77 protein-coding genes are annotated in these 88,384 nt (G+C 71.2%); 30 read left to right on the top strand and 47 right to left on the bottom strand.

The genetic code is table 11. The features are described from left to right. The 3 genes from ACFWI4_RS24410 to glgB form a co-directional block, all read left to right on the top strand. A partial coding sequence (locus ACFWI4_RS24410; RefSeq protein WP_387199828.1) for an alpha-glucosidase C-terminal domain-containing protein occupies positions 1 to 366 on the top strand: 366 nt, incomplete at its 5' end. A 351-nt stretch (positions 367 to 717) separates the two neighbouring features. Then, positions 718 to 2,124 carry a phosphotransferase gene (locus ACFWI4_RS24405; RefSeq protein WP_387199825.1) on the top strand — a complete coding sequence of 469 codons (1,407 nt, stop codon included), beginning with the start codon at positions 718 to 720 and terminating at the stop codon, positions 2,122 to 2,124. Positions 2,125 to 2,172: 48 nt separating this feature from the next. After that, on the top strand, positions 2,173 to 4,485 hold the full coding sequence (gene glgB, locus ACFWI4_RS24400; protein ID WP_387199822.1) for a 1,4-alpha-glucan branching enzyme: 2,313 nt from the start codon (positions 2,173 to 2,175) through the stop codon (positions 4,483 to 4,485). A gap of 54 nt (positions 4,486 to 4,539) precedes the next feature. On the opposite strand, the gene ACFWI4_RS24395 is transcribed toward glgB, so the two are convergent. The 5 genes from ACFWI4_RS24395 to ACFWI4_RS24375 form a co-directional block, all read right to left on the bottom strand. Then, positions 4,540 to 6,837: a HelD family protein gene (locus tag ACFWI4_RS24395; RefSeq protein ID WP_387199819.1), complete on the bottom strand. Its 2,298-nt coding sequence runs from the start codon at positions 6,835 to 6,837 to the stop codon at positions 4,540 to 4,542. Positions 6,838 to 7,011: 174 nt separating this feature from the next. Next, positions 7,012 to 7,344, bottom strand: a complete 333-nt coding sequence (locus ACFWI4_RS24390) for a thioredoxin family protein (RefSeq protein WP_385405758.1) — start codon at positions 7,342 to 7,344, stop codon at positions 7,012 to 7,014. Continuing rightward, on the bottom strand, positions 7,341 to 7,769 hold the full coding sequence (locus tag ACFWI4_RS24385) for a MerR family transcriptional regulator (RefSeq protein ID WP_385405761.1): 429 nt from the start codon (positions 7,767 to 7,769) through the stop codon (positions 7,341 to 7,343). The genes ACFWI4_RS24390 and ACFWI4_RS24385 overlap by 4 nt, the downstream gene beginning before the upstream one ends. 124 nt (positions 7,770 to 7,893) lie before the next feature. Next, the gene (locus tag ACFWI4_RS24380) at positions 7,894 to 8,658 is read right to left on the bottom strand and encodes a DUF2127 domain-containing protein (protein ID WP_387199815.1); all 765 of its coding nucleotides are present in this window, start codon (positions 8,656 to 8,658) and stop codon (positions 7,894 to 7,896) included. Positions 8,659 to 8,726: 68 nt separating this feature from the next. Further along, positions 8,727 to 10,583 carry an MFS transporter gene (locus tag ACFWI4_RS24375; RefSeq protein WP_387199812.1) on the bottom strand — a complete coding sequence of 619 codons (1,857 nt, stop codon included), beginning with the start codon at positions 10,581 to 10,583 and terminating at the stop codon, positions 8,727 to 8,729. 178 nt (positions 10,584 to 10,761) lie between these two features. Between ACFWI4_RS24375 and ACFWI4_RS24370 the strand changes: the two genes are divergently transcribed. Further along, positions 10,762 to 11,379 carry a TetR/AcrR family transcriptional regulator gene (locus ACFWI4_RS24370; RefSeq protein WP_385405864.1) on the top strand — a complete coding sequence of 206 codons (618 nt, stop codon included), beginning with the start codon at positions 10,762 to 10,764 and terminating at the stop codon, positions 11,377 to 11,379. Between the two features lie 137 nt (positions 11,380 to 11,516). Here the strand turns inward: ACFWI4_RS24370 and ACFWI4_RS24365 are convergent, their stop codons facing one another. Next, entirely contained in the window at positions 11,517 to 12,935 is a 1,419-nt protein-coding gene (locus ACFWI4_RS24365) for a cation:dicarboxylate symporter family transporter (RefSeq protein ID WP_387199839.1), read from the bottom strand. A gap of 260 nt (positions 12,936 to 13,195) precedes the next feature. Here ACFWI4_RS24365 and ACFWI4_RS24360 point away from each other — a divergent pair, with 260 nt between their 5' ends. The 3 genes from ACFWI4_RS24360 (at position 13,196) to ACFWI4_RS24350 (ending at position 16,429) form a co-directional block, all read left to right on the top strand. Further along, entirely contained in the window at positions 13,196 to 14,893 is a 1,698-nt protein-coding gene (locus ACFWI4_RS24360) for an ATP-binding protein (protein ID WP_387199810.1), read from the top strand. Beyond that, on the top strand, positions 14,890 to 15,567 hold the full coding sequence (locus ACFWI4_RS24355; RefSeq protein ID WP_387199807.1) for a response regulator: 678 nt from the start codon (positions 14,890 to 14,892) through the stop codon (positions 15,565 to 15,567). The genes ACFWI4_RS24360 and ACFWI4_RS24355 overlap by 4 nt, the downstream gene beginning before the upstream one ends. 151 nt (positions 15,568 to 15,718) lie before the next feature. Beyond that, positions 15,719 to 16,429: an XRE family transcriptional regulator gene (locus ACFWI4_RS24350; RefSeq protein WP_387199804.1), complete on the top strand. Its 711-nt coding sequence runs from the start codon at positions 15,719 to 15,721 to the stop codon at positions 16,427 to 16,429. A gap of 128 nt (positions 16,430 to 16,557) precedes the next feature. Here ACFWI4_RS24350 and ACFWI4_RS24345 read toward each other — a convergent pair whose 3' ends face one another. Then, positions 16,558 to 17,583 (bottom strand): ATP-dependent 6-phosphofructokinase, encoded by a 1,026-nt coding sequence (locus ACFWI4_RS24345; protein ID WP_385405777.1) that lies wholly within the window; start codon positions 17,581 to 17,583, stop codon positions 16,558 to 16,560. 250 nt (positions 17,584 to 17,833) lie between these two features. Between ACFWI4_RS24345 and pta the strand changes: the two genes are divergently transcribed. The 3 genes from pta (at position 17,834) to pyk (ending at position 22,710) form a co-directional block, all read left to right on the top strand. Further along, the gene (gene pta / locus ACFWI4_RS24340; RefSeq protein ID WP_387199801.1) at positions 17,834 to 19,924 is read left to right on the top strand and encodes a phosphate acetyltransferase; all 2,091 of its coding nucleotides are present in this window, start codon (positions 17,834 to 17,836) and stop codon (positions 19,922 to 19,924) included. A 56-nt stretch (positions 19,925 to 19,980) separates the two neighbouring features. Continuing rightward, complete coding sequence (locus ACFWI4_RS24335; RefSeq protein WP_387199836.1) at positions 19,981 to 21,183, top strand: acetate kinase; 1,203 nt, start codon at positions 19,981 to 19,983, stop codon at positions 21,181 to 21,183. A gap of 96 nt (positions 21,184 to 21,279) precedes the next feature. Further along, positions 21,280 to 22,710: a pyruvate kinase gene (gene pyk / locus ACFWI4_RS24330; RefSeq protein ID WP_385405781.1), complete on the top strand. Its 1,431-nt coding sequence runs from the start codon at positions 21,280 to 21,282 to the stop codon at positions 22,708 to 22,710. 90 nt (positions 22,711 to 22,800) lie between these two features. Here pyk and ACFWI4_RS24325 read toward each other — a convergent pair whose 3' ends face one another. The 4 genes from ACFWI4_RS24325 to ACFWI4_RS24310 form a co-directional block, all read right to left on the bottom strand. Beyond that, positions 22,801 to 24,105: a hypothetical protein gene (locus ACFWI4_RS24325; protein ID WP_387199798.1), complete on the bottom strand. Its 1,305-nt coding sequence runs from the start codon at positions 24,103 to 24,105 to the stop codon at positions 22,801 to 22,803. Then, a complete protein-coding gene (locus tag ACFWI4_RS24320; RefSeq protein WP_385405787.1) occupies positions 24,095 to 24,670 on the bottom strand; it encodes a DUF6114 domain-containing protein in 576 nt (191 codons plus the stop codon). The genes ACFWI4_RS24325 and ACFWI4_RS24320 overlap by 11 nt, the downstream gene beginning before the upstream one ends. A 120-nt stretch (positions 24,671 to 24,790) precedes the next feature. Beyond that, positions 24,791 to 25,426, bottom strand: a complete 636-nt coding sequence (locus ACFWI4_RS24315; RefSeq protein WP_385405869.1) for a DUF6230 family protein — start codon at positions 25,424 to 25,426, stop codon at positions 24,791 to 24,793. A gap of 620 nt (positions 25,427 to 26,046) precedes the next feature. Then, positions 26,047 to 27,021, bottom strand: coding sequence for a tetratricopeptide repeat protein (locus tag ACFWI4_RS24310; protein ID WP_387199795.1), 975 nt, complete (start codon positions 27,019 to 27,021; stop codon positions 26,047 to 26,049). Positions 27,022 to 27,267: 246 nt separating this feature from the next. On the opposite strand from ACFWI4_RS24310, the gene ACFWI4_RS24305 reads away from it, so the two are divergent. Then, positions 27,268 to 27,900, top strand: coding sequence for a TetR/AcrR family transcriptional regulator (locus tag ACFWI4_RS24305; protein WP_387199792.1), 633 nt, complete (start codon positions 27,268 to 27,270; stop codon positions 27,898 to 27,900). A gap of 388 nt (positions 27,901 to 28,288) precedes the next feature. On the opposite strand, the gene ACFWI4_RS24300 is transcribed toward ACFWI4_RS24305, so the two are convergent. The 4 genes from ACFWI4_RS24300 to ACFWI4_RS24285 all read right to left on the bottom strand — a co-directional run bounded on the left by ACFWI4_RS24300 (position 28,289) and on the right by ACFWI4_RS24285 (position 32,433). After that, a complete protein-coding gene (locus tag ACFWI4_RS24300) occupies positions 28,289 to 29,989 on the bottom strand; it encodes a methylmalonyl-CoA mutase (protein WP_387199789.1) in 1,701 nt (566 codons plus the stop codon). A 74-nt stretch (positions 29,990 to 30,063) separates the two neighbouring features. Next, entirely contained in the window at positions 30,064 to 30,405 is a 342-nt protein-coding gene (locus ACFWI4_RS24295; RefSeq protein ID WP_385405798.1) for a DUF3817 domain-containing protein, read from the bottom strand. Between the two features lie 90 nt (positions 30,406 to 30,495). Then, positions 30,496 to 31,005 (bottom strand): MarR family winged helix-turn-helix transcriptional regulator, encoded by a 510-nt coding sequence (locus tag ACFWI4_RS24290; RefSeq protein ID WP_385405800.1) that lies wholly within the window; start codon positions 31,003 to 31,005, stop codon positions 30,496 to 30,498. Positions 31,006 to 31,176: 171 nt separating this feature from the next. After that, on the bottom strand, positions 31,177 to 32,433 hold the full coding sequence (locus ACFWI4_RS24285; RefSeq protein ID WP_387199784.1) for an MFS transporter: 1,257 nt from the start codon (positions 32,431 to 32,433) through the stop codon (positions 31,177 to 31,179). Between ACFWI4_RS24285 and ACFWI4_RS24280 the strand changes: the two genes are divergently transcribed. The 3 genes from ACFWI4_RS24280 to ACFWI4_RS24270 all read left to right on the top strand — a co-directional run bounded on the left by ACFWI4_RS24280 (position 32,432) and on the right by ACFWI4_RS24270 (position 34,797). Next, positions 32,432 to 32,686 carry a hypothetical protein gene (locus tag ACFWI4_RS24280; RefSeq protein ID WP_387199781.1) on the top strand — a complete coding sequence of 85 codons (255 nt, stop codon included), beginning with the start codon at positions 32,432 to 32,434 and terminating at the stop codon, positions 32,684 to 32,686. The genes ACFWI4_RS24285 and ACFWI4_RS24280 overlap by 2 nt on opposite strands. Before the next feature lie 36 nt (positions 32,687 to 32,722). Beyond that, positions 32,723 to 33,706: a DUF5937 family protein gene (locus tag ACFWI4_RS24275; RefSeq protein WP_387199778.1), complete on the top strand. Its 984-nt coding sequence runs from the start codon at positions 32,723 to 32,725 to the stop codon at positions 33,704 to 33,706. 92 nt (positions 33,707 to 33,798) lie between these two features. After that, a complete protein-coding gene (locus ACFWI4_RS24270; protein WP_387199775.1) occupies positions 33,799 to 34,797 on the top strand; it encodes a glycoside hydrolase family 6 protein in 999 nt (332 codons plus the stop codon). 21 nt (positions 34,798 to 34,818) lie between these two features. Here ACFWI4_RS24270 and ACFWI4_RS24265 read toward each other — a convergent pair whose 3' ends face one another. The 4 genes from ACFWI4_RS24265 to ACFWI4_RS24250 all read right to left on the bottom strand — a co-directional run bounded on the left by ACFWI4_RS24265 (position 34,819) and on the right by ACFWI4_RS24250 (position 39,607). Then, positions 34,819 to 36,795, bottom strand: coding sequence for a galactose oxidase-like domain-containing protein (locus ACFWI4_RS24265; RefSeq protein WP_387199772.1), 1,977 nt, complete (start codon positions 36,793 to 36,795; stop codon positions 34,819 to 34,821). A 3-nt stretch (positions 36,796 to 36,798) separates the two neighbouring features. After that, entirely contained in the window at positions 36,799 to 38,577 is a 1,779-nt protein-coding gene (locus tag ACFWI4_RS24260; RefSeq protein WP_387199769.1) for a glycosyltransferase family 2 protein, read from the bottom strand. A 395-nt stretch (positions 38,578 to 38,972) separates the two neighbouring features. Beyond that, positions 38,973 to 39,266 carry an MTH1187 family thiamine-binding protein gene (locus ACFWI4_RS24255; RefSeq protein ID WP_385405816.1) on the bottom strand — a complete coding sequence of 98 codons (294 nt, stop codon included), beginning with the start codon at positions 39,264 to 39,266 and terminating at the stop codon, positions 38,973 to 38,975. Continuing rightward, the gene (locus tag ACFWI4_RS24250) at positions 39,263 to 39,607 is read right to left on the bottom strand and encodes a DUF3817 domain-containing protein (RefSeq protein WP_385405819.1); all 345 of its coding nucleotides are present in this window, start codon (positions 39,605 to 39,607) and stop codon (positions 39,263 to 39,265) included. The genes ACFWI4_RS24255 and ACFWI4_RS24250 overlap by 4 nt, the downstream gene beginning before the upstream one ends. A 249-nt stretch (positions 39,608 to 39,856) precedes the next feature. Between ACFWI4_RS24250 and ACFWI4_RS24245 the strand changes: the two genes are divergently transcribed. The 4 genes from ACFWI4_RS24245 to ACFWI4_RS24230 all read left to right on the top strand — a co-directional run bounded on the left by ACFWI4_RS24245 (position 39,857) and on the right by ACFWI4_RS24230 (position 42,519). Next, entirely contained in the window at positions 39,857 to 40,489 is a 633-nt protein-coding gene (locus ACFWI4_RS24245) for an AIM24 family protein (RefSeq protein ID WP_387199832.1), read from the top strand. A gap of 1 nt (position 40,490) precedes the next feature. Further along, the gene (locus tag ACFWI4_RS24240; protein WP_385405822.1) at positions 40,491 to 41,141 is read left to right on the top strand and encodes an AIM24 family protein; all 651 of its coding nucleotides are present in this window, start codon (positions 40,491 to 40,493) and stop codon (positions 41,139 to 41,141) included. Beyond that, a complete protein-coding gene (locus ACFWI4_RS24235) occupies positions 41,138 to 41,938 on the top strand; it encodes an AIM24 family protein (RefSeq protein WP_385405825.1) in 801 nt (266 codons plus the stop codon). Before ACFWI4_RS24240 ends, ACFWI4_RS24235 begins: the two co-directional genes overlap by 4 nt. A gap of 104 nt (positions 41,939 to 42,042) precedes the next feature. Next, entirely contained in the window at positions 42,043 to 42,519 is a 477-nt protein-coding gene (locus ACFWI4_RS24230; RefSeq protein ID WP_385405828.1) for a MarR family winged helix-turn-helix transcriptional regulator, read from the top strand. Positions 42,520 to 42,562: 43 nt separating this feature from the next. Here ACFWI4_RS24230 and ACFWI4_RS24225 read toward each other — a convergent pair whose 3' ends face one another. The 3 genes from ACFWI4_RS24225 to ACFWI4_RS24215 form a co-directional block, all read right to left on the bottom strand. Then, positions 42,563 to 43,840 (bottom strand): MFS transporter, encoded by a 1,278-nt coding sequence (locus ACFWI4_RS24225; RefSeq protein WP_387199762.1) that lies wholly within the window; start codon positions 43,838 to 43,840, stop codon positions 42,563 to 42,565. Positions 43,841 to 44,157: 317 nt separating this feature from the next. Then, a complete protein-coding gene (meaB, locus tag ACFWI4_RS24220; RefSeq protein WP_385405873.1) occupies positions 44,158 to 45,114 on the bottom strand; it encodes a methylmalonyl Co-A mutase-associated GTPase MeaB in 957 nt (318 codons plus the stop codon). Positions 45,115 to 45,154: 40 nt separating this feature from the next. After that, positions 45,155 to 46,357 carry an acetyl-CoA C-acetyltransferase gene (locus tag ACFWI4_RS24215; protein WP_385405832.1) on the bottom strand — a complete coding sequence of 401 codons (1,203 nt, stop codon included), beginning with the start codon at positions 46,355 to 46,357 and terminating at the stop codon, positions 45,155 to 45,157. Positions 46,358 to 46,504: 147 nt separating this feature from the next. Here ACFWI4_RS24215 and mce point away from each other — a divergent pair, with 147 nt between their 5' ends. The 5 genes from mce to ACFWI4_RS24190 all read left to right on the top strand — a co-directional run bounded on the left by mce (position 46,505) and on the right by ACFWI4_RS24190 (position 54,080). Then, positions 46,505 to 46,945: a methylmalonyl-CoA epimerase gene (mce, locus tag ACFWI4_RS24210; RefSeq protein WP_385405835.1), complete on the top strand. Its 441-nt coding sequence runs from the start codon at positions 46,505 to 46,507 to the stop codon at positions 46,943 to 46,945. A 241-nt stretch (positions 46,946 to 47,186) separates the two neighbouring features. After that, entirely contained in the window at positions 47,187 to 51,035 is a 3,849-nt protein-coding gene (gene scy / locus ACFWI4_RS24205) for a polarized growth protein Scy (protein ID WP_387199758.1), read from the top strand. A 182-nt stretch (positions 51,036 to 51,217) separates the two neighbouring features. Next, positions 51,218 to 52,153 (top strand): cellulose-binding protein, encoded by a 936-nt coding sequence (locus tag ACFWI4_RS24200; protein ID WP_361683305.1) that lies wholly within the window; start codon positions 51,218 to 51,220, stop codon positions 52,151 to 52,153. Positions 52,154 to 52,311: 158 nt separating this feature from the next. Beyond that, positions 52,312 to 53,310 (top strand): ABC transporter ATP-binding protein, encoded by a 999-nt coding sequence (locus ACFWI4_RS24195; protein WP_387199754.1) that lies wholly within the window; start codon positions 52,312 to 52,314, stop codon positions 53,308 to 53,310. A gap of 2 nt (positions 53,311 to 53,312) precedes the next feature. Beyond that, positions 53,313 to 54,080, top strand: coding sequence for an ABC transporter permease (locus ACFWI4_RS24190; protein ID WP_387199751.1), 768 nt, complete (start codon positions 53,313 to 53,315; stop codon positions 54,078 to 54,080). 66 nt (positions 54,081 to 54,146) lie between these two features. Here ACFWI4_RS24190 and ACFWI4_RS24185 read toward each other — a convergent pair whose 3' ends face one another. Then, positions 54,147 to 55,499, bottom strand: coding sequence for a hypothetical protein (locus ACFWI4_RS24185; protein WP_387199748.1), 1,353 nt, complete (start codon positions 55,497 to 55,499; stop codon positions 54,147 to 54,149). 173 nt (positions 55,500 to 55,672) lie between these two features. On the opposite strand from ACFWI4_RS24185, the gene ACFWI4_RS24180 reads away from it, so the two are divergent. The 3 genes from ACFWI4_RS24180 to ACFWI4_RS24170 all read left to right on the top strand — a co-directional run bounded on the left by ACFWI4_RS24180 (position 55,673) and on the right by ACFWI4_RS24170 (position 59,016). Then, on the top strand, positions 55,673 to 56,596 hold the full coding sequence (locus tag ACFWI4_RS24180; protein ID WP_385405848.1) for a hypothetical protein: 924 nt from the start codon (positions 55,673 to 55,675) through the stop codon (positions 56,594 to 56,596). Between the two features lie 255 nt (positions 56,597 to 56,851). Next, positions 56,852 to 58,174, top strand: a complete 1,323-nt coding sequence (locus ACFWI4_RS24175; RefSeq protein WP_387199744.1) for an ABC transporter ATP-binding protein — start codon at positions 56,852 to 56,854, stop codon at positions 58,172 to 58,174. After that, positions 58,171 to 59,016 (top strand): ABC transporter permease, encoded by an 846-nt coding sequence (locus ACFWI4_RS24170; protein WP_387199741.1) that lies wholly within the window; start codon positions 58,171 to 58,173, stop codon positions 59,014 to 59,016. Before ACFWI4_RS24175 ends, ACFWI4_RS24170 begins: the two co-directional genes overlap by 4 nt. A 27-nt stretch (positions 59,017 to 59,043) precedes the next feature. Here ACFWI4_RS24170 and ACFWI4_RS24165 read toward each other — a convergent pair whose 3' ends face one another. Continuing rightward, positions 59,044 to 59,376: an ATP/GTP-binding protein gene (locus ACFWI4_RS24165; protein WP_361683319.1), complete on the bottom strand. Its 333-nt coding sequence runs from the start codon at positions 59,374 to 59,376 to the stop codon at positions 59,044 to 59,046. Between the two features lie 243 nt (positions 59,377 to 59,619). Here ACFWI4_RS24165 and ACFWI4_RS24160 point away from each other — a divergent pair, with 243 nt between their 5' ends. Then, the gene (locus tag ACFWI4_RS24160; protein ID WP_387199737.1) at positions 59,620 to 60,648 is read left to right on the top strand and encodes an LLM class flavin-dependent oxidoreductase; all 1,029 of its coding nucleotides are present in this window, start codon (positions 59,620 to 59,622) and stop codon (positions 60,646 to 60,648) included. Positions 60,649 to 60,752: 104 nt separating this feature from the next. Here the strand turns inward: ACFWI4_RS24160 and ACFWI4_RS24155 are convergent, their stop codons facing one another. Next, positions 60,753 to 61,145, bottom strand: a complete 393-nt coding sequence (locus ACFWI4_RS24155) for an SCO5389 family protein (RefSeq protein WP_266762851.1) — start codon at positions 61,143 to 61,145, stop codon at positions 60,753 to 60,755. A gap of 374 nt (positions 61,146 to 61,519) precedes the next feature. Here ACFWI4_RS24155 and nucS point away from each other — a divergent pair, with 374 nt between their 5' ends. Then, entirely contained in the window at positions 61,520 to 62,191 is a 672-nt protein-coding gene (nucS, locus tag ACFWI4_RS24150) for an endonuclease NucS (RefSeq protein ID WP_385405859.1), read from the top strand. Between the two features lie 97 nt (positions 62,192 to 62,288). Here nucS and ACFWI4_RS24145 read toward each other — a convergent pair whose 3' ends face one another. The 3 genes from ACFWI4_RS24145 to ACFWI4_RS24135 all read right to left on the bottom strand — a co-directional run bounded on the left by ACFWI4_RS24145 (position 62,289) and on the right by ACFWI4_RS24135 (position 66,474). Then, positions 62,289 to 64,793, bottom strand: a complete 2,505-nt coding sequence (locus ACFWI4_RS24145) for an ATP-binding protein (RefSeq protein ID WP_387199733.1) — start codon at positions 64,791 to 64,793, stop codon at positions 62,289 to 62,291. Between the two features lie 293 nt (positions 64,794 to 65,086). Beyond that, positions 65,087 to 65,410 (bottom strand): STAS domain-containing protein, encoded by a 324-nt coding sequence (locus tag ACFWI4_RS24140; RefSeq protein ID WP_261707178.1) that lies wholly within the window; start codon positions 65,408 to 65,410, stop codon positions 65,087 to 65,089. 215 nt (positions 65,411 to 65,625) lie between these two features. Then, a complete protein-coding gene (locus ACFWI4_RS24135; protein ID WP_387199730.1) occupies positions 65,626 to 66,474 on the bottom strand; it encodes a 3-hydroxyacyl-CoA dehydrogenase family protein in 849 nt (282 codons plus the stop codon). 229 nt (positions 66,475 to 66,703) lie between these two features. Between ACFWI4_RS24135 and ACFWI4_RS24130 the strand changes: the two genes are divergently transcribed. Both ACFWI4_RS24130 and ACFWI4_RS24125 read left to right on the top strand, forming a co-directional pair. Continuing rightward, on the top strand, positions 66,704 to 67,276 hold the full coding sequence (locus tag ACFWI4_RS24130) for a cob(I)yrinic acid a,c-diamide adenosyltransferase (RefSeq protein ID WP_385400081.1): 573 nt from the start codon (positions 66,704 to 66,706) through the stop codon (positions 67,274 to 67,276). Between the two features lie 402 nt (positions 67,277 to 67,678). Next, complete coding sequence (locus ACFWI4_RS24125) at positions 67,679 to 69,505, top strand: glycosyl hydrolase family 18 protein (RefSeq protein WP_387199727.1); 1,827 nt, start codon at positions 67,679 to 67,681, stop codon at positions 69,503 to 69,505. 109 nt (positions 69,506 to 69,614) lie between these two features. Here the strand turns inward: ACFWI4_RS24125 and ACFWI4_RS24120 are convergent, their stop codons facing one another. From ACFWI4_RS24120 to ACFWI4_RS24030, 19 genes are all read right to left on the bottom strand, one after another. Further along, positions 69,615 to 70,061 (bottom strand): DUF2550 domain-containing protein, encoded by a 447-nt coding sequence (locus tag ACFWI4_RS24120; RefSeq protein WP_037624930.1) that lies wholly within the window; start codon positions 70,059 to 70,061, stop codon positions 69,615 to 69,617. Positions 70,062 to 70,221: 160 nt separating this feature from the next. Continuing rightward, positions 70,222 to 70,596 (bottom strand): F0F1 ATP synthase subunit epsilon, encoded by a 375-nt coding sequence (locus ACFWI4_RS24115; RefSeq protein ID WP_339131571.1) that lies wholly within the window; start codon positions 70,594 to 70,596, stop codon positions 70,222 to 70,224. A 127-nt stretch (positions 70,597 to 70,723) separates the two neighbouring features. After that, positions 70,724 to 72,160 carry a F0F1 ATP synthase subunit beta gene (gene atpD / locus ACFWI4_RS24110; protein ID WP_387199723.1) on the bottom strand — a complete coding sequence of 479 codons (1,437 nt, stop codon included), beginning with the start codon at positions 72,158 to 72,160 and terminating at the stop codon, positions 70,724 to 70,726. Continuing rightward, positions 72,160 to 73,074 (bottom strand): F0F1 ATP synthase subunit gamma, encoded by a 915-nt coding sequence (locus ACFWI4_RS24105; protein ID WP_387199720.1) that lies wholly within the window; start codon positions 73,072 to 73,074, stop codon positions 72,160 to 72,162. The genes atpD and ACFWI4_RS24105 overlap by 1 nt, the downstream gene beginning before the upstream one ends. 21 nt (positions 73,075 to 73,095) lie before the next feature. Further along, on the bottom strand, positions 73,096 to 74,685 hold the full coding sequence (gene atpA / locus ACFWI4_RS24100; RefSeq protein WP_387199717.1) for a F0F1 ATP synthase subunit alpha: 1,590 nt from the start codon (positions 74,683 to 74,685) through the stop codon (positions 73,096 to 73,098). A gap of 127 nt (positions 74,686 to 74,812) precedes the next feature. Beyond that, positions 74,813 to 75,634: a F0F1 ATP synthase subunit delta gene (locus ACFWI4_RS24095; protein WP_385400091.1), complete on the bottom strand. Its 822-nt coding sequence runs from the start codon at positions 75,632 to 75,634 to the stop codon at positions 74,813 to 74,815. Next, positions 75,631 to 76,173, bottom strand: a complete 543-nt coding sequence (locus ACFWI4_RS24090; protein ID WP_387199714.1) for a F0F1 ATP synthase subunit B — start codon at positions 76,171 to 76,173, stop codon at positions 75,631 to 75,633. Before ACFWI4_RS24090 ends, ACFWI4_RS24095 begins: the two co-directional genes overlap by 4 nt. Before the next feature lie 42 nt (positions 76,174 to 76,215). Continuing rightward, entirely contained in the window at positions 76,216 to 76,446 is a 231-nt protein-coding gene (gene atpE, locus ACFWI4_RS24085) for an ATP synthase F0 subunit C (RefSeq protein WP_028804225.1), read from the bottom strand. 77 nt (positions 76,447 to 76,523) lie between these two features. Then, positions 76,524 to 77,351, bottom strand: coding sequence for a F0F1 ATP synthase subunit A (gene atpB, locus ACFWI4_RS24080; protein WP_385400095.1), 828 nt, complete (start codon positions 77,349 to 77,351; stop codon positions 76,524 to 76,526). 225 nt (positions 77,352 to 77,576) lie between these two features. Continuing rightward, positions 77,577 to 78,014 (bottom strand): hypothetical protein, encoded by a 438-nt coding sequence (locus tag ACFWI4_RS24075; RefSeq protein WP_385400098.1) that lies wholly within the window; start codon positions 78,012 to 78,014, stop codon positions 77,577 to 77,579. A gap of 294 nt (positions 78,015 to 78,308) precedes the next feature. Then, positions 78,309 to 79,664, bottom strand: coding sequence for an MraY family glycosyltransferase (locus ACFWI4_RS24070; protein ID WP_387199710.1), 1,356 nt, complete (start codon positions 79,662 to 79,664; stop codon positions 78,309 to 78,311). Positions 79,665 to 79,793: 129 nt separating this feature from the next. Next, positions 79,794 to 81,032 (bottom strand): serine hydroxymethyltransferase, encoded by a 1,239-nt coding sequence (gene glyA / locus ACFWI4_RS24065; RefSeq protein WP_387199707.1) that lies wholly within the window; start codon positions 81,030 to 81,032, stop codon positions 79,794 to 79,796. Between the two features lie 71 nt (positions 81,033 to 81,103). Then, a complete protein-coding gene (locus ACFWI4_RS24060; protein ID WP_385400107.1) occupies positions 81,104 to 81,751 on the bottom strand; it encodes a protein-tyrosine-phosphatase in 648 nt (215 codons plus the stop codon). Between the two features lie 52 nt (positions 81,752 to 81,803). Next, the gene (locus ACFWI4_RS24055; RefSeq protein ID WP_387199704.1) at positions 81,804 to 82,451 is read right to left on the bottom strand and encodes an L-threonylcarbamoyladenylate synthase; all 648 of its coding nucleotides are present in this window, start codon (positions 82,449 to 82,451) and stop codon (positions 81,804 to 81,806) included. Between the two features lie 110 nt (positions 82,452 to 82,561). Next, complete coding sequence (prmC, locus tag ACFWI4_RS24050; protein WP_387199701.1) at positions 82,562 to 83,407, bottom strand: peptide chain release factor N(5)-glutamine methyltransferase; 846 nt, start codon at positions 83,405 to 83,407, stop codon at positions 82,562 to 82,564. 43 nt (positions 83,408 to 83,450) lie between these two features. Beyond that, positions 83,451 to 84,527, bottom strand: a complete 1,077-nt coding sequence (prfA, locus tag ACFWI4_RS24045) for a peptide chain release factor 1 (RefSeq protein ID WP_385400116.1) — start codon at positions 84,525 to 84,527, stop codon at positions 83,451 to 83,453. Positions 84,528 to 84,698: 171 nt separating this feature from the next. Then, positions 84,699 to 84,920: a 50S ribosomal protein L31 gene (rpmE, locus tag ACFWI4_RS24040; protein ID WP_328553393.1), complete on the bottom strand. Its 222-nt coding sequence runs from the start codon at positions 84,918 to 84,920 to the stop codon at positions 84,699 to 84,701. 180 nt (positions 84,921 to 85,100) lie between these two features. Continuing rightward, on the bottom strand, positions 85,101 to 86,237 hold the full coding sequence (locus ACFWI4_RS24035; protein WP_387199696.1) for an LCP family protein: 1,137 nt from the start codon (positions 86,235 to 86,237) through the stop codon (positions 85,101 to 85,103). Between the two features lie 211 nt (positions 86,238 to 86,448). Continuing rightward, on the bottom strand, positions 86,449 to 88,269 hold the full coding sequence (locus ACFWI4_RS24030; RefSeq protein WP_387199693.1) for a trypsin-like serine protease: 1,821 nt from the start codon (positions 88,267 to 88,269) through the stop codon (positions 86,449 to 86,451). Positions 88,270 to 88,384 lie beyond the last annotated feature (115 nt).

Below are 88,384 nucleotides of genomic sequence, written 5' to 3'. Positions count from 1 at the left end.
GCGTCCATGTCGTCGCCCTCCTCGCTGCTCCACTGGACCCGCCGCATGATCGAGATCCGCAAACAGAACAAGGCCTTCGGACTCGGCACCTACACCGAACTCCAGTCGACCAACCCCGCCGTCCTCGCCTTCCTGCGCGAGGCACCCTCGACCGATGACGAGGGGGACGACGACCTGGTGCTGTGCGTGCACAACTTCTCCCGCTTCGCCCAGCCCACCGAACTCGACCTCCGCGAGTTCAACGGCCGCCACCCGGTCGAACTCATCGGCGGCGTCCGCTTCCCGGCCATCGGCGAACTGCCGTACCTGCTGACACTCGCCGGTCACGGCTTCTACTGGTTCCGCCTCCGGAAGGAAGCCGGCTGACGGGCCGTCCGTCCGCACCAAGGGCCGTGTCCGAACCCGACCAGGCTTCCGGACACGGCCCTCGGCATCCGCCCACCCATGGCATGCCCACTGAAACCTGGCGTTGCGCCCGGCTGCGGCCGGACTCAAAGGCAAGACCACGGCGGGGGCTTCGGCCGGTACCGGTGCGAGTGAACGTCACGAGGGTGTCCAGGTCTGGTGCCACACACCGGAATTGGACACCCTTGTGGCGTGTCCGCTGGAAATCTCCCGGACCCACTCGGCCGAAAAGGCCTCCGGACGGGGCGGTTTCCACGGCTTCGTCCGGGGCACGCATGAGGAACACCCCGCCCCGGGGAAAGGACGCGACCCATGTCGGAAGCCGTCACACGCACCGCACCCCCAGGTCCCGGCCTTCTGGCGTCCCTGGAACCACTCCTGCGCACCTGGCTGCCGCGGCAGCGCTGGTTCGCCGGCAAGGGACGACCGGTCACCGGGCTCTCGCTGGTATCCGCCACCGAGCTGCTGCCGCCGAACGGCCCACTGGGCCTCTACCACCTGCTGGCACGCGCCCACCAGCCACCCGTTCCGGGCGCCCCGGCCGTCCCGGGTGACTGCTATCAACTGCTCATCGGTGTACGCGAGGCGCTGCCGCCCCGGCTGGCCCCGGCCCTGATCGGGCACATGACCGAGGGGCCGCTCGCCGGACGCACGGTGTACGAGGCCCTCTTCGACCCCCAGCCCGCCGATGTGCTCCTGGAGGCCCTGCGCTCCCGGGCCCGCATCGGCGGGCTGCGTTTCGAGCGGGATCCGGACCAGGAGATACGCCCCGGCCTCGTGCCGCGGATGATGACCGCCGAGCAGTCCAACTCGTCGGTGGTCTACGGCGACACGTTCATCCTCAAGTTACTGCGGCGGATCGTCCCCGGGATCAACCCCGACCTCGAACTGCCGCTGGCCCTGGCCCGCGAGGGCTGCGTCCGGGTTCCGGCACCCACCGCCTGGCTCCGGGCGGAGCTGTCCGGGCAGTCGTACGTCCTCGGCGTGCTCCAGCCCTTCGTGCAGGGGGCGTCCGACGGGTGGGAGCTGGCGCTGCGCGGGCTCGCCAAGGGCGAGGACTTCGCCGTGGAGGCGCGGGCGCTGGGCCGGGCGACCGCCGAGGTGCACACCGCGCTCGCCCGGTCGCTTCCCACGGTCACCCTGGGCCACCGGCAGCTGCGGCCGCTCGCCGACGCCATGACCGAGCGGCTGGACGCGGCCGCCCAGGCGGTGCCCCTGCTCCGGCCCCACGCGCCCGGGCTGCGGACCGCGTTCGAGGCGCTGGCCGACCTGTCCCGCGAGGGGCACACGTGGACGGCCCAGCGCGTGCACGGCGATCTGCATCTGGGTCAGTGCCTGCGCTCCCCGGACGGGCGGTGGTCGCTCATCGACTTCGAGGGCGAACCGTCCAAGCCGCTCGCCGAGCGCCGTATGCCGCAGCCCCCGGCCCGTGACATCGCCGGCATGCTCCGCTCCTTCGACTACGCGGCCCACGCCGTGACCCGGGTGCCGGGCGCCGCCGGGACGGTGCCGGCCTCCGGATGGGCCGACAACTGCCGGGCCGCGTACTGCACCGGGTACGCCGAGGCCGGCGGCTTCGATCCGCGTACGGATCCGGTGCTGCTGCGGGCCTTCGAGACGGACAAGGCGGTGTACGAGGTCGTGTACGAGGCCCGGCACCGTCCGGACTGGCTGCCGGTTCCGCTGGCGGCGGTACGACGGCTGGCCGCGTCACCCTGATCCCCCCTTTGCTCCGCCCCTGTTGACCCGCCCGAGGAGGCCCCGCCCGTGACGCCCCGCCCCCGGTCCGACGACACCCCCAAGAAGCGCAGCGCGAAGAAACCGTCCGCCAAAGACAGGACACCGGCCGGCCGCCCGGCCGCCGGGAACGAGCCCGTGCCGCGGCAGCCGGGCGAGGCCCGTGTCGGCCCGGCCGACCGGCAGCGGCTCCTCGACGGGACCCACCACGATCCGCACGGAGTGCTGGGCGCCCATCCGGTGCCCGACGGTGTCGCCTTCCGGGTCTTCCGCCCGTACGCGCTCGGCGTCACCGTCGTCACCGAGGGGCTGCGCGCCGAGCTGCGCGACGACGGGGACGGCCTCTTCTCGGGGCTGCTGCCGCTGCGCGCGGTCCCGGACGCGTACCGGCTCCTCGTGGCCTACGAGGGGACGGTGCTGGAGACGGAGGACGCGTACCGGTTCCTGCCCGCGCTCGGCGAGCTGGACCTGCATCTGATCGGCGAGGGCCGGCACGAGGAACTGTGGCGGGCGCTCGGCGCCGAGCCGATGGAGCACCAGGGCGTCGCCGGAACCCGGTTCACCGTGTGGGCGCCGAACGCGCGCGGCGTCCGGGTGGCCGGCGGCTTCAACTTCTGGGACGGCACGGGGCATCCGATGCGGTCCCTGGGGTCCTCGGGAGTGTGGGAGCTGTTCGTTCCGGCGGTCGGCGAGGGCGAGCTGTACAAGTTCGACATAGCCCGCCCCGACGGTTCCCGTACCGTGCGCGCCGACCCGATGGCCCGGCGCACCGAGGCACCACCCGCCACCTCGTCGGTCGTCCACGCGTCCCACCACGAGTGGCGGGACGCGGAGTGGATGGCGAGGAGGGCCGACCGCCCGCCGCACGAGGCGCCGTTCTCGGTGTACGAGGTCCACCTGGCCTCCTGGCGGCCCGGTCTGACGTATCGTCAGCTCGCCGACCAGCTGCCCGCGTACGTGTCGGACCTCGGGTTCACGCATGTCGAGCTGATGCCCGTCGCCGAGCATCCGTTCGGCGGTTCCTGGGGCTACCAGGTCACCGGGTTCTACGCCCCCACCGCGCGGCTGGGCACGCCCGACGACTTCAAGTACCTCGTCGACGCCCTGCACCGGGCCGGTGTCGGTGTCCTCATGGACTGGGTCCCCGCGCACTTCCCGCGGGACGAGTGGGCCCTCGCCGAGTTCGACGGCCGCCCCCTGTACGAGCACGCCGACCCGCAGCGGGCCGCGCATCCGGACTGGGGCACCCTGGAGTTCGACTACGGGCGCCGTGAGGTCCGCAACTTCCTCGTCGCCAACGCCACCTACTGGTGCGAGGAGTTCCACATCGACGGCCTGCGCGTCGACGCGGTCGCCTCCATGCTCTACCTCGACTACTCCCGCGAACCGGGCCAGTGGACCCCCAACGAGCACGGCGGCCGCGAGAACCTGGACGCGGTCGCCTTCCTCCAGGAGATGAACGCGACCGTCTACCGCCGCAACCCCGGTGTCGTCACCGTCGCCGAGGAGTCCACGGCCTGGGACGGCGTCACCCGGGCCACCCATCACACCGGCCCCGGCGGCTTCGGCGGTCTGGGGTTCGGGCTGAAGTGGAACATGGGCTGGATGCACGACTCGCTGGACTACGTCTCCCACGACCCGGTGCACCGCAAGTACCACCACGACGAGATGACGTTCTCGATGGTGTACGCCTACAGCGAGAACTACGTGCTGCCGATCTCCCACGACGAGGTCGTGCACGGCAAACGCTCGCTCGTCTCCAAGATGCCCGGGGACTGGTGGCAGCAGCGCGCAAACCTGCGCGCCTACCTCGCCTTCATGTGGGCCCACCCCGGCAAGCAACTCCTGTTCATGGGGCAGGAGTTCGCCCAGGGCGCCGAATGGTCCGAGGCGCACGGCCCCGACTGGTGGCTGCTCGACCCGGCCTACGGCGCCGAGGCCGACCACCGCGGGGTCCGGGACCTGGTGCGCGACCTCAACACCGTCTACCAGCACGAACCCGCGCTGTGGGAGCGCGACACCGATCCGTCCGGCTTCGCCTGGATCACCGGGGACTCCGCCGACGACAACGTCTTCGCGTTCCTGCGCCACGCCGCCGACGGCACCCCGCTGCTCGCCGTCTCCCACTTCTCCCCCGCCGTCCGCCACGGCTACCGCCTCGGCGTCCCCGAGGACGTTCCCGCCTGGCGCGAGGTCCTCAACACCGACGACCTGCGCTACGGCGGCGGCGACGTCACCGGCCCCGACCCGGTCAAGACGGAACCCACCGCCTGGCACGGCCGCCCGGCCAGCGTCCAGCTGACCCTGCCGCCGCTCGCGACGGTGTGGCTGCGGCCCGCCTAGAGATCGTCCTTCGCCCGGTCCCCCGCGGCGACGCCGGGGACCGGGCGGGGGACGTCACACCAGGCCGGTGCCCCGCAGCGACGCGGGCGGTTCACCGGTGTAGAGCACGCCCAGCGCCTGGGTGGCCCGGGTCAGCGCCACGTACAGGTCGCTCGTCCCGTACGCGGCGGGCTCGACCACCAGGACGGAGTCGAACTCCAGGCCCTTGGCCTGCCGGGGGTCGAGGAGCACCACCGCTCGGGTGAGGTCCGGCTCCGTGCCCGCCGTCACGCCGTCCAGCCGGGCGGCGAGCGCGGTGTGCAGGGACCGCGGCGCGATCACCGCGAGTCTTCCCTCGGCCGGGGCCAGTTCGGCGACGGCCTTGGCGACCGCGCCGGGCAGATCGTCACCGGCCTCCCGCGCCCAGGGCCGTACCCCGGTGGACCGGACGGAGCGGGGCGGCTCGAACCCGGGGCGCTCGGCCCGCACCACACCGGCGGCGACGTCCATGATCTCGGACGGGGTGCGGTAGTTGACGCCGAGCCGGGTGTGCTCCCAGCGGTCCTCCACGTAGGGGGCGAGGATCTCCTCCCACGAACCGACCCCCGCCGCCTCGGCGGTCTGGGCGGGGTCGCCGACGAGCGTCATCGACCGGGTGGGGCTGCGGCGCATCAGCAGCCGCCAGGCCATCGGCGACAGCTCCTGCGCCTCGTCGACGATGATGTGGCCGAAGGCCCAGGTCCGGTCGGCGGCGGCGCGCTCGGCGGCGCTGCGGTGGTCGTCCTCCTCGTGCCGTTCGGCCATCCGCTCGGCGTCGATGACGTCGTGGGCGGACAGGACCTCGGAGTCCTCCTCGTCCTTGTCCTCGAACTCGTAGGTCCGCGAGGCGTAGGAGACGTCGAGCACGCCCTGCGCGTAGGCGACCTGGGTACGGCGCTCACGGTCGGCCAGCGCGCGGGCGAGCCGGTCGTCCTCGCCGAGGAGTTCGGCGGCCTCGTCCAGCAGCGGCACGTCCGCGGGGGTCCAGTCACCGGCCCGGGTCTCCGGGCGCAGGATCGCCGCCGCGTCCTCGTCGGGGACGTAGCCGTAGGGGTCGGCCAGGAAGTCGGCGACCAGGCGCCGTGGGGTCAGCCTCGGCCACAGCCGGTCGACGGCCGACCAGACCTCGGGGTTCTCGGCGAGTTCGTCGCGGATCTGGGTGATGTCACTGGGGTCGAGGAGGTTGGAACCGTCGTAGGGGTCCGTGCCGATGCGTTCGGCGAGCATGTCGGTGAGGGTGTTGAGGATGTGGCCCTCGAAGTGCTCGCGGGCCGCGTTGTGGGGCAGCCCGACCGCGCGGGTGCGGTCCCGGGCGACCTGGACGAGACCCGCGTCGAGCATCAGGACGTCCCGGTCGTGCTCGATGGCGATCACCGGGTCGGGCAGCGCCTGCCGGTCCCGGACGACCTCGGCCAGCACGTCCGCCATCGCGGCGCGGCCCTTCACGGCGGCGGCCTCGGGGGTGTCGGCGGCCGTCGCGTGCACTCCGGGGAAGAGCTCGCCGACGGTCGAGAGCAGCACCCCGGTCTCGCCGAGCGAGGGCAGCACCTCGCCGATGTAGCCGAGGAAGGCGGGGTTGGGCCCGACGATCAGGACGGCCCGCTTGGCGAGGAGTTCCCGGTGCTCGTAGAGCAGGTACGCGGCGCGGTGCAGGGCGACGGCCGTCTTGCCGGTGCCGGGGCCGCCCTCGACGACCATGACACCGCGGTGCGGGGCGCGGATGATCCGGTCCTGCTCGGCCTGGATGGTCTGCACGATGTCGCTCATCCGGCCGGTGCGGGCCGAGTTGAGTGCGGCGAGCAGCACGGCGTCCCCGCTCGGGTCCTCGTGTCCGGTGCGCTCCCGGTCGCCGAGGTCGAGGATCTCGTCGTGCAGTTCGGTGACGTGCCGGTCCGCGGTGGCGATGTGCCGGCGGCGGCGCAGGCCCATCGGGGTGTGCCCGGTGGCCAGGTAGAAGGGGCGGGCGACGGGGGCCCGCCAGTCGATCAGGACCGGGGTGCGCTCGGTGTCGTCCGCGCGGATGCCGATCCGGCCGATGTGGTGGCTGACACCGGCGGACGGCCCGCCCTCCGCGGGGGACAGGTCGATGCGGCCGAAGCAGAGCGAGCCGTCCACCGCGTTCAGCGCGGACAGCAGCCCCGAGCGTTCGGCGACCAGGATGTCCCGTTCGAGCCGGGCCTGCATGGGCGTGTTGCCCTGGGCGAGCGCATCCCCGACGGAGGTCTCGGTGGCTCCGCGCAGCGCGTCCACGCGCGCGTACAACCCGTCGATGAATTCCTGCTCGCTTCGCAGTTCATCGTCGGGGAATTCTTTGTGCGATCCCTTGTTTGACAATTCCGCTCCCACCCAGATATACTGCGGCTATCGAACTTCTTCATGACGTCATTTTCCGAAGTCATGAATCATTGAATATACGCAGAGAAATCCCCCGGGCGCAATTGCCCAGGGGATTTTTTCGTGGGGTGGCCCGTCCGCGGGTTCATGGGGTGGCCCGTCCGCGGGACGGGATCAGAGCACGTCGTCCACTTCCTGGAGCAGCCGTCGCTTGGCGCGGGCGCCCACCATCGACTTCACGGGCTCGCCGTCACGGAAGACCATGAACGTCGGCATCGAGAGCACCCCGTAGGCCAGCGTCGTCTCCGGATTGGTGTCGACGTCCAGCTGGACCACCTTGAAACGGTCGGCCTCCTCGAAGGCCAGCTGGCTGAGCACCGGACCCATCTGCCGGCACGGCGGGCACCAGTCGGCGGTGAACTCCACCAGCACGGGAAGATCCGAGCCGATCACCTCCGCCCCGAAGTCCGCGTCCGTCACCTCGGCCACACCTGCCGCCCTGATCATCGCGTCCGCCCTCCCAGTTCGCATACGGGTTCCGGACCGCCCGGGACCTCCGCGTCGGCCGCCAGCGCGTCCCGCGCCCGCTCCGCCCGCACCAGCTGCTCGCCCACCTGCGCGCGCACCGACCGCAGCTCGTCGATCAGCGCGTCGAGCTCGCCGAGCTTGCGCCGGTACACGTCGAGGGACGCCGGGCACGAGTCGCCCTCGGGGTGACCGGCCCGCAGACACTCCACGAACGGCCGCGTCTCCTCCAGGTCGAACCCGAAGTCCTGGAGGGTCCGGATCTGCCGGAGCAGCCGCAGATCGTGCTCGTCGTACGTGCGGTACCCGTTCTCGCCCCGCCGCGCGGGCAGCAGGCCCCGTGACTCGTAGTAGCGCAGGGTCCGCGTGGTCGTCCCGGCCCGTGCGGCCAGCTCGCCGATTCGCATGACCCCGACGGTAGTCCTTGACGCCGACGTCAAGGCAAGCGCGCGCACCGCGGGCGGAGGGCGCACGGGTGCCCGGGGGCACGGGTGCGGGGAGGTACGGCCCGCCCGGGCGCGGCCGGACGGGTCAGACCATCACCCCGGCCGACTCCTCGACCTCCAGGAGGGAAGCGCTCCGCCGTTCCGCCTCGAACGCCCTGTGCCCGCCGCGCAGGCCGAACAGCCGCTTGGCCAGGAGGATGTAGAGGACGGCGAGGATGTTGAGGACCAGCGTCGCGATCTTCAGCCAGCTGATGTGCTCGGTGAGCTCGTAGATCTCCAGCGGGAGGAACGCGGCCGTGGCGACGACCGTGAGGTACTCCGCCCAGCGCTTGGCGTACCAGAGCCCGACCGCCTCGACGAGCTCGATCAGCGCGTACGCCAGCAGCAGGCCGGCGACCAGCAGCAGAGTGGAGTGCTTGTAGCCGAAGGTCTTCTGGATGGTGCCGACGACCGGCGAGTGGTCGAGGTCGTAGTGGAAGTGCCGGAAGACCGGTCTGAGGACGTCGAGGTACTCGTCGAAGAGCCGGCGCACCGCGTCCTGGCTGTTGCTGAACTTCCACACGGCGGCCGCGACCAGCACGATGAACACTCCGCGCACGGCCCGCTCGATCGCCAGGAAGCGCAGGATGAACAGATCGCGCAGCACCTTGCCGCGCGGCACGAGCGGTGCCTCGGCCGCGGGGCCCGAGCCGTGCGGGGCGCCGAGCGCGAAGTCGCCGCAGCGCAGACAGCGCCAGATCTCGCCGAGGGCGGTCTCGGCGCGCAGCCGCACCCGCAGGCGCGGGTCGTCCGGGGCGTAGGTGACGTGCCCCTTGCGCGCACAGGTTCGCCGGTCCCAGTCGATCTTCATGCTCGGTGTCCTCCGCAGAACGTGCCGTGCCGTGCCGGACGGTCCGGCACGGCACGGTAGTGCATGTTCTAGGAGACGGCGGCCCGGGGGGTCACGGTTCCTGCCTCGGCCTCACCCCGCCCCTCACCTTCGGTTTCGGCCTCGCCCTCGGCCGCCTCCTCGGCGCCGACCCGTGCTTCGGCCTCCGCGTCGGCCCCGGCCCCGGTCGCGGCTTCGACCCCGGCCTCGGCCCCGGCTTCGTTCCCGGCCTCGACGTCGACCGTGGCCCCGGTCCCGGCCTCGATCCCGGTCCCGGCTTCCGCCTCGGCGCGTGCCTTGCGCGGCAGCAGTACCGCCACCAGCACCGTGCCCACGCCCAGGATCACCGCTCCGACGAGGCTGGTGTGGGCCACCGCGTCCGAGAAGGACGAGCCGACCGCGTCCGCCATCTGCCGGGCCCCGTCGGCGAGTTGGCCGGCCTGCGCCTTCAGCTGGGCGGCCTGCTCCGCGTTCGCCGAGTGCGCGGCCTGCTCGCCGAGCTGCCGGGCCTTGTCGCCGATGCCCTGGGCGACGGCGTACCCGGCGCCCACCGAGTCCTGCGCCGTGGCCAGCGCGCCCGCCGGGAGCTTGCTGCCCGCGGTCGCGTCGGCGAGGTGCGAGGAGTACGAACTCGCCAGCACCGAGCCGAGGATGGCGATGCCGAGCGAGCCGCCGAGTTCGAGCGAGGTGTCGTTGACGGCGCCGCCGACGCCCAGTTCGGCCTCGGGGAACGCGCCCATGATGGCGTCCGTGCAGGGCGAGAGCGCCAGTCCGATGGCGAGACCGAGCATCACCAGGGGCAGCACGAGGTCGCCGTACGCCGACGCGGCGTCGACCCGGGTCAGCAGCGCGAGCGCCACCGTGCCGCCGACCATGCCCGCGGTGACCGTGATCCTCATGCCGACGCGCGGAGTGAGGTAGCCGGTGAGCGCCGAGCCGACGAAGACGGCTCCGGCGAGCGGCAGCATCCGTACACCGGTGTCCAGCGCGTCGTAGCCGAGGACGAACTGGAGGTGCTGGGTGAGGTAGTAGAAAGCGCCGAAGACGGCGAGGAAGAAGAGGGCGACGGCGAGGTTCGAGCCGGCGAAGCGACGGTGGGCGAAGCGCCGTACGTCGATGACGGGGCGCGGGTGGCGCAGCTCCCACAGGACGAAGAGGACGAGTCCGGCGCCGGCGACCACGGCGGCGGTCACGGCCTTGACGCCCCACCCGAAGTGCGGGCCTTCGATGATCATGTAGACGAGCGAGCCGATCCAGACGACCGAGAGCAGCCCGCCGACGTAGTCGATGCGGTTGTGGTGCGCGGCCCGGGACGGCGGGACCAGGACCAGCGCGCCGACGATGGCGAGGGCGGCGATCGGCACGTTGATCAGGAACGTGGACGACCAGCCGTGGTGCTCCAGGAGCGCGCCCGCGACCAGCGGTCCGGCGGCGATGGCGAGTCCGGCGGTGGCCGTCCACAGGACGATCGCCTTGGCCCGCTCGGCCCGCGGGAAGGTCGCGGCAAGCAGGGACAGGGTGGCCGGCATGATCAGCGCGGCGCCGACGCCCATGACGGCGCGGGCCGCGATGACCCCGGTGGAGCTGTCGACGAGTGAACCGGCGATCGCGCCGCCGCCGAACACGACGAGCCCGAGGACGAGCGCGCCGCGGCGGCTGTACTTGTCGCCGATCGCGCCGAGCAGCAGCATCAGGGCCGCGTACGGGACGGTGTAGCCGTCGATGACCCATTGCAGGTCGGCGCTGGACAGGCCGAGGTCACGGGTCATGTCGGGCGCCGCGACCGTGAGGGCGGTGTTCGCCATCACGATGATCAGCAGGCTCAGGCAGAGGACCAGCAGCGCCCACCACCGCCTGGCGTAGGGCCGGTCCATCCTCTCGACCGGTTCGTTCATGACGAGACGCATGGCTACGGTCGCCCTTCCTTCGTCGACGGGCGCGGAGATCGTCCGCGCCAGAACTTGCACAGTGGAGTGCAACTGCACAACCCTGTGCAAGATACGAGATTGCACAGCGCTGTGCAAATGAAGGAGGTCGAACCCGGTGATCGCAGGACAGGCGGCCGCCCGGCGGCGGGCGGGCAGAATGGCAGCCATGACCACGGGTAACCCGAGCCGCGCCGATGTGAACCGCCGCCGCATCCTGGATGTCGCGCTCGCCGAACTGCTGCGTGACCCCGACGCGTCCATGGACCAGATCGCGCGGGCCGCGGGGGTCGTACGGCGTACGGTCTACGGGCACTTCCCCAGCCGCGAGGCACTGGTCGGCACCCTGACCGACGAGGCCGTGGCGGCGGTCGCGGCGGCGCACGCGGCGGGCCGTGAGGGGGTCGCGGACCCGGCCGAGTCACTGGCCCGCTCGACCCTGGCCGTCTGGGAGATCGCCGACCGCTACCGGCTGCTGGTCGCCCTCGCCCAGCGCAGCGTGACCATGCAGGGCATCAGGGAACGGCTGACGCCGGTGCGCGAGGCCTGCGCGGAGATCCTCCGGCGCGGCCTGGAACAAGGCGTGTTCGCCTCGCCGCTGCCTCCGTACGCGCTGGCGTACGTGCACGAGCAGACCCTGTTCGCGCTGATGGAGGCGGTGAACGACGGGCTGCTGGCGGCGGAGGAGGCGGGCGGCTCCGCCACGGTCACCATGCTCACCGCGGCGGGCGTGCCCGTCGGACGCGCCACCGAACTCGTGGCGAAGCTGGGCGGCTGAGCCCGGGAGGAGTCAGGGACCTCCGGGGCCCGGCCGCACCAGCCGTGCGCCGGGCGGCCGGACCCGTGGGGGGATGCCCGGCCGCCCGGCATCCCGGGGGCCGTCGGCGGGGAGTGCCGGACGGGCCCCGGGAGTTCCTACGCGCCGGCCGGCTCCTTCTCGCCGCCCTGCCCCGGCACGTCCGCACGGGCATCGGCGGAGGCGTCGGCGTCGTCCAGCAGGGTCCTCTCGTCGAAGGGAAGCTCTCCGGCGAGGACCCGGGACACCCGCTCCCTGTCGATCTCCTTCGTCCAGGTCCCGATCAGGACCGTGGCCACGGCGTTGCCGGCGAAGTTCGTCAGCGCTCGTGCCTCGCTCATGAAACGGTCGATGCCGACGATGAGGCCGACGCCGTCCACCAGGGCGGGCTTGTGCGACTGGAGGCCGCCGGCCAGCGTGGCCAGACCCGCCCCGCTCACGCCCGCCGCGCCCTTGGACGCCACCAGGAGGAAGAGCAGCAGCGGGATCTGCTCCCCGACGGCCATCGGCGTGCCCATCGCGTCGGCGATGTAGAGCGAGGCCATGGTCATGTAGATCATCGTGCCGTCGAGGTTGAAGGAGTAGCCGGTCGGGACGGTGATGCCGACCACCGACTTGCCGACGCCCAGGTGCTCCATCTTCGCGATGAGCCGCGGCAGGGCGGATTCGGAGGACGAGGTGGACAGGATCAGCAGGAACTCCCGGCCCAGATACCTCAGGAACGCGAGGATGTTCAGGCCCGTCACCACGCGCAGCAGCGTGCCGAGCACGATGAAGACGAAGAGGAAGCAGGTGACGTAGAAACCGAGCATGAGCACGGCGAGGCTCTTGAGCGCGTCCAGGCCGGCGGAGCCGGTGACGGCGGCGATGGCGCCGAACGCGCCGAGCGGGGCCGCCCACATGACCATGGCGAGGATCCGGAAGACGAGCCGCTGGATGTGCTCCACCCCGCGCAGGACGGGCTGTCCCGCCGGTCCCATCGCCTGGAGGGCGAACCCGGTCAGGAGCGCCACGAGCAGGGTCTGGAGCACCTGGCCCTCGGTGAACGCGGAGACCATCGTGGTCGGGATGATCGAGAGCACGAAGTCGACCGGCGGCAGCGCCTCCGCCGACACCTGGCCCTGGCCGGCCTGCTTGACCGCGTCGGTCATCGCCAGGCTGCTGCCCGGCTCCAGGATGTTGCCGACGACCAGACCGATGGCGAGCGCGACCAGCGACATCACCAGGAAGTAGCCGAGCGCGATCCCGCCGACGGCGCCGACCCTGGCGGCCTTGCGGACCGAGCCGATGCCCAGCACGATCGTGCAGAAGATGATCGGGGAGATCATCATCTTGATCAGGTTCACGAAGCCCGTACCGATGGGCTTGAGCTCGACGGCGAAGCCGGGAGCGGTCAGGCCCACCGCGATCCCGAGGATCACGGCGGCGATCACGGCGATGTACAGATAGTGCGTGCGGTCCCGTCTGGCGGCGGGTGCGGCAGGTGCGGTCTGCGGGGTGCCGGCCACGGCTGCCCTCCTTGACGACGTCGTCGGCATCATCCGGCGTGCGGCTCACGACCGGCTGAACCCGGAGTGCGGCTCACGTCCGGGGAACCCGGCGTGCGGCTCACGACCGGGGGATCCGGGAGACGCGGCTCCCGGGGGGGATGAGGGGACTATCTCCCGGCGTGTGAGGGCGGTCACCCTTCCGTTCATTGAGTTCACGCGCCCCCCGGGCCGTCCGCTCCGTCGGGCGCACCTGCGGCATCGTCACGCACCCCTGGGGAGCCCACGCCGGAGGAAGGCACACTGAACGGATGCGTCTCCCCCGTGTCCCGCGGCCCCGCAGCCTGGCCGGCCAGTTGTTCGGCATGCAGGCCGTGCTCATCGCGGTCCTCGTGGCCGGGTACGCGCTGTTCACCTACGTCGGTGACCGCGGCCAGGCCGAGGAGGCCGCGGGCCGCCAGGCGACGGCGGTCGCGCGCTCGGTCGCGGACGCCCCCTCGGTCCACGCGGCCATCGGCACGGCGGACCCCACCCGGGACCTCCAGCCGTACTCCCTGCGCGTCCAGCGGCACACCGGCGTCGACTTCGTGACGATCATGGACCCGCGGGGCATCCGCTGGACCCACCCCGACGAGCGGCTGATAGGCGGGCACTTCCTCGGGCACATCGGCCCGGCGCTGGCGGGCAGGTCCTTCACGGAGACGTACACCGGCAGCCTCGGCGCCTCCGTCCGCGCCGTCACCCCGATCGAGGAGGACGGACGGATCATCGGCCTGGTCAGCGCGGGCATCCGGGTCCAGGCGATCAGCGAACGCGTCCAGGACCAGGTGACGGCGCTGATCGGGGCAGCGGCGGGCGCGCTGCTGCTGGGCGCCGTCGGCACGTACGTCATCAACGCCCGGCTGCGGCGCTCCACCCACGGCATGAACGCGGCCGAGCTGAGCCGGATGCACGACTACCACCAGGCCGCGCTGCACGCCGTGCGCGAGGGGCTGCTGATGCTGGACGGGCAGTTCCGGGTGGCGCTCATGAACGACGGCGGGCGCGAACTGCTCGGGGTCACCGAGGACGTGGTCGGCCGTTCGGTGGCCGGGCTCGGGCTGCCCGCGCCGCTGACGGGCGCGCTGCTGTCGGCGGAGCCCCGCGTGGACGAGGTCCATCTGACGGACACCCGGGTGCTGGTCGTGAACACCTCCCCCGTGTCCGGCGGCGAACGCCGCGGCACGGTGGTCACGCTGCGCGACGTGACCGAACTCCAGGCGCTGACCGGCGAGCTGGACTCGGAGCGCGGTTTCTCCCAGGCGCTGCGCTCACAGGCGCACGAGGCGGCCAACCGGCTGCACACGGTGGTCTCCCTCATCGAGCTGGACCGGGCCGAGGAGGCGGTCGGGTTCGCCACCGCCGAACTGGAGCTGGCGCAGTCCCTCACCGACGAGGTGGTCTCCGCGGTCAGCGAGCCGGTCCTGGCGGCGCTGCTGCTGGGCAAGGCCGCGCAGGCGAACGAGCGCGGGGTGGAGCTCGTGGTGTCGCGGGACAGCGGCATCGACGACGGACTGCTCCCGGCCTCGCTCAGCCCGCGCGACCTGGTCACCGTGCTCGGCAATCTGATCGACAACGCGATGGACGCGGCGCAGGGCACGGCGGGCGCGCGGGTCACGGTGACGGCGTTCACCGGGGAGTCGGACCTGGTGCTGCGGGTCGCCGACACCGGTCCCGGGGTGGATCCCGCCCACGCCGAGCGGGTCTTCCGGCACGGCTGGTCCACGAAACCGGCGGGTCCCGGCGGCCGCGGTCTCGGCCTGGCCCTGGCCCGGCAGACGGTGATCCGGCACGCGGGCACCCTGGAGGTACGCGAAGGGGCCGCCGGCGGAGCCGAGTTCGAGGTCCGCCTCCCCCTCCCGGAACCACCCGCCGACCCCGCGGGGAACGACCGGGACCCGGCTCGCGGGACGCACCCCGCCCCGTCCGTCCAGCCGTCCGCGCCCCTTCCCTCCGGAGGCCTCGCATGACCGATCCGATCCGCGTGCTCGTCGTCGAGGACGACCCCGTGGCCGCGGACGCGCACGTCCTGTACGTCGGCCGGGTGCCCGGCTTCACGGCGGTGGGCAAGGTCCACACCGGTGCGCAGGCGCGCCGCGCGCTGGACCGCACGCCGGTGGACCTGCTGCTCCTCGACCTGCATCTGCCGGACACGCACGGGCTCCGGCTCGCGCGCTCGCTGCGGGCCGCCGGCCATCACGCCGACGTGATCGCGGTGACCTCCGCGCGGGACCTGGCCGTCGTCCGGGAGGGGGTGTCCCTCGGGGTCGTGCAGTACGTCCTCAAGCCGTTCACCTTCGCCACCCTGCGCGACCGGCTGATCCGGTACGCGGAGTTCCGCGCGGCGGCCGGTGAGGCGAGCGGACAGGCGGAGGTGGACCGGGCGCTGGCCGCGCTGCGCGCCCCCGGCCCGGCCGCCCTGCCCAAGGGCCTGAGCGCGCCGACCCTGGAACGCGTGACCGTCACCCTCAGGGACCACCCCGGCGGGCTGACGGCGGCCGGGGCCGCCGAGGCCGTCGGGATCTCCCGGATCACGGCCCGGCGCTATCTGGAACACCTGGTGGAGGCGGGCCGCGCGGAACGTGCCCCGCAGTACGGGACGGTCGGACGGCCGGAGCTCCAGTACCGCTGGGTCACGGGCTGAAGGACCCGGAGACCGCCGCCCGAACGGTGCCGGCGGACCGGGCGGGCGCGCGGCGGGCGAATTCAGGACGGCGACCGAAACCGTATATTCCTACGATCTGTGATTGTGGCCGAACAGAACGTAGTCATCGCCGACCCCCGCCCCATAGCTTGTGCGCGTGCACCGACCGCAAGACCACCAGCCCACCCCGCCCTTCAACGCCCCCGCCGCCCGAAGACTGCGGGCAGCACTCGGAATGGGGCCCGAGCACGTCGCGTACGGACTGAGAGCCTCGTACGGGCTGCCGTACGCCACCCCCGATCTGGTCATCGCCTGGGAGCGCGGCACAGCGGCTCCGAGCAGCCCCGAACTCACCGCCCTGGCGGGCGTGTTGTGGTGTTCCGCCGATGAACTCATAGGCGCGCCGCGGACGTTGCGCGAACATCGCCTCGCCCGCGATCTGGCCGCGGAGGACGTGGCGCTCGCGGTCGGGATCGGTCTCCTCGCCTACGAGCGGATGGAGGAGTCCAACAACTGGCGTGGCAACGAACGGCAGTCGACCGCTCTCGCCAAGGTCCTCGACCTCTCGCTGCCGGACTTCGTCACCGTGACGGGCCGCGACGGCCGGCTCGGCGACCTGCTGCGCAGCGCGGTGACGACGCGCTGGCAGACGTACGTGCGCCCGGTCGCGAAGCTGGTGCCGCTGGAGCGGGCCCTGCTGGAGGTCGCGCTGGAGGAACTGCACACCGACTACCAGGCGCGGACCGCCGCGATGCCGAACCGGGGCGGGGGTCGGGCCGCCGCCTCCGGCGAGTCCGGCCGCACCTTCCTCGACCGGGTCGTGGATCATTTCTGGACAGCCGTCCGCGGCAGCGCGTACTGAGGTCCCTGGCCCCGTACGGCACGACGGCCCCGGGCGCACGCGGCGCCCGGGGCCGTCGCCGGACCGGACTCCCGGAAGAACGAACGGCTCCGGGAGGGCTGTCTTTGTGAGCGCTGTCTCCGTGAGGGCTAGAAGACCGACTCCGCCTCGTCCATGCGGTCCTTCGGCACGGTCTTCAGTTCGGTGGTCGCGTCCGCGAGCGGCACCATCTCGATGTCCGTGCCGCGCAGCGCGGTCATCTTGCCGAACTCGCCGCGGTGGGCGGCCTCGACGGCGTGCCAGCCGAAGCGGGTGGCGAGGACACGGTCGTACGCGGTCGGCGAGCCGCCGCGCTGGACGTGGCCGAGGATGACCGGCTTGGCCTCCTTGCCCAGGCGCCGCTCCAGCTCGTAGGCCAGGGCCGTACCGATGCCCTGGAAGCGCTCGTGCCCGAACTGGTCGATCTCGCCGTGGCCGTAGTCCATGGTCCCCTCGGCGGGGTGGGCGCCCTCGGCGACGCAGATGACGGCGAACCGCTTGCCGCGCGCGAAGCGCTCCTCGACCATCGCGACCAGGTCGGACGGGTCGAAGGGACGCTCGGGCAGGCAGATGCCGTGGGCACCGGCGGCCATGCCGGACTCCAGGGCGATCCAGCCCGCGTGCCGGCCCATGACCTCGACGACCATGACCCGCTGGTGGGACTCGGCCGTCGTCTTCAGACGGTCCATGGCCTCCGTGGCGACACCGACGGCGGTGTCGAAGCCGAAGGTGCGGTCCGTCGCGGAGATGTCGTTGTCGATGGTCTTCGGCACGCCGACCACGGGCAGGCCCGCGTCCGACAGCATCCGGGCCGCCGTGAGCGTGCCCTCGCCGCCGATCGGGATGAGCGCGTCGATCCCGAACTCGCGGGCCATGTCCTGGGCGTTGTCACAGGCCTCGCGGAGCCGGTCGCGCTGGAGCCGGGAGGAGCCGAGGATGGTGCCGCCGCGGGCGAGGATGCCGCTGACGGCGTTGAGGTCGAGGGTGCGGTAGTGGCCGTCGAGGAGCCCGGCGTAGCCGTCCTCGAAACCGATGACCTCGTCGCCGAAGTTGGTGACCGCTCGGTGCACGACCGACCGGATCACTGCGTTCAGGCCAGGGCAGTCGCCGCCTGCCGTGAGAACTCCGATGCGCATCGTGCTGTGTCTCCTGCTCCCTGCCGGTTCGTGTGAGCCGATTCGATTGTTTCACGGCCCGGGGTGCGGCGCCGATTGCGTCCACCGCCCGCCGCGCCACCGCACGCCCCTCGCCGCCGACCGGCACACTTGCCCTGGCGGGCGCCTTAGCCAGCGCCGGAGGTATTGTCAAGAGGGTTCTGCTCACGTTGGTGGGCCCTTTTTCCGAGCCCAGAAATCAGCCTGGCGACGAAACGGATGGAGAGCACGCGTGACGCGCAGCGTGTACGTGACCGGGATCGACCGAGGCGACGGCCGGCAGGTCGTCGAACTGGGGGTCATGGAGCTCCTGACCCGCCAGGTCGACCGGGTGGGGGTGTTCCGTCCGCTCGTGCACGACGGCCCCGACCGGCTCTTCGAGCTGCTGCGGGCCCGCTACCGGCTGGCGCAGGACCCCGCGACGGTGTACGGCATGGACTACCGGGAGGCGTCCGCGCTCCAGGCCGAGCAGGGCACCGACGAGCTGGTGTCCACGCTCGTCGACCGGTTCCACCTGGTCGCCCGCGACTACGACGTCGTCCTCGTCCTCGGCACCGACTTCGCCGCCACCCAGCTCCCCGACGAGCTGGCACTCAACGCCCGGCTGGCGAACGAGTTCGCCGCGTCGGTGCTGCCGGTCGTCGGCGGCCGGGGCGAGAGCGCCGAGTCGGTGCGCGCCGAGACCCGCAACGCCTACCGCGCCTACGACGGCCTGGGCTGCGACGTCCTCGCCATGGTGGTGAACCGGGTCGCCCCCGAGGACCGGGCGGAGATCGCCGAACGGCTCGACTCCCGTCTGCCGGTGCCCTGTTACGTCCTCCCGGACGAGCCCGCGCTCTCCGCGCCGACGGTCGCGCAGATCACCCACGCGCTCGGCGGAAAGGTCCTCCTCGGCGACGACGCGGGGCTCGCCCGGGACGCGCTGGGCTTCGTCTTCGGCGGCGCGATGCTGCCGACCTTCCTGACCGCGCTGACCCCGGGATGTCTCGTGGTCACTCCGGGGGACCGGGCCGACCTGGTGATCGGCTCGCTCGCCGCGCACAGCGCCGGCACCCCGCCGATAGCCGGCATCCTGCTCACCCTGGACGAGCGGCCCACCGACGAGATCCTCACGCTCGCGGCCCGCCTCGCGCCCGGCACCCCGGTCGTCTCGGTGGCCGGGAACTCCTTCCCCACCGCCGAGGCCCTGTTCGCCCTTGAGGGCAAGCTGAACGCGGCCACGCCCCGCAAGGCGGAGACCGCGCTCGGCCTGTTCGAGCGTCATGTGGACACCGCCGACCTGCTCAAGCGGGTCTCCGCGCCCAGCAGCGACCGGCTCACCCCGATGATGTTCGAGCACCAGCTCCTCGAACAGGCCCGCTCCGACCGGCGCCGGGTCGTGCTGCCCGAGGGCACCGAGGAACGCGTCCTGCACGCCGCCGAGGTGCTGCTGCGCCGGGGTGTCTGCGATCTGACGCTGCTCGGCCCCGTCGACCAGATCCGCAAGAAGGCCGCGGACCTCGGCATCGACATCAGCGCCACCCAGCTGATCGACCCTCAGACCTCGCCGCTGCGGGACTCCTTCGCCGAGAAGTACGCCGAACTGCGCGCCCACAAGGGCGTCACGGTGGAACTGGCCTACGACGTGGTCGCGGACGTGAACTACTTCGGCACGCTCATGGTGCAGGAGGGCCTCGCCGACGGGATGGTGTCGGGGGCCGTGCACTCGACGGCCGCGACCATCAGGCCCGCGTTCGAGATCATCAAGACCCGGCCGGAGTCGAGGATCGTCTCCTCCGTCTTCTTCATGTGCCTGGCCGACAAGGTCCTGGTCTACGGCGACTGCGCGGTGAACCCCGACCCGGACGCCGAGCAGCTGTGCGACATCGCCATCTCCTCGGCCGCCACCGCGGAGCAGTTCGGGGTCCGGCCGCGGATCGCGATGCTGTCGTACTCCACGGGCACCTCGGGTTCGGGCGCCGACGTCGACAAGGTGCGGGAGGCGACCGAGCTGGTGCGCGCGCGCCGCGCCGACCTGCGGGTCGAGGGGCCGATCCAGTACGACGCCGCCGTCGAGCCGTCGGTCGCGGCGACCAAGCTGCCGGAGTCGGAGGTCGCCGGGCAGGCGTCCGTGCTGATCTTCCCCGACCTCAACACCGGCAACAACACCTACAAGGCCGTGCAGCGTTCGGCCGGCGCGATCGCCGTCGGCCCGGTGCTCCAGGGTCTGCGCAAGCCCGTCAACGACCTGTCTCGCGGCGCGCTCGTCCAGGACATCGTCAACACGGTCGCCATCACGGCGATCCAGTCCCAGAACCCCGACCGGAAGGCTGCCGTTCAGTGAGCGACCGTCCGTCCACCCCGGCCGCCGCGCCCGGGGAGCCCGCCTCCCCGCCGGCCGTGCGGGTCCTCGTCCTCAACTCCGGCTCGTCGTCGGTGAAGTACCAGCTGCTCGACATGCGTGACGGCGCCCGGCTGGCCGTCGGCCTGGTGGAGCGGATCGGCGAGGGGACCTCGCTGCTGCGGCACACCACGCGCGCGACGGGCGAGACCCGTGAGCGGGCCGACACCTTCGCCGACCACGAGGCCGCGCTGAAGGCGATGGCCGAGGAGCTCGCGGTGGACGGACTCGGCCTGGACTCCCCCGAACTGGCGGCCATCGGCCACCGGGTGGTGCACGGCGGACGGACGTTCACCGATCCGACGGTCATCGACGCGGAGGTCCTCGCGGAGATCGAGCGGCTGATCCCGGTCGCCCCCCTGCACAACCCGGCGAACCTCACCGGGATCCGCACCGCGATGGCGCTGCGCCCCGACCTGCCCCAGGTCGCCGTCTTCGACACCGCGTTCCACACGACGATGCCGGAGGCCGCCGCGCGGTACGCGATCGACGTGGCGACGGCCGACGAGCACCGCATCCGCCGGTACGGGTTCCACGGCACCTCGCACGCCTACGTGTCCCGGACGACCGCCGAACTCCTCGGCAAGGCGCCCGAGGAGGTCAACGTCATCGTGCTGCACCTGGGCAACGGGGCCTCGGCGTCCGCGGTCAGGGGCGGGCGGTGCGTGGACACCTCCATGGGGCTGACCCCGCTGGAGGGGCTGGTGATGGGAACGCGGTCCGGCGACGTGGACCCGGCCGTCATCTTCCATTTGGAGCGCGTTGGCAACATGTCCACGGACGAGATCGACACTCTTCTCAACAAGAGGAGCGGGCTGCTCGGTCTGTGCGGCGACAACGACATGCGCGAGATCCGCCGCCGTGTCGACGAGGGGGACGAACAGGCCCGGCTCGCCTTCGACATCTACATCCACCGGCTGAAGAAGTACATCGGCGCCTACTACGCGGTCCTCGGCCGGGTGGACGCCGTCGCGTTCACCGCCGGGGTGGGCGAGAACGCCGCCCCGGTGCGCGAGGCGGCGATCAGGGGCCTGGAGGAACTGGGGCTCGCGGTCGACGGCGAACTGAACGCCGTGCGCGGGGGTGAGCCCCGGCTCATCTCACCGCCGTACGCGCGCGTCGCGGTCGCCGTGGTGCCCACGGACGAGGAACTGGAGATCGCCACACAGACGTACGCACTGGTCGGAAAAGGCGACGCCTGAGCGGGGCGGAGAGCCACGCCTGAGCGACCGCCCGCCCATTTGTATCTTCCGCCAGACGGAATATTCCGTTGCGAAACAAACCGATAGGATCGCCCCATGCGCCGTTCGAAAATCGTCTGTACTCTCGGCCCCGCGGTCGACTCCCACGAGAAGCTTGTCGCGCTGATCCAGGCCGGCATGAACGTGGCCCGATTCAACTTCAGCCACGGCTCTCACTCCGAGCACCAGGGCCGGTACGACCGTGTCCGGGCCGCCTCGGCCGAGACCGGCATCGCCATCGGCGTCCTCGCCGACCTTCAGGGCCCCAAGATCCGCCTGGAGACCTTCGCCGAAGGCCCCGTCGAGCTGGAGCGTGGCGACGAGTTCGTCATCACGGCCGAGGACGTCCCGGGCGACAAGCACATCTGCGGCACGACCTACAAGGGTCTGCCCGGTGACGTGTCCAAGGGCGACCAGATCCTCATCAACGACGGCAACGTCGAGCTGCGGGTCGTCGAGATCGACGGTCCCCGGGTCAAGACGGTCGTCATCGAGGGCGGTGTGATCTCCGACCACAAGGGCATCAACCTGCCCGGCGCGGCCGTCAACGTGCCCGCGCTGTCGGAGAAGGACGTCGAGGACCTGCGCTTCGCCCTGCGGATGGGCTGCGACATGGTCGCCCTGTCCTTCGTGCGCGACGCCAACGACGTGAACGACGTCCACAAGGTGATGGACGAGGAGGGCCGCCGCGTCCCCGTCATCGCCAAGGTGGAGAAGCCGCAGGCGGTCGACAACATGGAGGGCGTCGTCGCGGCGTTCGACGCCGTCATGGTGGCCCGTGGCGACCTGGCCGTCGAGTACCCGCTGGAGCGCGTCCCGATGGTGCAGAAGCGCCTCGTGGAGCTGTGCCGCCGCAACGCCAAGCCGGTGATCGTGGCGACCCAGATGATGGAGTCGATGATCACCAACTCCCGTCCGACGCGCGCCGAGGCCTCCGACGTGGCCAACGCGATCCTGGACGGCGCGGACGCGGTCATGCTGTCGGCCGAGTCCAGCGTGGGCGCGTACCCGGTCGAGACCGTGAAGACGATGTCGAAGATCGTCGCCGCGGCCGAGGAGGAGCTCCTGTCCAAGGGCCTCCAGCCGCTGGTCCCGGGCAAGAAGCCGCGCACGCAGGGTGGTTCGGTCGCCCGCGCCGCCTGCGAGATCGCCGACTTCCTCGGCGGCAAGGGCCTGGTGGCCTTCACCAAGTCCGGTGACACCGCCCGCCGTCTCTCGCGCTACCGCGCCGCCCAGCCGATCCTGGCCTTCACCACGGACGAGGGCACCCGCAACCAGCTGACGCTGAGCTGGGGCGTCGAGTCGCACGTCGTGCCGTTCGTGAACAGCACCGACGAGATGGTCGAACTCGTCGACCACGAGCTGCAGAAGCTCAAGCGGTTCAACGAGGGCGACGTCGTCGTGATCACCGCCGGTTCGCCTCCCGGTGTCGCCGGCACCACCAACATGGTCCGGGTGCACCACCTGGGCGAGGGCAACCACGCCTGATCACCGCCGCCGCACGGACACTGAGGGCGCCCCCGGCGAACAGGGGGCGCCCTCAGTGTCTGTGCGGCTCCCGGACGGGCTCTGGACGACTCAGCCGGTCGTGTACTGGTGGAGTCCGGGGACGTGCAGGGTCCCGCCGAACTGGCCGGCCTGAACGACCTTCACCTTGGTGAAGTAGATCAGCGGGATGTTCAGCGGCGGAGGGTTGTCCGGGTCGAACGTGACCGGGATGAGTCCCAGCAGGTTCCCGGATATGCTCTCCGTGTACATGATCGTCTTGCCGTCGCGGATGGTGGACGTCGAACCCGCCGCGGCCTGCACGTGATAGGTCTTGCCCGACTGCTTGTCCTCCACCGTCTGGTGCAGGTCACCGATGTCCGTGCCGTCGGATATGACGTACTTCAGCACCTTCTTGACGGTGCCGTCGGCCGTCCTGACCTTGACTATGCCCTGGTAGTCGGCGCCCTTGAGGAGCAGCGAACTGGCGTTGAGGTACCAGGGGTCGGTCGGCAGGGCGACCGAGTTGTCCACGCCGCCCGTGTCGTCGGTGGCGACGGGGCAGTCGGCCGGGTCCGTGGTGGAACTCGCGGACGGGCTGGGCGACTCGGTGACCGCGGCGGCCGTGTCCTTGGCCGCTTCGGTGGCGTCCGAGGCCGCCTTCGACGCGGTGTCGGTGACCTTGTCGGTGGTGTCCTCGACCGTCTTGGTGACCTTGCCGGCCGTGTCCGCCGGGGTGTCCGTGGCGCTCGTGCCGGCCGTCGTGGTGCTCGCGCTCGGCGACGCGGAAGGCTCCGGGGTGGAGCTCGCCGTCTCGTCGGGCGTGAGGATCTTCTTGATGGCGTCACCGACGCCCAGCGGGTCGAGCGGGTTCTTGCTGCTCTCGGACGCCGAGGGCGTGGGCGTGGAGGCCGCGGAGGCCGCCGCCTTGTCCGCCGTCTTGTCCGGTGCGCTCGCGGAGGCCGACGGGGACGCCGTGGACCCGGCCTTGTCGTCGGAACCTGAATCCGACGAAGAGGTCTTGTCCTTGGCGGCGGTGTCGGACGACGCGGAGGGGCTCGGCGTGGCCTCGGCGGAGGAGGAGCTCGCGCTCGCCGACGCGGAGGGCGACGCCGTGTCCGGCGCGTCCTTGCCCGTGACGGCCTCGACGCACGCCTGGTACTCCTCGGCCGTGAGGCTCTTGGAGGTGGAGTGGTCGTCGGCCTGGGCGAGCGTCGGGGTGAAGCCCATGCCCATGAGCACGGCCGTCGGCATCGCCGCTATGGCTATCACCTTGCCGGCGGGCATCTGGAACCTGGTGAACAGCGGCTTCCTCGGGGCCGCGTGGCGCGGCCCGGTTCCGGCTCTCACACGGGACTCCTCCACATCAGTCCCATGGGTCACCTCGTCAGCCGGCACTGTGCCTCCCGTTCGCCCCGTTGGTCGGGCTCGTTCCTGACAGATCGTTCGGGTCGCCCGCGCCGTCCGCCGCCCCGGGCCCGGCAGGCTCGGAGACCACGGCCTCCGGCACGTCCTGCTTGTCGAGGGACTTCGGCGCGGCGTAGCCCTCCTCGGGTTCGCCGGGAACCCAGGAGACCGCCATGGCGCCGCCGAGAAGGGCGAACAGGAAGCCGATCAGGAAGCCGCCCAGGTTGGCCACCGGGATGGACACCAGGGCGAGGAGGATCGCGGCGACACCCGCGAACGTCCGCACGTGCTTCTGGAACCAGAGGCTGATCCCGAGCACGACGAGGAGCACGCCGATGATCAGGGAACCGGCTCCGGCGGTGGTGGACATCGCCAGCGTCAGGTGACCGAGGTGCAGGTGCGCGTACGGGAAGTAGGCGATGGGAAAACCGCCGAACACGATGTACAGACCGGCCCAGAACGGGCGATCGCCCCTCCAGTCACGGAACTTCCGCCGGAACACCTGGAGGTAGTGCTCATCGTTCTGACCGGGCGCGGCAGGGGTCTCGGCGCTCATGGATACAGCTCCCTGGAACGGCATTGCTGTGAGAAGTACGCGTTGGTGCTCCGCGTACGACGGGCGGAGCGGACGGGGCGGGCGAAGCGGCCTGAGCCTCCTCGCCCACCCCTGTGGTGCTTAGAAGCACTCGTGGGTGCCCGCGGACACCGACATCTGGAGACCGCTGAGCTTGAAGGTGCCGGCCGTGGTCGCCCACGCCGTCTGCTTCACGCCGGTCAGCGTGGCCGACTCGGCCTGCTGGGCGAACCCGTAGGGGTTGGCCTGCTCGCCGCCGCCCTTCATGCCCGGACCCTTGGAGGCGTCCTTGGCGGCAACACCGATGTCGATGTTCTTGAACGTCGCGTCGGCGCCGAGGTCCTGGACATCGATGTACAGGTTGTCGGCGTGAACCGGCGTACCGCTGCCGCCGGCCTTCAGCACGAGGCTGACGGAACCGAGCAGCGGGATGTCCGGAGTCACGACGGACTGGCACATGCCGGTGATGTCGGCGCTCTTGAACGCCGACACCGCGACGGGGTGCAGCGCCGCCTTGCCGTCAAGACCGGTGCCCTGGTCGAGGGCGCCGTACTGCGAGAAGCCCTGACCGTCAAGCTTGTCCGCGGACACCTTGAAGGACTGGCCGGAGACACTGAACGATGCGGCGAGAGCACCCTGCGCAAGGGCGACACCTATCGCTGCCGTGGCTGCCACGCTGGGCACCATGACGACGGCGAACCGCTTCCATCTGGTCCCGCCACGCACCTGGGACATAATTTTTCCTCCTTCTCGGACGTACATCTCCTGGCCCTGACTGCCACGTTGCGGCGGCTCAGCCGGGCAGGGATGGGAGAAGTGCTACGTCCTCGGGAAGGAGAGCGCCTGTACCCGACGGTGCGGACTGCACCCGAATCACCGGCGATCACCCCCGAGCGACAACCACTGGTCGCGCCTGACACACATCACGCACAACCTGCTGGACAGGCTCCGCCGGACGGCGAAGACCCCCCTGCCCAAGAACCGATCGCACTGCTGTCGGTCCTACTCGGTGGGGACCCAGAAAGTCCGCCGTCCCGATTGGCTGTCGGGGTGCGGGAATGGACCGAGCGTCGCCGATCGTGGTGCATTCTCGCCGCGTGCACAAGGGGGTTCGTTACTGGCTAGTAACGGCGGGATAACCGAAGAACGACCGGGCGGCGTCGGGCGGCGACTCAGGGTGGCACCACCGGGGGTGACACAGTGGTCAAATCCCGGACGGAACCAGACAGTTCAACGGCCTCGACTTACTACGAGTAACAGCGGCCGCGTTTACCAAGTTTTGGTAAAGCGCGGCCACATCTGTCCCTGTCGGCCAATCTTTCACCCGGGCATCACAAGCCCTGGCGTTTACGGACTGGTCAGAACAGCGCCCTGGCGAGCGCCCGGCGCGCCGCGACGACGCGCGGGTCGTCGGCACCGACCACCTCGAAGAGCTCCAGCAGCCGCACGCGTACGGCGTCCCGGTCGTCGCCGGCCGTGCGCCGCACCGTGTCGATGAGCCGCCCGAAGGCGTCCTCCACGTGGCCGCCGACGAGGTCCAGGTCGGCCCCGGCGATCTGAGCCGCCACGTCGCCGGGCTTCTCCGCGGCGTCCCGGCGCACCTTCTGCGGGTCCAGGCCCTGCACGCGCTGGAGCAACTCGGCCTGCGCCAGGCCCAGTTTGGCCTCCGTGTTGCCCGGGTCGTCGCTCAGCACGTTCTTGTACGCCTGGACGGCACCGCCGAAGTCGCCCGCGTCCAGCGCCTGTACGGCGGCCTCCAGAAGCGCGTCGTACGGTCCGGCCGGCACCTCGCGCGCCACCGGGGATCCGTCCGCGCCGCCGTCGGCGTCGACGGTCAGACCGGTCAGGCCGAAGCGCTGCTCGGCCACCTGGACGAGCTGGTCGAGGGTCCCGCGGATCTGCGCCTCGGCGGCGGCCCCCTGGAAGAGCGGCAGGGCCTGGCCGGCCACCACCGCGAAGACGGCCGGGATCCCCTGGACCCCGAACTGCTGCATCAGCATCTGGTTGGCGTCGACGTCGATCTTGGCGAGCACGAAGCGCCCGTTGTACTCGACCGCCAGCCGCTCCAGGAGCGGGCTCAGCTGCTTGCAGGGCTCGCACCACTCGGCCCAGAAGTCGATGACGACGGGCACCTCGGTGGAGCGCTGGAGGACGTCCAGCTCGAATCCTGCCTCGTCGACGTCGATGACGAGACTCGCGGGTGTCACGGCCCCGCCTCCGCCCTGCCTGGCCGCTTCGGCGCGCGCCTGCTCCGCCTTCGCCTTGGCCTCTTGGGCCGCCTTCACCGCGGCGAGGTCGACGACTCCGCTCATGGACATGTTCCGTGGCTGCATGAGTACATCCTCCCCCTTCCTCGCGCACGTGTGAAAAGCGTCGTGAAAGCCAGGCTGTGTCAGGCCTGTTCGGCGCCGGGTCCCCACCTGGCGCCTGTGCGGTTGTCGCCGCGTTCGAGCTTTCGCTACGAGTCGTAGCGTAACTGTACGGAGACACGCCCGCGTACCGTCTCCCGGTGATCTCCCTCACGGCTTCACGCAACCGCCGGATATCGGCCGGTGCAGCGGCCGGATATGGTCAACGGCATGCAATGTCGCTCCCAGGCCGCCCGTACGGGCCGCCCCCGCAGCGCCGCCGCGGACGCCGCGATCCTGGAGGCGACGCGTACGGCCCTGGTCGAACTGGGCTGGTCCAAGCTGACGTTGGGGTACGTGGCGACCCTCGCGGGCGTCGCCAAGACGACCCTCTACCGCCGCTGGGCGGGCAAGAACGAACTGGTCGTCGACGCGGTGGCCGAGCTGTTCGACGAGCTGGAGCTTCCCGACCGGGGCAGTCTGGCCGCCGACATCGAGGGTGTGGTGCTCCAGTTCGCGGCGATCCTGGACCGTCCGGAGGCGAAGACGGCGCTGATGGCCGTGGTCGCGGAGTCCACCCGGGACGAGCCGCTGCGGGAGCGCATCCGTACGTCCATCGTGGACCGGCAGAAGCGCCTGGTGATGGAGGGCCGTGCCCGGGCGCAGGCGCGCGGCGAACTGCCGCCGGAGGCGGACCCGGCCGCCGCCGACCGCACCGCGGCGCTGATCTTCGACGTGGTCGCCGGGGCGGTCGTCCATCGCACCCTGGTCAGCGCGGAGCCCGCGGACGAGGCCTGGGTCCGCGCCTTCACCCAGGTCCTCCTGGTGGGCCTGACCGGCGCGACGACGCCTACGGCGGACTGAAGGATCGGTCCGGTGGGGGGGTCGGGGCCGTGCCGGTGCATCAGCCCGTCGCCGTTGGGTGAGGTGTGGGCGTCGGTGGCGACGGCCATCGATGTACCGGCACGGCCCCTCGCGCCGGATGCCGGCTGCGGCTGCGTCCCCATTTCGGCTCCGGCCGGGAGAGATTCAGCTCCGGCCTGTCACTTTTCAGCTCGGGCCGGGGAAAGTCTTAGCCCCTCCGGCGTTTGAGGAGCGGGGGTCCGGGGGCGGCGCCCCTGGGTACGGGTCGGGTAGGGGCGGAGGGGGCGAGGAAAAGGGCTTCTGGCGCGGGCGGACGGTTGCCAGTACCGGCAAGGGCCCCCGAACCCCTGGCTCGGGCGGAGCCAGGAGCACGGGGGCCCCGGGTCGGTCAGAAGCCCGCCGGCTCGACGTAGATGCCCCACTCGTCGCGCAGGACACCGCAGATCTCACCCAGCGTCGCCTCCGCGCGAACCGCCTCCAGCATGGGGCCGATCATGTTCGACCCGTCGCGCGCGGCGGCGAGCATCGCGTCCAGCGCCCCCCGCACGACCACCTCGTCCCGCCCCGACTTGCGCGAGGCGAGCACCCGCACCTGCTCCCGCTCCACCTCGTGGCTGACCCGGAGGATCTCCAGGTCGCCGGTCACGGACCCGTGGTGGACGTTGACGCCGACGACCCGCTTGTCGCCCTTCTCCACCGAGCGCTGGTACTGGAACGCCGACTCGGCGATCTCGCCGGTGAACCAGCCGTCCTCGATCCCGCGCAGGATGCCGGAGGTGATGGGACCGATGGGGTGCTTCCCGTCCGGGTGCGCCCGCAGCCCGCGCTCCTTGATCTGCTCGAAGATCTTCTCCGCGTCGGCCTCGATCCGGTCGGTGAGCTGCTCGACGTACCAGGAACCGCCCAGCGGGTCGGCGACGTTGGCGACGCCGGTCTCCTCCATGAGCACCTGCTGGGTCCGCAGGGCGATCTCCGCGGCCTGCTCGGAGGGCAGGGCCAGCGTCTCGTCCAGGGCGTTGGTGTGCAGCGAGTTCGTGCCGCCGAGGACCGCCGCGAGCGCCTCCACGGCGGTGCGGACGACGTTGTTGTACGGCTGCTGGGCCGTCAGCGAGACACCGGCGGTCTGCGTGTGGAAGCGCAGCCACTGCGCCTTCTCGGAGGTGGCGCCGTACACGTCCCGCATCCAGCGGGCCCAGATCCGGCGCGCCGCGCGGAACTTGGCGATCTCCTCGAAGAAGTCGACGTGCGCGTCGAAGAAGAAGGAGAGCCCGGGAGCGAAGACGTTCACGTCGAGGCCGCGGGAGAGGCCGAGCTCCACGTAGCCGAAGCCGTCCGCCAGCGTGTAGGCGAGCTCCTGCGCGGCCGTGGAGCCGGCCTCACGGATGTGGTACCCGGAGACGGACAGCGGCTTGTACGCGGGGATCTTCTCGGCGCAGTGCTCCATCAGGTCGCCGATGAGGCGCAGATGCGGCTCGGGCTGGAAGAGCCACTCCTTCTGCGCGATGTACTCCTTGAAGATGTCGGTCTGGAGCGTCCCGTTGAGGACCGCGGGGTCGATGCCCTGGCGCTCGGCGGCGACCAGGTACATGCAGAAGACCGGCACGGCGGGGCCGCTGATCGTCATCGACGTGGTGACGTCACCGAGCGGGATGTCCTGGAAGAGGACCTCCATGTCGGCCGCGGAGTCGATCGCGACACCGCAGTGCCCGACCTCTCCGAGGGAACGGGCGTCGTCCGAGTCGCGGCCCATCAGCGTCGGCATGTCGAAGGCCACCGAGAGGCCCCCGCCGCCGTTGGCGAGGATCTTCTTGTAGCGCTCGTTGGTCTGCTCGGCGTTGCCGAACCCGGCGAACTGCCGGATGGTCCAGGTGCGGCCCCGGTAGCCGGTCGCGTACAGCCCGCGGGTGAAGGGGTACTCCCCGGGCCAGCCGATCTGCTCGAAGCCTTCGTAGTTGTCCCCGGGCCGGGGACCGTACACCGGCTCCACGGAATCACCCGAGAGCGTGGTGAAGTCGGCCTCGCGCTTGCGCGAAGCGTCGTAACGGGCCTGCCAGCGTCGGCGGCCTTCCTCGATGGCGTGAGCGTCCATGCCTTCAAATTTACTAGGACGTCCTAGTAAATGTCGATGGCAAACCGCCGTACGGTCTCGTACGGCGGTGTGGATCAGACCTCGGCGACCGCGGGGGCGGCGGCGTCCTCGACCTTGGACTCCAGCTCGTGGCTGATGCGGCGCTCCACGAAGAAGGCGGCCGTGGGGATCGTGCCCGCCAGCAGCACCCAGAGCTGCTTGCCGACCGGCCACTTCGCCTTGGAGCCCAGGTCGAAGGCGAAGATCAGGTAGATGACGTACAGCCAGCCGTGCGCGATCGCGACGACGCGGGTGAAGTCCGCGGCCCCGTCGATGCCCATGCCGTACTTGGCGATCATGCTGAGGCACAGCAGAACCAGCAGCACGCCGGTGACGTAGGCCATGACGCGGTAGCGGGTCAACACGCTCTTCTTCATGGCACGAGGGTAACCACCCTATTTGCGCGATCTTCACGCACCCCCGGGCCGGGCCCGCTCCGGCCCCGCCTCCCGCGGGAGCGGGCCGGACTACTCGTCGTCGAAGTCGTGCGCGGCGACCCGCAGCGGGCGCAGCATCGCGAAGATCTCCGCGCACTCCTCGGCGTCGTAGACCCCGAGCCCGAAGTCCATCGCCATCAGGTCGCGGGTGGCCGCGTCGCAGACCTCGCGGCCCTTGTCCGTGATGGAGGCCAGCGTGCCCCGGCCGTCGTTCGGGTTCGGCCGCTTGTCGACGAGCCCGGACCGCACCAGCCGGTCCACCGTGTTCGTGACGGAGGTCGGGTGCACCATGAGCCGCTCGCCGATCTTCGACATCGGCAGCTCGCCCGCCTTGGAGAAGGTGAGCAGGACCAGTGCCTCGTAGCGCGCGAAGGTCAGTCCGTACGGCTTGACGACCGCGTCCACCTCGGCCAGCAGGATCTGGTGCGCGCGCATGATCGAGGTGATCGCGGACATGGACGGCACGGCGCCCCAGCGCTGCCGCCAGTGTTCGTCGGCGCGGGCGATGGGATCGAAGGCAAGGCTGAGCGGCTTCGGCACGCCGACGACCTTACCGGCCGGTCACATCGTGGTCAGCCCTGTCTCGCTTTTCGATATCGGGGCCCCGCGGGGACGGGACCGGGGAGCCGCCGGGTCCCCCTCGCCGGGCCGGGGCGGGTCCCCCTCGCCGGGCCGGGGCCCGCTCCTACCGGGCCGGGCCGGGGCCCACTCCTACCGGGCCGGGGCGTGCCCCTCCCGCGCGGCCGCGTGCTCGGCGCGCCGGGCGGCGACCGCCAGGGCCGCGCAGGCGGCGGTCCCGAGGACGCCCGCGCCCACGATCGTCGCCCTGACCCCGGCGAACTCGGCCACGACGCCCGACAGGGCCATGCCCACGCCCTGGATCGTCATCAGCCCGGCCGAGTTGAGCGTCATGGCCCGCCCGAGCAGTTCGTCCGGCACCGCCCGCACGAACCACTGGTCGAGGCCGAGGGTGTACGCCGATCCGGCGCCGGCGAGCACCAGCAGGGCCAGTGACCAGCCCAGGCCCGGCCGCAGCGCGTACGCCGCGTAGGGCAGCAGGGTGAGGCAGACCAGGGGCAGCGTGAGCCGGTTCCTGGTGGCCGGCCGCAGCCGCGCCCCGGCGAACAGCTCCCCCGCGATCGTGCCGACGGGCAGCGCGCACATCAGCAGACCGAGCCCCGCCGTACCGGCGCCGAGCCCCTCGGCGTACGGCGCCGCGAGCGCCTCCGGGGCCACGACGAACATCGGCGGCACCCAGAACAGCAGCAGGAGCGCCAGGATCCGCCGGTCGGCGAGCACCTGGCGGGCGCCGCGCAGGGAGTCGCGCACCAGCGCCTGGCCCCGGTCCGCCCGCGCGGGCCGCCGCCGGGTGCCGAGGCGCAGCAGCGCGGCGGAGGCCAGGAAGGTGCAGACCGTGACGAGGAGCGCGTGCCGCGGGGAGACGACGGTGAGCAGCAGTCCGCCCGTGCCGAAGCCCGCCAGCAGCGCGCTCTGCGACAGGATGCGCAGCAGGGAGCGGCCGAGCACGAACAGTTCGCCGTCCCCGAGGACGTCGGCGAGGGTCGCGGTCCGGGTGCCCTGGAAGACCGGGGCGACCAGCGCGAGCGCGGCCCGCATGGTGAGCAGTACGGCGACGGGCGCGCCCGGCAGCACCATCACGGCCACGCAGCCCGCGCACACCAGGTCGCACACCACCAGGACCCGGCGGGCGGGGAAGCGGTCCGCGACTCCCGCGAGCAGGGTCCCGCCGATCAGGTACGGCAGGAAGCCGAGCGCGAACGTGAGGGCGCTGAGCAGCGGGGAGCCGGTCAGGCCGTAGACGAGGACGGAGAGCGCGATCTCGCTGACGACGAGTCCGAGCAGCGAGAACGCGTGCGCGACGAACACGGCCCGGAACTCGGGCACGGCGAACACGGGCCCGTACCCGGCCCGCCCGGCCGGCCCGGCCCGCCCGCCTGTTCCCTGCATGGCCCCCTCCCCGGCGGGTGCCGCGGGGTCCGGCGCGGCGGGCGCGGCGGGCGTGGCAGGCATGGCGGGCGTGGCGGGCATGGCGGGCATGGCGGGCGTGGCGATGTTCTCCGTCGTGGGCGTCGGCTTCGGCACGGTCGTCGTGGGCGTCGGCGTCCGCACGGTCGTCGTGCGCGTCGGCACGGTCGTCGTGGGCTTCGGGGCTGGTTCCGGCATGGGGGTCAGCGTGCCGGGATCCGTCGCGGAGCCGTAGAGTTTCGGCTCCAGCCGAATCTTCCGGGGTCGTTCCATGCCGTCACTGCTGCACTTCGGGGAGGACGACCTCCTCAACTGCCGCTTCGCGGTGTCGCCGCTCTGGGAGACGCAGGAGGCGGTCCGCACGCTCAACCGGCCAGCGCGGCACGGCTATCACGCGCCCTGGCTGCGCCGTATGCGCGCGGCCGCCGACGGGCTCGACCTCTCCCCGCTGTGGCTGCTGATGCCCCGGCGCGGCTACTCCCCCGACTGGCTCGGGCCACCCCCGCTGGGCCATGCGGCGGCCTTCGAGGACGAGATCGCCGCCGTCCGCGCGGCCGACCCGGACCTGGCCCGGCAGGAGAGCGCCCGTTCGCTCGCCGAAACCCCAGGCGCCCTGGCGTCCCCGCGCGGCCGGGCCCTGCTGGCCGACCCCGTCCGCATGGTGCGGGAGCTGACGGACCTGCTGGAACAGGCCTGGCACACCCTCGTCGAACCGGACTGGCCACGGCTGCGCGCCCTGCTGGACGCCGACGTCGCCTTCCACTCCCGGCGGCTCGCCGAGGTCGGCCTCGGCGGGCTCCTCCCGGAGATCGACCGGCGCTTCGGCTGGCGTTCCCACACGCTGACCGTCGAGGTCGGCGGCCGGCACGAACGGCATCTGGCCGGCCGGGGCCTGGTCCTGATGCCGAGCGTGTTCTCGTGGCCGGACGTGATCAGCGGCTTCGAACCCCCGTGGCAGGCGACCCTCGTCTACCCCGCGCGCGGCATCGGCGGCCTGTGGACCGAACCGGCGGACCGCAGTCCCGACGCGCTCGTACGGCTCCTGGGGCGCGGGCGGGCCGCCGTGCTCACGGCGCTGGACGAACCGGCCGGCACGACCTCGCTCGCGCACCGGCTGGGCCTCGCCCCGTCGTCGGTCTCCGCGCATCTCACCGCCCTGCGCGACGCGGGCCTCCTCGTCTCGCGCCGGTACGGGCACCAGGTGCTGTACGAGCGGACCCCGCTCGGCATCGCGCTGGCGTCGGGCGGCGGCTGACCGGGGACGGCCGCGCCACGCCGCTTCCCCGCCGCAATGTCCGCCTGTGCCACGATTGGTGACCGTTGGTCACCCTCGCGCAAGGGAGCGGCATGCCCCGGCTGATCCACGCCCTCGCGGCGCTCGCGGTGCTCGGACTCACGGCGGGCTGCGGGTCCGCGCCCGAGGCGGGACGGGCCCCGGTCGCCGGTGGCGCCTCCACCCGGACGGACGCCGGTGCCCGTTCCCCCTTCTGGGTCGACCCGCGGGGCCCGGCCGCCCGGCAGATCGAGCTGTGGCGCCGGCAGGGCCGGGCCGCGGACGCCGCCTCGCTGCGGCGGATCGCGCGGGAGCCGGTCGCGCTGTGGCCGGCCGGCGAGACCGACCCGGGCCCGGCGGTCGGGTCGGCGATCGGCTCCGCGACCCGGGAGGGACGGACGGCGCTGTTCGTCGCGTACGACATCCCGCACCGGGACTGCGGCCAGCACTCGGCGGGCGGGGCGGCGGACGCGGACGCCTACCGGCGGTGGATCGGCCGGTTCGCCGACGCCCTCGGTGACGGCCGGGCCCTGGTGGTCCTGGAGCCGGACGCGGTCGCCCACATCGTGGACGGCTGCACTCCGGGCGAGTACCACGACGAACGCGAGCGGCTGCTGGCCGATGCGGTCGTCCGGCTGAAGCGGCAGCCGCGCACCAAGGTCTACCTGGACGCCGGCAACCCGTCCTGGATCCCGGACTCCGGGAGGCTGGTCGGGCCCCTGGAGCGGGCGGGCGTCGCGGACGCCGACGGCTTCTCGCTCAACGTCTCCAACTTCCAGACGGACGCGGCCAGCAAGGAGTACGGCGTCGGTCTGTCCCGCAGGCTCGGCGGCAAGCACTTCGTCGTCGACACCAGCCGCAACGGCAACGGTCCGCTGGAGGGGGTCTGGTGCAACCCGCCGGGCCGGGCGCTCGGCACCCCGCCGACCACGGCCACCGGCGAACCGGCCCTCGACGCCTATCTGTGGATCAAGCGGCCCGGCGAGTCGGACGGGGAATGCGGGGGCGGACCGGCGGCCGGCCGGTGGTGGCCCGAGTACGCCCTGGAGCTGACCCGGGGCCCGGCCGGCTGACCGCCGCCGCGCCCCGGGGCGTCACCGCACGTGGATCCACTTCGCCTCGGACGGCGTGCCCCGCGCGTCCGTCACGAAGAGCATGTACCAGCCGGGCGGCACCAGCGCCGGGTCCCTCGGCACGTCGACGGTGACCGAGTCCGCCGTCTTCGTCAGCCCCAGCTCGATCGACCGCTGCTCGACGTCCGTGGTGTGGGTGACCGCGCTCGGCCGCATCAGCCGGGCCTTGGCGATCCGTTCCGGACGGGCGGTGGCGAACGTGGCCCGGTGGTTCACGTCGAGTTCCTCGGGACCTGGGCCCAGCACCGGGCGACTCGCCCCGTCGCGGTGCAGCGCGGGCGGGGTGAAGATCTCCATCCGCTGCTCGAAGTGACCCAGCTTGGTGTTCTTCCGGTCGTCGAAGAGCGGGTCGGAGCCGAAGGTGGCGACGCGTCCGTCGGGCAGGAGCAGCGCCTCGGAGTGGTAGTTGCGGCCCACGCGGGGGGCCGCGGCCTCGCGGAAGGTGTTGGTGCGGGGATCGTAGAACTGCGCCTTGAGGATGTTGCTGGCGCCGCGGCCCCGGTAGTCGCGGGATCCGTTGGTGGTGAAGACGGTGTCGTCCGGCATGATCACGCTGTTCAGATAGCGCGTTCCCTGGGGCAGGTCGGGGCCGTCCTCGAACACCGGGTTGTTCTTCTTGAGGTCGACGACGGCGGTGCGGGCGGTGGACTTCCTGGACTCGCCCACGCCTCCGCCGCCGAGGATCATCACCTTCTGGTCCTGTGCGGGCGGGAGCAGGAGCGAGGCGGAGGTCTCCGTGCGGTCGGCGTCCCGCAGGCCGGGCACCTTCTGGAACGTGTTGGTCCGCGGGTCCCACAGGCCCGGTTCGCGGCCCTGGCCGGCGGGTCCGTACCCGGCGTTGGAGGCCGGGTAGAAGAGCTTGCCCCCCTCGGTGAGGAAGAGGGCCGGGTAGGTGGGGAAGTAGCGGTGGGGCCCGGGGCTCCACCGCTTGGTCGCCGGGTCGTAGATCTCGGTGTCGCCGGGGTCGATCACCCCGACGTCGTCGAGGCCGGACACGGCGAGGACCCGTCCGTCGTCCAGCCCCACCAGGGTCGGGTACCAGCGGGCCTTGGCCATCGGGTCGACGGGGATGTACCGCTCGGCCCTGGGGTCGAACTCGTAGGCGGCCCTGATGCCCTGGAAGTCCTGCTTCGCCAGGGTGATCTTCTCCGAGAGGCCGTACGTGTTGCGGGCGTCCTCGCCGCTCAGGCCGACGATCTCGTACTGGGCCTGCCGGTCGGTGACCGAACCGGGCCCCTTCTCCTCGGCCTCCACGAAGACCCGGGCCTCCCCGGCGGTGACCTCGGTCCGCCAGGGCTGCATCACACCCTTGCGGTCGTAGGTGACGACCTGGTTCCGCCTGGCCCTGGGGACCGTCACGTCGACCCTGCTGACGTAGTCGACGCCGGCCGGTGAGCGGAAGACGGTGCCCTTCCCCAGGACGACGTCCTTGTCGGGGTTCTCGTTCTTCACCCGCATGCCGCCGCCGGCCCGTACGACCTCGCCGTCCAGCTTCTCGTAGCGGGCGGTGCCGCCGGCCACGAGCAGCCTGCCGTCGGGGAGCTGGGCGTGTCCCGAGCAGAAGAAGTCGTCCGGTGTGGGGATCCTCTTGAAGGTGTTCGCCTTCGGGTCCCACAGGATCGTGTCGAAGGACCCCTGGTCGAACTTCTTCTGCTCGTTGCCCGACCCGGCGACGATGAGCACCTTCCCGGTGTGCAGCAGGGCCGCGTGGATCGCGTTGGTGCGGTACCGCGCGGGGATGTCGACCCCGCTCCAGGAGCCGTACCGCGCCTGGTAGGCGGGCCGGGAGATCTCGTACGCGTGGTAGGTCTCACCGGCGAGGCCGAGCGCGGCCGGGGCGTTGAGCCCCGCGACGACGGCGAGGCCCGCGATGCCGAGCAGCGTCCTCCTCGTCCGCTTCGAGGGCCGGTACGTCTTCGTGGAGGGCCGGGACGCCATGGACTAGGTGCCTCCTGTCGTGGGGCCGGCGGCGGGGACGGGGGTGGCGGCCGTCACCGCCTCCCGGCTGTCGGGGAGCCGTACGGGAGCGGGCGCGAGCGACCGGGTCCGGCGCTCCGCGGCGCGGGTGCGGAGCCAGACCGCGACCGGGGCGAGCGAGATGCCCATGGCCAGGAGCGCCCAGGCCCGCATCGCCGCGTGGGTGTGGCCGAGGACGGCCGAGGCACCGAGCGAGACGGCGAGGAGCGCCGCCCAGCCGAGGTGGACGCGGAAGGTGCCGAGCCGGTCGGCACTGGCGTCCTGGCCCTTCGGGGTGACGACGAAACGGCTGGGACGGCGGAGGACCGCCTCGCTCAGCGCCTTCAGATAGACGGGGGCCGACAGGGCCGACATCGCCATGCCGGCCAGGCCGCCCGATCCCTCCGGCTCGTGCGGGGAGACGTTGTGCCGCCGGTTCCACAGGTACAGGCAGATCTGGAGGGCGGCGGCGTCGCCGTAGAGCATGAGCCACACGGACGCGGTGATCTGCGTCCCGGACGCCCCGAACCACAGGAAGAGGAAGCAGCTGACCATGCCCAGCAGCCAGTTGACGGCCGTCATCGGGTAGTAGAGGAGCATCAGCGTGTACGAGAGGAGCCGGCCGCGCGGCATCGAGAACAGCGCCGTGCCGTACTGCTTGATCAGGGTCTCGTAGGCGCCGCGCGACCAGCGGGTCTGCTGGGTGAAGAAGTCGGTCCAGGTGGAGGGGCCCTCACCGACGGCGAGGACGTCCGGTGTGTAGACCGACCGCCAGTGCCGTCCCGTGCGCGGGTTGTGGTGCCGGTGCAGTTCGAACCCGGTGGCCATGTCCTCCGTGATGGAGTCGTACAGCCCTCCGACCTGCCGGAGGGCGGCGATCCGCACGACGTTGTTCGTGCCGACGAACATGGGCGAGCCGTAGCGGTTCCCGGCGCGCTGGATCAGGGCGTGGAAGAGGAACTGCTGGGACTCGGCGGCCTTGGTGACGGGGTTGTCGTAGTTGCCGTACACCTGGGGGCCGACGACGAACGCGACGTCGGGGTCCCGGAAGTAGCCCATCATGCGTTCGAGGAATCCGGGCAGCGGGACGTGGTCGGTGTCGACCGAGGCGAAGAAATCGTAGGCGTGCCCGTAGAGGTCGAGCCACGCGTTGTAGTTGCCGTGCTTGGTGCGGGCCCGGTGGCCTCCCTCGGGGCGGTTCCACTCGGGGACCCCGCGCCGGGTGAAGTGCCGGACGCCGAGCTCCGCGCACAGGGCCCTGGCCTGCTCGTCGTCGCCCTCGTCGAGGAGCCAGACGTCGAGGGGGCCGGTGTGGGTGAGGGCGACCGCGCCTTCGAGGGTGGCGCGGACCGTGGCGAGGGGTTCCTTCCCCGGGACGTACGTGGTGAGGAAGGCGACCCGGGTCCCGTGCGCGGGGAGGACCGGAACGGGGTCGCGCGCGGCCAGTGCCGCGTGCGCGATGCTCACGACGTTGACGGCCATGAAGAGTTCGATCAGGCCGACGGTGACGAGCATCGCGGTGTCGAGGGCGTTCCGCCACGGCTCGCCGCCCTCGCGTTCCACCCAGTGGGTGGGCCACACGAGGTAGGCGAGGAGCGCGCCGGTGACGACCGGGGCGAGGGCCGTCAGCACGACGGCGGCCGTCCGGTGCGGCGCTCGCGACAGGAGCTTGGTGTACTGCACCCGGTAGCCGGTGCCGGACGGCTCGGTCAGGGGTCCGGCGAGTCGGCTGTAGGTGTCGTAGTCGTAGCCCGCGGGCCGCACATCGCCCTCCCGTCGTGGAACGATCCGGTGATCGTCCCGGCCGTCTCCCCCACACAAGTGGAGGGCTGACGATGTGTCGAACGGGGCGCGTCCGGTCGGGTACGGGGAGCGTGCGGTCGGGTGGTCTTTCGCCCCGGCCGCCCCGGGGCACGGAGGAACCCGGCCGGGGGGCACGGAAACCCGGCCCCGGGCACGGACGAACCCGTCCGCCGGCACGCGAGGACCCGTCCCCGGGCACGCAAGGACCCCGGCCGCCGGAACGGCGGAACCCCGGCCCTGGGGACCGGGGTTCTCGGACGTGGGGCTCGCGCCCCGGGGCGTGCCGGCCGCCGACACACCGTCATGCGGCCGCGGGGCCGAGGGCAGAGCGGCCGGACGGTCGGGCGGTCGGGGCGTCAGGCGGACAGGTGCCGCTCCACCGTCTCCACCTTGGAGGTGAGGCCGTCCGTCACTCCGGGACGGATGTCCGCCTTGAGGACGACCGAGACGCGGGGCGCGCGCGCCTCGACGGCGGCGACGGCGCGCTTGACGACGTCCATCACCTCGTCCCAGTCACCTTCGATCGAGGTGAACATCGCGTCGGTGCGGTTGGGCAGGCCCGACTCGCGGACCACGCGGACGGCGTCGGCGACGTACTCCCCCACGTCCTCGCCGACACCGAGCGGTGTCACGGAGAAGGCGACGATCATGCCTTCACCGCTCCGTCGGCGAGGGTGCGCGAGGCGACGACCGCGTCCTCGGCCTCGCGCCTGAGCTTGCGCTCGGCGAAGAAGCCGCCGGTGGGCAGGACCGAGAGGACGAAGTAGAGGACACCTGTGCCGGCGCTCCAGCGGGCGCGGTTCCACGCGTCCAGCCAGAAGATCACGTACAGGATGAAGAGGACGCCGTGGACCGCGCCCATCACGGGCACGGCGTTGAAGTCCGTGGTCCGCTTCAGCACCGAGCAGACGAGCAGCAGCAGGAAGGAAACGGCTTCGGGGGCCGAGACCAGGCGGAGCCGGCGGAGTGCGGTGGCGGTCTTTATGTCCACGGGTCACCTTCGGTGGGATTCGCTGTCGGGGGAACGCTTCCTTGTGAACGCACGCACAAGCGTCCCGGCCATTGTGGCATCCGGCGGGGGCGATCCCGGGTCCGGGGCCCGGACCACACCGGGCGGACCCTCCGGCGGGGGAACCGCGGCGGACCGTCCGGCGGGAACCCCTAGGGGACGGATCGGGGACGGATCCACCCGTGAGCCCTGTCCGCCGCCCGGCGGTGCGGTTACCTTCGCTCCGTGGCGATGTTTCGACTTCAGGGCAGCAAGGTGCTGGCCGTCGACATGACCGGGGACGCCGTGAAGGCGAAGAACGGCTCCATGGTCGCGTACGACGGGCAGATGGCCTTCAAGAAGCTGAGCGGGGGCGGTGAGGGGCTGCGGGGGATGGTGACCCGGCGTCTCACCGGCGAGCAGATGACGGTGATGGAGGTGAAGGGGCACGGCACGTGCTGGTTCGCGGACCGGGCCTCGGAGATCAACCTGGTGTCCCTCCAGGGGGACAAGCTGTACGTGGAGGCGAGCAACCTGCTGGCCACGGACCCGGGCCTGCGCACGGGCACGACGTTCACGGGACTGCGCGGCGCCTCGCAGGGCAACGGTCTGTTCACGACCACCGTCGAGGGCCACGGCCAGGCGGCGATCACGTCGGACGGGCCCGCGGTGGTGCTGCGGGTCAGCGCCCAGTACCCGCTGACGGTCGACCCGGGCGCGTACATCGCCCATCAGGGCAATGTGCGGCAGACGCTCCAGTCCGGTGTGACGTTCCGCACGTTCCTCGGCGAGGGCGGCGGCGAGGCGTTCCAGATGCGCTTCGAGGGCGACGGACTGGTCTACGTCCAGCCCAGTGAGCGCAACACGATCGCGGGGGATGTGTGAGATGGCGTTCCGCGAGGTGAACTCGAAGATGGTCGAGGCCACGGTGGTGCCGGGGCAGCGGCTGTTCAGTCAGCGCGGCGCGATGCTCGCGTACAAGGGCGAGGTGTCGTTCACGCCCAACATCCAGGGCGGTCAGGGCGGGGTGATGTCGATGATCGGCCGCCGTCTGGCCAACGAGGCGACGCCGCTGATGACCGTGGAGGGCTCGGGCACGGTGTTCTTCGGGCACGGCGGCCACCACGTCCATGTGATCACCCTCACCGGGGACACGCTGTACGTCGAGGCGGACCGGCTGCTGGCCTTCGACGGGACGCTCCAGCAGGGCACGATGTTCCTGGGGTCGCAGGGCGGCGTCATGGGCATGGTGCGGGGCCAGGTGACGGGCCAGGGGCTCTTCACCACCACGCTCAAGGGCCACGGGGCCGTGGCCGTCATGGCGCACGGCGGTGTCTTCGAGGTCCCGATCACCCCGCAGCGGACGGTGCACGTCGACCCGCAGGCCTATGTGGCGCACCACGGCGACGTCCGCAACAAGCTGTCCACGGCGCTGGGCTGGCGCGACATGGTGGGACGCGGCTCGGGCGAGGCGTTCCAGCTGGAGCTGAGCGGCAGCGGTTCGGTGTACGTCCAGGCCTCGGAGGACAAGCTGTGAGCGGGTACGGAGTTCCGGGCGGCCCGGTGATCCACGATCCGATGTCGCTGCCCGTCGACGACAACGTCAACAAGTACACCTTCTGCGTGGAGCTCAAGGGGAGCGAGTGGTTCCTCCAGAAGGGCAAGATGATCGCCTACTACGGCTCCATGGAGTTCAACGGCATCGGGCACGGTCGACTTGACCGTCTTGTCCGTACGTCGTTCCATTCGCCACTGCACGCGAGCGACTGGGTCGTGGCGCAGGGCTCGGGCAAGATGCTGCTCGCCGACCGGGCATTCGACGTGAATTCGTACGACCTCGACGACGGCAACCTGACCATTCGCTCGGGCAACTTGCTCGCTTTTCAGCCAAGTCTCGCGCTCAAACAGTCGATCGTGCCGGGCTTTCTGACACTGATCGGAACCGGCAAGTTCGTGGCCGCGTCCAACGGTCCGGTGGTGTTCATGGAACCCCCGATCCGGGTGGACCCGCAGGCCCTCGTCGGATGGGCCGACTGCCCCTCCCCGTGCCACCACTACGACCATGGGTACATGACCGGCGTGATGGGCGGTCTACGTGCGATGACGGGCCTCGGCGGGGCCTCGGGCGAGGAGCACCAGTTCGAGTTCGTGGGGGCGGGCACGGTGCTGCTCCAGTCCACCGAGATCCTCATGGCCGAGCAGGCCACGGGGGCGGTCCCGCAGCAGGCGGGCGTGCCGGGCGCGGGAGGGGTGCCCGGTCAGCACGGGCAGCAGGCCGGGGCACCGCGCCTTCCCGGACAGCTGGGGGACCTCCAGCGTCGCTTCGGGCTGTGAGCGGTAGTCTGCGGAGTGTGACGTCGAACGCGCATCGAACGCGTGCGCACCGTCACACAACCCCTCACTAGTTCGCATTTCAACATTTTAGGTAGACTTCATTTATGGAGACCGAGACGGCCACGCGCTGGCTGACCGATGCGGAGCAGTGCGCCTGGCGCACCCACCTGGAGGTCAACAGGCTGTTGACGTACCAGCTTGAGAGGGACCTTCAGCCGTTCGGGCTGACCATGAACGACTACGAGATCCTGGTGAACCTCTCCGAGTCGGAGGGCGTGCGCATGCGGATGAGCGACCTGGCCTCCGCCACCCTCCAGTCCAAGAGCCGGCTCTCGCACCAGATCACGCGCATGGAGAACGCGGACCTGGTGCGCCGCGAGAACTGCGAGTCCGACCGGCGGGGCCTGTACGCGGTCCTCACCGAGCACGGCATGGAGACCATGAAGAAGGTCTCGCCGCACCATGTCTCCTCCGTACGGCGGCACTTCATCGACCTGGTGTCGCCCGAGGCCCTGGAGGACCTGCACAAGTCCCTGCGGCCGATCGCCGAACACCTGCTGGGGCAGCGCGGCAAGCCCTAGGTCCCGGCTCGCCGCGCCCGCGGCACGATCCCGACAGCCTTGCTCAGCCGGTCAGTTGCGCGCCCTCCGTCACCTCGGACCGCGCGCCGCCGGCCGCGCCGCACCCCGCGTCCGTGTCCGGGCGCGGGGTTCGTGCGCCGGGTACGCAGACCAGGGCCGCGGCGATCGCCAGTGCCCCCGAGACCGCGAAGCACAGCCCCAGCGGCAGCCGGCCCGCCAGCAGGCCCGCACCGGCGGTGCCCACGGAACTCCCGGCGTTCACCGCGGTGTTGACCCAGGCCCCGGCCTGGGTGCGGAAGCCCGGCGGGGCCGCGGCGTCGGCCGTCAGATAGGACGTGGTCAGGGCCGGGGCGACGAAGAAACCGGCGCAGGCGACGGCCACGGTCAGGGTGCCGAGCCCGTCGGCGAGTCCCGCCGCGAGCAGGGTGAGGCCCAGGGCTCCGGCCGGCAGCGGCAGCCGGGTCCCCGGGGCCGTACGCCAGTCGACCGCGCCGTTCAGCAGACCGCCCAGCGCGCTGCCCAGCGACACCGCGGCCAGCACCCAGGCCACCACGCCCGGGCCGTGGTGGTGCCGTTCGGCGAACGCGACGACCAGCAGGTCGACCGCGCCGAGCGAGAGGCCGACGCCCGCCGCGACGACCACGGGCCGGGCGAGGGCCCGGCCGCCCCACCGGCGGCGCCCGGCGCCCGCCGCCCGCGCGGCGGCCGGGCGGACGCCCGCCACGACCGGGGACAGGACGAAGGCCAGGGTCCCCGACCACACCAGCACGGCGCTGAGCACCACGGCCGCGGCGGGCGGCGCCAGTTGCACGACCGCGCCGACGAGCAGCGGCCCGGAGACGAAGAGGACCTCCTCCACGACACCGTCGAGGCTGTAGGCGCGCTGCAACAGCCTTTCGTCCCGCACCACTTCGCCCCACACGGCGCGCATCGTGGGACCGAGCGGGGGTGTGCACGCGCCCGCGGCGACCGCCACCGCGCCGACGGCGGCCACGGGCGCGCCGGGCCGCCAGGCGGTGACGGCGAAGGCCGTGAGGAGGCCCGCGTAGAGCGAGGCCATCGGGATCAGGGCGCGGCGGGCGCCGTACCGGTCGATCAGGGCCGCCCGCGCGGGCGACAGGAACACGCTCGTCGCGCCGAACAGCGCCATGACCGTGCCGGCCACGGCGTACGAGCCGGTGGCGCGGGTGGTGGTGAGCATCATGGCCAGGGAGACGAGCCCGTACGAGAGGCGGCCGGTCATGGCCGCCAGGAAGGTGCGGCGGGCGTGGGGAATGCGGAAGAGCGCGGCGTAGGACGGCCGCGAGGACGACGCAGACATGGGTGATGTTCCTCAACAGCGAGGCGGGACAGGGGTCGCCTGAGTGCCGCGACGGCGCGGCGACGGTGCCGCGTGCGCGTCGCGGGCCTGGGCGGGCCCTATGCCATGAGGAGGAACATGCCGTCAACGTAACAGCGGTGCCCGGCGGTCGGCCAGACCTTTTCGAGCGCCGGGGCGGACCTCGCCGGGGACGCGCCCCGGCACGGCGAGCCGCTCTCCCGAGGGGGCGTGCCGTCCCGCGGCGCGCACCCGCGCGGTGCGGGCACGACGCACCGCGCCCCGGCGCGCCGGGGGCGGGCCGGGACGCGCACGGCGGGTCAGGATTCCTTCAGGCCCTCGATCAGGGTGTCCGCGGCCTCGTACGGGTCCAGTTCGCCCGCGACGATGCGTTCCGCCAGGGCGCTCAGACGGCGGTCGCCGTGGAGGTCGCCGATGCGGCGGCGCAGCGCGGTGACGGCGATCGTCTCGACCTCCTGGGACGCCCGGGCGAGCCGGCGCTCGGCCAGGACGCCGCGCTCCTCCATCCACGCCCGGTGCTTCTCCAGCGCCTCGACGACCTCGTCGATGCCCTCGCCGCGCGCGGCGACCGTCTTGACGATCGGCGGCCGCCAGTCCCCCGGGCCGCGGGACTCGCCGAGGCTGAGCATGTGGTTCAGCTCGCGGGCGGTGGCGTCGGCGCCGTCGCGGTCGGCCTTGTTGACGACGTACACGTCACCGATCTCCAGGATTCCCGCCTTGGCGGCCTGGATGCCGTCGCCCATGCCGGGGGCGAGGAGGACGACGGAGGTGTCCGCCTGGGAGGCGATCTCCACCTCCGACTGGCCGACGCCCACCGTCTCGACCAGGATCACGTCGCAGCCCGCCGCGTCCAGGACGCGGATGGCCTGGGGCGCGGACCAGGCGAGGCCGCCGAGGTGCCCGCGGGTGGCCATCGAGCGGATGTAGACGCCGGGGTCCGAGGCGTGGTCGGACATCCGGACGCGGTCGCCGAGCAGGGCGCCGCCGGAGAACGGCGAGGACGGGTCGACGGCGAGGACGCCGACCCGCCTGCCCTGCCGCCGGTAGGCCGTCACCAGCGCCGACGTCGACGTCGACTTGCCGACGCCGGGCGAGCCGGTGAGCCCCACCACGTACGCGTTGCCGGCCAATGGGGCCAGCGCCGCCATGACCTCACGGAGCTGCGGTGCCGCTCCCTCCACCAGGGAGATCAGCCGGGCCACGGCCCGCGGCCGTCCTTCCCTGGCCTGGGTCACCAGCGAGGAGACGTCCTGCATCACAGCTCCGTTCACGAGAGGTCGGTCGTGCGAAAGCGGGTCAGGCCTTGGCCACCCGCACGATCAGGGCGTCGCCCTGGCCGCCGCCGCCGCACAGGGCGGCCGCGCCGACACCGCCGCCGCGCCGCTTCAGTTCGAGGGCCAGGTGCAGCACCAGGCGGGCGCCGGACATGCCGATCGGGTGGCCGAGGGCGATGGCGCCGCCGTTGACGTTCACCTTTTCCGTGGACACCCCGAGGTCCTTCATTGACTGGACCGCGACCGCCGCGAAGGCCTCGTTGATCTCGATCAGGTCGAGGTCCCCGACCTCCAGGCCCTCCTTCTTGAGGGCGTGCAGGATCGCGTTCGAGGGCTGCGACTGGAGCGAGTTGTCCGGGCCGGCCACGTTGCCGTGGGCGCCGATCTCCGCGATCCACTCCAGACCGAGCTCCAGCGCCTTGGCCTTGCTCATCACGACCACGGCGGCGGCGCCGTCCGAGATCTGCGAGGCGCTGCCCGCGGTGATGGTGCCGTCCTTGGTGAAGGCGGGGCGCAGCTTGCCGAGGGACTCGGCGGTCGTCTCGGCGCGGATGCCCTCGTCCTTGCTGAAGACGACCGGCTCGCCCTTGCGCTGCGGGATCTCGACGGGTGTGATCTCCGCCTCGAAGAGGCCGTTCTTCTGGGCGGCGGCCGCGCGCTGGTGGGAGAGCGCGGCGATCTCGTCCTGCACGGGACGCTGGATGCCGAGGCGGGTGTTGTGCTTCTCCGTCGACTCGCCCATGGCGATGTTCTCGAAGGCGTCCGTCAGACCGTCGTACGCCATGGCGTCGAGCATCTCGATGGCGCCGTACTTGAAGCCCTCGCGGGACTTCGGCAGCAGGTGGGGCGCGTTGGTCATGGACTCCTGGCCGCCGGCGACCACGATGTCGAACTCGCCGGCGCGGATCAGCTGGTCGGCCAGGGCGATGGCGTCGAGGCCGGAGAGACACACCTTGTTGATGGTCAGGGCCGGGACGTTCATGGGGATGCCCGCCTTGACGGCGGCCTGGCGTGCCGGGATCTGCCCCGCCCCGGCCTGGAGCACCTGGCCCATGATCACGTACTGCACCTGGTCGCCGCCGATGCCCGCACGGTCGAGGGCGGCCTTGATCGCGAAGCCGCCGAGGTCGGCCCCGGAGAAGGACTTCAGCGAGCCCAGCAGTCGTCCCATGGGCGTTCGGGCGCCCGCGACGATCACCGAGGTGTTGCTGTTCGTTCCAGACATGAGGTGCGATCCCCTTACCGGCTGCACAGCCGAGGAGTGAACGAGGGTTTACTGAGAATGTACTGAGCGGTAGGCCACCCGTCATCCGGCCCGCAGTGTGATCGCGCGCACGTTGCGTAACCACGCCGGGAGCGCTGCACTGACTCCATGCTGACGCGAATCGACCACATCGGGATCGCCTGTTTCGACCTCGACACCACTGTCGAGTTCTACCGTGCGACATACGGCTTCGAAGTCTTCCACTCCGAGGTCAACGAGGAGCAGGGCGTGCGGGAGGCCATGCTCAAGATCAACGAGACGTCCGACGGCGGCGCCTCCTACCTCCAGCTGCTGGAACCCACCCGCGAGGACTCCGCCGTGGGCAAGTGGCTGGCCAAGAACGGCGAGGGCGTGCACCACATCGCCTTCGGCACCGCGGACGTCGACGGGGACGCCGCGGACATCCGGAACAAGGGCGTCCGGGTGCTCTACGACGAGCCCAGGACCGGGTCCATGGGCTCCCGGATCACCTTCCTCCACCCCAAGGATTGCCACGGAGTACTGACAGAACTGGTCACTTCGGCGGCGGTTGAGTCACCTGAGCACTGACCTCCGTATATCTGGGCCGGTAGGGTTGGGGTCGGCCGTCGCCTTTCGCGGGGGACGGCCGTGGTCCCGGCGCCTTCCGGCGGGCGGGACCAAGGGCCGGGGTCCAGGTTTCGGGGGGCGAGCGTCGGGGCAGCAGCCCGTGCTCCGCCGTTGATCTGACACCATTCCCCGGGGGCCCCGTTCGGCCGAAGAACGGTGCTCGTTCGGAATTACATGACCAGGGGACGGATGGGACCGCGCAGTGCGGGGCTACGAACGCCAGGAGCGAGAGCCGGCGGCTGACGTCGACCACCTCTCTCGGTTCGAGGCCGAGATGGAACGGCTGAAGACCGAGCGGGAGAAGGCCGTCCAGCACGCCGAGGACCGCGGCTATCAGGTCGAGGTGCTGCGCGCCAAGCTGCACGAGGCGCGCCGCAGTCTGGCGACCCGTCCTGCCTACGACGGGTCCGACATCGGCTATCAGGCCGAGCAGATGCTCCGCAATGCCCAGATGCAGGCCGACCAGCTGCGCGTGGACGCCGAGCGCGAGATCAGCCAGGCGCGTGCGCAGACCCAGCGACTCCTCCAGGAACACGCCGAGCACTCGGCCCGGCTCCAGGCTGAGCTGCACCAGGAGGCCGTCACCCGGCGCCAGCAGCTCGACCAGGAGCTGGCGGAGCGCCGCCAGACCGTCGAGTCCCACGTCAACGAGAACGTGGCGTGGGCCGAGCAGCTCCGTGCCCGCTCCGAGTCCCAGGCCCGCCGGCTGGTGGACGAGTCCCGCGCCGAGGCCGAGCAGGCGCTCGCCGCGGCCCGCGCCGAGGCCGAGCGGCTCGCCGCCGAGGCGCGCCAGCGGCTCACCACCGACGCCGAGGCCGCCCGCGCCGAGGCCGAGGCGCTGCTGCGCCGTGCCCGCACCGACGCCGAACGCCTGCTGAACGCCGCCTCGACGCAGGCGCAGGAGGCCACCGACCACGCCGAGCAGCTGCGCAGCTCCACGGCGAGCGAGTCGGACAACGCCCGCCGCCAGGCCGGTGAGCTGAGCCGGGCGGCCGAGCAGCGGATGAGCGCCGCGGAGACGGCGCTGCGCGAGGCGCAGGCCGAGGCGGACAAGGTCCTCAACGAGGCCAAGGAAGCGGCCGCGAAGACGATCGCGAGCGCCGAGTCCGTCAACGAGCAGCGCACCCGCACGGCGAAGGAGCAGGTCGCCCGGCTGGTCAGCGAGGCCAACCAGGAGGCCGAGACCACCAAGTCCGAGGCCGAGCAGCTCGTCGCGGACGCCCGCAGCAAGGCCGAGACGATCGTCGCGGAGGCCGAGGAGAGCGCGCGCAGCCTCACCGCCGAGGAGACCGCCTCCCAGCTCGCCAAGGCCGCCCGTACCGCCGAGGACGTGCTCGACAAGGCGTCCGAGGAGGCCAAGCGGACCACCAAGGCGGCGTCCGAGGAGGCCGAGCGGATCCGCACCGAGGCGGAGACCGAGGCCGACCGGCTGCGCGCCGAGGCGCACGACATCGCCGAGCAGCTCAAGGGCACGGCGAAGGACGACACCAAGGAGTACCGCGCCAAGACGGTCGAGCTCCAGGAGGAGGCCCGCCGGCTGCGCGGTGACGCGGAGCAGCTGCGTTCGGACGCGGTCGCCGAGGGCGAGCGCATCCGCGCCGAGGCCCGGCGCGAGGCCGTCCAGCAGATCGAGGAGGGCGCGCGGACCGCCGAGGAACTGCTCGGCAAGGCGAAGGCCGACGCGGACGAGCTGCGCCAGGCGGCCACCGCGGACAGCGAGAAGGTCCGTACCGAGGCCATCGAGCGCGCCACGACGCTGCGCCGGCAGGCCGAGGAGGCCGTGGAGCGGATCCGCACCGAGGCCGACCGGCACCGCGCGGACGCCGAGGAGCGGGCCGAGACGATCGCGGCCGACGCGGAGCGCGCCGCCGAACGGCAGCGCGAGGAGACCGAGCGGGCCATAGAGGCCCGTCAGGCCGAGGCCGCCGAGGGGCTGGCCCGGCTGCACACCGAGGCCGAGGAGCGGGTGGCCTCCGCCGAGCAGGCGCTGTCCGACGCCCGCGCGGAGGCCGAGCGCATCCGCCGCGAGGCCGCCGAGGAGATCGACCGGCTGCGTTCGGAGTCCGCCGAGCGGATCCGCACGCTCCAGGCGCAGGCCGAGACCGAGGCCGACCGCAGGCGCGACGAGGCCGCCGCGGACGCGTCGGCGTCCCGTGCCGAGGGCGAGGCCCTCGCCGTACGGCTGCGTTCGGACGCCGCGGCGGAGGCCGAGCGGCTCAAGTCGGAGGCCCAGGACAGCGCCGACCGGGTGCGGAGCGAGGCGCAGGCCGCGGCAGAGCGCCTGGCCGCCGAGGGCGCCGAGACGCTGGCCGCCGCCCAGGAGGAGGCCGCCCGGCGCCGCCGCGAGGCCGAGGAGACCCTCGGTTCGGCGCGCCAGGAGGCCGACCAGGAGCGCGAGCGGGCCCGCGAGCAGAGCGAGGAGCTCCTCGCGTCCGCGCGCAAGCGGGTCGAGGAGGCCCAGACCGAGGCCGTACGGCTGGTCGAGGAGGCCGACCGGCGCGCCACGGAGATGGTCTCCAGCGCCGAGCAGACCGCGCAGCAGGTGCGGGACTCGGTGGCGGGGCTCCAGGACCAGGCCCAGGAGGAGATCACCGGGCTGCGCTCGGCCGCCGAGCACGCCGCGGACCGTACGCGGACCGAGGCGCAGGAGGAGGCGGACCGGGTCCGTGCCGACGCGTACGCCGAGCGCGAGCGGGCCGGGGAGGACGCGGCCCGGCTGCGGCGCGAGGCGAACGAGGAGCGGGAGGCCGCGACCGCGCTCGCGGAGCGCACGGTCGCGGAGGCGATCGCGGAGGCCGAGCGGATCCGCTCGGACGCCTCGGACCACGCCCAGAGGGTGCGCACCGAGGTGTCGGACGCCATCGCGAACGCCGACCAGGACGCCGCGCGCACCCGCGCCGACGCCCGGGAGGACGCGAACCGGATGCGTTCGGACGCGGCCGCGCAGGTGGACACGCTCATCACCGAGGCGACGGCCGAGGCCGACCGGCTCGCGATGGAGACCTCGGCCGAGGCCGAGCGGGTACGCGCCGAGTCCGTGGCCAAGGCCGAGAAGCTCATCTCGGACGCGACCGGGGACGCGGAGCGGCTGCGGGCCGAGGCCGCCGAGGCGGTCGGTTCCGCCCAGCAGCACTCCGAGCGGATCCGCACCGAGGCCGAGCGCTTCAAGGTACGGGCCACGGAGGAGGGCGAGCGGCGTACGGCGGCGGCGCGCGAGGAGGCCGAGCGGCTGCTGGACGAGGCGCGCCAGGAGGCCAACAAGAAGCGCTCCGAGGCGGCCGAACAGGTCGACACGCTCATCACCGAGACGGCGTCCGAGGCGGACAAGCTGCTCGCGGAGGCGCAGCAGAGCGCGCAGAAGACGACGGCGGACGCCGAGTCGCAGGCCGACACGATGGTCGGCGTGGCGCGCGGCGAGGCCGAGCGGCTGGTCTCCGAGGCGACCGTCGAGGGCAACACGCTCGTGGAGCGGGCCCGTACGGACGCGGACGAGCTGCTGGTCGGCGCGCGCCGGGACGCGACGGCGATCCGGGAGCGGGCCGAGGAGCTCCGCGACCGTGTCACGTCCGAGATCGAGGACCTGCACGAGCGGGCGCGCCGTGAGTCGTCCGAGGCGATGAAGAACGCGGGCGACCGGTGCGACGCGCTCATCAAGGCGGCCGAGGAGCAGCTCGCCGAGGCCGAGGCGAAGGCCAAGGACCTGGTGGCGGAGGCGAACTCCGAGGCGAGCAAGGTCCGTATCGCCGCCGTCCGCAAGGCCGAGGGGCTCCTGAAGGAGGCCGAGCAGAAGAAGTCCTCGCTCGTCTCCGAGGCGGAGAAGATCCGGTCCGAGGCGATCCAGGAGGCGAAGGCCGCCGTCGAGGAGGGCAAGCGCGACCTGGAGGTCCTGGTCCGCCGGCGCGAGGACATCAACACGGAGATCTCCCGTGTCCAGGACGTCCTGGAGGCGTTGGAGTCTTTCGAGGCCCCGGCGGGCGCCAAGGACGGCGGAGTGAAGGCGGGTGCGGCCGCGGGGGCGGCCCGTACGGGCGGCAAGGCGTCGGACGGCTAGCAGGAAGCACGCATTACGTGCTCAGTGGGAGGTTTGTCACAGATTCTGGCAAGCCTTCCCACAGTCGGCCACCCAAAAGGAGTGTCATTCTCCAGATCAAACACGTATCCGCTCGATGACACACCGCATTGCCCCCTAGGATTCCACCTATCACCTCACCGGTCTCATTCGACAGGATCCCCATGAGCGACACTTCCCCCTACGGCTTCGAGCTTGTGCGGCGTGGATACGACCGCGCGCAGGTGGACGAACGCATCTCGAAGCTCGTCTCCGACCGTGACAGCGCTCTGGCCCGTATCACCGCCCTCGAAAAGCGCATCGAGGAACTCCATCTCGAAACGCAGAACGCCCAGGCCCAGGTCAGCGACGCGGAGCCGTCGTACGCCGGTCTCGGTGCGCGCGTCGAGAAGATCCTCCGCCTCGCCGAGGAGGAGGCCAAGGACCTGCGCGAGGAGGCCCGTCGCGCGTCCGAGCAGCACCGCGAGCTCGCCGAGTCGGCGGCCCAGCAGGTGCGCAACGACGCCGAGTCGTTCGCCGCGGACCGCAAGGCCAAGGCGGAGGACGAGGGCGTCCGGATCGTCGAGAAGGCCAAGAGCGACGCCTCCCAGCTGCGCTCCGAGGCGCAGAAGGACGCGGCGTCCAAGCGCGAGGAGGCGGACGCCCTCTTCGAGGAGACCCGCGCCAAGGCCGCCCAGGCCGCCGCCGACTTCGAGACGAACCTGGCCAAGCGCCGCGAGCAGTCGGAGCGTGACCTCGCTTCGCGCCAGGCCAAGGCCGAGAAGCGTCTCGCGGAGATCGAGCACCGCGCGGAGCAGCTCCGCCTGGAGGCCGAGAAGCTGCGCACGGACGCCGAGCGCCGCGCCCGCCAGACGGTGGAGACGGCCCAGCGCCAGGCCGAGGACATCGTGGCCGACGCGAACGCCAAGGCCGACCGCATCCGCTCGGAATCCGAGCGCGAGCTGGCCGCCCTCACCAACCGCCGCGACTCCATCAACGCGCAGCTCACGAACGTCCGCGAGATGCTCGCGACGCTCACGGGCGCCGCGGTGGCCGCCGCCACCGGTCCGGCCGAGGACGAGCCGATCTCCCGTGGGGTTCCGGCGCAGCAGTCCCGGTAACCGCACCGCACGACACCAGGGCCCGTTCCCTCCCCCGAGGGTGCGGGCCTTGTCGTTGCCGCTGCCGTCGTCACCGCTGTCGACACGGGCTCGTCGGCGGCGGCACCGGGCCCGTCGTCAAGTGGCAGGCCCCCGGGGGCCGTCTTAGCGTGGGCCGCATGATCGAGCTCGAGGGGCTGACGAAGCGGTACGGCGAGAAGGTGGCGGTCAACAACCTCACCTTCAGCGTCAGACCGGGCATCGTCACCGGCTTCCTCGGGCCCAACGGCGCCGGGAAGTCCACGACGATGCGGATGATGCTCGGTCTCGACCGGCCCACCGCCGGCGACGTGCGGATCGACGGGCAGCACTACGACCGGCTGAAGGACCCGCTGAAGTACATCGGTGCCCTGCTGGACGCCCAGGCCATGCACGGCGGCCGCAGCGCCTTCAACCATCTGCTGTGCCTCGCCCAGAGCAACGGCATCCCGAGGGCGCGGGTGCACGAGGTGCTGGACACCGTCGGTCTCACCGCGGTCGCGCGGAAGAAGGCGAAGGGGTTCTCGCTGGGCATGGGCCAGCGGCTCGGCATCGCGGGGGCGCTGCTGGGCGACCCGCGGATCCTGATGTTCGACGAACCGGTCAACGGCCTGGACCCCGAGGGCATCCACTGGATCCGCAACCTGATGAAATCCCTCGCCTCCCAGGGCCGTACGGTCTTCGTCTCCTCGCATCTGATGAGCGAGATGGCGCTGACCGCCGACCACCTGGTGGTGATCGGCCAGGGCAGGCTGCTCGCCGACACCTCGATGGCCGACTTCATCCGGCAGAACTCGCGTTCGTACGTCCGGGTCCGCTCCCCGCAGCGCGAGCGGCTGCTCGATGTGCTGAGGGGCGCGGGGATCACCGTCGTGGAGACGGGCGGCGGGGCGCTGGAAGTGGACGACGGGCGGCCGGACCACATCGGGGAGCTGGCCGCGCAGCACCAGCTCGTGCTGCACGAGCTGAGTCCCCAGCAGGCCTCGCTGGAGGAGGCGTTCATGCAGCTGACCGCGGAGTCGGTGGAGTACCACGCGCACACCGACGCGCCGCCGCAGCAGATCGCGTCGAGCCCGGCCGGCACGGCGCCGGCCCCGCCCCCGTCCCCGCGCTGGGGCGGCGACTGGAAGAAGGGCTGACCATGGCGGCCACCCAGGTCCTGAAGTCGGAGTGGACCAAGATCCGGTCCGTGTCGTCCACGGTGTGGACGCTGAGTCTCGCGGCGGTCGTCACGATCGCCCTCGGCCTGCTCATCTCGATCCTGTCCAACAACGAGTTCGACAACATGAGCCGGCAGGACAGGCTGACGTTCGACCCGACGTTCATCAGCTTCGCGGGCATGACCCTCGGTCAGCTCGCGATGATCGTGTTCGGGGTGCTCGTCGTCGGCAACGAGTACAGCACCGGCATGATCCGCACCTCGCTGTCGGCGGTCCCCCAGCGCGGCACGTTCCTCTTCAGCAAGGTCGCCGTGGCGGCCGGCCTGGCCCTGGTCGTCGGCATGATCACCAGCTTCGTCACGTTCTTCGTGGGCCAGGCGGCGCTCGGCACGCACCGGGTGTCGATCAGTGATCCGGGGGTGCTGCGCGCGGTGATCGGCGGCGGGCTGTACATGACGCTCATCGCCGTCTTCTCGATGGGGGTCGCGGCGATGCTGCGCTCTCCGATGCTCTCGCTCGGCATCCTGATGCCGTTCTTCTTCCTGATCTCCAACATCCTGGGGGCCGTGTCCGCGACCAAGAAGGTCGGCCGCTATCTCCCCGACCAGGCGGGCAGCAGGATCCTGCGGGTGGTGACCCCCATCGACGACACTCCCTACGGTCCCTGGGGCGGCCTCGGGATCATGGTCCTGTGGGTCGCCGCGGCCCTGGCGGGCGGCTACGCCCTGCTCAAGAAGCGGGACGCGTAGCCCCTGGGGGGCAGGTCACCCGAACGCGACCCCGACGGACCAAGGCCAGACCCCGCCGAGCCGCGGTCAGGTCACCCGCGGGCCGGGAATCCGGTCGCCCGCCTGACCGGGAGGCTCGTCCCCATCGGGGCTCTCCGGGCCAGGACGGACGTCCGCATCAGGGCCGGAGACCTCGTCAGGGCCGGAGGGCTCGCCGACGACCGGGCCGGGAGGCTCGTCCCCCGCCGGAAGGGGAGGCTCGCCGCCCTCAGGCCCGGAGGGCTCGTCCCCGGCCGGGGCGGCGGGTTCGCCGCTGGTCGCGCCGGCAGGCTCACCGTCGGGCAGACCCGCCGGGGCGCCTCCGGTCAGGTCCGCAGGGGCACCGCCCGTCAGGCTCGCGGGGGCCGTCCCCGCCGGGGCGGCGGGTTCGGCGGGTGGCGGGACCGGTGGGGGGTGTTCGTCCGGGGTGGGGGCGAGGAGGGCGTCGAAGTCGGACCAGCCGGTCCACTTCCAGACGTCCTTGCCGAGGTCGGGCTGCAGCGGCACGAAGCGGCCGAGTTCGAAGTCCCCGGCCTCCAGGTCGAACCAGCGCTCGTCGGCGACTTCGGTGCCGAGCCCGACGGTCCGTGCCGTCAGCCGCACCAGCAGCTTCACCCCGGACGAGGAGGACAGGTCCTTGCCCTGGATCCGGCGGAACGGCAGCTCGGGCACCGGCGCCTCGACCGGGATCCAGACCGTGAAGGGCGCCCCCCTCTCGACCGCGAGCCAGCTCCGCTCGTCCGCCGGTTCGCCCTGCGCGTCCAGCACCTTCAGCCACTGCTTGTAGATGACGAGACTGCCGTCGTGCGGGGAGGTCTCCAGATAGCGCAGATGCGCGCGGGCCCGCAGATCGACGACCGACAGATTGTCGAAGCGGTTGTAGAAGCGCACGGCGATGATGGCGTCCTCGCTGTTCGCGTGCCGCCGCGAGTAGCCGGGGAAGTCGGCGGTCCAGGCCTGCGAGATGCTGGCCCGCCGCCGCCACTCGAAGGGCCGCAGCGCGAACAGCTTGATCAGGACGATGCCGAGCAGGACCGCGGGCACCAGCGCCCCCGTCACGGACGCGAGCGTGGCGAGCAGCTGGTGGGCGGTGCTCTCCGGTTCGGGATCGAGACTGTCGGTGCCGACGAAGGCCCGCAGCACACCGAGGCTGAGGCCGAGGAGCCGCTCCCCGTCCGAGAACCGGTCCGCCATCGAACGCGCCGAGTCCTCGGTCAGCGTCCAGGCCGCCGCCACGACGACCGAGAGCCCGGCCAGCGCGCCGAGCGTCATCAGCAGCAGGGCGTGGACCGTGCGGCCCGCGATCCACCAGCGAACGGACATGCGATAGCGCGGATGCGCCGTGCCCCGCACCGACACGCCCCCCAGCCGTTCCCGCCATCGCCTCAGGTTGTGCCCCATCGGCCTCAACTCGCTTCCCCCGTAACCGATTTCGCCCCCACGCATACAATAAGGGCGACATCATTCCCGGTGTCGGTTCAGGCCAACCGCGCCCAGCCGGGGAGACTCGGGCCCACGCCGGGTACATCTGGGGTGAGGGCCCCGGCCCATCTCGCGTGAAAGGCTGTGCCCGCATGCGCGCGACACCACCCCCGGAGGGCGTCACCGTGACGACGAAGGACCGAAGCCTCGAAGCGCTGGGGCTGAGCGACGTGCCCGCGAAGAAGCCCCTCACCTATCCCGGCCGGCCCACCACCGAACCGTCCCTGCTGACCGGCGGCGAGCTGCTCCAGCTCGACGTGCGTCCGCTGCGGCTCGGCGAGTGGTACGTGGAGGAGCGCCAGGCGCAGCAGCGGCTGGACGAGGCACTGGCCGACCTCGGGCAGGTGGGCACGGGGCTGCGGCACCCGGTCATCGCCGTCGGCTCGAACGCCTCCCCCGGGCAGGTCGCCCACAAGCTGACCCGGCTGGGCATCCCGGCGACGGTGCCGATGGTCCCGGTGCGGGTCGCCGGGATAGGCGTCGGCTGCTCCGGGCACATCAGCCCGGCCGGTTACGTGGCCGGGACGCCGTACGTCGACCGGACCGCGGAGACGACCCTCGTGGTCACCTGGCTGGACTCGACGCAGCTCAAGGCCGTCGACGACACCGAGTTCCCGGACTACCGGCGGGCGATACTCCCCGGTGACGCGTTCGCGATGACGATGCCGTCCGGGGAGCGGCTCGGCGGCGCGTACATCTACTTCAGCGCGCACGGCGTGCTCGCCGAACCGCGGACCGGGCGGCCGAGGCCCGGCGGCGGCGACCAGTCCGAGCTGCTGGCCGCCCTGCTGGCCGGATCCGAGCGCCTGCGGGACCTGCTCGGACCCGACCCGGCGACCTGGGTGCGCCGCGCGGGCGCCGACCGGGCGCTGCGCGAGGCGGGCACGCTGGTCTTCGGCGAGGAGGGCTGGGTGCTGCCGCAGACCGACTTCCTGCCCTACCTCGACGAAGCGGCCGAGCTGCGGCTCTACGACGATCTTCCGCCGCTGGACGACTCCCTGCCGCAGCGTCCCTGAAAAGCCGCCCGGTTCCCGGGAGTTCACTCTGCGCGGGCCGGGCGCGTATTTCCTTTCGCCGAATTCCCGCCCGATCAAGGAAGACGGGTACCTGACAGGACACCCGTACGAGACGTCGCCCTCTACTGGATCTTTCACCGGCCGATGGGCGCGACTTTACTTTCCCTTGAGTGGAACCGTCGGCGCCCGGATATCCTCCTAAGCCTTACGGGGGCGTGCGCCCCGACGTCCTGAACCTTTCGATGGGTGCGGAGAATGATCGAGGCAGTCGGCCTGACGAAGCGCTACGGCGCCAAGACGGCCGTGTACAACCTTTCCTTCCAGGTCCGGCCGGGTGCCGTCACCGGGTTCCTCGGGCCCAACGGCTCGGGCAAGTCGACGACGATGCGCATGATCCTCGGCCTCGACAACCCCACCTCCGGTCAGGTGACGATCGGCGGCTTCCCCTACCGCAGGCTGCCGAACGCGCCCCGTCAGGTCGGCGCGCTCCTCGACGCCAAGGCCGTCCACGGCGGCCGCAGCGCCCGCAACCATCTGCTGAGCCTGGCCCAGCTGTCGGGCATTCCGGCCCGCCGCGTGGACGAGGTGCTCGGTGTCGTCGGCCTCCAGGACGTGGCGCGAAAGCGCTCCAAGGGCTTCTCCCTCGGCATGGGCCAGCGCCTCGGCATCGCCGCCGCGCTGCTCGGCGACCCCCAGGTGCTGCTCTTCGACGAGCCGGTCAACGGCCTCGACCCCGAGGGCATCCTGTGGGTCCGCAACCTGATGAAGGCGCTGGCCGCCGAGGGCCGTACGGTCTTCGTCTCCTCGCACCTGATGAGCGAGATGGCGCTGACCGCCGACCACCTCATCGTGATCGGCCGCGGCCAGCTGCTGGCCGACCAGAGCATCAAGGACTTCATCTCGCACAACTCGGCCGACTTCGCCCGGGTGCGCACCCCGGACACCGAGCCGCAGCAGCGCGAGAAGCTGACCGCCGCGCTGACCGAGGCCGGCGGCCAGGTGCTGCCCGAGCAGGACGGCGCGCTCCGGGTCACCGGCCTGCCGCTCCCCCGGATCAGCGACCTCGCGCACTCCGCCGACGTCCGCCTGTGGGAGCTGTCGCCGCACCAGGCCTCGCTGGAGGAGGCGTACATGCGGATGACGCAGGGCGCCGTCGACTACCGCTCGACCGTCGACCAGAAGGCCGGGCTCCAGCAGCAGCTGCCGCCGGGCGCCGTGCCGCCGCCGCAGCTGCCGGTGGCGGGCCAGGGCCAGCCCGGCTGGTACGCGCCGCTGCCGCCGCAGCAGGGCGGGCAGCCGTTCGCCATGCCGCAGTCCGGGCCGTACGGCGCGCCCCCGGCCCCCGGTGCGGGCGCTCCGGGCCCCTACGGCGGTCCGGCCGCCCCCGGCGCCACGAACGCCAACCCGTACGCCCAGGCCCCCGCGGGCACGCCGGCACCGGCCGCCGTGCCCGCCCCGGCACCGGCCGCCGCCCCGGCACCGGCTCCCGCCCCGGCTCCGGCGCCCGAAGCCGCTCCCGAGTCCGCACCCACGGCCGCGCCCGCCGCCGACCTGACCAAGCCCGAGGACGCCCGATGAGCACGCCCCAGCCCCCGATGCCGCAGCAGGCGGCCGCCGCTCCCGCCTGGCAGGCGGCGCCCGGCACCTCGTACACCTCGCCGATCCCCGTCACCCGCACCCACCTCGGGCACGCGCTCAACTCCGAGTGGACGAAGATCAAGTCGGTGCGCTCCACGATGTGGACGCTCGGCACCTTCCTGCTCCTGGTGATCGGCATCGGCTTCCTGGTCGCCGTGCAGACCACGAACGAGGACTTCACCGACGTCCCGTTCACGGTGCCCGCGTTCATCGGCCTGCTGCTCGGCCAGATCTGCCTGCTCACGCTGGGCGTGCTGGTGGTCTCCTCCGAGTACGGCACGGGCATGATCCGTACGACGTTCACGGCCTCGCCGCAGCGGCACCGGGTGCTCGCCGCCAAGCTGATCATCTTCTTCACCGTCGCGTACGTCGTCTCGGCCCTGTCGATCGGGCTCATCGGCCTGTTCACCGCGAGCCTGCACAGCGGCGACACCCACGCCCCGTGGGGCGCCACCGTGTTCATGGGCGCGCTGTACGTCTCGCTGCTCGGCGTGCTCTCGCTCGCCGTGGGCTCGATGATGCGTCACTCGGCGGGCGCGATCACCACGATGCTCGGCGTCGTGCTGCTGCCCTCGATCCTGCCCGCGTTCCTGATGATGTCCGACACCCTGCGGACGATCGGCGAGAAGATGCAGGAGTACGCCGCCATCAGCTCGCTCGCCAAGGTCTTCCGGCTCAACAGCGAGCAGGGCAACGGCGGCGCCCAGCTCGGTCTGCTCGCCGGGGTCACCGCGGTGGCCGTCGTCGCCGCCTTCGTGCTCCTGGAGCGCCGGGACGTGTGACGGCCGCGCCGAACTCGGCCGACGCCCTCAGAACCTGGGCGCGTTACGGGACCGCTGCACCCGAGAGGTGCGGCGGTCCTTCGCGTTCCAGCAGGCCTTGTGCCAGTGCCGCCGCTCGTCGACGCCCGAGTGCTCCGGCCAGGCCACCACGTGCGGAACGCCCGAGGGGATCAACTGGTCGCAGCCGGGGCAGCGGTAGGTCTTCCCCTGCGCGCTCGCGCCCGCCACGTGGCGCACGCTCCACTCCTCGCCCTGCCAGCTCTCCGTGGACTGCCAGCCGCCGTAACGGTCCGACGAGTCCTCCTCCGGGCTCCTGCCGGACGAGCCGGCGTCCTTCGGACGGTTGCGACGCGGGGACAAGGGACACCTCACGGAGCTATACAGGGGGCAGGGGCCGACTCAAGCCTACGCGGGACACACAGGGGTACGCGTACTCCGCCAACCCGCACAGATCCCCCTTCGGACACTCCTCGGGCGGTCTCCGGACAGCCCAATTCCCAGACAATCCGCAAATCTCTCCGCAAGGCCGTGTCTTCGGCACGTGTCAGGCGGTTATGCCGGGCGGGGGAGCTCCGTGTCGGAGCCGAGGAAGCAGGAAGTTCGATGCACGTTGGAAGTTTTGTACTGGGTGCCCAGTTCCCCGGCCAGGGCCAGGGAGAGGCCCTGCACCGCGCCGTCCGGTCGGCGGAGGTGGCCGAGGAGGCCGGGCTCGACGCGGTCTGGCTGGCGGAACACCACTTCGTGCCGTACGGGACATGCCCGTCGGCCGTCACACTCGCCGCGTATCTGCTCGGGCGCACCGACCGGATCCGGATCGGCACGGCGGTCAGCGTGCTGCCCACCGCGCACCCCGTGGCGCTCGGCGAGCAGGCCGCGCTGCTGCACCTGACGTCCGGCGGGCGGTTCTCGCTGGGCGTGGGCCGCGGCGGCCCCTGGGTCGATCTGGAGGTCTTCGGCGCGGGTCTCGCGGCGTACGAACACGGGTTCCCGGAGTCACTCGATCTGCTGATTCGCTGGCTCCGCGAGCCGTCCGTCGCCGGCACCTCAGAGCGGTTCGCGTTCCGTGAAGTCCCCGTCGTACCACGCCCGTCGGAGGCGCTGAGCGGAGCCGCGGGTCCCGAGGTGGTCGTGGCGTGCACCTCGCCCGCGAGTGTCAGGCTCGCCGCCGAGCGCGGGCTGCCGATGCTTCTGGGCATGCACGTGGGTGACGAGGAGAAGGCCGAAATGGTCGCGCTGTGGCGGCGGCACGCGCGCACGGCGGGGCGCCCGACGGACGAGATCCTGGCGGCCGCGCACGTCTCCGCGGGCGTCTGCCAGCTCGCGGACCGCCGCACCGACGCCGTCGAGACGCTCGTCAAGGCGATGCCGGGATGGCTGAAGCAGGGCCTGGACGCCCATGTGACGGTCGACGGCCGCGCCCGCTCGATGCGGGACCCGGTGGCGTACACCGAACTGCTCTGCGGGCTGCACCCGGTGGGCACCCCGCGGCTGTGCGCGGACCGGCTCGCGGCGACCTCGGAGCGGACCGGCATCACGCGGTTCGCGCTGCTCGTCGAGGGTTCGGGCGACCTGGCGGCGACCGAGGAGAACGTGCGGCGACTGGGGGCCGAGGTGCTGCCCCAGCTCGGGTGACCGCACGGGGTCCGGCCCGGCGGGCCGGACACGCGGGGAGCTTGCCGCCCCAGTACCAATGCACCTCCCGCGTACGGAGCGGCAAGCAATGCGGCATCAGTGCGTCAGCAGTCCCTGAACTCCGGGGACTGGTTGAGCAGCTGACTGCGGACCGAGGTGAAGCGTGCCAGTGTGTCGTCCACCGAGTCGTCCAGTGGGAACACCGCCACCCGGTGGCAGTTCTGGAAGGCCAGCCGCACTCCGAAGTGCCGCTGTAGCGCGCCGCGTATCGCGTCACTCGCGAGCGCACGCAGCAACTGGCCACGTGCCTGCTCGTCCGGCGGAGGCGTCTGGTTGTCGGCGAAGTTGCCGCCGTCCACCTTCAGCTGGGCCACCAGGGAGCTGATCATCTCCCATGCGTAGGGCAGGGAGGTCCGGACGCAGTCGACGAATTCAGCTTCATCGACCTCGCCTCGCTCGGCCTGTTGGAGTAGGGCCGGTGAGACGTCGAGCGACATGGGTACTCCTCTCGCACCCCCATACCTCGGGGGTTGCCGGACAGGGACGGGGATCGCGATATCGAACACGCTGAGTACATGTATCGCGACCTCCCGTTCATACGGTAAGCATCGGCAGGTAACGACACCAGGAGAATGGGCACATAGTGAACTCCGGGTAGGCCGACAATCGGCCACGGAGGAACACGGAACCTTCAGGATCAATGGGGTGACCCGCGGAAACGTCCACCGGGCGCACCGACGGAAGCCCCGCGGACAAAAGGGACGAACCGCGGGTTCCTCCTCCGCTCCGTCCCCGGCGGCGGCTCCCGGACGTCCGCGGGACCGCTACGGGAATCGCGTGCACCGCCGCCGGTCGAGTAGCGTTGCCGACCATGCGTCTCGTCATTGCCCGCTGTTCCGTGGACTACGCGGGCCGGCTCACCGCCCATCTCCCGTCGGCTCCCCGCCTGATCCTCGTGAAGGCGGACGGCAGCGTCTCGATCCACGCGGACGACCGGGCCTACAAGCCCCTCAACTGGATGTCGCCGCCCTGCACACTGAAGGAGGGGTCAGGCGACGACGAAGGCGTCTGGACCGTCATCAACAAGGCGGGCGAGAAGCTCATCATCACGATGGAGGAGATCCTCCACGACTCCTCGCACGAACTCGGCGTCGACCCCGGCCTGATCAAGGACGGCGTGGAAGCGCACCTCCAGGAGCTGCTCGCCGACCGCATCGAGACCCTCGGCGAGGGCTACTCGCTCATCCGCCGCGAGTACATGACGGCCATCGGACCGGTCGACATCCTGTGCCGGGACGCCGACGGGCGGACGGTCGCCGTGGAGATCAAGCGGCGCGGCGAGATCGACGGCGTGGAGCAACTCACGCGCTATCTGGAGCTGTTGAACCGCGACCCGCATCTCGCGCCGGTCCGCGGCATCTTCGCGGCCCAGGAGATCAAGCCGCAGGCCCGGGTCCTCGCCACCGACCGGGGCATCGGCTGCGCGGTCCTGGACTACGACGCCCTGCGCGGTATCGAGGACGACAAACTGCGGCTGTTCTGAGCCCCCCGGGTTCGTATACGGCCGAGGGCCGGGTCCGCCGCGGACCCGGCCCTCGCCTTCTTTCCGTCCGGTCGGGCCGTACGTCAGGACCGGACGGTCAGATCACCGTGCCGCCGCCGTCGGTCACCGCGGCCGAGGTGTGCGGAGTGCCGGTCGACGACACGGGACCGCTCGCGGAGTCGGAGGTGCCCGGGGTCGACGTCGCGGTGGCCGTCGGCGTCGAGGTGTCCGGAGGGCTCGCCGGCTTCGTGGAGGACTCGGAGGCCGACGGGCTCGCCGACTTCGAGGGGGGCGGGGACGACCGGTGCGTGGGCCGGTGCGTCGGCGTCGAGGACGGCGTCTCCGACGGCCGGCTCGTGGCCGTGTGCGTCCCGCTCGGTCCGGCGGACGGCTGCCGGCTCCCGGTCGCCGAGGGCGTCGGGTCGTCCGAGGTGCCGTACGTGCCGTCGGGGCCCGGGTCGCTGGGCTTGGGCACGGAACTCGGGGAGGAGTCGTCGCCCTTCTTCGGGGTGTCCGCGCCCAGGCTGTCGTCCTGGGCGTCCTGCGTGGCGGACGGGTTGACGCCGACCTTCTCGGACGGGGTGTCGTTGTTGTGGTCCGAGGTGGCGCCGAGGGTCACCACGGTCCCGAGGACGGCGACCAGGAGCGCGCCCGCGCCCGCGGCCACCAGGTTGCGCCGGGTGCCGTCGACCAGCCGTCCCGCGACCCCGCGCGGCTTGCCCCCGGGAACACCGGGGCCGCCCGCGCGGGAGAGCATCACGGTGTCGCCGGACGGGTCGGCGAGGGCGTACGAGTACGGGACGCCGGCGCGCGGCGACGCCGACTCCTCGTGCCGCGCGTCGGGCACCTCCTCGCCGGCCGGGGTGCGCCCGCCGGTCAGCTGAAGGGGTCCGGAGCGGTCGGCGACCAGCGCCAGGGCGCGGCGGCCGGCGGTGATGCCCCGCTTGTCGGCGAGCTCGCCGCGCAGCGCGACGGAGGCCTCCAGCTCGGCGCGGGACCGCTCCAGCTGGTGGCCGCAGAGCGCGAGGACGCCCAACTCGTGGTGGAAGTAGGCCTGTTCCGCGATGTCGCCGGCCAGTTCGGAGGCCTCGACGCCCTGCCGCAGGACCCGCTCCCAGGCGCTCCAGTTCAGGCCCGAGGCGAAGGCGGGCGCGGCGGTGCGGGCGAGCTGGACGGAGACGGACTCCTCGCCCTCCTCCAGCGGCGCGGTGGTGGCCGGGACGAGCACGTCCAGCGCGGCGAGCACGGCGTCCGCCTCGGCGCAGACCCGCTCCGGGGTGACCGAGGGGTGTCCCGCCCACCAGGTGTAGTGCCGGGCGGCGGCCAGCGCGCTGTCCTGGACCGTCTCGGCGTATCCGGAGGCCTCCAGCTGGGCCCGGACCCCGGCGGCGAGCCGGTAGCGGGGGCCGACCGGGGAGACGAGCGCGGAGGCCGCGAGTTCGGCGAGCGCGGCGTCGGCGTGGGTGTCTCCCACGAGCGCGGGCAGATGGGCCTGGTGGGGCACCTCGCCGCCGAGCGCGACGGCGAAGCGCAGGGTGGCGCGCGCCGACTCGCTGAGCCGGGAGGCGAGCAGCGCGGCGGGCGCGGCGCCCTCGGCGAGGGAGGGCAGCGGTACGTCGGAGCCGTCGCCGGTCCGCGGCGGGGCGTCGGCCGGGGCCTCCTGGAAGACCCCGTAGTCGTCGAAGGCCTCCTCGCGGGCCTGGAGCCGGTCGCGCTGCCGCAGCAGGGCTCCGGCCTGAATGAAGCGCAGGGGCAGGCCCTCGGACTCGAACCAGAGGTCACCCGCCCAGTTCGACTCGTCCTCGCTCAGGACGCGTCCGACGGCCCGCTCCAGCAGTTCGAGACCACCGCTGCGGTCGAGACCGCCGAGCAGGACCTCCTCGACCTCGGCCTGCGCCGAGGGGGCGGGTATGTCCGGGGTGGCCGCGATGACGAAGGCGCACTCGGGGGTGGCGTCGAGCAGCAGGTCGAGGGCGCTGCCGCCGATCTCGGCGTCGTCCAGGACGACGACCGCGCCGATCTCGCGGACGAGCACGAGCAGTTCGTCGTGGTCCGGGCGGTGCAGCGGGGCGTCGTAGACGGCGGCGAAGAGGTCGTGGAGCACGTCGCTCGCGGTGCGGCCGTAGCCGGAGAGACGGACGACGCCGTCGGGGGCGAGGTCCGCGCAGTCCTCGGCGACGGCGTCCAGCAGGACGGTGCGGCCCGATCCCGAGGGGCCGGTGAGCCGTACGGAGCGTCCGCGCGCGAGGAGTCGTACGACCTGCTCGCGTTCCTCTTGGCGTTCGAGGAGGGGCAGCCGGGGCTGCGCCGGGCCCGGCGGAACGGGCGGCTGGGCCGCGCGGGCCAGTTCGGCGCGTTCCGCGGCGCCGTACTTGACCGGCGTCCCCGGCCGCTCGTGCGGCGGGCAGTTCTCGATCTCGCTGCCGTCGACGGGGTTGACCGTGAGGGCGAATTCGCCCGCGACGAGCCTGACCGTGCGGACGGGTGCGGGTTTGTGCTGTCCGAGGTCGGCTGCGAGCGGGTCGCGCGGCGGGCGCGGGCGAGTCACCTGGCCCTCGTCGTCATGGCCGTAGTCCTCGGAGCCCCGGTCGATCGGGTCCATGTTCCAAGCCCCCCAAAAGCGTCGTGTGCCGATGCCCTCCCGGCCTGGCTGCACAGCGCTTCGTCGCTTCTGGTCCGGTGCCCGCTCGTAGGGTTTCGGTCGGCGGGCAGCCGAACCCTAAACCTTCGCACAGTATCTACGAACAGGCGGGGTACCGCGCCGTCCGAACCGTCACAGCTTCGTGAGGATTGTGCACGTGGCAGGCCCGGCGCACGGGTCGGGGCGCGCGCGCGTCACGTCGTTCCGGGCGTACGCGGTCGCGTACGCGGAGCGACGGAGGGCGCCCTCCGGGGTCAGACCCGGGGCAGAGACTCGACCCCGATACCGCCCTCGATCGCGAGGATCCGGTGCAGCCGGGTGGCAACCAGGAGGCGCTGCATCTGCGGCGGCACTCCGCGCAGGACGAGCCGTCGGCCGCACCGCCCGGCCCGTCGGTGGGCCCCCATGATGACGCCGAGTCCGGTGGCGTCCCAGGAGTCCAGCTCGGACAGATCCAGCACGAGATCGCCGGCTCCGTCGTCGACGGCCGAGTGCAGGACCGTACGGGCGTCCGCCGCGCTGCGGACGTCGAGGCGGCCCCCGACGACCAGCTCGGCGTGGTCGCCCCTGATGTACATATGCGCTCCCCGAGAATGCGTCTCGTAACTCCGCGTGTGTCTGTATCCGCGTCTTCGCGTCTGCATGTTGTGCATGGTCTGACTGCCTGAGGGCCACGGAGGTTGCCGTCTGTAAGCGAACCGATACCGAATTCACCTCATGGAGTGACATCCAGGAGGTGCGCGCGGTGTCCGTGGGACATGCGGCGGCCGGATCCCGGCCGCCGCATGATCGTTCAGTGCTTGTAGAAGCCCTGCCCGCTCTTGCGCCCGATGTCACCGGCGTCAACCATCCGGCGCATCAGCTCCGGCGGGGCGAACTTCTCGTCCTGGGTCTCGGTGTAGATGTTGCCGGTGGCGTGCAGCAGGATGTCGACGCCCGTGAGGTCGGCGGTGGCGAGGGGGCCCATGGCGTGGCCGAAGCCCAGCCGGCAGGCGAGGTCGATGTCCTCGGCCGTGGCCACGCCCGACTCGTACAGCTTCGTCGCCTCGACGACGAGGGCCGAGATGAGGCGGGTGGTGACGAAGCCGGCGACGTCGCGGTTGACGACGATGCAGGTCTTGCCGACGGACTCGCTGAACTCGCGCGCGGTGGCGAGCGTTTCGTCGCTGGTCTTGTAGCCGCGGACCAGCTCGACGAGCTGCATCATCGGGACCGGCGAGAAGAAGTGCACGCCGACGACCCGCTCGGGGCGCTCCGTGGCCGCCGCGATCTTGGTGATCGGGATGGCGGAGGTGTTGGAGGCGAGCACGGTGTCGGGGCGGACGATCTTGTCCAGGGCCTGGAAGATCTCGTGCTTGACCTCGAGCTTCTCGAAGACCGCCTCGACGACGATGTCCGCGTCGGCGACCGCGTCCAGGTCGGTGGTCGTCGTGATGCGCCCGAGCGCGGCCTCCGCGTCCGCGGCGTCCAGCTTGCCCTTGCTCACGAACTTGTCGTACGAGGCCCTGATGCCGTCGAGACCGCGGTTCAGCGCCTCGTCCGTGACATCGCGCAGAACGACGTCCCAGCCCGCCTGCGCGGAGACCTGGGCGATGCCGGACCCCATGAGTCCGGCTCCGATGACGGCGAGCTTCCCAGCCACTCAGACTCCCTTAACACGCTGCTTGTGTATGCCTCTTCGGCGGAGAGTAGCGGTCGGAAGGGGGCGTGAAACCGGTAAGTAACGCGTGTCACGGTCTCAGGGCGTGAGACACCCGTCACGTCCCGTCCGGCGGGACGGGCGAACCCCCGGCGGCCGGCTCCGCGCCCTGTGATCCGCACCTCGCGGGCACGGCGCCTCCCGGGCCCGCGAGGCCGTCTAGATTGACTCCATGGTCAATCTGACGCGCATCTACACCCGGACCGGCGACCAGGGCACGACCGCCCTCGGGGACATGAGCAGGGTCGCCAAGACCGATCTGCGGATCTCGGCGTACGCCGACGCCAACGAGGCGAACGCCGTGATCGGGACGGCGATCGCGCTGGGCGGTCTGGAGGACGAGGTCGTCCAGGTCCTGACCCGTGTCCAGAACGACCTGTTCGACGTCGGTGCGGACCTGTCGACGCCGGTGGTCGAGGAGCCGAAGTTCCCGCCGCTGCGGGTCGAGCAGTTCTACGTCGACCGGCTGGAGGCGGACTGCGACCTCTTCAACGAGCGGCTGGAGAAGCTGCGCTCCTTCATCCTGCCCGGCGGCACCGCGGGCGCCGCGCTGCTGCACCAGGCGTGCACGGTCGTGCGCCGGGCCGAGCGCTCGACCTGGGCCGCGCTGGAGGTCCACGGCGAGGTGATGAACCCGCTCACCGCCACCTACCTCAACCGGCTCTCGGACCTTCTGTTCATCCTGGCCCGTACGGCGAACAAGGACACCGGCGACGTGCTCTGGGTCCCGGGCGGGGAGCGCTGAGCGGCACCCCCGCCGCACCCCCGCCGCATCCACTCCCGCCGGTACCCACCGGCACCCACCGCATCCTCCGCATCCGACGAAGGGCGTCCGCACCGGGCTCGAACGTCATTTCGGGCCCGCCACCGCGGGCGCCCTTCGCCGTGTCCGCCGACGGCTCCGACGGCTCCGACGGACCGCGGAGCGGGGCACGAAGGCCCACGTCAGCCGCCTTCCGGAGGGCCCGCATCATGCGACGGAGCATCAATGTGCCGTGCGCTCAACGGAGTTGAGGCTCCATCACGAGAGCGAAACAGTGGTCCAGACCTATTGACCCATGGTCCAGACCTTCCTATTCTCACGGCACCGTGGGTGTGAAGGCTCAGTCACGCCCCTCCCCCTCCAACTCCCCCGAGGAGGCGCGGAATGCGCTTCAGACAACGCGCGACGGCAGGGCTCGCGACCCTGCTGCTCCCGCTGGCCGGCCTGGTCGGCCTCGCGAGTCCGGCCCAGGCCGCGACCACCGCCACGGCCACCTACGCCAAGACCCAGGACTGGGGCACCGGCTTCGAAGGCAAGTGGACGGTCACCAACACCGGCAGCGCCGCGATCAGTTCGTGGACCATCGAGTGGGACTTCCCCTCCGGCACCTCGGTCACCTCGGCCTGGGACGCGGACGTCACCAGCTCCGGCAACCACTGGACCGCCAAGAACAAGTCCTACAACGGCAGCCTCGCCGCGGGCGCCTCCGTCTCCTTCGGCTTCAACGGAGCGGGCTCCGGCTCTCCCTCCAACTGCTCCCTGAACGGCGGCAGTTGCGACGGAGGCACCACCGTCCCCGGTGACAACCCGCCCTCCGCGCCCGGCACCCCCACCACCTCCTCCGTCACCGACACCTCGGTGAAGCTCTCCTGGAGCGCGGCCACCGACGACAAGGGCGTCAAGAACTACGACGTCCTGCGCGGCGGCACCAAGGTCGCGACCGTGACGACGACCTCGTACACGGACACCGGCCTGACCGCCGGCAACGACTACTCGTACACCGTCCAGGCCCGTGACACCGCCGACCAGACCGGTCCGGTCAGCGGCGCGGTCGCGGTCCACACCACCGGCGGCACCACCGACCCGCCGCCCAGCGGCAAGACCGTCAAGCTCGGCTACTTCACCGAGTGGGGCATCTACGGCCGCAACTACAACGTCAAGAACCTGGTGACGTCCGGCTCGGCCGCCAAGATCACGCACATCAACTACGCCTTCGGCAACGTCACCAACGGGCAGTGCGCGATCGGCGACTCCTACGCCGACTACGACAAGGCCTTCACCGCCGACCAGTCGGTCAGCGGCGTCGCCGACACCTGGGACCAGCCGCTGCGCGGCAACTTCAACCAGCTGCGCGAGCTGAAGGCCAAGTACCCGAACCTGAAGGTCCTCTGGTCCTTCGGCGGCTGGACCTGGTCCGGCGGCTTCGCCCAGGCGGCCGCCAACCCGGCCGCGTTCGCGGACTCCTGCTACAACCTGGTGAAGGACCCCCGCTGGGCCGATGTCTTCGACGGCATCGACATCGACTGGGAGTACCCGAACGCCTGTGGTCTCTCCTGCGACAGCAGCGGTGCCGCGGCCTACAAGAACCTGATGCAGGCCCTGCGCGCCAAGTTCGGCACCGGCAACCTGGTCACCGCGGCCACCACGGCCGACGGCACCTCCGGCGGCAAGATCGACGCGGCCGACTACGCGGGCGCCTCGCAGTACGTCGACTGGTACAACGTGATGTCGTACGACTTCTTCGGAGCGTTCAACGCGCAGGGCCCGACCGCCCCGCACTCCCCGCTCACCTCGTACAGCGGCATCCCGACGCCCGGCTTCACCACCGCCGACGCGATCGCCAAGTTCAAGGCGAAGGGCGTGCCCGCGAGCAAGCTGCTCATCGGCATCGGCTTCTACGGCCGCGGCTGGACCGGGGTCACCCAGGCCGCGCCCGGCGGCACGGCGACCGGCCCGGCGGCCGGCACCTACGAGCAGGGCATCGAGGACTACAAGGTCCTCAAGACGTCCTGCCCGTCCACCGGTCTCGTCGCCGGCACGGCGTACGCCTACTGCGGCAACAACTGGTGGTCGTACGACACCCCGGCCACCATCGGGACGAAGATGTCGTGGGCCAAGAGCCAGGGTCTGGGCGGCGCCTTCTTCTGGGAGTTCAGCGGAGACACCAGCAACGGTGAACTGGTCAGCGCCATCAACAGCGGCCTGAGCTGATCACCGGACCGGTGACCGGTCCACGACCGGTCACCGGTCCACATCGCAAGCAAAGAACCGCGGGCAGACCTCAGGGTCTGTCCGCGGTTCGCTGTTCGGGGGGGGAGCCTCAGGCCACGTTCACCCGCTGGCCGGGGGGAGCCGCCTCCAGCCAGGCGAGGAAACCGGTCAGCGCGTCCTCGCTCATCGCCAGCTCCAGACGCGTCCCGCGGTGCAGGCAGGCCAGGATGATCGCGTCGGAGAGCAGCGCGAGCTCCTCCTCGCCCTCGGCCGCGCGGCGGCCGGCCACCTCGATCGCCGAACGTTCCAGGAGGCGGCGCGGGCGGGGGGCGTAGGAGAAGACGCGGTACCACTCGACCCGGTCGCCGTTGTAGCGGGCCACACCGTAGCTCCAGCCCTTGCCGCTGGGGTCACCCTTCTCGGGGACGTCCCAGCGCAGGCTGCAGTCGAACGTTCCGCCCGAGCGCTGGATGAGCCGGCGGCGGAGGCCGAAGACGAACAGCCCCACCACCACGAGCGCCACTACCACTCCGCACACAGTCAGAGCGAGGACCATCGACACCGACCTCCTCGTCTCCTAGGTAACGGAAAAGAAAAAACGTCCGGATTTGCCTCAGCCGCGGCCAGGGCCGGAGTGATCCGGTCCCAGCCGCGGCTGAGTCAAAGCCTTGCACAGTGCTCCCCCGGCGCCTGACGGCCCGGGGTCGCACCGATCGTCAGTGGTTCGCCACCGCACGCAGACGGACGTCCGCGCGACGCTCGGCGGACGCGTCGGCGTCCGACTTCGCGCGCTCGAGCGCCCGCTCCGCACGCTGGACGTCGATCTCGTCCGAAAGCTCGGCGATCTCGGCCAGCAGCGACAGCTTGTTGTCGGCGAAGGAGATGAAACCGCCGTGCACCGCGGCGACGACCGTTCCACCATCACTCGTACGAATGGTCACCGGGCCCGACTCCAGCACACCGAGAAGCGGCTGGTGACCGGGCATGACGCCGATGTCGCCGGACGTGGTACGCGCGACGACCAGGGTGGCCTCGCCGGACCAGACACTGCGGTCCGCGGCGACGAGCTCGACGTGCAGCTCAGCAGCCAAGGTGGGCTCCTCGGGTCACCACCCGGCGTTGCTGCCGGGTGTTGGGTCAAAGTCTAGTAGGCGTACGGAGGGGGAAGGACCGCACCCCGCGAGGTGTGGTCCCGCCCCCTCCTCAAGAACACGAGGTTCAGGAGACGCCGAGCTCCTTGGCGTTGGCCTTGAGGTCCTCAATGCCACCGCAGAGGAAGAACGCCTGCTCCGGGAAGTGGTCGTACTCGCCGTCGATGATCGCGTTGAAGGCCACGATCGACTCGTCCAGCGGGACGTCCGACCCGTCGACGCCGGTGAACTGCTTGGCGACGTGGGTGTTCTGGGACAGGAAGCGCTCCACACGACGGGCACGGTGGACGGTGAGCTTGTCCTCCTCGCCCAGCTCGTCGATACCGAGGATCGCGATGATGTCCTGAAGGTCCTTGTACTTCTGCAGAACCGACTTGACGCGCATCGCGGTCGCGTAGTGGTCCGCCGCGATGTAGCGGGGGTCCAGGATGCGGGACGTGGAGTCCAGCGGGTCCACGGCCGGGTAGATGCCCTTCTCGGAGATCGGACGGGAGAGAACCGTCGTCGCGTCGAGGTGGGCGAACGTGGTGGCCGGGGCCGGGTCGGTCAGGTCGTCCGCGGGGACGTAGATCGCCTGCATCGAGGTGATCGAGTGACCGCGGGTCGAGGTGATGCGCTCCTGGAGGAGACCCATCTCGTCGGCCAGGTTCGGCTGGTAACCCACCGCGGAGGGCATACGGCCGAGCAGGGTCGAGACCTCGGAACCGGCCTGCGTGAAGCGGAAGATGTTGTCGATGAAGAACAGCACGTCCTGCTTCTGCACATCGCGGAAGTACTCCGCCATGGTCAGACCCGCGAGGGCCACGCGCAGACGGGTGCCCGGGGGCTCGTCCATCTGGCCGAAGACAAGGGCGGTCTTGTCGATGACGCCCGAGTCCGCCATCTCCTCGATGAGGTCGTTGCCCTCACGCGTGCGCTCGCCGACACCGGCGAACACGGAGACACCGTCGTGGTTGTTGGCGACGCGGTAGATCATCTCCTGGATGAGCACCGTCTTGCCGACGCCGGCACCACCGAACAGACCGATCTTTCCACCCTTGACGTACGGGGTGAGAAGGTCGATGACCTTGACGCCGGTCTCGAACATCTCGGTCTTCGACTCGAGCTCGTCGAAGCGCGGGGCCTTGCGGTGGATGGACCAGCGCTCGCCCGTGTACTTCTCGTCCGAGTTCAGCACCTCACCGAGGGTGTTGAACACCTTGCCCTTGGTGAAGTCGCCGACGGGGACGCTGATGCCCGCGCCCGTGTCGGTGACGGCGGCCTGGCGGACCAGACCGTCGGTGGGCTGCATGGAGATCGTGCGGACCAGTCCGTCACCCAGGTGCTGGGCGACTTCCAGGGTCAGCGTCTTCTTCTCGCCGGCGTTGGCCGGGTCGGCCACCTCGACGTGAAGGGCGTTGTAGATGTCCGGCATCGCGTCGACGGGGAACTCCACGTCGACGACCGGGCCGATGACCCGGGCGACGCGGCCCGTGGCAACGGCCGTCTCAGAAGTCGTCGTCATTACTTGTCACTCCCCGCGGTCGCGTCGGCAAGGGCTGCGGAGCCGCCGACGATCTCGCTGATTTCCTGGGTGATTTCGGCCTGGCGGGCCGCGTTGGCAAGTCGGGAGAGCGTGTTGATCAGGTCTCCCGCGTTGTCGGTCGCCGACTTCATCGCGCGGCGCGTGGCGGCGTGCTTGGAAGCAGCCGACTGGAGCAGCGCGTTGTAGATACGGCTCTCGACGTAGCGCGGCAGAAGGGCGTCAAGGACGTCCTCCGCCGACGGCTCGAACTCGTACAGCGGAAGGATCTCGCCCTCGGGCGCCTCCTCCGCCACCTCTTCGAGGCGAAGCGGCAGCAGCCGGCCGTCGATGGCCGTCTGCGTCATCATCGAGACGAACTCGGTGTAGACGATGTGGAGTTCATCCACGCCGCCGTCGGCCGTGTCCTTCTCGATGGCCTCGATCAGCGGACCCGCGACCTTCTTCGCGTCCGCGTACGTGGGCTCGTCGGTGAAGCCCGACCACGATTCCACGACCTTGCGCTCGCGGAAGTTGTAGTGGGCCAGACCGCGGCGGCCGACGATGTACGTGTCGACCTCCTTGCCCTCGGCCTCGAGACGGGCGGTCAGCTGCTCCGCCGCCTTGATGGCGTTGGAGTTGAAGGCGCCGGCCAGTCCGCGGTCGCTCGTGAGGAGCAGAACCGCGGAACGGGTCGCCGTCTCCGCCTCCGTGGTCAGCGGGTGCTTGGTGTTCGAGCCGGTGCCGACCGCCGTGACCGCGCGGGTGAGCTCGGTCGCGTACGGCGTGGAGGCCGCCACCTTGCGCTGCGCCTTGACGACGCGCGAGGCGGCGATCATCTCCATCGCCTTGGTGATCTTCTTGGTCGCGGTGACGGATCGGATGCGACGCTTGTAGACCCGGAGCTGGGCTCCCATGAGTCAGGTCCCTTCCTTACGTCACTTGGCGGCGGCCGGAGCGTCCTCGCCGAGAAGCTTCCCGTCCGAGGTCTCGAACTGCTTCTTGAACTCCGTGATGCCGTCGGCGATGGCGGTGAGCGTGTCGTCCGACATCTTGCCGCCCTCCTTGATGGAGGTCATGAGGCCCTGCTCCTTGCGGTGCAGGTACTCCAGGAGCTCCTTCTCGAAGCGGCGGATGTCGGCGACCGGGACGTCGTCCATCTTGCCGGTGGTCGCGGACCACACGGAGACGACCTGGTCCTCGGTCGGCATCGGCTGGTACTGAGCCTGCTTGAGCAGCTCGACCAGACGCTGACCGCGCTCCAGCTGCGACTTCGACGCGGCGTCCAGGTCGGAACCGAAGGCGGCGAACGCCTCCAGCTCGCGGTACTGGGCCAGGTCGAGGCGAAGACGGCCGGAGACCTGCTTCATCGCCTTGTGCTGGGCGGAGCCACCGACGCGGGAGACCGAGATACCGACGTTCAGGGCCGGACGCTGGCCGGCGTTGAACAGGTCGGACTCCAGGAAGCACTGGCCGTCGGTGATGGAGATGACGTTGGTCGGGATGAACGCCGACACGTCGTTCGCCTTGGTCTCGACGATCGGCAGACCCGTCATCGAACCGGCGCCCAGGTCGTCGGAGAGCTTCGCGCAGCGCTCCAGCAGACGGGAGTGCAGGTAGAAGACGTCGCCGGGGTAGGCCTCGCGGCCCGGCGGGCGGCGGAGCAGCAGGGACACGGCGCGGTAGGCGTCGGCCTGCTTCGAGAGGTCGTCGAAGATGATGAGGACGTGCTTGCCCTCGTACATCCACTGCTGGCCGATGGCCGAACCGGTGTACGGCGCAAGGTACTTGAAGCCGGCCGGGTCGGACGCCGGGGCGGCGACGATGGTCGTGTACTCCAGCGCGCCGGCCTCTTCCAGGGCGCCACGCACGGAGGCGATGGTCGAACCCTTCTGGCCGATGGCGACGTAGATGCAGCGGACCTGCTTCTTCGTGTCGCCCGAGCGCCAGTTGTCGCGCTGGTTGATGATCGTGTCGACGGCCAGCGCGGTCTTGCCGGTCTGACGGTCGCCGATGATCAGCTGACGCTGGCCACGGCCGATCGGGGTCATCGCGTCGACGGCCTTGTAGCCCGTCTCCATCGGCTCGTGGACCGACTTGCGGACCATGACGCCGGGGGCCTGCAGCTCGAGGGCGCGGCGGCCGGACGTCTCGATCTCGCCGAGGCCGTCGATCGGGTTGCCGAGCGGGTCGACGACGCGGCCGAGGTAGCCCTCGCCCACGGCGACGGACAGCACCTCACCGGTGCGCTGCACCGGCTGGCCCTCTTCGATACCGCTGAACTCGCCGAGGATGACCGCACCGATCTCGCGCTCTTCCAGGTTCAGCGCGAGGCCGAGGGTTCCGTCCTCGAACTTCAGCAGCTCGTTCGCCATGGCCGAGGGAAGACCCTCGATCTTGGCGATACCGTCGCCGGCGACGGTGACCGTACCGACCTCCTCGCGCGAGGCCGCGTCCGGCTGGTACGACTGGACAAAGTTCTCCAGTGCGTCCCGGATCTCCTCCGGCCGGATCGTGAGCTCCGCCATCTGGGTTCCCTGCTCTCCTTGTTGGGCCCGAAGTTTCACTTTGGGGGGATGGGGACTCCCCCCGATGAGAGGTGAATCCTCTGCACGGCCCAACCAGGGCCGTAATTGCGTACTGCTTGTGTGTTTGCTAGCTCGCCATGCGGCGGGCGGCGTCCTCGAGACGGTCCGCGATGGAGCCGTTGATGACCTCGTCGCCGACCTGCACCCGGATCCCGCCGAGGACATCGGGGTCCACGTCGAGGTTGAGGTGCATCGGACGGCCGTAGAGCTTGGCCAGGGCGGCGCCGAGGCGCTGCTTCTGTCCGTCGCTCAGCGGCACCGCGGAGGTGACCACGGCGACCATGCGGTCGCGACGCTCGGCGGCGAGCTTGGACAGGGACTCGAGTCCCGCTTCCAGGCTACGTCCGCGGGGTGCGGTCACGAGGCGCGTCACCAGACGCTCGGTCGTCACGTCGGCCCGGCCGCCGAGCAGGCTGCGCAGCAGCTCGCTCTTGGCCGCCGTGGTGGCGGCCCGGTCGGTCAGCGCGGCGCGCAGCTCGGTGTTCGAGGCGACGATCCGGCCGAAGCGGAACAGCTCGTCCTCGACGTCGTCGAGCGCGCCCGTCCGCTGCGCCGCCGTGAGGTCGGCGGTGGCGGTGAGTTCCTCCAGCGCGTCCACCAGGTCGCGGGGCTGCGACCAGCGGGAACGCACCATGCCGGACACCAGGTCCGCGGCGCTGCCGCCGACCTGGCCGCCGATCAGGCGCTGGACCAGCTCGGCCTTGGCCTCGCCGGGCTGCGCCGGGTCGGTGAGGACCCGACGCAGCGACACCTCGCGGTGGAGCAGCGTGGTGACCGCGGCCAGCTCGTCGGCGAGACGGGCCGCGTCCACGGACGTCGAGTCCGTCAGCGCGTCGAGACGCTCACGTGCGGCTGCGGTTGCCTCGCGGCTCGCTCCGTGTGCAGTCATCGAGCCGCCTCGGCCTTCTCCTCAAGCTCGGAGAGGAAACGGTCGATGACGCGGCTCTGGCGGGCGTGGTCCTCGAGGGACTCGCCGACGAGCTTGCCGGCCAGGTCGGTGGCAAGCGTGCCGACGTCCTGACGCAGCGACTGCGCGGCGGCCTTGCGGTCGGCCTCGATCTGCGTGTGACCGGCGGCGACGATCTCGTCGCGCTGCCGCTGGCCTTCCGCGCGCATCTCGGCGATGAGCGTGGCGCCCTGCTCCTGTGCGTCCTGGCGCAGGCGCGCGGCCTCGTGACGGGCCTCGGCGAGCTGAGCCTTGTACTGCTCGAGCACGCTCTGGGCCTCGGTCTGCGCGGCCTCGGCCTTTTCGATACCGCCCTCGATGGCCTCGCGACGCTGCTCCAGAACCGTGTTGATGTTCGGGAGAAGCTTCCAGGCCAGGAAGCCGAAGACGATGACGAAGGCGAGCAGGCCGATGACAAGCTCGGGAATCGGCGGGATGAGAGGGTTTTCCTTCTCGGCCGCCAGAATGAGCATGTGGCTCATGTCAGTGCCTTTCGTCTAGTGGGCTGTCGCTGATCGGGTGGATCAGGTGCCGTAGACGAACGGCATGACCAGACCGATGAGGGCGAGCGCCTCACAGAAGGCGAAGCCGAGGATCTGGTTGGCGCGGATCAGACCGGCGGCCTCGGGCTGACGGGCGAGAGCCTGGGTGCCGTTACCGAAGATGATGCCGACGCCGACGCCGGGGCCGATGGCCGCGAGGCCGTAACCGATCGAGCCGAGCGAGCCGGAGACAGCGGCAAGGGTCTGGGACATGCCAGTTCTTCCTTTTCTTTACGGACCGGTGGGGGTTGGCCACCGGACGACTGAGGGGTCGGGGGAGCGGGAGCCGCTCAGTGGTGCTCGGCCAGCGCGCCCTGGATGAAGGTGCAGGTCAGCAGCACGAACACGTACGCCTGCAGGGCCTGGATGAACAGCTCGAAGGCCGTCATGACGATGACCATGATGAACGAGACGCCGGAGTAGACGATCCCGAGACCGTTGAGCAGGTACCAGGTGGCGATCGTGAACAGCAGCAGCAGCGTGTGACCCGCGAACATGTTCGCGAAGAGTCGCACCGCGTGCGTGAACGGCCGGACGATCAGGTTCGAGAGCAGCTCGATGAACATGGCCAGTGGGAGAACCGGGCCGAGCGACTTGTCGTAGCCGCTGAAGTTCTTGAACGCTCCGACGAATCCGTGGCGCTTGAACGTCAGGGACACCCAGACGATGTAGACGATGCCGGCCAGTACCGCGGGGTACGAGATGATCGCCGTGACCGGGAACTGGGCGACCGGAATGATCGACCAGAGGTTCATCATCCAGATGAAGAAGAACAGCGAGACGACCAGCGGGACGTACTTCTCGCCTTCCTTCTTGCCGATCGTCTCGTAGACGACGCCGCGCCGGATGAAGTCGTAGCCGGTCTCGGCCACCATCTGGAGCTTGCCCGGGACGACCTTCGGCTTGCGGAAGGCGGCCCAGAAGAAGGCGACGACGACGAGCGAGCCGAGCAGCGCCAGGAGCATCGTCTTGTTGAAGTACAAGTTGCTGTCCCCGTCGCCCCAGAGAGGCTTGAACAGGAACGAGTGCAGGCCGGGTGCCGGGAAGCCACAACCGTTGTTCTCGAAGATGTGGCAGTCGGTCTCGAAAGCGAGCACCTGCGTCGGGTCAGCACTCACCGCGGGCTCCTTCAGCGTGGCGCATAGGTACGGCAACCTCGTTGTGTCGGCGCGGCGCGCAGCCGCGGTTCGGCACTGGACTGGTGTTACGGATGTGGGGGCGGCAGAGGGGCATCAAGCCTCGCGATCGAACAGGCGTCAGCTCAGATGCCCGCGCCCGCGATGCCGCAGTTGGCACCGGACGATAGCAGGATCTCCTACGTGCACTTATCCCGGCCCTACCCCTCACGACGAGTGCCCCTTGTTCTCGGGCTTTTCGGCCTTCGAGGAGTCGGGTTCGACGTAGAGGATCTTGGCCTTCATATGGGCACGCGCCTGGGCGCCGATCCACACGAGGGTGGTGACGACCAGGGTGAGCGCGAAGGACTTGGGATTGAACAGCGAGGTGTTCTTGAACACGGCGACAAAGATGAAGAGCAGAAGAATCTGTGCCGTGTAGAGCAAGAGGCCCATCGCCTGGAACAAGTGCGGAAGCGATTTGGCAGTGCGCTGCAGGACGTAGAGGCCCAGCCCCATGAACAGAATCACGACCAGCGTCGCGACGATCGCCCCGAGCGCTCCCTTGCCGCCGGCGACCACACCGCTGACGACGGCGGCAATCGCGCCGACGGCAGCTGTGGGTACAGCGGCCTGAAGGAGGATCCGGGCGTCATTGGACGGCATGGCGGCAACTCCGCTTGCTAAGGGGGGCGTGTCGTCATGGACGAGCGTAGTCCCGGGCCGAGAGAGAACCTCACGCCAAAGGACCGTCGTTCAGGGGTCCTTCGGCTCTGCCCTGGGTTCTCGTGAACCGTATCACAAACTATTTGATGAGGTCTTTACCTGGTTGGTGTGCTGACTGTCACACATGAGAGTGATGCTGCGCGTCTGTGCATTTCAAGCGTCCCTTTGTCTGGTATTGGGACGCTTTACTCCCCCACGATTTGGTCACGCGTTAGTCAGATTCTTACCTTCGGCTCAGCGCGAGGACTCGGCCTCGCGCCGGTCGAGCAGGCGCGGACGGGCGCCGATCGCCGTCGCTCCGTTGACTCCCGAGACTCCCGCCGCGGCCGGAGCACGGTGCTCACGCGCCCCGTCCGGCTCGCTCGCCGAGGCCGCCTCGTGGGTCACGGGGGCGACGTCCTGGGCGGCCGCCGCGGCGGCCCTGCGGCGCCTGTAGCGGGGCGGCAGGAGGTGCTCCGCCCAGCGCGGGGCGCGCGGCGTGAAGCGCGGCAGCAGGAGCAGTACGAGGCCGACGGCGCTGAGCGCCGCGATGGCGAGCACGCTCCACATGGCGCCGGAGTTGACCGAGTACGCCAGAGCGCCGAAGGCGATCAGGGCCGACCAGAAGTACATGATCAGGACCGCGCGGCTGTGCGAGTGGCCGACCTCCAGGAGGCGGTGGTGCAGATGCCCCCGGTCGGCGGCGAACGGCGACTGCCCGCGCCAGGTGCGCCGCACGATCGCCAGCACCAGGTCGGCGGCCGGGATCGCGATGATCGTCAGTGGCAGCAGCAGCGGGATGAACACCGGCACGGTCTGGTGCACGGTGTTGCGTTCGGAACCGGAGAAGAGGTTCATCACGTCGGGGTCGATCTGCCCGGTGATGGAGATCGCGCCGGCGGCCAGCACCAGACCGATGAGCATCGAGCCCGAGTCGCCCATGAAGATCCGCGCGGGGTGCATGTTGTGCGGCAGGAAGCCCAGGCACATGCCCATCAGGATCGCCGCGAACAGCGTGGCCGGGGCGGCGGCCTCGATGCCGTACGAGTACCAGATCCGGTAGGCGTACAGGAAGAACGCGGCGGACGCGATGCACACCATGCCGGCGGCCAGTCCGTCGAGACCGTCCACGAAGTTGACCGCGTTGATGGTGATGACGACGAGCGCCACCGTCAGCAGCGTGCCCTGCCACTGGGTCAGCGCGACCAGCCCGACGCCGGGGATCGGCAGCCACAGGATCGTCAGACCCTGCATGACCATCACACCGGCGGCGATCATCTGGCCGCCCAGCTTGATCAGGGCGTCGATCTCGAACTTGTCGTCCAGGACGCCGATCAGCCAGATCAGCGCGGCACCGGAGAGCAGGGCGCGCGGTTCGTTCGAGTTCGAGAAGACCGCGTTCAGGTTCTTCAGGTGGTCGGCGACCAGCAGGCCGGCGCACAGCCCGAAGAACATCGCGATGCCGCCGAGCCGCGGCGTGGGTTCACGGTGCACGTCGCGCGCCCTGATTTCCGGCATGGCTCCGGCCACGATCGCGAATTTCCGTACCGGCCCTGTCAGCAGGTACGTCACCGCGGCCGTGATGCAGAGCGTCAGCAGGTATTCACGCACGGGCTTCCCCACAGGTCTCGCTGGCCATCACAGCCCCACACCCTAGCGATGCACGCATATGGTTGAGGACTTTCGGGTAGCGACGATGGTTGCACGTGTGGCTGTGCGGTCCGGTACGCGTACCCCCGGTCAGTCCGGATAAGGAGGAAATCTACCGGTCAATTCCCGCACCTCGTCCCGTGCGGCCCGGCTGTCGACCTCGTCCCGCAGCACCCCCGCGAACAGGGCCGCGACCCGTGCCATCTCCGGCTCGCCCATCCCCTGGGTGGTCAGCGCCGCGGTGCCGAGCCTGAGGCCCCGGGTGTCGCCGTGAGGCAGCGCACAGGTGTCGAGGACCATACCGGCCGCGGCCAGCCGGCCCCGCGCGGTCCGTCCGTCGACACCGAGCGGCACCGGATCCGCGACCAGCAGATGCGTGTCGGTGCCGCCGGTGGTGACCGCGAGCCCCTCCGCCTCCAGACCCGCGGCCAGCACCCGCGCGTTGGCGGTCACCTGACGCACGTACGCCGTGAAGGCCGGGGTCGCCGCCTCGCCGAACGCGACGGCCTTGGCCGCGATGGTGTTCATCTGCGCCCCGCCCTGGGTGAACGGGAACACGGCCCGGTCGACCCGCTCGGCCAGTTCGCCGCCGCACAGGAGCATGCCGCCGCGCGGACCGCGCAGCACCTTGTGCGTGGTGGCGCACACGATGTCGGCGTACGGCACCGGGTTCGGCGCCGCTCCCCCGGCGACCAGCCCGATCGGGTGGGCGGCGTCCGCGATGAGATAGGCGCCGACCTCGTCGGCGATCTCCCGGAACAGCGCGTAGTCGATGTGCCGGGGATACGAGATCGACCCGCAGACGACCGCCTTGGGACGGCGGGTGCGGGCCAGGGTGCGCACCTGCTCGTAGTCGATCAGCCCCGACTCCGCCTCGACGCCGTAGCCGACGAAGTCGAACCAGCGGCCGGAGAAGTTCGCGGGCGACCCGTGGGTGAGGTGCCCGCCGAAGGGCAGGCCCATCGCCAGAACGGTGTCACCGGGGCGCAGCAGGGCGGCGTACGCGGCCAGAACGGCCGAACTGCCGGAGTGGGACTGGACGTTGGCGTGATCGGCGCCGAAGAGGGCCTTGGCGCGGTCGACGGCGATCCGCTCGGCGACGTCGACGATCTCGCAGCCGCCGTGGTGGCGGGCGCCGGGATACCCCTCGGCGTACTTGTTCGCCAGCGGCGAGCCGAGCGCGGCCAGCACGGCGGGTGACGTGAAGTTCTCGGCCGCGATCAGCTGGAGCGTGGTCGACTGCCGGTCCAGCTCACCGTTCAGGATCTCCGCGAGCTCGGGGTCCTGACGGCTCAGTACATCCTCTTCGGGCATGGTGGCGACCGGCATGGTGGACTCCGGACATCTGCGGGGGGACGCTTATGTCCAATGTAGGACCGGGACCGGTGCCACGCCCGGTGTCACGTCCGCGCGGGTACCCCCGTCAGAGCGGTGACGACGGGATCGAGCGCCTCGTTGATCTCGTCGCCGATGGACCGGAAGAACGGCAGGGGCGCCCCGTAGGGGTCGTACACCTCGTCGGCCTCCGCGGTGGGGGCCAGCAGCCAGCCGCGCAGCGCCGCGGCGGCCCGCACCAGGGCGACGGCCCGCTCGACCACGCCGTCCTGGAGGGGCGGCAGGGTCGCGGTGTCTATCGCGCGCACCAGCCGGGTGAACTCCTTGAGGGTGAAGGTGCGCAGCCCCGCGGAGTGCCCCATGGAGATGACCTGGGCACGGTGGTCGCGGGTGGCCGTCAGGACCAGGTCGGCGCGGATGACGTGGTCGTCGAGGAGCTCGCGCCCGACGAAGCCCGAGGGGTCCGCGCCGAAGTCGGTCAGGACGGTCGCCGCGTTGGCCTCCATGGGCGCGCCCTCGTGGCCCCAGGTGCCGGCGCTCTCCACGATGAGCCCGCCCCACAGGGGGTCGCCCAGCCGGTCGGCCAGGGCATGCCGGGTCAGCCGCTCGGTGATCGGCGAGCGGCACACGTTGCCGGTGCTGACGTGGAGGATGCGGAAGGACCCGCTGGGGGATCCGCCGGTCCCGGTGATCCCCGTGCCTATGCCACGCATGGGGATGCTCCCTGCTCGGACCGAGCCGGGAGCCCGGAGGGCTCGGGGGCTGTCAATTCGCCACCTCGAGGTCGGGTACGACCTTCCGGAGCTCCTCGCCCGACAGGGCGCCCGCGCGCAGCAGGACGGGCACCTTGCCGGTGACGTCGACGATCGAGGAGGGCACGTTGCCGGGGGTCGGGCCGCCGTCCAGGTAGACCGAGACGGAGTCGCCGAGCATGTCCTGGGCGGCGTCGCAGGTCTCCGGGGAGGGGTGGCCCGTGAGGTTGGCGGAGGAGACGGCCATCGGGCCGACCTCGGTCAGCAGCTCGATGGCGACGGGGTGCAGCGGCATACGGATCGCCACCGTGCCCCGGGTGTCCCCCAGGTCCCACTGGAGCGAGGGCTGGTGCTTGGCGACGAGGGTCAGGGCGCCCGGCCAGAACGCGTCGACGAGCTCCCAGGCCATCTCGGAGAAGTCCGTGACGAGGCCGTGCAGGGTGTTCGGGGAGCCGATGAGGACGGGGGTGGGCATGTTGCGGCCCCGGCCCTTGGCGTCGAGCAGGTCGGCGACGGCCTCGGAGCTGAACGCGTCGGCGCCGATGCCGTAGACGGTGTCGGTGGGGAGGACCACCAGTTCGCCACGGCGGACGGCGGACGCCGCCTCACGCAGACCTGTCGTGCGGTCGGTCGCGTCGTTGGTGTCGTATCGCCGTGCCATTTAGCGGGCCTCCTCATACACGTACTGCTGGCTGGGGGTGCGAAGAAACGCGATGCGGGGGGACGCGGTGCGCGCGACGGCGCCGCGCGCCCCGGCCGTGGGTGCCGTGCTCACGGCATCGCCTTGCGGGCGGTCGCGAACCGCGGCCGGTTGTTGAGGTCCGGGTGGTCGGCCGCGTCGGCCCAGCCCCGCTCCTCGGTGAAGATCCACGGCACCTGTCCGCCCTGGGTGTCGGCGTGCTCGATGACGACGACGCCGCCGGGGCGCAGCAGCCGGTGCGCGGTGCGCTCGATGCCGCGGATGAGGTCGAGTCCGTCCTCGCCGGAGAACAGGGCGAGCTCGGGGTCGTAGTCCCGGGCCTCGGGCTGTACGTACTCCCATTCGGTGAGCGGGATGTACGGCGGGTTGGAGATCACCAGGTCCACCTGGCCGTCGAGGTCGGTGAACGACGTCAGGGCGTCTCCCTGGCGCAGGTCGACCCTGGACCCCTCGACGTTCTTGCGCGTCCACCGGAGGGCGTCCTCGGACAGCTCCACGGCGTGGACGCGGGAGCGCGGGACCTCCTGGGCGAGGGCGAGCGCGATGGCGCCTGAGCCGGTGCACAGGTCGACGATCAGCGGTTCGACGACGTCCATCGCGCGGACGGCGTCTATGGCCCAGCCCACGACCGACTCGGTCTCCGGGCGGGGCACGAAGACGCCGGGCCCCACCTGGAGTTCGAGATAGCGGAAGTAGGCGCGCCCGGTGATGTGCTGGAGCGGCTCGCGGGCCTCGCGGCGCGCGGTCACCTCCCAGTAGCGGGCGTCGAAGTCCACGTCCTTGACGGTGTGCAGCTCGCCCCGCTTCACGCCGTGCACGAAGGCGGCGAGCTCCTCCGCGTCGTTGCGCGGCGAGGGCACGCCGGCGTCGGCCAGCCGCTGGGTGGCCTGGGCCACTTCCGCGAGCAGCAGGTTCACGCTGGTCCTCCGGGCTGAGCTGTTGTCGTGGGTCGTGCGGTGGTTACGCGGCGGCGAGCTTGGCGGCCGAGTCCGCGTCGACGCAGGCCTGGATGACGGCGTCGAGCTCTCCGTCGAGGACCTGGTCCAAGTTGTACGCCTTGAAGCCGACGCGGTGGTCCGAGATGCGATTCTCCGGGAAGTTGTACGTACGGATCTTCTCGGAGCGGTCGACCGTGCGGACCTGGCTGCGGCGGACGTCGGAGGCTTCCCGCTCCGCTTCCTCCTGTGCCGCCGCGAGGAGCCTGGAGCGCAGGATACGCATCGCCTGCTCCTTGTTCTGAAGCTGGCTCTTCTCGTTCTGGCAGGATGCGACGACTCCGGTGGGAATGTGCGTGATGCGCACCGCGGAGTCGGTCGTGTTGACGGACTGGCCGCCGGGGCCCGAGGAGCGGTAGACGTCGATCCGCAGGTCGTTCGCGAGGATCTCGACCTCGACCTCCTCGGCCTCGGGCGTGACGAGCACGCCGGCGGCGGAGGTGTGGATACGGCCCTGCGACTCGGTGGAGGGCACGCGCTGCACGCGGTGCACGCCGCCCTCGTACTTCAGCCGGGCCCAGACGCCCTGGCCGGGCTCGGTCGCACCCTGGCCGCCCTTGGTCTTCACGGCGACCTGGACGTCCTTGTAGCCGCCGAGCTCGGACTCGGTGGCGTCGATGATCTCGGTCTTCCAGCCGATGCGCTCGGCGTAGCGCAGGTACATGCGCAGGAGGTCACCGGCGAACAGGGCGGACTCGTCGCCGCCGGCGCCGGCCTTGATCTCCAGGATGACGTCCTTGTCGTCGCTCGGGTCGCGCGGGACCAGCAGCAGGCGGAGCTTCTCGGTGAGCTCCTCGCGCTGCTTCTCCAGGTCCTTGACCTCGGCGGCGAAGTCGGGGTCGTCGGCGGCGAGCTCCTTGGCCGTGCCGATGTCGTCCCCGGTCTGCTTCCAGGAGCGGTACGTCGCGACGATCGGGGTCAGCTCGGCGTAGCGCTTGTTGAGCTTGCGCGCGTTGGCCTGGTCGGCGTGGACCGACGGGTCAGCGAGCTTCTGCTCCAGATCGGCGTGCTCGCCGATCAGTTCCTCGACCGCCTCGAACATCTCCGGCTCCAATGGACTGTCCCCGGTTCCGGGAAGGGCCCGGGGACGTAGGTACGGCGTGGGGTTCCCCTGCTCGACCGTGTCGAGAGCCCGGGGAGGGGGCTGGACCGCAAAGCGCCGGTCCCGGCGTCCCCCGTGCGGGAGACGCCGAAGACCGGCGCTGTGGGCTCGCTACTTGCTGGCAGCGGCAGCCTTGCCGAAGCGGGCCTCGAAGCGGGCCACACGGCCACCGGTGTCGAGGATCTTCTGCTTGCCCGTGTAGAACGGGTGGCACTCGGAGCAGACCTCGGCACGGACGGTGCCGCTGGAGATCGTGCTGCGGGTGGTGAACGACGCGCCACAGGTGCAGCTGACCTGCGTCTCGACGTACTCGGGGTGGATGTCGCGCTTCAAGGTGTCTCCTAGTTTCGGGAGGGCACCGGGTCGCCGCCGCTGGATGCGGATGCGTGAACCGGGGCCGACGTACCAGTCTGCCAGGACTGGCCGTATCCCCCAAAACGGGGGGACGCGGCGATCTATTCCCCCGGGGCCGCGCGGGGCCGACGCGCCGCCTGCGAGGGGCCCGCACGCGGGTCAGCCGGGGCTGACGACGCCCTTCGCGGTGCCGGTGGCGGTTCCCTGGGTGGCGGCCCTCGGGATCGGCCTGTCGGCCTTGAGCGCCTTCCAGACCAGCTCGGCCTTGGCCTTGTCGACCAGGACACGGTTGCCGTCGGCGGGGTCGTACTGGACGGGCATCGTCACCATGTTCATGTGGGACGCGCCGATGCCCTTGAGGCCGCCGGCGAAGGAGGCGAGGTCGGTGACGCTGCCGATGTCGGAGTCGGTGGTCACCGTCCTGGTCGCGGTGTCGGCGAGGTCGTACAGCTTTTTCGGGTTGGACAGCAGCCCGATGTGCTTGACCTGGCCGACGAGGGCCTTCATGAAGGCCTGCTGGAGCTGGATGCGGCCGAGGTCGCTCCCGTCGCCCACGCCGTGCCGGGTGCGGACCAGGCCGAGCGCCTGCTTGCCGTTCAAGGTGTGCGATCCGGCGGCCAGACGCAGATGGCTCTCGTGGTCGGAGATCGCCTTGGTCGTGGTGACCGTGACCCCGCCGAGGTCGTCGACCAGCTTCTGGAAGCCGCTGAAGTCGATCTCGATGTAGTGGTCCATGCGGATGCCGGTCATGGACTCGACGGTCTTCACCGCGCAGGCCGCGCCGCCGGTGGAGTAGGCGGAATTGAACATCGCGCCGGAGACCGCGCCGTGGACGGTGCCCTTGGAGTCGGTGCAGGAGGGCCGCGCGACGAGGGTGTCACGGGGGATGGAGACCACACTGGCCCGCTTGTGGCCCTTGTACACGTGGACGATCATCGCGGTGTCCGAGCGGGCGCTGCCGTCGTCGGCGCCGCCGCCCAGCTTCTTGTTCGTGCCGGAGCGGCTGTCGGAGCCGAGGACCAGGATGTTCTCCGAGCCGTTGTCGACCTTCAGCGGCCGGTCGCTGCCGAGCGCCTGGTTGATGTCGACGCTCTTCAGGTTGCCGTTGAGCTTGAAGAACAGGTACCCGGCTCCGGCGCCGCCGAGCGCCACGACACCCGCCGCGGTCCAGGCCGTGATCATCAGGGCCTTGCGCCGCGGGCTGCGGGGCTTGCGGCGGCCGCCGTCGGGGCGGCGCGGGGTGTTGTTGCCCGGGTCGCCCGGTATGACGGGCTCCGGCGTGCTCTCGGCAGGCATATGGCTCCTCGGTCGCTTTGCGGTCGGTTACCCCCTGCTTTCAGGGCCAGGCCCATCTGGTCGTGACGAGGCGTACCGCTCCATGGTCACTCCGTACGGTCAGACGGGGAAACTCGGGAAAGGGTTGCACGACGAAAAGTGCCCACCGCGTGAAGCGATGGGCACTCTGCGTGATCGGCCTGAGCGGGGAGATCCCCGCTCACCTGCGAGGTCAGCCGAAGATGTCGTACGCGTCGAAACCGGTACCGACCGAGATCCTTGTGGCAAAGATCTCGCTGGTGGCCTTTCCGGTCCCGGGGTACAGGTACAGCGTGCCGGCGGGGGTGCGGGCCAGGAAGTCGGCCTTGCCGTCGCCGGTCACGTCACCGACGGCGTCGAAGGCGTTGTAGCCGGACCAGGTGCGCACCTTGATGCGGGGGGAGAAGGCTCCGCTGCCGGTCTTGCCGGTGCCCTTGTACAGGTACATGTACGAGCCGGTCTTGCTGCGCACGATGAGGTCGGCCTTGCCGTCGCCGGTGAAGTCGCCGTGCCCGCGAACCGAGTTGTACTGGTTCCAGCCGGTGCCGACCTGGACCCGCGTGGAGAAGGTGCCGTTGCCCTTGCCCGGGTACTCCCACAGCACTCCGGCGGAGTCGACGGAGAGGATGTCGGGCAGACCGTCGCCGGTGAGGTCGCCGGGGGCGACGATCCGGGTGCGGGTCTTCCAGTTGGTGAAGAGCTTGTCCTTGGCCCACTTCCCCGTCGCCGGCAGCCAGTGCATCCAGGTGACATCGCCGCTCGCGCTCTCGCGGACCACGAAGTCCTGGTAGCCGTCACGGTTGAGGTCCGTCTGGAGCACGACGTTCACGCCGTCCCACGAGCTCCACGACTGACGCGCCCCGAACGAGGTGCCGTTGGAGTCCTTCTCGTAGCCCGTCTTGGTCGCCGCGCTGCGGACCCACAGGTCCGCCCTCTGGTCGCCGCTCAGGTTGGCGTCCTCGACGCGCGGCCAGGCGGCGCCGACGTAGGCGCTGACCTTCGAGAAGACGCTGTACGCGCCCTTCGTGACGCAGTCGTCGACGCCCCAGGAGACGACGCCCACGATGCGCCCGTTGACGATCAGCGGGCCGCCGGAGTCACCGTTGCAGGCAGAGGTGGTGCCGGTGTCGGAGCCGCTCGCCTTGGCGCCCGCGCAGATCATGTGGCCCTCGACGAAGGCGTCCACGCCACCGAGGACCGACCGCATGGCCGTGTTGCACGTGCTGTCCGAGTTGATGGGCAGCGTGGCCGTCTTCAGTACCTCGGAGATGTCGTTCGTGGTCGAGGTGGTGCGGCCCCAGCCGTAGAGCGTCGCCTTGGTGCCGGCCGCGTACGACGCGGTGTCGTCCGAGGTCGTCATGCGGATCGGCTTGGCGGTGACGGCCGTCGACAGCGTGAGGACCGCGACGTCGTTGTTGAGGGTGCTCGGGCTGAAGGACGGGTGGGTCCACTGGCGCGAGACCCCGGTGGCGACACCACCGTTCAGGCTGGTCTCGGACGGCAGCTGGGACGTGCCGGTGATGACCGTGCCGTTGGCCGCCCAGTCGTAGGTCTTGCCGTTCTCGTCCTTGGTGCAGTGCGCGGCGGTGAGGATCTTCGTCGGGGAGACGACGGAGCCGCCGCAGAAGAAGCCGATGTCCTTGGCCGCGTCGTAGTACCAGAGCTGCGCCATCCACGGAGCCGTGGTGATGGCGGTCGTGGTACCACCGATGATCTTCGGATCGACGTGCGCCGGCGTCGTGGAGGCGCTCAGGGAGGACTTCCGGGCCGTGTGACCCGCGATGCCGTCACTGGCCAGAGCGCCCTCGACGCGCTTCTTCAGCACCGCCTGGGACGGCACGGAGCCGGCGAGGTGCACGGCGGGCAGCGACGGCGCCGCCGGGCCGGTCGCGGCGTTCGCGGACGACACCAGAAGCGCACCGGCGACCACCGCGGCGAGCCCGGCCGCGGCGACCGGGACGGCGATCCGTATACGGCGTCTGTGCCGACCGCCCCCGGACGTGGACGTATCCACTCAAGTCCCCCCTCAGAGATAAGAGTTCAGATGTGATTCAGCAGAAGTTCGAAGGCGCGATCGTACACGTGCCCCGGACAGCGCAAAGGGCCGCCCCCGTCACCTGGGTGACGAG

It is taken from the genome of Streptomyces sp. NPDC127038 (assembly GCF_042725875.1).
Taxonomy (GTDB): Bacteria; Actinomycetota; Actinomycetes; order Streptomycetales; family Streptomycetaceae; genus Streptomyces.
Note: the sequence above shows the minus strand (reverse complement) of the source record. Positions and strands in the feature narration are given on the sequence as shown.

Coding starts and splice junctions, on each gene's coding strand:
- ACFWI4_RS24120 (WP_037624930.1), bottom strand. CDS start 70,061: ATGGTCCTCGCTCTGACTGTGTGCGGAGTGGTAGTGGCGCTCGTGGTG.
- ACFWI4_RS24385 (WP_385405761.1), bottom strand. CDS start 7,769: ATGCGAATCGGCGAGCTGGCCGCACGGGCCGGGACGACCACGCGGACC.
- ACFWI4_RS24245 (WP_387199832.1), top strand. CDS start 39,857: ATGTTTCGACTTCAGGGCAGCAAGGTGCTGGCCGTCGACATGACCGGG.
- ACFWI4_RS24035 (WP_387199696.1), bottom strand. CDS start 86,237: ATGCCTGCCGAGAGCACGCCGGAGCCCGTCATACCGGGCGACCCGGGC.
- ACFWI4_RS24230 (WP_385405828.1), top strand. CDS start 42,043: ATGGAGACCGAGACGGCCACGCGCTGGCTGACCGATGCGGAGCAGTGC.
- ACFWI4_RS24060 (WP_385400107.1), bottom strand. CDS start 81,751: ATGCGTGGCATAGGCACGGGGATCACCGGGACCGGCGGATCCCCCAGC.
- ACFWI4_RS24185 (WP_387199748.1), bottom strand. CDS start 55,499: ATGGGGCACAACCTGAGGCGATGGCGGGAACGGCTGGGGGGCGTGTCG.
- ACFWI4_RS24390 (WP_385405758.1), bottom strand. CDS start 7,344: ATGATCAGGGCGGCAGGTGTGGCCGAGGTGACGGACGCGGACTTCGGG.
- ACFWI4_RS24170 (WP_387199741.1), top strand. CDS start 58,171: ATGAGCACGCCCCAGCCCCCGATGCCGCAGCAGGCGGCCGCCGCTCCC.
- ACFWI4_RS24270 (WP_387199775.1), top strand. CDS start 33,799: ATGCCCCGGCTGATCCACGCCCTCGCGGCGCTCGCGGTGCTCGGACTC.
- ACFWI4_RS24175 (WP_387199744.1), top strand. CDS start 56,852: ATGATCGAGGCAGTCGGCCTGACGAAGCGCTACGGCGCCAAGACGGCC.
- mce (WP_385405835.1), top strand. CDS start 46,505: ATGCTGACGCGAATCGACCACATCGGGATCGCCTGTTTCGACCTCGAC.
- ACFWI4_RS24240 (WP_385405822.1), top strand. CDS start 40,491: ATGGCGTTCCGCGAGGTGAACTCGAAGATGGTCGAGGCCACGGTGGTG.
- ACFWI4_RS24155 (WP_266762851.1), bottom strand. CDS start 61,145: ATGTCGCTCGACGTCTCACCGGCCCTACTCCAACAGGCCGAGCGAGGC.
- ACFWI4_RS24285 (WP_387199784.1), bottom strand. CDS start 32,433: ATGCAGGGAACAGGCGGGCGGGCCGGGCCGGCCGGGCGGGCCGGGTAC.
- atpE (WP_028804225.1), bottom strand. CDS start 76,446: ATGTCCCAGACCCTTGCCGCTGTCTCCGGCTCGCTCGGCTCGATCGGT.
- ACFWI4_RS24215 (WP_385405832.1), bottom strand. CDS start 46,357: ATGTCTGGAACGAACAGCAACACCTCGGTGATCGTCGCGGGCGCCCGA.
- prfA (WP_385400116.1), bottom strand. CDS start 84,527: ATGTTCGAGGCGGTCGAGGAACTGATCGGCGAGCACGCCGATCTGGAG.
- ACFWI4_RS24355 (WP_387199807.1), top strand. CDS start 14,890: ATGACCGATCCGATCCGCGTGCTCGTCGTCGAGGACGACCCCGTGGCC.
- ACFWI4_RS24300 (WP_387199789.1), bottom strand. CDS start 29,989: ATGGACGCTCACGCCATCGAGGAAGGCCGCCGACGCTGGCAGGCCCGT.
- ACFWI4_RS24370 (WP_385405864.1), top strand. CDS start 10,762: ATGGCAGCCATGACCACGGGTAACCCGAGCCGCGCCGATGTGAACCGC.
- ACFWI4_RS24265 (WP_387199772.1), bottom strand. CDS start 36,795: ATGGCGTCCCGGCCCTCCACGAAGACGTACCGGCCCTCGAAGCGGACG.
- ACFWI4_RS24190 (WP_387199751.1), top strand. CDS start 53,313: ATGGCGGCCACCCAGGTCCTGAAGTCGGAGTGGACCAAGATCCGGTCC.
- atpD (WP_387199723.1), bottom strand. CDS start 72,160: ATGACGACGACTTCTGAGACGGCCGTTGCCACGGGCCGCGTCGCCCGG.
- ACFWI4_RS24055 (WP_387199704.1), bottom strand. CDS start 82,451: ATGGCACGGCGATACGACACCAACGACGCGACCGACCGCACGACAGGT.
- pyk (WP_385405781.1), top strand. CDS start 21,280: ATGCGCCGTTCGAAAATCGTCTGTACTCTCGGCCCCGCGGTCGACTCC.
- ACFWI4_RS24225 (WP_387199762.1), bottom strand. CDS start 43,840: ATGTCTGCGTCGTCCTCGCGGCCGTCCTACGCCGCGCTCTTCCGCATT.
- ACFWI4_RS24280 (WP_387199781.1), top strand. CDS start 32,432: ATGGCCCCCTCCCCGGCGGGTGCCGCGGGGTCCGGCGCGGCGGGCGCG.
- glyA (WP_387199707.1), bottom strand. CDS start 81,032: ATGCCGGTCGCCACCATGCCCGAAGAGGATGTACTGAGCCGTCAGGAC.
- ACFWI4_RS24275 (WP_387199778.1), top strand. CDS start 32,723: ATGCCGTCACTGCTGCACTTCGGGGAGGACGACCTCCTCAACTGCCGC.
- nucS (WP_385405859.1), top strand. CDS start 61,520: ATGCGTCTCGTCATTGCCCGCTGTTCCGTGGACTACGCGGGCCGGCTC.
- ACFWI4_RS24310 (WP_387199795.1), bottom strand. CDS start 27,021: ATGCAGCCACGGAACATGTCCATGAGCGGAGTCGTCGACCTCGCCGCG.
- ACFWI4_RS24345 (WP_385405777.1), bottom strand. CDS start 17,583: ATGCGCATCGGAGTTCTCACGGCAGGCGGCGACTGCCCTGGCCTGAAC.
- ACFWI4_RS24305 (WP_387199792.1), top strand. CDS start 27,268: ATGCAATGTCGCTCCCAGGCCGCCCGTACGGGCCGCCCCCGCAGCGCC.
- ACFWI4_RS24160 (WP_387199737.1), top strand. CDS start 59,620: ATGCACGTTGGAAGTTTTGTACTGGGTGCCCAGTTCCCCGGCCAGGGC.
- ACFWI4_RS24140 (WP_261707178.1), bottom strand. CDS start 65,410: ATGTACATCAGGGGCGACCACGCCGAGCTGGTCGTCGGGGGCCGCCTC.
- ACFWI4_RS24255 (WP_385405816.1), bottom strand. CDS start 39,266: ATGATCGTCGCCTTCTCCGTGACACCGCTCGGTGTCGGCGAGGACGTG.
- ACFWI4_RS24380 (WP_387199815.1), bottom strand. CDS start 8,658: ATGAAGATCGACTGGGACCGGCGAACCTGTGCGCGCAAGGGGCACGTC.
- ACFWI4_RS24090 (WP_387199714.1), bottom strand. CDS start 76,173: ATGAGCCACATGCTCATTCTGGCGGCCGAGAAGGAAAACCCTCTCATC.
- meaB (WP_385405873.1), bottom strand. CDS start 45,114: ATGCAGGACGTCTCCTCGCTGGTGACCCAGGCCAGGGAAGGACGGCCG.
- ACFWI4_RS24195 (WP_387199754.1), top strand. CDS start 52,312: ATGATCGAGCTCGAGGGGCTGACGAAGCGGTACGGCGAGAAGGTGGCG.
- ACFWI4_RS24105 (WP_387199720.1), bottom strand. CDS start 73,074: ATGGGAGCCCAGCTCCGGGTCTACAAGCGTCGCATCCGATCCGTCACC.
- ACFWI4_RS24180 (WP_385405848.1), top strand. CDS start 55,673: ATGCGCGCGACACCACCCCCGGAGGGCGTCACCGTGACGACGAAGGAC.
- ACFWI4_RS24375 (WP_387199812.1), bottom strand. CDS start 10,583: ATGCGTCTCGTCATGAACGAACCGGTCGAGAGGATGGACCGGCCCTAC.
- ACFWI4_RS24365 (WP_387199839.1), bottom strand. CDS start 12,935: ATGCCGACGACGTCGTCAAGGAGGGCAGCCGTGGCCGGCACCCCGCAG.
- ACFWI4_RS24405 (WP_387199825.1), top strand. CDS start 718: ATGTCGGAAGCCGTCACACGCACCGCACCCCCAGGTCCCGGCCTTCTG.
- ACFWI4_RS24130 (WP_385400081.1), top strand. CDS start 66,704: ATGGTCAATCTGACGCGCATCTACACCCGGACCGGCGACCAGGGCACG.
- ACFWI4_RS24145 (WP_387199733.1), bottom strand. CDS start 64,793: ATGGACCCGATCGACCGGGGCTCCGAGGACTACGGCCATGACGACGAG.
- ACFWI4_RS24125 (WP_387199727.1), top strand. CDS start 67,679: ATGCGCTTCAGACAACGCGCGACGGCAGGGCTCGCGACCCTGCTGCTC.
- ACFWI4_RS24095 (WP_385400091.1), bottom strand. CDS start 75,634: ATGACTGCACACGGAGCGAGCCGCGAGGCAACCGCAGCCGCACGTGAG.
- ACFWI4_RS24360 (WP_387199810.1), top strand. CDS start 13,196: ATGCGTCTCCCCCGTGTCCCGCGGCCCCGCAGCCTGGCCGGCCAGTTG.
- ACFWI4_RS24295 (WP_385405798.1), bottom strand. CDS start 30,405: ATGAAGAAGAGCGTGTTGACCCGCTACCGCGTCATGGCCTACGTCACC.
- atpA (WP_387199717.1), bottom strand. CDS start 74,685: ATGGCGGAGCTCACGATCCGGCCGGAGGAGATCCGGGACGCACTGGAG.
- ACFWI4_RS24200 (WP_361683305.1), top strand. CDS start 51,218: ATGAGCGACACTTCCCCCTACGGCTTCGAGCTTGTGCGGCGTGGATAC.
- ACFWI4_RS24075 (WP_385400098.1), bottom strand. CDS start 78,014: ATGCCGTCCAATGACGCCCGGATCCTCCTTCAGGCCGCTGTACCCACA.
- ACFWI4_RS24320 (WP_385405787.1), bottom strand. CDS start 24,670: ATGAGCGCCGAGACCCCTGCCGCGCCCGGTCAGAACGATGAGCACTAC.